General features: G+C 63.0%; 100 protein-coding genes, 3 tRNA genes, 1 other RNA gene and 9 pseudogenes (2 of these 113 running past the window's edge). 35 read left to right on the top strand and 78 right to left on the bottom strand.

Annotated features, from left to right (window positions below):
• Both KQH60_RS06830 and KQH60_RS06825 read left to right on the top strand, forming a co-directional pair.
• On the top strand, nucleotides 1-185 hold the 3' portion of the coding sequence (locus KQH60_RS06830) for a hypothetical protein (protein WP_237575753.1). Its footprint begins 88 nt before the window's first position; 185 of the gene's 273 nt are visible here — the last part of the coding sequence; the start codon falls outside the window, past its left edge; it ends in the stop codon at nucleotides 183-185.
• Between the two features lie 145 nt (nucleotides 186-330).
• Complete coding sequence (locus KQH60_RS06825) at nucleotides 331-591, top strand: DNA-binding protein (RefSeq protein ID WP_237575752.1); 261 nt, start codon at nucleotides 331-333, stop codon at nucleotides 589-591.
• Between the two features lie 495 nt (nucleotides 592-1,086).
• Here the strand turns inward: KQH60_RS06825 and bamC are convergent, their stop codons facing one another.
• Both bamC and KQH60_RS06815 read right to left on the bottom strand, forming a co-directional pair.
• The gene (bamC, locus tag KQH60_RS06820) at nucleotides 1,087-2,262 is read right to left on the bottom strand and encodes an outer membrane protein assembly factor BamC (RefSeq protein WP_237575751.1); all 1,176 of its coding nucleotides are present in this window, start codon (nucleotides 2,260-2,262) and stop codon (nucleotides 1,087-1,089) included.
• Between the two features lie 137 nt (nucleotides 2,263-2,399).
• Nucleotides 2,400-3,287, bottom strand: coding sequence for a cytochrome c oxidase assembly protein (locus tag KQH60_RS06815; protein WP_237575750.1), 888 nt, complete (start codon nucleotides 3,285-3,287; stop codon nucleotides 2,400-2,402).
• Between the two features lie 233 nt (nucleotides 3,288-3,520).
• Here KQH60_RS06815 and KQH60_RS06810 point away from each other — a divergent pair, with 233 nt between their 5' ends.
• On the top strand, nucleotides 3,521-5,830 hold the full coding sequence (locus tag KQH60_RS06810; protein WP_237575749.1) for a hybrid sensor histidine kinase/response regulator: 2,310 nt from the start codon (nucleotides 3,521-3,523) through the stop codon (nucleotides 5,828-5,830).
• A 25-nt stretch (nucleotides 5,831-5,855) separates the two neighbouring features.
• Here the strand turns inward: KQH60_RS06810 and pcaD are convergent, their stop codons facing one another.
• Together pcaD and KQH60_RS06800 are read right to left on the bottom strand one after the other, a co-directional pair.
• Complete coding sequence (gene pcaD, locus KQH60_RS06805) at nucleotides 5,856-6,647, bottom strand: 3-oxoadipate enol-lactonase (protein WP_237575748.1); 792 nt, start codon at nucleotides 6,645-6,647, stop codon at nucleotides 5,856-5,858.
• Nucleotides 6,648-6,725: 78 nt separating this feature from the next.
• Nucleotides 6,726-7,279 (bottom strand): annotated as a pseudogene (locus tag KQH60_RS06800) (CoA-transferase); the annotation flags it as partial.
• A gap of 5 nt (nucleotides 7,280-7,284) precedes the next feature.
• Between KQH60_RS06800 and KQH60_RS06795 the strand changes: the two are divergent.
• A pseudogene (locus tag KQH60_RS06795) lies at nucleotides 7,285-7,752 on the top strand (IclR family transcriptional regulator C-terminal domain-containing protein); the annotation flags it as partial.
• A gap of 85 nt (nucleotides 7,753-7,837) precedes the next feature.
• Nucleotides 7,838-9,322 carry a glucose-6-phosphate dehydrogenase gene (gene zwf / locus KQH60_RS06790; RefSeq protein WP_237575747.1) on the top strand — a complete coding sequence of 495 codons (1,485 nt, stop codon included), beginning with the start codon at nucleotides 7,838-7,840 and terminating at the stop codon, nucleotides 9,320-9,322.
• Between the two features lie 162 nt (nucleotides 9,323-9,484).
• Here zwf and KQH60_RS06785 read toward each other — a convergent pair whose 3' ends face one another.
• The 5 genes from KQH60_RS06785 to KQH60_RS06765 form a co-directional block, all read right to left on the bottom strand.
• The gene (locus tag KQH60_RS06785) at nucleotides 9,485-11,878 is read right to left on the bottom strand and encodes an ATP-dependent DNA helicase (protein WP_237575746.1); all 2,394 of its coding nucleotides are present in this window, start codon (nucleotides 11,876-11,878) and stop codon (nucleotides 9,485-9,487) included.
• Nucleotides 11,878-13,710: a VRR-NUC domain-containing protein gene (locus KQH60_RS06780; RefSeq protein ID WP_237575745.1), complete on the bottom strand. Its 1,833-nt coding sequence runs from the start codon at nucleotides 13,708-13,710 to the stop codon at nucleotides 11,878-11,880. Before KQH60_RS06780 ends, KQH60_RS06785 begins: the two co-directional genes overlap by 1 nt.
• 96 nt (nucleotides 13,711-13,806) lie before the next feature.
• Nucleotides 13,807-14,055, bottom strand: coding sequence for a hypothetical protein (locus tag KQH60_RS06775; RefSeq protein ID WP_237575744.1), 249 nt, complete (start codon nucleotides 14,053-14,055; stop codon nucleotides 13,807-13,809).
• Between the two features lie 99 nt (nucleotides 14,056-14,154).
• A complete protein-coding gene (gene clpB, locus KQH60_RS06770) occupies nucleotides 14,155-16,749 on the bottom strand; it encodes an ATP-dependent chaperone ClpB (protein WP_237575743.1) in 2,595 nt (864 codons plus the stop codon).
• Nucleotides 16,750-16,801: 52 nt separating this feature from the next.
• A complete protein-coding gene (locus KQH60_RS06765) occupies nucleotides 16,802-17,257 on the bottom strand; it encodes an Rrf2 family transcriptional regulator (protein WP_237575742.1) in 456 nt (151 codons plus the stop codon).
• Between the two features lie 184 nt (nucleotides 17,258-17,441).
• Here KQH60_RS06765 and KQH60_RS06760 point away from each other — a divergent pair, with 184 nt between their 5' ends.
• Nucleotides 17,442-17,915: a group III truncated hemoglobin gene (locus KQH60_RS06760; RefSeq protein ID WP_237575741.1), complete on the top strand. Its 474-nt coding sequence runs from the start codon at nucleotides 17,442-17,444 to the stop codon at nucleotides 17,913-17,915.
• On the opposite strand, the gene KQH60_RS06755 is transcribed toward KQH60_RS06760, so the two are convergent.
• From KQH60_RS06755 to KQH60_RS06730, 6 genes are all read right to left on the bottom strand, one after another.
• Nucleotides 17,912-18,403 (bottom strand): molybdenum cofactor biosynthesis protein MoaE, encoded by a 492-nt coding sequence (locus KQH60_RS06755; protein ID WP_237575740.1) that lies wholly within the window; start codon nucleotides 18,401-18,403, stop codon nucleotides 17,912-17,914. The genes KQH60_RS06760 and KQH60_RS06755 overlap by 4 nt on opposite strands.
• Nucleotides 18,404-18,440: 37 nt before the next feature.
• Entirely contained in the window at nucleotides 18,441-18,698 is a 258-nt protein-coding gene (gene moaD, locus KQH60_RS06750) for a molybdopterin converting factor subunit 1 (protein ID WP_237575739.1), read from the bottom strand.
• 64 nt (nucleotides 18,699-18,762) lie between these two features.
• Complete coding sequence (gene glp / locus KQH60_RS06745) at nucleotides 18,763-20,013, bottom strand: gephyrin-like molybdotransferase Glp (RefSeq protein WP_237576079.1); 1,251 nt, start codon at nucleotides 20,011-20,013, stop codon at nucleotides 18,763-18,765.
• A gap of 166 nt (nucleotides 20,014-20,179) precedes the next feature.
• Nucleotides 20,180-21,631 carry a threonine synthase gene (thrC, locus tag KQH60_RS06740; protein ID WP_237575738.1) on the bottom strand — a complete coding sequence of 484 codons (1,452 nt, stop codon included), beginning with the start codon at nucleotides 21,629-21,631 and terminating at the stop codon, nucleotides 20,180-20,182.
• 52 nt (nucleotides 21,632-21,683) lie between these two features.
• Entirely contained in the window at nucleotides 21,684-23,015 is a 1,332-nt protein-coding gene (locus KQH60_RS06735) for a homoserine dehydrogenase (protein ID WP_237575737.1), read from the bottom strand.
• Between the two features lie 53 nt (nucleotides 23,016-23,068).
• Complete coding sequence (locus tag KQH60_RS06730) at nucleotides 23,069-24,301, bottom strand: pyridoxal phosphate-dependent aminotransferase (protein ID WP_255779055.1); 1,233 nt, start codon at nucleotides 24,299-24,301, stop codon at nucleotides 23,069-23,071.
• Between the two features lie 313 nt (nucleotides 24,302-24,614).
• Here KQH60_RS06730 and KQH60_RS06725 point away from each other — a divergent pair, with 313 nt between their 5' ends.
• The 12 genes and pseudogenes from KQH60_RS06725 to KQH60_RS06670 form a co-directional block, all read left to right on the top strand.
• Nucleotides 24,615-25,004 carry an Mth938-like domain-containing protein gene (locus tag KQH60_RS06725; RefSeq protein WP_237575735.1) on the top strand — a complete coding sequence of 130 codons (390 nt, stop codon included), beginning with the start codon at nucleotides 24,615-24,617 and terminating at the stop codon, nucleotides 25,002-25,004.
• A gap of 131 nt (nucleotides 25,005-25,135) precedes the next feature.
• Nucleotides 25,136-26,872, top strand: a complete 1,737-nt coding sequence (locus KQH60_RS06720) for a glycosyltransferase family 39 protein (RefSeq protein WP_237576078.1) — start codon at nucleotides 25,136-25,138, stop codon at nucleotides 26,870-26,872.
• A gap of 18 nt (nucleotides 26,873-26,890) precedes the next feature.
• Nucleotides 26,891-27,262, top strand: a complete 372-nt coding sequence (locus KQH60_RS06715; protein ID WP_237575734.1) for an SMR family transporter — start codon at nucleotides 26,891-26,893, stop codon at nucleotides 27,260-27,262.
• 38 nt (nucleotides 27,263-27,300) lie between these two features.
• Nucleotides 27,301-28,449, top strand: coding sequence for a DegT/DnrJ/EryC1/StrS aminotransferase family protein (locus tag KQH60_RS06710; RefSeq protein ID WP_237575733.1), 1,149 nt, complete (start codon nucleotides 27,301-27,303; stop codon nucleotides 28,447-28,449).
• Nucleotides 28,446-29,513, top strand: a complete 1,068-nt coding sequence (locus tag KQH60_RS06705) for a glycosyltransferase (protein ID WP_237575732.1) — start codon at nucleotides 28,446-28,448, stop codon at nucleotides 29,511-29,513. Before KQH60_RS06710 ends, KQH60_RS06705 begins: the two co-directional genes overlap by 4 nt.
• Nucleotides 29,510-30,466 (top strand): formyltransferase, encoded by a 957-nt coding sequence (locus KQH60_RS06700; RefSeq protein ID WP_237575731.1) that lies wholly within the window; start codon nucleotides 29,510-29,512, stop codon nucleotides 30,464-30,466. Before KQH60_RS06705 ends, KQH60_RS06700 begins: the two co-directional genes overlap by 4 nt.
• On the top strand, nucleotides 30,463-31,503 hold the full coding sequence (locus KQH60_RS06695) for a bifunctional UDP-4-keto-pentose/UDP-xylose synthase (RefSeq protein ID WP_237575730.1): 1,041 nt from the start codon (nucleotides 30,463-30,465) through the stop codon (nucleotides 31,501-31,503). The genes KQH60_RS06700 and KQH60_RS06695 overlap by 4 nt, the downstream gene beginning before the upstream one ends.
• A 17-nt stretch (nucleotides 31,504-31,520) precedes the next feature.
• Nucleotides 31,521-32,417, top strand: a complete 897-nt coding sequence (locus KQH60_RS06690; RefSeq protein ID WP_237575729.1) for a polysaccharide deacetylase family protein — start codon at nucleotides 31,521-31,523, stop codon at nucleotides 32,415-32,417.
• 71 nt (nucleotides 32,418-32,488) lie between these two features.
• Nucleotides 32,489-32,953: a peroxiredoxin gene (locus KQH60_RS06685; RefSeq protein WP_237575728.1), complete on the top strand. Its 465-nt coding sequence runs from the start codon at nucleotides 32,489-32,491 to the stop codon at nucleotides 32,951-32,953.
• A 260-nt stretch (nucleotides 32,954-33,213) separates the two neighbouring features.
• Nucleotides 33,214-35,109, top strand: a complete 1,896-nt coding sequence (locus KQH60_RS06680) for a PhoH family protein (protein ID WP_237575727.1) — start codon at nucleotides 33,214-33,216, stop codon at nucleotides 35,107-35,109.
• Nucleotides 35,110-35,373: 264 nt separating this feature from the next.
• Nucleotides 35,374-36,405 carry a C40 family peptidase gene (locus KQH60_RS06675; protein WP_237575726.1) on the top strand — a complete coding sequence of 344 codons (1,032 nt, stop codon included), beginning with the start codon at nucleotides 35,374-35,376 and terminating at the stop codon, nucleotides 36,403-36,405.
• A gap of 56 nt (nucleotides 36,406-36,461) precedes the next feature.
• Nucleotides 36,462-36,578: pseudogene (locus tag KQH60_RS06670) on the top strand (3-oxoacyl-ACP reductase); the annotation flags it as partial.
• Nucleotides 36,579-36,587: 9 nt separating this feature from the next.
• Here the strand turns inward: KQH60_RS06670 and KQH60_RS06665 are convergent.
• The 10 genes and pseudogenes from KQH60_RS06665 to KQH60_RS06620 all read right to left on the bottom strand — a co-directional run.
• The gene (locus KQH60_RS06665) at nucleotides 36,588-37,598 is read right to left on the bottom strand and encodes an inorganic phosphate transporter (RefSeq protein ID WP_237575725.1); all 1,011 of its coding nucleotides are present in this window, start codon (nucleotides 37,596-37,598) and stop codon (nucleotides 36,588-36,590) included.
• Between the two features lie 12 nt (nucleotides 37,599-37,610).
• The gene (locus KQH60_RS06660) at nucleotides 37,611-38,237 is read right to left on the bottom strand and encodes a DUF47 domain-containing protein (protein WP_237575724.1); all 627 of its coding nucleotides are present in this window, start codon (nucleotides 38,235-38,237) and stop codon (nucleotides 37,611-37,613) included.
• Nucleotides 38,238-38,402: 165 nt separating this feature from the next.
• Nucleotides 38,403-39,791: a replicative DNA helicase gene (locus tag KQH60_RS06655; protein WP_237575723.1), complete on the bottom strand. Its 1,389-nt coding sequence runs from the start codon at nucleotides 39,789-39,791 to the stop codon at nucleotides 38,403-38,405.
• Between the two features lie 111 nt (nucleotides 39,792-39,902).
• Complete coding sequence (gene rplI, locus KQH60_RS06650; RefSeq protein WP_237575722.1) at nucleotides 39,903-40,355, bottom strand: 50S ribosomal protein L9; 453 nt, start codon at nucleotides 40,353-40,355, stop codon at nucleotides 39,903-39,905.
• Between the two features lie 26 nt (nucleotides 40,356-40,381).
• The gene (gene rpsR, locus KQH60_RS06645; RefSeq protein ID WP_237575721.1) at nucleotides 40,382-40,657 is read right to left on the bottom strand and encodes a 30S ribosomal protein S18; all 276 of its coding nucleotides are present in this window, start codon (nucleotides 40,655-40,657) and stop codon (nucleotides 40,382-40,384) included.
• 2 nt (nucleotides 40,658-40,659) lie between these two features.
• Nucleotides 40,660-40,962, bottom strand: coding sequence for a primosomal replication protein N (gene priB, locus KQH60_RS06640; RefSeq protein WP_237576077.1), 303 nt, complete (start codon nucleotides 40,960-40,962; stop codon nucleotides 40,660-40,662).
• 45 nt (nucleotides 40,963-41,007) lie between these two features.
• Nucleotides 41,008-41,385: a 30S ribosomal protein S6 gene (gene rpsF, locus KQH60_RS06635; protein WP_237575720.1), complete on the bottom strand. Its 378-nt coding sequence runs from the start codon at nucleotides 41,383-41,385 to the stop codon at nucleotides 41,008-41,010.
• Between the two features lie 362 nt (nucleotides 41,386-41,747).
• Nucleotides 41,748-42,776, bottom strand: a complete 1,029-nt coding sequence (locus tag KQH60_RS06630) for an asparaginase (protein WP_237575719.1) — start codon at nucleotides 42,774-42,776, stop codon at nucleotides 41,748-41,750.
• On the bottom strand, nucleotides 42,773-44,365 hold the full coding sequence (locus tag KQH60_RS06625) for an ABC-F family ATPase (protein ID WP_237575718.1): 1,593 nt from the start codon (nucleotides 44,363-44,365) through the stop codon (nucleotides 42,773-42,775). Before KQH60_RS06625 ends, KQH60_RS06630 begins: the two co-directional genes overlap by 4 nt.
• 98 nt (nucleotides 44,366-44,463) lie before the next feature.
• Nucleotides 44,464-44,613, bottom strand: a pseudogene (locus KQH60_RS06620) (carbonic anhydrase); the annotation flags it as partial.
• 128 nt (nucleotides 44,614-44,741) lie between these two features.
• On the opposite strand from KQH60_RS06620, the gene KQH60_RS06615 reads away from it, so the two are divergent.
• The gene (locus KQH60_RS06615) at nucleotides 44,742-45,101 is read left to right on the top strand and encodes an ABC transporter permease (RefSeq protein ID WP_237575717.1); all 360 of its coding nucleotides are present in this window, start codon (nucleotides 44,742-44,744) and stop codon (nucleotides 45,099-45,101) included.
• Here the strand turns inward: KQH60_RS06615 and KQH60_RS06610 are convergent.
• Entirely contained in the window at nucleotides 45,098-45,673 is a 576-nt protein-coding gene (locus tag KQH60_RS06610; protein WP_237575716.1) for a DUF6013 family protein, read from the bottom strand. The genes KQH60_RS06615 and KQH60_RS06610 overlap by 4 nt on opposite strands.
• Nucleotides 45,674-46,675: 1,002 nt before the next feature.
• Between KQH60_RS06610 and serB the strand changes: the two genes are divergently transcribed.
• Complete coding sequence (serB, locus tag KQH60_RS06605) at nucleotides 46,676-47,515, top strand: phosphoserine phosphatase SerB (protein WP_237575715.1); 840 nt, start codon at nucleotides 46,676-46,678, stop codon at nucleotides 47,513-47,515.
• Nucleotides 47,516-47,561: 46 nt separating this feature from the next.
• On the opposite strand, the gene KQH60_RS06600 is transcribed toward serB, so the two are convergent.
• Together KQH60_RS06600 and KQH60_RS06595 are read right to left on the bottom strand one after the other, a co-directional pair.
• Nucleotides 47,562-48,767: a cystathionine beta-lyase gene (locus KQH60_RS06600; RefSeq protein ID WP_237575714.1), complete on the bottom strand. Its 1,206-nt coding sequence runs from the start codon at nucleotides 48,765-48,767 to the stop codon at nucleotides 47,562-47,564.
• A 17-nt stretch (nucleotides 48,768-48,784) separates the two neighbouring features.
• Entirely contained in the window at nucleotides 48,785-49,360 is a 576-nt protein-coding gene (locus KQH60_RS06595; RefSeq protein WP_237575713.1) for a hypothetical protein, read from the bottom strand.
• Between the two features lie 110 nt (nucleotides 49,361-49,470).
• Between KQH60_RS06595 and KQH60_RS06590 the strand changes: the two genes are divergently transcribed.
• A complete protein-coding gene (locus KQH60_RS06590) occupies nucleotides 49,471-49,869 on the top strand; it encodes a hypothetical protein (RefSeq protein ID WP_237575712.1) in 399 nt (132 codons plus the stop codon).
• 3 nt (nucleotides 49,870-49,872) lie between these two features.
• On the opposite strand, the gene rimO is transcribed toward KQH60_RS06590, so the two are convergent.
• The 7 genes from rimO to KQH60_RS06555 all read right to left on the bottom strand — a co-directional run bounded on the left by rimO (nucleotide 49,873) and on the right by KQH60_RS06555 (nucleotide 58,338).
• Nucleotides 49,873-51,210 carry a 30S ribosomal protein S12 methylthiotransferase RimO gene (gene rimO / locus KQH60_RS06585; protein ID WP_237576076.1) on the bottom strand — a complete coding sequence of 446 codons (1,338 nt, stop codon included), beginning with the start codon at nucleotides 51,208-51,210 and terminating at the stop codon, nucleotides 49,873-49,875.
• Between the two features lie 381 nt (nucleotides 51,211-51,591).
• Complete coding sequence (gene phaR / locus KQH60_RS06580; RefSeq protein ID WP_237575711.1) at nucleotides 51,592-52,167, bottom strand: polyhydroxyalkanoate synthesis repressor PhaR; 576 nt, start codon at nucleotides 52,165-52,167, stop codon at nucleotides 51,592-51,594.
• Between the two features lie 108 nt (nucleotides 52,168-52,275).
• Nucleotides 52,276-53,016 (bottom strand): 3-ketoacyl-ACP reductase, encoded by a 741-nt coding sequence (locus tag KQH60_RS06575; protein WP_237575710.1) that lies wholly within the window; start codon nucleotides 53,014-53,016, stop codon nucleotides 52,276-52,278.
• A gap of 46 nt (nucleotides 53,017-53,062) precedes the next feature.
• Nucleotides 53,063-54,244: an acetyl-CoA C-acetyltransferase gene (locus KQH60_RS06570; RefSeq protein ID WP_237575709.1), complete on the bottom strand. Its 1,182-nt coding sequence runs from the start codon at nucleotides 54,242-54,244 to the stop codon at nucleotides 53,063-53,065.
• Nucleotides 54,245-54,291: 47 nt separating this feature from the next.
• Nucleotides 54,292-56,067, bottom strand: a complete 1,776-nt coding sequence (gene phaC, locus KQH60_RS06565) for a class I poly(R)-hydroxyalkanoic acid synthase (RefSeq protein WP_237575708.1) — start codon at nucleotides 56,065-56,067, stop codon at nucleotides 54,292-54,294.
• A 271-nt stretch (nucleotides 56,068-56,338) separates the two neighbouring features.
• Nucleotides 56,339-57,223 carry a peptidoglycan editing factor PgeF gene (gene pgeF, locus KQH60_RS06560; protein ID WP_237575707.1) on the bottom strand — a complete coding sequence of 295 codons (885 nt, stop codon included), beginning with the start codon at nucleotides 57,221-57,223 and terminating at the stop codon, nucleotides 56,339-56,341.
• Entirely contained in the window at nucleotides 57,220-58,338 is a 1,119-nt protein-coding gene (locus KQH60_RS06555) for an RluA family pseudouridine synthase (RefSeq protein WP_237575706.1), read from the bottom strand. The genes pgeF and KQH60_RS06555 overlap by 4 nt, the downstream gene beginning before the upstream one ends.
• A gap of 16 nt (nucleotides 58,339-58,354) precedes the next feature.
• Here KQH60_RS06555 and KQH60_RS06550 point away from each other — a divergent pair, with 16 nt between their 5' ends.
• Nucleotides 58,355-59,170 (top strand): outer membrane protein assembly factor BamD, encoded by an 816-nt coding sequence (locus KQH60_RS06550; protein WP_237575705.1) that lies wholly within the window; start codon nucleotides 58,355-58,357, stop codon nucleotides 59,168-59,170.
• A 113-nt stretch (nucleotides 59,171-59,283) separates the two neighbouring features.
• Here the strand turns inward: KQH60_RS06550 and KQH60_RS06545 are convergent, their stop codons facing one another.
• The 3 genes from KQH60_RS06545 to KQH60_RS06535 all read right to left on the bottom strand — a co-directional run bounded on the left by KQH60_RS06545 (nucleotide 59,284) and on the right by KQH60_RS06535 (nucleotide 63,201).
• Nucleotides 59,284-61,527: an ATP-dependent DNA helicase gene (locus KQH60_RS06545; protein ID WP_237576075.1), complete on the bottom strand. Its 2,244-nt coding sequence runs from the start codon at nucleotides 61,525-61,527 to the stop codon at nucleotides 59,284-59,286.
• Between the two features lie 294 nt (nucleotides 61,528-61,821).
• Nucleotides 61,822-62,037 carry a DUF465 domain-containing protein gene (locus tag KQH60_RS06540; protein ID WP_237575704.1) on the bottom strand — a complete coding sequence of 72 codons (216 nt, stop codon included), beginning with the start codon at nucleotides 62,035-62,037 and terminating at the stop codon, nucleotides 61,822-61,824.
• Between the two features lie 132 nt (nucleotides 62,038-62,169).
• The gene (locus KQH60_RS06535) at nucleotides 62,170-63,201 is read right to left on the bottom strand and encodes a colicin transporter (protein WP_237575703.1); all 1,032 of its coding nucleotides are present in this window, start codon (nucleotides 63,199-63,201) and stop codon (nucleotides 62,170-62,172) included.
• A 92-nt stretch (nucleotides 63,202-63,293) separates the two neighbouring features.
• Between KQH60_RS06535 and KQH60_RS06530 the strand changes: the two genes are divergently transcribed.
• A complete protein-coding gene (locus KQH60_RS06530) occupies nucleotides 63,294-65,633 on the top strand; it encodes a Tex family protein (protein WP_237575702.1) in 2,340 nt (779 codons plus the stop codon).
• A gap of 139 nt (nucleotides 65,634-65,772) precedes the next feature.
• Here KQH60_RS06530 and KQH60_RS06525 read toward each other — a convergent pair whose 3' ends face one another.
• The 17 genes from KQH60_RS06525 to ndk form a co-directional block, all read right to left on the bottom strand.
• Nucleotides 65,773-67,668: a potassium transporter Kup gene (locus KQH60_RS06525; protein ID WP_237575701.1), complete on the bottom strand. Its 1,896-nt coding sequence runs from the start codon at nucleotides 67,666-67,668 to the stop codon at nucleotides 65,773-65,775.
• A 226-nt stretch (nucleotides 67,669-67,894) separates the two neighbouring features.
• The gene (locus tag KQH60_RS06520) at nucleotides 67,895-68,476 is read right to left on the bottom strand and encodes a phosphoribosyltransferase (protein ID WP_237575700.1); all 582 of its coding nucleotides are present in this window, start codon (nucleotides 68,474-68,476) and stop codon (nucleotides 67,895-67,897) included.
• Between the two features lie 17 nt (nucleotides 68,477-68,493).
• Nucleotides 68,494-69,858: an adenylosuccinate synthase gene (locus KQH60_RS06515; RefSeq protein WP_237575699.1), complete on the bottom strand. Its 1,365-nt coding sequence runs from the start codon at nucleotides 69,856-69,858 to the stop codon at nucleotides 68,494-68,496.
• An 89-nt stretch (nucleotides 69,859-69,947) separates the two neighbouring features.
• Nucleotides 69,948-71,096 carry an ATP phosphoribosyltransferase regulatory subunit gene (locus tag KQH60_RS06510; RefSeq protein WP_237575698.1) on the bottom strand — a complete coding sequence of 383 codons (1,149 nt, stop codon included), beginning with the start codon at nucleotides 71,094-71,096 and terminating at the stop codon, nucleotides 69,948-69,950.
• Nucleotides 71,097-71,133: 37 nt separating this feature from the next.
• The gene (locus tag KQH60_RS06505; RefSeq protein ID WP_237575697.1) at nucleotides 71,134-71,319 is read right to left on the bottom strand and encodes a DUF2065 domain-containing protein; all 186 of its coding nucleotides are present in this window, start codon (nucleotides 71,317-71,319) and stop codon (nucleotides 71,134-71,136) included.
• A 61-nt stretch (nucleotides 71,320-71,380) separates the two neighbouring features.
• Complete coding sequence (gene hflC / locus KQH60_RS06500; RefSeq protein WP_237575696.1) at nucleotides 71,381-72,298, bottom strand: protease modulator HflC; 918 nt, start codon at nucleotides 72,296-72,298, stop codon at nucleotides 71,381-71,383.
• A gap of 12 nt (nucleotides 72,299-72,310) precedes the next feature.
• Nucleotides 72,311-73,666 carry an FtsH protease activity modulator HflK gene (gene hflK, locus KQH60_RS06495; protein WP_237575695.1) on the bottom strand — a complete coding sequence of 452 codons (1,356 nt, stop codon included), beginning with the start codon at nucleotides 73,664-73,666 and terminating at the stop codon, nucleotides 72,311-72,313.
• Between the two features lie 30 nt (nucleotides 73,667-73,696).
• Complete coding sequence (gene hflX / locus KQH60_RS06490; protein WP_237575694.1) at nucleotides 73,697-74,944, bottom strand: GTPase HflX; 1,248 nt, start codon at nucleotides 74,942-74,944, stop codon at nucleotides 73,697-73,699.
• 67 nt (nucleotides 74,945-75,011) lie between these two features.
• Nucleotides 75,012-75,248 carry an RNA chaperone Hfq gene (hfq, locus tag KQH60_RS06485; protein WP_041754221.1) on the bottom strand — a complete coding sequence of 79 codons (237 nt, stop codon included), beginning with the start codon at nucleotides 75,246-75,248 and terminating at the stop codon, nucleotides 75,012-75,014.
• Nucleotides 75,249-75,375: 127 nt separating this feature from the next.
• A complete protein-coding gene (der, locus tag KQH60_RS06480) occupies nucleotides 75,376-76,710 on the bottom strand; it encodes a ribosome biogenesis GTPase Der (RefSeq protein WP_237575693.1) in 1,335 nt (444 codons plus the stop codon).
• Nucleotides 76,711-76,783: 73 nt separating this feature from the next.
• Entirely contained in the window at nucleotides 76,784-77,926 is a 1,143-nt protein-coding gene (bamB, locus tag KQH60_RS06475; protein ID WP_237575692.1) for an outer membrane protein assembly factor BamB, read from the bottom strand.
• A gap of 50 nt (nucleotides 77,927-77,976) precedes the next feature.
• Nucleotides 77,977-78,603, bottom strand: a complete 627-nt coding sequence (locus KQH60_RS06470) for a tetratricopeptide repeat protein (protein WP_237575691.1) — start codon at nucleotides 78,601-78,603, stop codon at nucleotides 77,977-77,979.
• 23 nt (nucleotides 78,604-78,626) lie between these two features.
• Complete coding sequence (gene hisS, locus KQH60_RS06465; RefSeq protein ID WP_237575690.1) at nucleotides 78,627-79,964, bottom strand: histidine--tRNA ligase; 1,338 nt, start codon at nucleotides 79,962-79,964, stop codon at nucleotides 78,627-78,629.
• Nucleotides 79,961-81,328, bottom strand: coding sequence for a flavodoxin-dependent (E)-4-hydroxy-3-methylbut-2-enyl-diphosphate synthase (gene ispG, locus KQH60_RS06460; protein WP_237575689.1), 1,368 nt, complete (start codon nucleotides 81,326-81,328; stop codon nucleotides 79,961-79,963). Before ispG ends, hisS begins: the two co-directional genes overlap by 4 nt.
• Nucleotides 81,329-81,446: 118 nt before the next feature.
• Nucleotides 81,447-82,499, bottom strand: a complete 1,053-nt coding sequence (locus KQH60_RS06455; RefSeq protein WP_237575688.1) for a helix-turn-helix domain-containing protein — start codon at nucleotides 82,497-82,499, stop codon at nucleotides 81,447-81,449.
• Between the two features lie 268 nt (nucleotides 82,500-82,767).
• Nucleotides 82,768-83,907, bottom strand: coding sequence for a 23S rRNA (adenine(2503)-C(2))-methyltransferase RlmN (gene rlmN / locus KQH60_RS06450; protein ID WP_237575687.1), 1,140 nt, complete (start codon nucleotides 83,905-83,907; stop codon nucleotides 82,768-82,770).
• A gap of 104 nt (nucleotides 83,908-84,011) precedes the next feature.
• Complete coding sequence (gene ndk, locus KQH60_RS06445; RefSeq protein ID WP_237575686.1) at nucleotides 84,012-84,437, bottom strand: nucleoside-diphosphate kinase; 426 nt, start codon at nucleotides 84,435-84,437, stop codon at nucleotides 84,012-84,014.
• 207 nt (nucleotides 84,438-84,644) lie between these two features.
• On the opposite strand from ndk, the gene KQH60_RS06440 reads away from it, so the two are divergent.
• The gene (locus KQH60_RS06440; protein WP_237575685.1) at nucleotides 84,645-85,346 is read left to right on the top strand and encodes a Bax inhibitor-1/YccA family protein; all 702 of its coding nucleotides are present in this window, start codon (nucleotides 84,645-84,647) and stop codon (nucleotides 85,344-85,346) included.
• A 284-nt stretch (nucleotides 85,347-85,630) separates the two neighbouring features.
• Here KQH60_RS06440 and rlmD read toward each other — a convergent pair whose 3' ends face one another.
• From rlmD to surE, 6 genes and pseudogenes are all read right to left on the bottom strand, one after another.
• A complete protein-coding gene (gene rlmD, locus KQH60_RS06435; RefSeq protein ID WP_237576074.1) occupies nucleotides 85,631-86,938 on the bottom strand; it encodes a 23S rRNA (uracil(1939)-C(5))-methyltransferase RlmD in 1,308 nt (435 codons plus the stop codon).
• Nucleotides 86,939-87,283: 345 nt separating this feature from the next.
• Nucleotides 87,284-88,060, bottom strand: a complete 777-nt coding sequence (locus KQH60_RS06430) for a 3'-5' exonuclease (protein ID WP_237575684.1) — start codon at nucleotides 88,058-88,060, stop codon at nucleotides 87,284-87,286.
• A pseudogene (gene rpoS / locus KQH60_RS06425) lies at nucleotides 88,057-88,953 on the bottom strand (RNA polymerase sigma factor RpoS); the annotation flags it as partial. The gene KQH60_RS06430 and the pseudogene rpoS, both read right to left, overlap by 4 nt.
• Nucleotides 88,954-89,144: 191 nt before the next feature.
• A complete protein-coding gene (locus tag KQH60_RS06420) occupies nucleotides 89,145-90,038 on the bottom strand; it encodes a peptidoglycan DD-metalloendopeptidase family protein (RefSeq protein ID WP_237575683.1) in 894 nt (297 codons plus the stop codon).
• Between the two features lie 11 nt (nucleotides 90,039-90,049).
• Nucleotides 90,050-90,922 (bottom strand): protein-L-isoaspartate(D-aspartate) O-methyltransferase, encoded by an 873-nt coding sequence (locus KQH60_RS06415; RefSeq protein WP_237576073.1) that lies wholly within the window; start codon nucleotides 90,920-90,922, stop codon nucleotides 90,050-90,052.
• The gene (surE, locus tag KQH60_RS06410) at nucleotides 90,919-91,686 is read right to left on the bottom strand and encodes a 5'/3'-nucleotidase SurE (protein ID WP_237575682.1); all 768 of its coding nucleotides are present in this window, start codon (nucleotides 91,684-91,686) and stop codon (nucleotides 90,919-90,921) included. Before surE ends, KQH60_RS06415 begins: the two co-directional genes overlap by 4 nt.
• A 114-nt stretch (nucleotides 91,687-91,800) precedes the next feature.
• On the opposite strand from surE, the pseudogene KQH60_RS06405 reads away from it, so the two are divergent.
• Nucleotides 91,801-92,202: pseudogene (locus KQH60_RS06405) on the top strand (zinc-binding dehydrogenase); the annotation flags it as partial.
• 117 nt (nucleotides 92,203-92,319) lie between these two features.
• Here the strand turns inward: KQH60_RS06405 and recR are convergent.
• From recR to ffs, 4 genes are all read right to left on the bottom strand, one after another.
• Nucleotides 92,320-92,922: a recombination mediator RecR gene (gene recR, locus KQH60_RS06400; protein ID WP_237575681.1), complete on the bottom strand. Its 603-nt coding sequence runs from the start codon at nucleotides 92,920-92,922 to the stop codon at nucleotides 92,320-92,322.
• A gap of 70 nt (nucleotides 92,923-92,992) precedes the next feature.
• Nucleotides 92,993-93,319, bottom strand: a complete 327-nt coding sequence (locus KQH60_RS06395) for a YbaB/EbfC family nucleoid-associated protein (RefSeq protein ID WP_237575680.1) — start codon at nucleotides 93,317-93,319, stop codon at nucleotides 92,993-92,995.
• A gap of 43 nt (nucleotides 93,320-93,362) precedes the next feature.
• On the bottom strand, nucleotides 93,363-95,900 hold the full coding sequence (gene dnaX / locus KQH60_RS06390) for a DNA polymerase III subunit gamma/tau (RefSeq protein WP_237575679.1): 2,538 nt from the start codon (nucleotides 95,898-95,900) through the stop codon (nucleotides 93,363-93,365).
• 184 nt (nucleotides 95,901-96,084) lie between these two features.
• An RNA gene (ffs, locus tag KQH60_RS06385) (signal recognition particle sRNA small type) lies at nucleotides 96,085-96,183 on the bottom strand.
• A 231-nt stretch (nucleotides 96,184-96,414) separates the two neighbouring features.
• Here ffs and trxA point away from each other — a divergent pair.
• The 8 genes and pseudogenes from trxA to KQH60_RS06345 all read left to right on the top strand — a co-directional run bounded on the left by trxA (nucleotide 96,415) and on the right by KQH60_RS06345 (nucleotide 105,225).
• Nucleotides 96,415-96,741: a thioredoxin TrxA gene (gene trxA / locus KQH60_RS06380; protein ID WP_237575678.1), complete on the top strand. Its 327-nt coding sequence runs from the start codon at nucleotides 96,415-96,417 to the stop codon at nucleotides 96,739-96,741.
• Between the two features lie 214 nt (nucleotides 96,742-96,955).
• Complete coding sequence (gene rho / locus KQH60_RS06375) at nucleotides 96,956-98,218, top strand: transcription termination factor Rho (RefSeq protein ID WP_237575677.1); 1,263 nt, start codon at nucleotides 96,956-96,958, stop codon at nucleotides 98,216-98,218.
• Nucleotides 98,219-98,393: 175 nt separating this feature from the next.
• Nucleotides 98,394-98,825, top strand: a pseudogene (locus KQH60_RS06370) (MerR family transcriptional regulator); the annotation flags it as partial.
• A 266-nt stretch (nucleotides 98,826-99,091) separates the two neighbouring features.
• Nucleotides 99,092-100,576 (top strand): MFS transporter, encoded by a 1,485-nt coding sequence (locus KQH60_RS06365; RefSeq protein WP_237576072.1) that lies wholly within the window; start codon nucleotides 99,092-99,094, stop codon nucleotides 100,574-100,576.
• Between the two features lie 22 nt (nucleotides 100,577-100,598).
• A complete protein-coding gene (locus tag KQH60_RS06360) occupies nucleotides 100,599-101,438 on the top strand; it encodes a M90 family metallopeptidase (RefSeq protein WP_237575676.1) in 840 nt (279 codons plus the stop codon).
• A gap of 115 nt (nucleotides 101,439-101,553) precedes the next feature.
• Nucleotides 101,554-101,820: a type B 50S ribosomal protein L31 gene (locus tag KQH60_RS06355; RefSeq protein ID WP_237575675.1), complete on the top strand. Its 267-nt coding sequence runs from the start codon at nucleotides 101,554-101,556 to the stop codon at nucleotides 101,818-101,820.
• A gap of 191 nt (nucleotides 101,821-102,011) precedes the next feature.
• Nucleotides 102,012-103,769, top strand: a complete 1,758-nt coding sequence (locus tag KQH60_RS06350; RefSeq protein ID WP_237575674.1) for a glycosyltransferase family 39 protein — start codon at nucleotides 102,012-102,014, stop codon at nucleotides 103,767-103,769.
• 76 nt (nucleotides 103,770-103,845) lie between these two features.
• Complete coding sequence (locus tag KQH60_RS06345; protein WP_237575673.1) at nucleotides 103,846-105,225, top strand: MATE family efflux transporter; 1,380 nt, start codon at nucleotides 103,846-103,848, stop codon at nucleotides 105,223-105,225.
• Between the two features lie 97 nt (nucleotides 105,226-105,322).
• Here KQH60_RS06345 and KQH60_RS06340 read toward each other — a convergent pair.
• The 8 genes and pseudogenes from KQH60_RS06340 to KQH60_RS06305 all read right to left on the bottom strand — a co-directional run.
• Nucleotides 105,323-105,399: transfer RNA gene (locus KQH60_RS06340), tRNA-Asp, on the bottom strand.
• A 73-nt stretch (nucleotides 105,400-105,472) separates the two neighbouring features.
• Nucleotides 105,473-105,548, bottom strand: a tRNA-Glu gene (locus tag KQH60_RS06335).
• 581 nt (nucleotides 105,549-106,129) lie between these two features.
• A complete protein-coding gene (locus KQH60_RS06330) occupies nucleotides 106,130-106,477 on the bottom strand; it encodes a zeta toxin family protein (protein WP_237575672.1) in 348 nt (115 codons plus the stop codon).
• Nucleotides 106,478-106,492: 15 nt separating this feature from the next.
• Nucleotides 106,493-106,759 (bottom strand): hypothetical protein, encoded by a 267-nt coding sequence (locus KQH60_RS06325; RefSeq protein ID WP_237575671.1) that lies wholly within the window; start codon nucleotides 106,757-106,759, stop codon nucleotides 106,493-106,495.
• Between the two features lie 176 nt (nucleotides 106,760-106,935).
• Nucleotides 106,936-107,016 carry a PIN domain-containing protein gene (locus tag KQH60_RS06320; RefSeq protein ID WP_237576071.1) on the bottom strand — a complete coding sequence of 27 codons (81 nt, stop codon included), beginning with the start codon at nucleotides 107,014-107,016 and terminating at the stop codon, nucleotides 106,936-106,938.
• Between the two features lie 1,228 nt (nucleotides 107,017-108,244).
• Entirely contained in the window at nucleotides 108,245-108,649 is a 405-nt protein-coding gene (locus tag KQH60_RS06315; RefSeq protein WP_237575670.1) for a type II toxin-antitoxin system VapC family toxin, read from the bottom strand.
• The gene (locus KQH60_RS06310; RefSeq protein ID WP_237575669.1) at nucleotides 108,646-108,918 is read right to left on the bottom strand and encodes an antitoxin; all 273 of its coding nucleotides are present in this window, start codon (nucleotides 108,916-108,918) and stop codon (nucleotides 108,646-108,648) included. Before KQH60_RS06310 ends, KQH60_RS06315 begins: the two co-directional genes overlap by 4 nt.
• A 99-nt stretch (nucleotides 108,919-109,017) precedes the next feature.
• Nucleotides 109,018-109,518 (bottom strand): annotated as a pseudogene (locus tag KQH60_RS06305) (IS3 family transposase); the annotation flags it as partial.
• Between the two features lie 83 nt (nucleotides 109,519-109,601).
• On the opposite strand from KQH60_RS06305, the pseudogene KQH60_RS06300 reads away from it, so the two are divergent.
• Nucleotides 109,602-109,854: pseudogene (locus KQH60_RS06300) on the top strand (transposase); the annotation flags it as partial.
• 74 nt (nucleotides 109,855-109,928) lie between these two features.
• Here KQH60_RS06300 and KQH60_RS06295 read toward each other — a convergent pair.
• Nucleotides 109,929-110,004: transfer RNA gene (locus KQH60_RS06295), tRNA-Ala, on the bottom strand.
• Nucleotides 110,005-110,076: 72 nt separating this feature from the next.
• Complete coding sequence (gltX, locus tag KQH60_RS06290; protein ID WP_237575668.1) at nucleotides 110,077-111,477, bottom strand: glutamate--tRNA ligase; 1,401 nt, start codon at nucleotides 111,475-111,477, stop codon at nucleotides 110,077-110,079.
• A 215-nt stretch (nucleotides 111,478-111,692) separates the two neighbouring features.
• Between gltX and KQH60_RS06285 the strand changes: the two genes are divergently transcribed.
• Nucleotides 111,693-112,601: a patatin-like phospholipase family protein gene (locus tag KQH60_RS06285; RefSeq protein WP_237575667.1), complete on the top strand. Its 909-nt coding sequence runs from the start codon at nucleotides 111,693-111,695 to the stop codon at nucleotides 112,599-112,601.
• Between the two features lie 43 nt (nucleotides 112,602-112,644).
• Here the strand turns inward: KQH60_RS06285 and KQH60_RS06280 are convergent, their stop codons facing one another.
• The 3 genes from KQH60_RS06280 to KQH60_RS06270 all read right to left on the bottom strand — a co-directional run.
• Nucleotides 112,645-113,331 (bottom strand): C40 family peptidase, encoded by a 687-nt coding sequence (locus KQH60_RS06280; RefSeq protein ID WP_237575666.1) that lies wholly within the window; start codon nucleotides 113,329-113,331, stop codon nucleotides 112,645-112,647.
• Nucleotides 113,332-113,447: 116 nt separating this feature from the next.
• Nucleotides 113,448-115,130 carry an ABC transporter ATP-binding protein gene (locus KQH60_RS06275; protein ID WP_237575665.1) on the bottom strand — a complete coding sequence of 561 codons (1,683 nt, stop codon included), beginning with the start codon at nucleotides 115,128-115,130 and terminating at the stop codon, nucleotides 113,448-113,450.
• 72 nt (nucleotides 115,131-115,202) lie between these two features.
• Nucleotides 115,203-115,343 carry the 3' portion of an ABC transporter permease gene (locus KQH60_RS06270; protein WP_237576070.1) on the bottom strand. 933 nt of this gene lie beyond the right edge of the window, so 141 of the gene's 1,074 nt are visible here — the last part of the coding sequence; its start codon lies off the right edge, out of view; it ends in the stop codon at nucleotides 115,203-115,205.

Raw genomic sequence — 115,343 nt, 5'->3', positions numbered from 1 at the left:
ACCCGGCCAAGGCGGCCGACATCGAGCAGCGCGCCCAGGCGCTGGAAGCTGCCCAATCGGAAGCCCCAGCAGCACCCACGCACGCACCGGCCAAGCATCGCAAGACTGCCAAGCATCATCAGGCCGGACACGCGCGGCAGGCCCCCGAGGCCGGCGCTACCGCGCCGTCGGCAGCAAGCCAGTAACGGCTGCAACCAGCGTGCGGCGCAGCATGCCGAGCGCTGAGGTGCCATCGGGCCGAAGCGTCGCAAGCTTCGGCTTTTTTATGGGTGTCGGTTTCGTGTTACAGTCCCGCGCCCGATGCACGAGCGCAACGACATAGAGGATGGTGTGAGTAATATCGAACTCGAAATCGAATGGACCGAGGCAGCCTCGAAAAAGATCGAGAAGCTGATGCCGCGCACCGCGCGCGGCAACGAGCCGTACATCGCGCTGCCACCGATCGAATGCCTGCCCGTCGAGGGCGACGTGTTGTTTCTGGGCCCGCCGGGCAAACAGCACCCGTTCATTGTCGCGGAGCGGCAGTATCACCACGAGGGCGAAGCGAACTGGACGATCATCCTGATTCTAGACGTCGTCGACGCACACTGACGCGTGTGCCGCCGCCCCGCTCAACGCGGCAAAGCGCCCCTACCTCGCAGCATAAGGCAGGGGCAAAACTCGTCGCCCTACGAGGATAAGCAATGGCGTCATCGGACTCGCGTCGGCACGGGCAAGAGACCGGGCTTGGCGGTTGGCGCGAGCGCGTCGAGTCGCACCCAATCGCGACACGTTGAGTGCGCGCTGCCAGGACCCGGACGATGGCAATCCGCTGGCGCGTCAACTGATGCGCATTCGCTGAATCAGCGGCCAACCTCGGCGGCCACCTACTGAGTAGAAAGAGGAGCTTGCCCGGCAGGGAGCCCATTCGATGAGAATGCGGGGATCGGCATGACAGCGCCAGCCGTTACGACGTGACGTCAAGGCATCGGCGCGGGCTGCAACGCGGCGCGGCGTGCTGTGCACGCCGCCCGTAATGACGGTCCGGTCAGCGCGGGCGATCACAGCGACAAGGCCCGCGCAACCGGTCAATCAGCAGCGACAAGGTCAGCGCAACTGGTCAATCAGCAGCGACAGAATCTGGCACGCCTGCTTCGAATCGTCGACCTGTCCGCTCTCGCCCACAATCGCGACCCTCGTCTGCGTCTCGGTCAGCGCGCGCACATTCACACGGTACTGCTTCGCTGCCTTTTCCCTGCGGCCGTGGAATACTTGGCTCCAAAAGCCCTGTTTGGCCGAGCTTAAGTCGTTCGGATCCACGTAACGAATGAAATACAAGCCACGCGTGCGATCGCGGTCATCGACCGTGAAATTGTTTCGCTCCAACGCCACGCCAACCCGCAGCCACGCGTCGTCGTAAGACTCGGCAAGCGTGATGTCGGTCTGCCCGATCGGCGTCGCGGCGGCCTTGGACGCCTTGCTCGCTGCCTGCGACGCACGAGTCGCCGCGTCGGCGGCCTTGGGCGCGGACGCGGCCACCGGCTCCGCGGCCGTCGACGCACCGCCCTGCTGGTTATGCGCTAACGCTTGCATCAACCGCTTCAAGTACTCGGCTTCCAGCGCCGGATCGTTCGGCCGATCTTCCCACCGGCTTTGCTCATTGTTCGAGCCGAACAACTGCTCATGCAACCCGCGCTGGCTGATGAACACGTACGTTCCACCATTCGGCGCGCTTTCGAGCCGCGTGCGGTACTTGTCGCGCCGGCCGGTCGTATAGCCGGTGCCGAGCGCCTTGGACAACGTATTGCGGATCAGGCCATCCGGCACCTGCGGGTGGGTTTCGTACCAGTCCGTCTCCATGATCCCGCGATCGCGTGCGTCCAGCGACAGCACGAAGCCCTGCTCCTGCCAGAAACGCCGCACCTGGGGCCACACTTGCACGGGCGCCTGCTTGTCGATCACCAGCCAGCGCTGCGTGCCCTCGCGCTGGATATGCATGCCCGGCACCGGCGGCAGCACCGCGTCGCCCATCGACGCGGGCGCCGACTGCTGCACCTGCTGCAATCCGGACAGCGATGCCGAGCCACCGTGAGGCGGCAGCGAACGCTGATCAGCGATCTCGTGGGTCATGTCCGGGGGCACGGCCAGCGACGATCCCTTCGCCCGCGTGGCACGCTTATAGTCGATCGCCTGTGGATTGGGCGAAATGCAGGCCGCCACGCCGCCGGCAATGCTGAGGCCAGCAACAAGGCGCGAAATGAGACGGGTTTGAATCAGTTTCATGAAATCCTTTCTGCATGTGCCCGGGCCAATGCCCGGCAATCAACCGGCCATTGTACCGATCTCTTTTCGCACGGTGCAAAAATGACGCCGAGCCGTGCCGCCAGCTCGACGCGTCAGTGGTGCGCAGCGACCCCGCGCTACGAGCGAGCGGCCCGCGATGGAGAAGCCACGACAACGCCCACCGGCGTGGCAGCCCGCGCGCGCCGTGCGGGGGGGCGACGTGGTGGCAGCATAGACAGGCGCATCATGTGCCGCAGCGCCATCAAGCCGCCGATCGTTTCGATGATGGCCGCGGGCACCCACATGATGAGCCCGCCCAGGCTTTGATCCAGCGCCGGCGACAGGTCCATGGCGCGACCGCACAACGTGAAGATCGGGTACAGGTCGCGCGAGGAGAACGTGATGATCGCGCCGGCCAGGATCTGCGGCGTCATTGTGATCACCGGCGACAATACCCGCACGCCCGGCTTCACCCGACTGGGAGGGCTCGGGCGATGATCTAGCAGCATCCACCAATACAGCAGACCACTGATCGTCACCGACCAGTTCATGAACAAATAGATGCGCCAGTCGAGCATCGAAATGAACTGCACGGACGGAATGAGCCAGAAGAGCACCGAAATCACAAACGCCAACGAGATGAACGTTGGGTTGAGCAGCACGGCACCGGCCATACGCGACGCACGCCGCCGGGCCAGCCGGTGCAGCATGCCGCGCCAGCGCAGCGGCATGCCGGCACGCATCACGCTGCCCGGATAGGCGGACATGACCAGCAGCGGCGCCAAATGATGCAGCACCAAGTGCTGGAGCCGGTGGACGAAGAATTGATGCTCGGCGTAATAGTCCACTCGCGTGTGCAGCGCGACATACAACAGCACGAATCCCGTCCAGAACGCTGCCTGGCGCGCGATGCTCACGCGTTGGCGCAGCGTGCCGCGCGCGAACAGCATGGCGGCCGCAACAAAGATGAACACCAGCCCGAACGAGGGCTCCCACGGTTCCAGGAAACGAAGCAACGAGGACATGATAGGCGGAACGATGTGGCGCACGCCAGCGGCGCCGGCCGGTAAAAAGCGGCACCATCTTAACAGTAAAGCGAACCACGGCCGGCTCGGGTTCACACGATGGTCCTAAAATAGAGGATCTTTTGTCGACAAGGGTGTCCCTATTTGAGATGCGCACGCCTGCGAAAAGACCTGCAGGGCCGAGCGAGCCAGCAACCGCCGACAATCGTGCAACCGTCGGGGCGGACTGGCCCGTGCCGCTGTCCGGGCACAGCGAGCCCAACGCGCCGATGCGCGACTTTGCCACGTTGCGCCGTGCATTGGTCGTGCTGCTCATCGCCACCGTCGTGCTGCCGGCGGGGTTCCTACTGTACTACGGCCTAACCAGTTGGCACAAAGCGCTAGACGACGCCAGTGGATTCGCCACACGTTCGTCGCGGATCACCGAGGAGCAGGCGCTGAAGGTGTTCGAGCTCAATGAAGTGATCCGGGACAGGGTCCTGCAGGCGATCTACGATGCCGAATTCCATGGCGGCGCGTTGGGTAACTATGCAATGATCACCAAGCTGCGCTCCATTGCCGCACCTTTCGATCATTTGGCCGCGGTAAGCATATACGATGCAAGCGGCCGGCTCGTGGTCACCAACGATCCCTATCTGGGCGTGCCGCGCAGTCTTGCGCAGACCGACGCATTCCGCAGCGCCGCCCAGTGGAACCAGGGCGACTACGTGACCGAGGCGATCCCGTTGCGGGGACACCGTGACCACATCTTCGATGTCGTCACGCCGCGCCATTTCAGCGATGGCTCATTTGCCGGCGTCGTCGCCCTATCGATCCGCGCGTCGTACTTCGAGGATTTCTATCGTGAACTCGTGACCGGCAGCCACATCGGCCAGCTCGCGCTGATGCGCAATGATGGCACGTTGCTCGCCCGCTATCCGCCGCCGGCGCCCGGCGACATCAAGCCGCCGGTGCCACGCGGCGTGCTGGCCGCGCAACTGGGCGGCACCGAGCGGGTCCACCTGGCCGATACGCAAGCGATCATCGGCTACCGGCGCGTGGGCTCGCGGGACGTCTACGTCACCGACTACTTGCGGCTGGACCAGGTGTTCTCGCGTTGGCTCGCTCGCACCGCGATCGTCACCGGCTTTTCAGTCGTGCCCAGCATCGCGTTGTTCCTGGTGGCGTTCGTCGCACTGCGCCGCCTCGATAACGAGGAAAAAGCATGGCGTCAATGGCAGGCGGAAGCCTCGCTGCGGCGTGCGGCCGAGGAAGACTATCGGCACGCGCTGAAAATGGAATCGCTGGGCCGACTGACCGGCAGCGTCGCGCACGACTTCAACAACCTGCTGATGGTGCTGTCCGCGAATGCGCGGCTCATCCGCCTAAAGATGGGCGAGGGCAACATGGCAAAGCAGTGGCGGGCCATTGAACGAGCCGTGCACACTGGCGAAGCCCTGACTCGTCGTTTGCTCAGCGTCTCGCGCAAGCAGCCTACGCGGGCCGAGCGGATCGACCTGCGCAGTCGTCTGGCCGAGTGGAAGGGGTTGATCGAGGCGTCCGCCGGCCCACAGTGCGACGTGCGCATCGCCGTGCCCGACAGCGTGTGGTCCGTGCTGGCGGACCCCACCGACCTGCAGCTTGCGCTGATCAACCTAGTCGCCAACGCGCGCGACGCGCTACCGGCCGGCGGCCGGATCGCCATTTCGGCCAACAACCACCAGGCGGCACACGAGCGCGCCGGCGCGGCGCCGGCAGCCGAAGCGGAGCGGGTGCGTATCGCGGTTAGCGACAATGGTTGCGGGATGAGCGCCGACGTGGCGGCGCGCGCGTTCGAGCCATTTTTCACGACCAAGGAACTCGGCAAGGGCACCGGCCTCGGGCTGCCGCAGGTCTACGGCTTTTGCCAGCAGGCCGGTGGCGATGCGCAAATCATTAGCCATCCTGGCGTGGGCACGACGGTCGCCTTGTTCCTGCCGGCGGCCGCGCCGGCCGCCGAAGCCGAGGCACCCGCCCACGCCGGGCCGCACGCCGCTGAGCGCGACGGGGCTGTCCCGCGTCCATCGGCGTCTGGCAGCGAGATTCCCGCACCGGCGCGCGGTGAACCCTTGTCGCGGCAATCGCCCGCCACGACGCCGGCGGACGCCAACACGGTACCCGACGGCCGGCCGAGCCGCGCGGCGCGTGCGCGCCACGCCTTAACCGGCATGACCGGGCTTGAGCTCCTGCTGGTGGAGGACGATAATGAGGTCGCCGAGGCGACGGCGGCAGTGCTGAACCTAGATGGTCATCGAGTCACCACCGCGCCGGACGCCCATTCAGCCCTGCAGATCTACCATCAGCACGCACGATATGATGCGGTGATCAGCGACGTGACCATGCCCGGCCCGATGAATGGCATCGACCTGGCCATCGCGCTGCGCGACGCGGACCCCAGCTTGCCCGTGATCCTGGTCACTGGGCACACCGACAAGTTGAGTCTGGCGCAACGGGAAGGCCTGCTGGTGCTGCCCAAGCCAGTCAATTTCGACGTGCTGCGCTCCGCGCTTCCTCACGCGGCATGACGCTGGCTTATGTCAGCGGCCCCTGTTATGCGGCGCCCCGCAGAAATGCCACCAGCTCACGGTTGTACGGGTCACGTTGTTCGATGTTCGAGAGATGCGATGCATTGAGTTCGAGATACTGCGCTCCCCGGATCGCCGCGGCCATTGCCCGGCCCTGCTCCGGGCTCGTCGCAACATCGTGCGTGCCAGCGATGACCAACGTCGGCACGGTGACGCGGCCCAATTCGTCGCGCAAGTGCGCATCGCGCACCGCCTCACAGTTTGCGGCATACCCCTCGGGGTCGGTGGCCATCAGTTGCGCCCGCAACGGCTCTACCTGCGCGGCTTGCCGCTCGCGGAACCCTAGCGTAAACCAGCGCTCGATAGCCGCGTCGGCCAAGCCGGCCATGCCTTCGCCGCGCGCTTTCGCGATGCGCGGGTTCCACACCTGCGACGAGCCGATCTTGGATGCCGTGTTCGACAACACCAGCCGAATGAGCCGGTCGCTATGGCGCGCGCCCAGCGCGATGCCGATCTGCCCGCCCATCGACAAACCGCAAAAGTGCGCACGCTCGATGCCCAACGCATCCAGTAACGCGACCACATCATCGGCCAGCCGTCCGATTGTATAGGGCCCCGGTGGCGTATCCGACTGCCCGTGTCCGCGCGTATCGTAGCGCAGCACGCGAAAATGCACGCTCAGCGCCGGGACTTGGGCATCCCACATGGCAAGTCGCGTGCCCAGCGAATTGGACAGCACGACCCACGGCGCCTCGGTATGCTCGGCACCGTCAATACGGTAATGCAGGTGAATTCCGTCAATCGACGCAAATGGCATGATGGATTCCTCGTCAGTGGCTCAGATCATGCGTGGGCGGGCCGCACGGCCGCTGCGGCCCCTTAGCGCGTGCTCACTTCACACGCCAGCCGTCTTGTCAGTCAGCGACAAGCCGGTTAGCGTCACCCGCTGCGCGAAGGCGTGTCCACGCAGATTTCTCGCACCGCCACACCTTCGTCCGTGATGTCAAACACCGCCACATCGGTGTAGACGCGGTCCACGCAACACACGCCCGTGATCGGATACATGCATTGCGGCACTAGCGTGCTGTCGCCCTGCTTAGTGAGCAATTCCATCATCACGAACCCCTACTTGGCGCCGATCGCCAGGTCCATGGCGCCGACGACGGCCGCGATCGCGTCCGGCGCGCCGGTGTGCCAGTTCGCCAAGTCACCGTCCGCCGACACTTGGAAGGCGCCGAGCACGCAATAGTCCAGGTGTCTGCCACGCAGCATCGCAAACGAATCGGCATAGTGGAAGTAGCAACCGTCGGTGAGCAGCGTCACAGGCTGCTTACCCGCGTTGATCAGTTCGTCGTCCTCGTCGCCGGGCGCTGGCGCCGGGCCCATGCCAAGCAGCCCGTTCTCGCTGTGCAGGAAGATTTTACGCTGCGCGCCGAGATGGTTGGCCACTCCGGGAAACCACCGCGGCCGCGGTGCTCGACCACACCGACATCGTCTACGTGCTGCGCGTGCCGACACACTCGATCATCACAGAACTTATCCATTGGCAGTCGCCTGCCGGCGTATTGCACGTCAATGGGCCGCGTGCTGCTGTCGGAATTGCCGCACGAGCGCATCGACCCGATATTGGATGCACCGCCGCTTACGCAACGCACGCCGCGCACGCTGACTGACAAGGCCCAGATCAAGCAGGCCATCGCACAGGTGGAACAAAAGGCTGGCCCATCGTCGCCCAGGAGTTGGAAGCAGGCCTGATTTCGATGTCGGCGCCGATTCGTGACCGCCAGCGGCGCATCATCGCCGCAATGAATGTCAGCGGCAATGCACAACGACAATCAGCGACGCAGATGATTCAATCGTGTCTTGCACCACTGCGCGACGCGGCACAACGCGTCTGCGAGTTGATCACGCGGCGAAGCTGAGCGCGCGACGCGCGGGGGGCGTGCAAAAATCCGCATAACCATGCACCATACAGGTTGCTCAACCGGCCCACGACACGCACGCACCATGACGACCACGGCTTCTTCCACAGCCTCTGCCGCATCCGCCTGCGCGCTGGACATGATCATCTTCGGCGGCGGCGGCGACCTGTCGGCCCGCAAATTGCTCCCGGCGCTGTACATGGCGCATCTGCACGGCAACCTGCCAGCCGACACGCGGATCATCGCGATCGGCCGCAAGGACTTTTCGCGCGACCCGTACCTCGCGTTCATCGACGAGCAATCACGGCCGTTCGTCGACAGCCGCGCGCTGGACAAACAGGCGTGGGACCGCTTTCTAGCGTTGCTCGACTACGTGCGGATCGATGCCGGCTCGTCACCCGACTACGCCAACCTCGTCGCGGCGTCCCGCCCCGGAGCGCAACGCGTGTTCTATCTGGCCACATCACCCGAGCTCTTCACGACGATCTGCGACAACCTCGCCGCGTGCGGGCTGGTCGACAAACAATCGCGCGTCGTGCTCGAAAAACCGTTGGGACACGACCTTGCGTCGGCACGTGCGATTAACGCATCGGTCGGGCAGCACTTTGCCGAATCGCAGATCTACCGGATCGACCATTACCTGGGCAAGGAGACCGTGCAGAACCTGATGGTGCTGCGCTTTGGCAACGCGATTTTCGGGCCACTATGGCAAGCGCCGTACATCAAGAGTGTGCAAATCACAGTCGCCGAGACCGTGGGCGTTGGCAGCCGGGCCGGTTTCTATGACCAGACCGGCGCGCTGCGCGACATGGTGCAAAACCACCTGCTGCAGTTGCTGTGCATCGTAGCGATGGAGCCGCCCGTGTCGCTCGATCCCGACTCGGTACGGGACGAGAAACTCAAGGTGCTGCGCTCGTTGCGTCCGATGACGGTCTCGGACATCGCCCGCGACACGGTGCGCGGCCAGTACACTGCAGGCGCGATCGGCGGGGAGCCGGTCAAGGGCTATCTCGAGGAAGACAACGTGCCGCCAGGCAGTCGCACGGAGACGTTCGTCGCGCTGCGCGCGCACATCAACAACTGGCGTTGGGCCAATGTACCGTTCTTCCTGCGCACCGGTAAGCGGATGCCGAAGCGGTGTTCCGAGATCGTCATCGATTTCGCCGACTTGCCTTTTTCGATCATCCCAAGCGGGCCGCGCAACTACGGTAACCGGCTGGTCATTCAACTACAGCCGGAGGAATCGATCCAGTTGCAAATGCTTGCGAAGGAGCCGGGCAGCGGCATGCACATGCTGCCGGTCAATTTGAACCTGGACTTGCAGCAGGCGTTCACGGGGCGCCGCGCCGAAGCCTATGAGCGGCTGTTAATCGACGTGATCCGGGGGCGGCTGACCCATTTCATGCGCCGCGATGAATTGGAAGCCGCTTGGGCCTGGGTCGAGCCGATCCAGGCAGGCTGGCGCGAACTAGACGAGCGCCCCCGCACTTACACGGCCGGCACCTACGGACCCGCCGCTTCGTCCATGCTGATGGCACACGAAAATACGTCGTGGGCCGAAGAAATGTGATGCAACGGGCGGCGGCCGGGTGTTTCGGGCAGGTGCTCCGGACGGGTGGTCGGGCCGGTGTCCGGCCGGTACGTCGGCCCCTTTCCCCGCCAGTAGTTGACCCGCTGTGTCGCGAGTGGTCGACTGCGCTGCCCGGCGGGTAGTTGGGCCGCTGCCCGCCGCCTAACGGCGGCTCTCCGGCTCGACCTTCCACCAACGTGGCAACAACGCGCGCACGTCGCGACGCATGAAGCGGTCATCCAGCAGGTGCACGACACCACGATCCGTTTCGCTGCGGATCACGCGGCCTGCGGCCTGCACCACTTTCTGCACCCCCGGGAACAAGTACGTATAGTCGAATCCGGCACTGAACAGCCGCTGCATCCGCTCGCGCAACTGTTCGTTTACCGCATTGATCTGCGGCATTCCAAGCGTGGCGATAAACGTGCCGACCAGCCGCGTGCCGGGCAGATCAATACCCTCAGCAAATGCACCGCCGAGCACGGCGAATCCGATGCCGCGGCCGTGCGGCTCAAAGCGGGCGATGAAGGCACGCTGTGCTGGCTCGTCCATCGCCCGGGCTTGCCGCCACACCGGAATCGATGGATGCGTAGCGCTGAACAGCGCAGCCGCCTGTTCCAGATATTCAAAGCTACTGAAGAAGCACAGATAGTTTCCGGGCAGCGCCGCATACTGCGAGGCAATCCGCTCAACCAGCGCGCCAAGCGACGCCTGGCGGTCCCGATAGCGTGTCGAAATCGACGGCGTCGCGTACACGGCGAGTTGTTCCGCGCTGAACGGACTGTCGACGTCGACATTGACGGTACCGTCCGGTAGTCCGAGCAAGTCGCGGTAGAAGCGCGCGGGCCACAGTGTCGCGGAAAAAAGCGTCATCGAATGAGCTGCCGCCACGCGCGCGCGCAATGCCGCCGCCGGCACGACATTGCGGATGCACAACGTCGAGCGCGACGTGGCGCGCGCCGCGGCCCCCTCCAGCGTGGCCAGTGTGACATCGAACATCCAGTGCTCGTCGAAACGCTCGGCGATGCGCAGGAAGTGAATCGCATCGAGATAGAAGCGCTCCAGGCGCACGTTCGGCACAAGCTGCGGCTCGGCCAGATGCTCGCCGATCGCACCAACGGCGCGCTGCAGCGCGCGTAGCCATGCATCGGGCAGCACGTCAAAAGCGTGGTACGGTTCGGTTTGCGCGCGATTCAGCGTGTTCCAGCACCGTTGCAAGTGACGCAGTGCGGTGCGCAGCATGCCGCGCGCGCCACGAGCAAGATGGGCCAGTTCTCCCTGCTCAAGCGTGGCCGAGTACATCGCCCGCGCCCGTTCGGGTAGATTGTGCGCCTCGTCCACCAGTACGGCGACCCGCCACTGGTTTTGCACAGTCAACGCAAACAGGGGGGCACTGGTGTCAAAATAGTAGTTGTAATCGCCGACGATCACATCAGCCCAGCGCACCAATTCCTGGCCCAGGTAGTATGGGCACACGCGATGAGTCAAGCCCACCTCGCGCAGCGCGCCGCGATCGAGCCAGTACTTTGCTAACGCCGCCTCGCGTGCAGCCGGCAACCGATCGTAGAAACCTTGCGCGAGCGTGCATGCCTGCCCGGTGCACGCATTACCCGGATACTCGCACGCCTTGTCGCGCGCGACCAGCTCAACCACACGCAACGGCAGCGCAGGAGGAGACCCCGGCGCGCGCGCGCCGATGCCTGTGCACCCGACCATCCCGGATCCGGCCCGCGCGGATTTCGTTGCTGATTCTGCTGATTCCGTTGATTGTCGCGGGCTCACTGCGCCACGCGTCAAGGACTGCAGCGAATCCAATGCCAGTTGCCGTCCAGGACTCTTCGCGCTTAAAAAAAACACTTTGTCGATTGAGGCGCGCGGACAGGCCTTGAGCAACGGAAACAGCGTACCGAGCGTCTTGCCGATGCCTGTTGGTGCTTGCGCAAGCAACACACGAGCGCCGAGCGCCGCGCGGTAGACCGCCTCGGCAAGCTCGCGCTGGCCAACACGAAACGCTGGAAAAGGCAACTGCAGACCGTGCAGCATCGCATCGCGCGCGACGCGGTGCGCCCGTTCCTGCGCCGCCCACTCGATAAAGCGCACACATTGCTGTTCGAACGCCGCTTTCAACTCAGCGGCACTCGCCGTCTCGGTCAGCACGGTTTCGCGCCCAGTCGCGATGTCATAATACACGAGCGCGAGTTCGATCGACGGCAGTTGCGCCTGCTGACAAAACAGCCAGCCGTACACCCGCAACTGCGCCCAATGCAGCGCGCGGTGATTGCCCGGCATCGCGTCCAGTTCGCCGCGATACGTCTTGATCTCCTCGAGCCGGCCCCGTCGCGGATCATAGCCGTCCGCGCGACCGCGCACCGTCAGCTCTTGAAACTCGCCCGTGACGCTGATTTCTGTTTGGTAGTCCGCGTGGCGGCGGCTCGCAACGACGCGATGGCCGATCCTGCCCTCCTCGGCGCTGGGAGACGGCGTAAACCGCAGATCCAAGTCGCCTTGCTTCGCCGTGAACTCGCACAATGCGCGCACAGCAATCATGTAGCGCATCACACCGTCCATTGCGCCGGCGCGCTGACGCCGTCCGGGATCGCATTGCCGACAGCGGCGGGCGGCGCCAGCCTGCTGTCCCCATCGGCGAGCCATCGCACGTGCGCGACGCTGACCGGCAGCCCCTTTTCGTGTGCGTAAGCTAGCCAGCGCACCTGGTTGTCCTGCAACCGGTCACCCGGCCCTTTCACCTCAATCAATTCATACGAACGCACGGCCGGCATGAATTGGACCAGATCCGGCAATCCGGAGCGGTTTCGCGAGATGTCCCACAGCAACCGCTCGAACCACAGCTTCAGGTGAGCGGCCGGCATGCAGTCCAGCGCGAGCGTCAACAACGTAGGATCGAACACGCCCCAGGCTACGAACGGCGACTGAATCCCGGCCTTCGCGGCAAAATTATCCTCGATCGTGCGTCGATAGCGACCATCGTCGAGTTGTTGCAGGCAGGCATCAAACAGCGCCTGACGACGCGCGACGAACGTTGGCGTGGCCAGGTCCGCTGGCCCGCGCTGGAATGGATGAAAAAACGCGCCGGGTATCGGCGCGAATATCACCTGCCAACACAACAGACCAAACAAGGTGTTGATTAATGCGTTTTCGACATAGAATACCGGCGCCTCTGGACGATGCAGGTGAGCGCGCAATACGTGCTCGACCCGCATCGGCGCGGTAGGCATGGGCAAGAGCCAGTCGCTACGTGAGATCGGCATTGCTGGTGCTGGTGCCGGTGCCGATAAATCAGATTGCGGTGAAGGTGCGCAGTCCCAGCCGGATAGCCGTTCGCCCCATGCCGATTGCACCGTCCACGGCGACTGCTGCCGTGCGGCACGCGGCACGCGCTGTAGCCGCGCAAGTGTACGCGCGGCGCGCTGTGCCTCGCCCTCGCTGATCGGCGTCCGTACGACTTGCGCAGCAAGCGCCAATGCGTCACCGCGACGACCGAGTGTCTCAAGCACACGCACTCGCCGATAGCGGGCATCCGGATAGGTACTCGCCTCGTACGCATGCAGCGCGCGCGGCCAATCGCGCCGCCGTTCGCAGTGCTGGCCGATCTGGAACAACACCTTGGCGCGACGCATGCCGAGCCAAGGATTATCAGTCGGACATGCGCACGCCTGCGCCAGCAGTGCGTCCAGCGTCGCGTCGTTGGGCACCGCGTCCAGCGCCTGGCGACAAGCATGCAACGAGAAATAAGCATCGACATCTTCGCGCCGTTGGAATGCGCGGGACGATCCGTCCAAGCGCACGGTTTCGTAGCGGAAAATACCCAGGTCGGCCAGCACGAATTCCGACCAATCCTGCCGCAAGTTCCCGAAGAACATCAATCGAAACCGATCACACAGGGGTCCCAGCAGGAAGCGGACGACCCTCGCTGGCCCATTTGGGCACCAGGCCGAATACGCATGTTGTACACTGGGATACGCGGCACGCAGCGCGTCAAGCAGCGCCGCCTTCGTGCCACGCGCCACCTTTGTGTCCATGAAGCGGTGCTCGAGTTCAGCCTTGGTCGCCACCGTGAATAGTTCGTCAACCGACATCGGCGGATCGAGTTCGACCCAACCTCGCGCAATCAATGACCCGCAAGCGGCAAGCGGCTCGCCGATCTCGGCATACCGCAGTTTGTCCATGCGAAACAACGGTCCTTTGCGCATCAGCATCCGGACCAGCAGCGCGCGCGACGCATGGGGCAACGACTCGAACGCGTCGATGAAAGCCCGTTCTTGCCCGTCAAGCAGGTCATCGCATCGATCGCTCAACCACGCGATAGCGTGACGGAAGTTTGCGACATAGTAGAACGGGTCCACGCCGCCGGCGGGAATCGCGGCCATCATCCAATCCTGTATAAATATACAGTACAAGATGATACCAGCGTCGGCCGCATCGGGTCACCCGCCATCACAGCAGTGTCCGGTAGCCGTTGACGATCACGTCAAGCGCGAGGTAGCCGAATGGTCGGAATCGAGAACATGACGCGTTATGGGTAGCGTCCGCGTCACATATGAGGAAATAGCGCGCGAGCAGCGTGCCGGCGGCGGCGTGAAACTCGACAGGCCCCGCACATCGACATCGGCCGCAGCCGTGAATTCGTCCATTGGCTGAGCCAGCCACAGCAGCCCGTGAGCGTCATTTTCCAGCGCATAGCGCTCACGCGGCTGCCCGAGCCGCGCGATCAACACGGACTCGGGTTGGCCGGCCTGAAACCTGCCAGGACTGGCGCAGGCGCCGAGCAACAGCGCCAGCGCCCCGCTACGTCCCCACGCATCAGCGCCCTGTCAGTGCACGACCCGTTCGAACACGAACTTGCCGTCCTCGAAGTCGACTGGGATCAGGTCCTTCGGACCGAACCGGCCACCAAGGATCAGCTTGGCGATCGGGTTTTCGATCTCCTGCTGGATCGCGCGCTTGAGTGGCCGCGCACCGAATAGTGGGTCGTAGCCGACCTTGCCGATGTGCTCGAGTGCCGCATCCGACACGTCCAGTTGCATGTCCATCTTCGCCAGTCGCTCGGTGAGCCGTTGCAGTTGGATCTTCGCAATCGAACGAATATGGCTGCGATCCAGGCCGTGAAAGACGACGACTTCGTCGATCCGATTCAGGAACTCGGGGCGGAAATGCTGCTTGACCTCTTCCCAGACCGCATCGCGCACCGCCGCGTGAGGCTCGCCGACCATCGACTGGATCTGCTGCGAGCCGAGATTCGACGTCATCACAATCACGGTGTTCTTGAAATCCACCGTGCGGCCCTGGCCATCGGTCATGCGGCCGTCGTCGAGCACCTGTAGCAGCACGTTGAACACGTCCGAGTGCGCCTTCTCGATCTCATCGAGCAGGATCACGCTGTACGGCTTGCGCCGCACGGCTTCGGTCAAGTAGCCGCCTTCCTCATAGCCAACATAGCCGGGCGGCGCGCCGATCAGCCGCGCGACGCTGTGCTTTTCCATGAACTCGCTCATGTCGATGCGGATCAAGTGGTCCTCGGCATCGAACAAAAATGCCGCCAGCGCCTTGCACAACTCGGTCTTGCCAACCCCGGTCGGGCCAAGGAACAAGAACGAGCCATAAGGGCGGTTCGGGTCGGCCAAGCCTGCCCGCGAACGGCGAATCGCGTCGGCCACTGCACTAATCGCCTCATCCTGGCCGACCACGCGTTCATGCAACTTCGCCTCGATTTGCAGCAGCTTTTCGCGCTCGCCCTGCATCATCCGCGCGACCGGGATGCCGGTGGCGCGCGATACGACCTCAGCGATCTCCTCGGCGCCCACCTGCGTGCGCAGCAACCGCGGCTTGTCGTTTTGGGGCGTATCGGCCTCGGCCTGAGTGACGGCCTTCAGTTGCGTCTCCAACTGCGGCAACGTACCGTACTGCAACTCGGCGACCTTGTCCAGCTTGCCTTCGCGCTGCAGCCGCACGATTTCCGCACGCGTCTTGTCGATCTCTTCCTTTAAGTGCGCACCACCCTGGACGGCGGATTTCTCCGCCGTCCAAATCTCCTCGAGATCCGCGTATTCGCGCTCAAGCCGCGCGATTTCGTCCTCGATCAACGCTAGCCGCTTCTGCGATGCTTCGTCGGTTTCCTTTTTCACCGCCTCGCGCTCGATCTTCAACTGAATCAGCCGACGGTCGAGCCGGTCCATCGCCTCGGGCTTCGAGTCGATCTCCATCTTGATTTTGGACGCCGCCTCGTCAATCAAATCGATCGCCTTGTCCGGCAAGAAACGGTCGGTGATATAGCGGTGTGACAGCTCGGCAGCCGCAACGATGGCCGGATCCGTGATCTCGACCTTGTGATGCAGCTCGTACTTTTCCTGCAACCCACGCAGGATCGCAATGGTCGCCTCGACCGACGGCTCATCGACCAGCACCTTTTGGAAGCGCCGCTCAAGCGCCGCATCTTTTTCGATGTATCGGCGGTATTCATCCAGCGTCGTCGCACCGATGCAATGCAACTCACCGCGCGCGAGCGCTGGCTTGAGCATGTTGCCCGCGTCGATCGCGCCTTCCGCCTTGCCTGCGCCAACCATCGTGTGAATCTCGTCGATGAACACGATCGTGCGGCCCTCATCCTTCGCAATGTCGCTGAGCACTGCCTTAAGCCGCTCCTCGAATTCGCCGCGATACTTGGCGCCGGCCAGCAGCGCGGCCATGTCCAGCGACAGCACCCGTTTGTCTTTCAGTGTCTCGGGCACCTCGCCATTGACGATGCGCTGCGCGAGACCTTCGACGATCGCGGTTTTGCCCACGCCCGGCTCGCCAATCAACACCGGGTTGTTCTTCGTGCGGCGCTGCAGGATCTGGATCGCACGGCGGATCTCGTCGTCGCGGCCGATCACCGGGTCGAGCTTGCTAGCACGCGCGCGCTCGGTCAAATCCACCGTGTACTTCTTCAGCGCCTCACGCTGGCTCTCGGCATCTTGGCTGTTGACCTGCCCGTTGCCGCGCACCGCCGCGACGGCGGCCTCCAGCGCCTTGCGGGTCAAGCCATGCTCGCGCGCAAGCCGGCCAGCGTCGCCCTTGTCATCGGCGAGCGCGAGCAGGAACATCTCGCTGGCGATATACGCGTCGCTGTACTTCTGTGCTTCCTTGTCCGCCTGGTTCAACAAGCCGCTCAACTCGCGGCTCACTTGCACATTGCCATCGGTGCCATGCACTTGCGGCAACCGTTCCAACGCCGCGCCAACCGCGGCTTGCAACGCCTGCACATGCACACCGGCGCGCGACAACAGCGAGCGAGCCGCGCCATCGGGCTGCGCGAGCAGCGCCGCGAGCACGTGCAGCGGTTCGATATACTGGTTGTCTCGCCCAACAGCAAGGCTTTGTGCGTCCGCGAGCGCTTCTTGGAACTTCGTGGTTAGTTTGTCGATCCTCATCGAGACCTCCAATGCTTGTCTGCCCCGTATCTTGAGGTCCGAATGAGGCTTTTCAAGCGCCCGGGGTAAGCGTGATTAGGCCTAGCGCGTGCACGAGCGGCGCGCTCGGCTCACTCAACTCAGCCACCGTGTGCTTGTCAAGCTCGGCTAGGAACGCCTGGCGCGCCGCAACCATCACGACCTTGAGTTGGCAGTGCGGTTCAATGACGCACGCATGGCAGTCATCGGTCCCCAGACAGGCGACCAGCGCAAAATCATTCTCAGTGGCACGCACGATCTGGCCGACCGTTAGCGTCCGGGCGTGCGGCGCCAGCCGCAAGCCGCCGTTGCGCCCGCGCACCGTGTCGACCCAGCCCCGCTCGCCGAGCAGTTGCACGACCTTCATCAAATGGTTCTTCGACACCCGGTACGCATCGGATATCTGCTGAATCGTGGACAATCCGTCGTCGTACACCGCCAGGTACAGGATCACGCGTAACGCATAGTCGGTGAAATCGGTCAATCGCATAACGGGTATCCCAGCTTACGGCTTCAGGTGCAGAATAAGGGCTGGCGCGGCAACATGCCGCCGCGCTCGGGGCCACCTCGGGTATCTTACTGCCACAGACACGGATTTGCGCGCTAGGCCATGCCGCGCTGCGCCGTCGATCTGCCGCGATGCAATCCAATTCCTCTGCTGACGACACGACATCATGATCCATCCCGAATCCGACGCCGCGTCGAGCCGACTGGCTATCCTAGACGAAGCAGGCATCCATTCGCTAGTCCACCGCTTCTATGCACGCGTGCGGGCGGACGACACGCTGGGACCCCTCTTCGCGCAGGCGATCGGCGACGCATGGAACCCGCATCTGGCGAAAATGTGCGACTTTTGGGCCAGCATCGCGCTGGGCGTCAAACGCTACAAGGGCAACGTGCAACTGGCCCACCTTCCACTGAAGGGAATCGAGCCCGAGCACTTCAACCGCTGGCTGTACCTGTTCCTAGACACGGTCGAGCACCTGTTCGAGCCCGCTGCGGCGCTCAAGCTGATGGCGCCGGCGCTGCGCATCGCAGAAAGCCTGCAGCTGAGCCGCTTCGGCTGGCAATATCAGGTACCGCCGGAGCAGAAGGCGTTGCTCGAGCGAATCGCGCCGCGCCGCGGCGAGCGTGGCGCCGCTCACTAATCGTCGGCAAGCGGATCGTTCGCCGCGTTGTGCGACACAATGCCCCAGCGCGCGAGCGCCGCGTCGTCGGCGGCGCGCGCATCGACCCAGCGCTCGCCTTGCCCGGTGCGCTCCTTTTTCCAAAAAGGCGCGTTGGACTTCAGGTAGTCCATCACGAACTCGCAGGCGGCAAACGCGTCGCCTCGATGCGCAGCCGCGACCGCGACCAGCACGATCTGCTCGCCCGCGTCGAGCCACCCGTACCGATGCACCACGCACACGTCGATACCCGCCCAGCGGCGCTCGGCTTCGGCAACAATGGCCTCCAGCGCCCGTTCGGTCATGCCCGGATAATGCTCGAGTTCCAACGCGCTAATGGACTCGCTGTCGCTCAACTCGCGCACGGTACCCACGAAGCTGACCACCGCGCCGATACGTGGATTGCGCGCACGCAGCCGAGCGAGCTCTGTCGTCACGTCAAAATCGTGCGCCTGCACGCTGACTGTCATCCCATCCTCCGCCGTACCCCGCCCGGCCGATGCCGCGTCACCCGCCGGTGACGGGTGGAAAAAATGCTACCTCGCAACCGTCGGTCAGTCGCGTCGACGGGCCGGTCATCACGTGGTCGCAGGCCATGCGCAGCGAGCGCGTGTCCGCCAGTGCGCCTGCCCACGCGCCGCCGCGCGAGCACAGCCAAGCGCGCACGTCGCCGACCGTGTTGACGCTGTCCGGTACGTCAACCGTTTCCGCGTTCGTGCCGACCGCCTCGCGCACACTTGCAAAAAACCTCAGTTCGATCTTCATTGCCATTGACCGTTGAAAAAGCTGTTTCCCCCGCGCGGCGCCTCAGCGTCGCGCTGCCACGCCATTACGCCAGCAACGTCGAGAATGGCAGGAAACGCACCGTCTCGCCTGCCTGGATCGCATGCCCGGGCGGATTGTCGATCAATCCGTCCCCCCACACTGTCGATGTCAGCACCGCCGAGCTCTGGTTCAGAAACAGGTCCAGACCTCCAGCCTCGTTGATCCGCGCGCGCAGGAATTCATTGCGGCGATCTGCCTTCTTTTGCGTAAAATCGGCGCGCATGCGCAGCGCACGAGGCTCGACGCATCCGACGCCAGCTAGGCGCAGGATAAACGGGCGCACGAACAACAAGAACGTCACGAAGCTGGACACCGGATTGCCGGGCAAGCCGATGAAAAACACCGCGTCGCGCGTCGCGCCGGCGCACGACGGCCTAGCGGCCACCGGTCGGCGCACTGTACCGAATGCAAGCGGCTTGCCCGGCTTCATCGCAATTTGCCACAGATGCAACGAACCTTCCGCCTGCACCGCGGCCCGCACGTGATCCTCCTCGCCGACCGATACACCGCCGGAAGTAAGGATCAGGTCATGCGCGAGCGCCGCCTCGCGCAGCGCGTCGCGCGTCGCATCGAGCCGGTCCGGCACGATACCGAGGTCCGTCACGTCGCAGCCGAGTGCGGCCAGCAGCCCGCCGAGCGTGAACCGGCTCGAATTGTAGATCGCGCCTTTACGCAACGGCTCGCCCGGCATCGTCAACTCGTCGCCAGTGAAGCCTATCGCGACTCTCGGCCGTCGCGCGACCGGCAGCGTCGCACAGCCGACCGACGCGGCCAAGCCCAACGCCTGCGGCGTTAGCCGCGTGCCCGCGGGCAAAATCACTGCATCCTTGCGGATATCCGAACCACGCCGGTTGATCCAGTCGCCCATGGGCGGCGGCGCATCGAACGTGACCGTCTCGCCATGCGCATGCGCCTGCTCCTGCATCACGACCGTGTCGGCGCCCGCGGGCAGTCGTGCCCCGGTGAAAACGCGCGCCGCGGTGTCGGCCTGGAGTGCGCCACCGGGCGCATGACCAGCTGGCACGCGCTGTGACACGCGCATCGGCCGCCCGGCCACGACGTCGGCGGCCCGCACCGCGTAGCCGTCCATCGCACTGATGTCGGCCGGCGGCACATCGAGCGCCGAGCGAATGTCGGCGGCCAACACGCGGTTCAGCGCGTGCTGCGTCGGCACTGTCTCGAGCGCGTCGGGCTGCGCACATAATGGAAACGCCGCGACTAGCAACTGCGCAAGCGCGTCCTGCGTGGCCAGCAGTGTCGGGTGGGTAGCGCCCGTGGCCGTGGCAGCACAGGCCGTTTGACTAGCACACGCCACCGGTGCGGTATCGTTCGGGATCGACATCGGATTCGGACCGGATGTTGACGGATAAAGGCGTATTGTAGCCCCGGCGCTGTAGCCCGGCGCCGCGCCGGCACGCCGCCTAACCGTCGATCCGCGCGCGAATGAAGTCCTTCACGCGTGCAGCATCGGCCGGCAACACGGTGAAACGCTGCGGCAACGCCTCTAGTCCATCAAAGGCCCGCGGGCGCTCAGGAACCTGGTTCAGCGCCTCGCGAATCGTATCGCCGAACTTGATCGGCTGCGCGGTCTCGAGCACGATCATCGGCACCCCCGGCTCCAGGTATTCGCGCGCCACTTTCACGCCATCCGCCGTATGCGTGTCGATTATCGCCTGGTAGCGACGGTGGACGTCGCGGATCGTCGCAATCCGATCCGCGTGCGTGCTGCGACCGGACACGAAACCGAACTCGCGCACGCGGGCAAAATCGCCCGACGCGGCCAAGTCGAACCCGCCCTTGGCCTCGACGTCGTAAAACAACTGCAACACGCGCGCCGAATCGCGGCCCAGCAAGTCGAAAACGAAGCGCTCGAAGTTCGACGCCTTCGAGATGTCCATACTGGGACTAGTCGTCTGGTAGGTTTCAGCCGCGGCGCGCACGCGATACGTCCCGGTGCGGAAAAACTCGTCGAGCACGTCGTTCTCGTTGGTGGCGACCACCAGCTTATCGATCGGCAAACCCATCATCCGCGCGATGTGGCCGGCGCACACATTGCCGAAATTACCCGACGGGACTGTAAACGACACGCGCTGGTCGTTGCCGCGCGTCGCCTCGAAATAGCCTCGGAAATAGTAGACAACTTGTGCGACAACCCTGGCCCAGTTGATCGAGTTGACCGTGCCGATTTGATAGCGGGCCTTGAACGCGTGATCGTTCGAGACGGCCTTGACAATGTCCTGGCAATCATCGAACATCCCTTCGACCGCGATATTGAAGATGTTCGAATCCTGCAAGCTGAACATCTGCGCGGTCTGGAACGCGCTCATCTTGCGATAGGGCGACAGCATGAACACACGCACGCCCCGCTTGCCGCGCATCGCGTACTCGGCAGCACTGCCGGTGTCGCCGGACGTCGCGCCCAGGATATTCAATTGCTGGCCACGGCGCGCCAACGCGTGCTCGAACAGGTTGCCAAGCAACTGCATCGCCATGTCCTTGAACGCGAGCGTCGGACCGTTGGACAGCTCGAGCAGCGCGAGCGGCGCGCCACCCTCGACGCCCAGCGTCTTGAGCGGCGTGATGCGCTGCGCATCGCTGCCGTCGCGCACGTTTGAGTACACGTCGGCGCGATAGGTGCGCCGCGTCAGCGCCCGCAAGTCGTCAGCCGGCATGTCGTCGCAGAATTTCGCAAGGATCTCAAATGCCAGGTCCGCATAGGACAGCATACGCCAGCGGGACAACTCGGCGTCGGACACAAGCGGATACTGCGCCGGCAAATACAGGCCACCATCCTTCGCAAGACCGCCGAGTAGGATGTCGGAAAACGAATGGCGCTCGCCGAGCCCGGCGCCGCGCGTGGAAATGTAGTTCATCCGGGAATGCTCCTGGCGCTCCAGCCACGGGCCGAAGCAATTGGCGTTGGCGTCAGTTCAACGCTTCCATGCGCAGCCGGGTCACGCCCGAGCGCACCGTGGACAACGCTTCGATACGAGAAATCGCCGCATTGATGCTCTTCTCCAGCGTCTCGTGCGTGATCAGGATGATATCGGTCTCACCCGCGTGGCTTGCGTCGATGACCTCTGACTCCTTTTGCAGCAGCGCATCGATCGAGATGCCTAGGGTCGCGAGGATGCGCGTGATGTCGGCCAGCACGCCGGTCTGGTCTGCGACGCGCAGCCGCAGGTAGTAGCTGCTGGTGACCTCATCGATTGGCAAAATCGGCGTGTTCGCCAACCGGTCCGGCTGGAATGCGAGATGCGGCACGCGATTGTTCGGGTCCGCCGTGTGCAGCCGCGTAACATCGACCAGGTCAGCGACCACGGCCGACGCCGTCGGCTCGGCGCCCGCCCCCTTACCATAATACAGCGTCGCGCCCACCGCATCGCCGTAGACCAGCACCGCGTTCATCGCCCCCTGCACGTTCGCGATCAGCCGCTTGGCCGGAATCAGCGTCGGATGCACGCGCAACTCGATGCCCCGTGTGGTGCGCCGCGCAATGCCAAGCAGCTTGATCCGGTAGCCCAGTTCCTCCGCGTAGCGAATGTCCAGCGCGTCTAGCCGCGTGATTCCCTCGACATAGGCACGCTCGAACTGCACTGGCACACCGAATGCGATCGCCGCCATGATCGTGGCCTTATGCGCGGCGTCAATCCCCTCAACGTCGAACGTCGGGTCGGCCTCCGCGTAGCCGAGCCGCTGCGCGTCGGCCAGCGCGGTCGCGAAATCCAAGCCGCGCTCACGCATCTCGGAGAGGATGAAGTTTGTGGTGCCGTTGATGATGCCGGCGATATACTGAATGCGGTTCGCCGTCAGGCCCTCGCGCAACGCCTTGATGATCGGGATGCCGCCGGCCACCGCGGCTTCGAATGCGACCATCACGCCCTGGGCGCGCGCCGCCTCGAAGATTTCGGTTCCATGCACGGCGAGCAGCGCCTTGTTGGCCGTCACCACATGCTTGCCGTTGTGGATCGCGCGCAGCACGAGTTCACGGGCGATGCCGGTGCCGCCCATCATCTCCGCGATGATGTCCAGCGACGGATCGTCGACCACCGCGGCAAAGTCCGACGTCAGCGCCACCGTGCCAAGCGCATTGCCCAGCACCTGCTGCGCCTTGGCCGGATTGCGCACCGCGACGCGCGTGATTTCGATCCCGCGGCCGGCCCGGCGGCTGATTTCTTCCTGGTTGCGGCGCAACACGTTGAACGTGCCGCTGCCGACCGTGCCAAAGCCCAACAGTCCTACTTTGATCGGTTCCATCATCCCGCGTGTGTCATCGTCATTGAAAGGGGGCGCAACGCGCGCGACGCGCCTCACGCGTCCGTACGCTTGCGGTAGCCGTCGAGAAACCGTGCGACACGGCTCAGCGAATCGCTCAGGTCATCGACGTTGGGCAGAAATACGACTCGGAAGTGGTCGGGGTCGGGCCAGTTGAATCCGGTGCCCTGCACCAGCAGCACCCGCTCCTGCTGCAACAGTTCCAGGATCAGTTGCTGATCGTCGCGCACCGGATAGACAGCGGGGTCCAGCCTTGGAAACATGTACAGGGCTGCCTTCGGCCTGACGACCGACACGCCCGGAATCGCGCTAAGCATGTCGTAGGCAAGCTCGCGCTGCTTGTACAGGCGTCCGCCCGGCTGGATCAACTCGTTGATGCTCTGGTAACCGCCCAGCGCGGTCTGGATCGCATACTGGCCCGGCACGTTCGCGCACAGCCGCATCGATGCGAGGATACCGAGCCCTTCCAGATAATCGGTCGCATGCCGCTTGTCGCCCGACACCACCATCCAGCCGGCCCTGTAGCCGCAAGACCGGTAGCTCTTGGACAAGCTGTTGAACGTGACGGTGAGCACATCCTGCGATAGCGCGCCGACCGACGTGTGCACGCCGCCGTCGTAGACGATCTTGTCGTAGACCTCGTCGGAGAACACGATCAACTGGTGCTGGCGCGCGAGCTCGAGCATCGCCCGCACGAGGTCGTCCGGGTACAGCGCGCCGGTTGGGTTATTCGGGTTGATGATCACCAGGGCACGCGTATTCGGCGAGATCTTCGCGCGCATATCGTCCACATCTGGCAACCAGCCATTGTACTCGTCGCACCGGTAGTGAACCGGCGTACCGCCTGACAGGCTAACCGCCGCGGTCCACAACGGGTAGTCCGGCGCCGGCAACAGCACCTCGTCACCGTCGTTCAACAAGCCTTGCATCGCCATCACGATCAACTCGGACGCGCCGTTGCCAATGAAAATGTCATCCAGCTTGACACCGGCGATGCCCTTTTGCTGCGTGTAGTGCATGACGGATTTGCGCGCCGCAAACACGCCCTTTGAATCCGAGTAGCCGGACGACTCCGGCAGGTTGCGGATCATGTCGGTGATGATCTCTTCGGGCGCGTCAAAGCCGAACGCAGCGAGATTGCCGATGTTCAGCTTAATGATCCGGTGCCCGTCTTCCTCGAGGCGCTTGGCCTCCTGGAGCACGGGCCCGCGTATGTCGTAGCAGACGTTTGACAGCTTATGTGATTTCAGGATGGGCTTCACGGCCAACGCTTCGGTAAGGGGAATCGGCGCTCACGCTGAAACGCGGCCATCGCCGCAGGGCGGCCGGGGCACCGAGCCGCGCACCGCCCGCTGACGCGACGCCGCTCGCGCGATCTAGCGGGCTGAACGGACGACAAAGGGTATAATTTAGCGGATTCTGGCGTAGTTCCGCAATGCATCAAGCGATCGCGGGTGGCTCGCCCGTGGCGGCCGCACAGGTCGCGCGCGGAACTCGCCGGGCCCTCGCGGGTCGTTTCCATTGTCCCATAACTCGCGCCCACCGTCTGCCGCATGCGGCGGGCGCACATGGACTGCTGCATTGAAATTACACCAGGATTCCGCCGGCGCCCTCAACACCGTGACCGGTTACGGCGCTGACTATGTCGACGTCAATTTGCAACGCTACGAGCACAGCATTCTGGTCTTCCCGCACGCGCCGGTCGTGTCGTGGCCGGTGTCCTCGTTCGATGCGATCACGCCCGAGCATTTCGACGCGCTGGTCGAGTCCGCCGGCGCATCTGGCGTCGAGGTCGTGGTCTTTGGGACCGGCGCACGACTACGCTTCGCGCACCCGCGGCTGACCGTGGCGCTGTCGCGCCGGCGCATCGGCATCGAGGCGATGGATTTCCAGGCCGCGTGCCGCACCTATAACATCCTGATGGCCGAGGGCCGCAAGGTCGCACTCGCGTTACTGATCGAAAAACCATGAGCGTGCGCCGCCATGCGGCGGCCCGCTAGCTACGCCACGGCCCGTGGCGGGCGGGCGTGCCCATGCGCGCGTCCACTACGATTCCACACTCTCTGAAAAACGGATAGCTGATGCAAGACTTGCTCGACCCGATGCGGCCGACGGCGCCATCGACCGTCCCGCCCAGCGCCGCCGGCAACACGCCGTCGCGCGCGTTGCCGCTGTCGCCAGCGGCCCTACTGCTGCTCGTGCTACTGCTCGCGCTCGCATGGTTCCTGCAGTTGAACTGGCGCCACCTGATTCCGAGCGACGAGGGACGCTACGCGGAAATGGCGCGCGAGATGCTCGTCACCGGCGACTGGATCACCCCGCGCTACAACGGGTACAAGTATTTCGAGAAGCCGCCGTTGCAGACCTGGTTCAACGCCATCACGTTCGCCTGGTTCGGCCTGGGCGATTGGCAGGCTCGGCTCTACACGGCGTTGTGCGGTTTTGCTGGCATCCTGCTGGTGGGCTACACCGGCGCGCGCGTGTTCAATTCGGCGGCCGGGCTGATGGCAGCACTGGTGCTGGCTACGTCGCCGTACTGGAATCTGATGGGCCACTTCAACGTGTTGGACACGGGCCTGGCGTTTTGGATGGCACTCACGCTGTGCTCGCTGCTGCTGGCCCAACGCGCGCACCTGCCGGCTGGCGCGCGGCGTGGCTGGATGTGGCTGTGCTGGGCGTCGATGGCGCTGGCGGTCCTGTCCAAGGGCCTGGTCGGGCTCATCCTGCCAGGCGCAGCACTGGTGATCTACACCGTGGTGGCGCGTGACTGGGCGGTGTGGAAACGGCTCTACCTGATCAGCGGCGCGCTGGTCTTTGCCGGGATCGTGCTGCCATGGTTCGTACTCGTGCAACGCAACAATCCAGAGTTCTTCCATTATTTTTTCATCGTCCAGCAGTTTGAGCGCTACCTGACACCCGCGCAAAACCGGCCCGGGCCATTCTATTATTTCGCGGGCGTGCTGCTCGTGGGCTTCCTGCCTTGGGTCTCGATCGCCGCACAGAGCGTGCGCCAGGGCTGGCGGATGCCGCGCCAGCAGAACGGCTTCGCGCCAGTCACGCTGCTGCTGGTGTGGTCCGCGTTCATCTTCCTGTTCTTCAGCGCGTCGCATTCGAAGCTGATCTCGTACACACTGCCCGTGGCGCCGGCGCTAGCCCTGGTGATTGGCCTATACCTGCCGGGGGTCACGCGCACGCAATGGCGGCGGCATTTGCTCGGCTATGCGGCGTTTTTGGCCATAGCGGCCGTAGTCGCGTACATCGCGCTGATCGGGCACGGCGACGAGAAGACGCCGAACGCGCTGTATCGTGAATTCGCCGTCTGGGTCGAGATCGCCATCGGCGTCGGCCTCGTGCTGACGCTGCTCGCCGGCTGGCTCGTGCGGCGGCGCGCGCTGCCGTCCGGCGCCGCGCCGACGGCAACGAGCATCGTTGTGTTCGGCATCGGCTGGTTCCTGCTCGGTGCCCTCGGCGGCAATGGCCACGAAGTGTTTGGACGACACAGCAGCGGCGCCTTGCTCGCACCGGCGGTCCGAGCAGAGCTGGCGAAGCTGCCAGCCGACACGCCGTTCTACTCGGTGGACATGCTCGACCATACACTGCCGTTCTATGTCCGCCACACGACCATCATGGTCCAGCACGCGGATGAGCTATGGTTCGGCGCAACCATCGAGCCAAACAAGTGGATTCCGACGGTTGACCAGTGGCGCGCCCGGTGGCATGAGCCCGGGCCGGCACTGGCGTTGTTGCCGCCGTCGCTGTACGGGCAGCTGGCCGCCGACGGGGTGCCGATGAGGGTGATTGCGCGCGACACGCGGCGCGTCGTCGTCGCCAAACCTTAACCGTAGCTGAGCCTAAAGATGAATCCGATTGCTCTTGCATGCATTCTTTCTGGCGTGATGCTCAATACGTGCGCGCAGTTGCTGCTCAAGGCCGGCGTGAATGCTGTTGGCCATTTTGAATTCTCGGCGGCGAACATCGTGCCGATCAGTGTGCGACTGGCCACGCAGTGGCCGATCATCGGCGGGTTGGCATGCTATGTCGTCAGCGTCGTCGTCTGGATACTCGGGCTGTCGCGCGTGGACGTGTCGGTCGCCTACCCGATGTTGTCGCTCGGCTACGCGGTCAATGCGATAGCGGCCTGGTACCTGTTCGGCGAGGTCATTTCGGCACAGCGCCTCGTCGGCATCGGTATCATTCTGCTCGGCGTGGTCGTGCTGGCGCGCAGTTGAGCCCGCTAGCCTCCTGAAAGAACTGAATCAGATAAACCATGAGCGAAACCTCCCTGCCCTTTTTACCGTTCGTGCGGCCGCACGTCGATGAGCAAACCATTGCCGGCGTCGTCGAGGTGCTGCGCAGCGGCTGGATCACGACCGGACCGCAAAACGCCCGTTTTGAGGCAGCGCTGTCCGAGTACTGCGGCCGGCCGGTGCGAACGTTCAATTCGGGCACCTGCACGATGGAAATCGCGCTGCGCATCGCCGGCATCGGGCCCGGCGACGAAGTGATCACTACGCCGCTGTCCTGGGTATCCACCAGCAACGTGATCTGCGAGGTGGGGGCGACCCCGGTGTTCGCCGACATCGACCCGGTCACCCGCAACCTGGACCTGGACAAGCTCGAGGCCGCCATCACGCCGCGCACGCGCGCGATCATCCCAGTGTATTTGGCCGGGGTGCCGATGGACCTGGAGCGGCTCCATGCGATCGCGCGGGCACACCGGTTGCGCGTAGTCGAGGACGCCGCACAGGCGCTCGGCTCGAGTTGGAACGGCCGGCGCGTTGGCACGTGCGGCGACTTTGTGTCATTCAGCTTCCATGCGAACAAGAACATCACATCGATCGAGGGTGGTGCGCTGGTGCTGAACCACGACGACGAAGCGCGGCTTGCCGAAAAGTATCGGCTGCAGGGCATTACGCGCACCGGCTTAGATGGAATGGAATGCGACGTGCTCGGCGGTAAGTACAATTTGACTGACGTCGCCGCGCGCGTCGGTTTGGGCTCGCTGGCCCGCCTGGACGAAATCACCGCGCAGCGCCGCGCGTTGGCGCGCGGCTATTTCGAGCATTTTGCCGGCGGCGCGGCCGTGGCCACCGGCGTCGAGTTGCCGCCCGCGGACTTCACGAACTCAAACTGGCACATGTTTCAGATCGTGCTGCCGCTGGAGCGGCTCACGATCAAGCGCGCCGACTTCATGGCGCAAATGAAAGAGCGCGGTATCGGCACCGGCGTGCACTATCCGCCGATCCACCTGTTCAAGCTGTACCGGGAACGCGGCTTCGGCCCGGGCATGTTCCCCCACGCAGAGCGCGTTGGGCGGGCGATCGTCACGCTGCCGTTGTTTCCGCAAATGACGATGGCTGATGTGTCGCGCGTCGTGCAAGCCGTCAATGAGATTATTCACAGTCACCAACAATGAATACGCCTGAACTGTCCGTCGTGATCCCCGTCTACAACGAGGAGGCGGGCCTGGCCGCACTGTTTGCGCGGCTCTATTCGGCGCTGGACGCGCTGGACTTGACCTACGAAGTGATTTTCATCAACGACGGCAGTCGTGATCGCTCGGCCGCGATGCTGGCCGAGCAGTACCACGCGCGCCCAGACACCACCCGTGTCGTGTTGCTCAACGGCAACTACGGGCAGCACATGGCCATCCTCGCTGGGTTCGAGCAGACGCGCGGCGACATCGTGGTCACACTCGATGCGGACTTGCAAAATCCGCCGGAGGAAATCGGCAAGCTGGTGGCCAAGATGCGCGAGGGTCACGACTACGTTGGCACGATCCGGCTACAGCGGCGTGACAGTTGGTTCCGCCGCCAGGCGTCGGCCGCGATGAACCGGTTGCGCGAGCGCATCACGCGGATCCGGATGGCCGACCAGGGGTGCATGCTGCGCGCATACAGCCGCCGCATCATCGACACGATCAACCTGTGCGGCGAGATCAACACGTTCATCCCGGCGCTCGCCTACACGTTCGCGCAAAACCCGGTCGAGATCGAGGTCTCGCACGAGGAGCGTTTCGCCGGCGAATCGAAGTACTCGCTGTACAGCCTGATCCGGTTGAACTTCGACCTGGTCACCGGCTTCTCGGTAGTGCCGCTGCAATGGCTGTCGTTCGTCGGCGTCATCCTGTCCAGCGGCTCTGCAGCACTGTTCATACTACTGCTGGTGCGGCGCTTCATCATTGGCGCGGAAGTTCAGGGCGTATTCACGCTATTCGCGATCACATTCTTCCTGCTTGGCGTGATCATTTTCGCGCTCGGCCTGCTCGGTGAATACATCGGCCGGATCTACGAGCAAGTGCGCGCACGGCCACGCTATCTGGTGCAGGCGGTGCTGCAGCAGCGCGACAGCAACGCACCAAGGCATGCGTCCAGCACCGGCCGCGCGCCGGCTCCCCCAGCGCAGCGCGTTAAGCGCGGCACGTACGCAGAGGGCACGGTGGAGCGCAAGGCGGACGGCGCGGTGGAGCGCAGCCGATGAACGCGCGCGCCGTCGTCTTCGCGTATCACAATGTCGGCGCGCGCTGCCTGCGCGTGCTGCTCGCGCGCGGCGTGGACGTCGCGCTCGTCGTCACGCATCAAGACAATCCGCAAGAGCGCATCTGGTTCGAAAGCGTGGCGGCGGTCGCAGACGATTACGGACTGCCGGCGATGACGCCCGCCGATCCGCGCGCGCCAGAGTTGGCCGAGGCCGTGCGCGCAGTGCAGCCGGATTTCCTGTTCTCGTTCTACTACCGACACATGCTGCCGGCTGGCCTGCTCGCGCTGGCGCCGCGCGGCGCATTTAATTTGCACGGCTCGCTGCTACCGAAGTACCGTGGCCGCGTGCCAACCAACTGGGCCGTGCTCAACGGCGAGACCGAGACCGGCGCCACGCTGCACGAAATGACGGCCAAGCCGGACGCCGGCGCGATCGTCGCGCAGACGCCGGTGCCAATCCTACCGGACGATACCGCGAGCCAGGTGTTCGATAAGGTGACAGTGGCCGCCGAGCAGACGCTGTGGCGGGTGCTGCCGGCGCTGCTGGCCGGCGACGCACCGCGGCTGCCCAATGATCTGGCCGCGGGCAGCTATTTTGGTGGACGCCGCCCCGAGGACGGCCGCATCGACTGGAGCCTGCCCGCACAGCAGGTCTACAACCTGGTGCGCGCGGTCGCACCGCCGTATCCGGGCGCGTTCACCGACGTCGGCGGCGAGCGCTTCATCGTCGCCGCGGCCCGGCTCGGGCGTCACGACACGGCCAGCACCACAAAATTGCCGCCAGGCTTGCAGGTTTGCGATAATGCGCTATTTGGCGTGTGCGGCGACGGCCGCGCACTGGCGATCCGCGAACTGCGCCATGTCGGCCGCGACGCTTCCGATCCCACGCACGACGCGCGCGTAATCGACGCGGCAACGTTCCTGCGCCTTACTCAATCCTCATCGCATTCATGAAAAAAGTCCTGATCCTCGGCGTCAACGGCTTCATCGGCCATCATCTGTCCAAGCGCATCCTTGAGACCACCGATTGGGAAGTCTATGGGATGGACATGCACAAGGATCGTCTGGGTGGTCTGTCGCAGCATCCGCGCATGCACTTCTTCGAAGGCGACATCACGATCAACAAGGAATGGGTTGAGTATCACGTCCGCAAGTGTGACGCGATTCTGCCGTTGGTCGCGATCGCCACGCCTGCCACCTATGTGAAGCAGCCGCTGCGCGTGTTCGAGCTTGATTTTGAGGCCAATATGCCAATAGTGCGCTCGGCGGTCCAATACGGCAAGCACCTGGTCTTTCCGTCCACTTCCGAGGTATACGGCATGTGCACCGATGGCGAGTTTGACCCGGAAGCCTCGCCGCTGATCTACGGCCCGATCAACAAGCCGCGCTGGATCTACGCATGCTCGAAGCAGTTGATGGACCGCGTGATCTGGGGCTACGGCATGGAGGGCCTGAATTTCACGCTGTTTCGCCCGTTCAACTGGATCGGCCCGGGACTGGACACGATCCATACGCCGAAGGAAGGATCATCACGCGTGGTCACGCAGTTCCTCGGCCATATCGTGCGGGGCGAGAACATCAGCCTGGTGGACGGCGGCGCGCAAAAACGCGCGTTCACCGACATCGACGACGGCATCTCGGCGCTGATGCGGATCATCGAGAATCCGGCCGGCATCGCAACCGGCAAGATCTACAACATCGGCAATCCGCACAACAATTTCTCGGTGCGCGAACTGGCCAACAAGATGCTGGCGTTGGCAGCCGATTACCCCGAGTATGCGCAGTCTGCACAACAGGTGAAGCTGGTGGAAACCTCGTCGAGCGCCTATTACGGCACCGGCTACCAGGACGTGCAGAATCGAGTGCCGAAGATCGACAATACGAAGCAGGATCTGGCCTGGGCACCGACGCTGTCGATGGACGACGCGCTGCGCAAGATCTTTGAGGCATACCGCTCGCAGGTCGCCGAAGCCCGCGCGCTGGTCGACTGACGGCGCGGGTGACGGCAGTGGCCCGTATCGTACTGAAGATCGACGTCGACACGCTGCGCGGCACCCGTGAAGGCGTGCCGAACCTCGTGCGGATGCTCCGGCACGCCGGCGCCGGCGCGACGTTCCTATTTAGCTTAGGCCCCGACCACACCGGTTGGGCATTGCGCCGGGTATTCCGCCCTGGGTTCCTGCGCAAGGTGTCACGCACGTCGGTGCTTGAGCACTACGGCATCAAGACGCTTGCCTACGGCGTGTTACTGCCCGGCCCGGACATCGGCGCGCGTGCGGCGGCGCAGATGCGCGCCACGCGCGATGCCGGCTTCGAGGTGGGCATTCATACATGGGACCACGTGTATTGGCAGGATAACGTGCGCACGCGTGAGCGCGCATGGACGATCGCGCAAATGGCGAAAAGCCACGCGCGCTTCGTTGAGGTATTCGGCGAGGCGCCGCGTACCCATGGCGCGGCAGGCTGGCAGATGAACGACCATGCATTTCATCAGCTCGACGCATGGGGCATCCGGTATGCGTCCGACGGGCGCGGCCACGGCCCGTACCGGCCGACGGTCAGCGGCATACCGCTTGCTCACGTGCAGCTGCCGACCACCCTGCCGACATTGGACGAAGTACTAGGGCTGGACGGATTGAGCGTGGACAATGTCGCCGATTACCTACTATCGCTGACACGGCACGACGGCGTCGACCACGTCTTCACACTGCACGCGGAACTGGAAGGGCAGAAGCTCGCCCCCGTGCTCGAACGCCTGCTGGCGGGCTGGCACGCGCAGGGGCATGCACTCGTGTCGATGGCTGACTATTACGCAACGTTGGACCTGGGCTCGCTGCCAACCTACCCTGTCGCGTGGGGCGAGGTGCCGGGCCGCGCCGGCGAGCTCATCATTCAGCCCGACTGAAACAATGGCGCGAGCGTCGGTCCACCTCGGTCCGGCTTCGCTGCCGCTGGTCATAACAATAGGAGAAATCCGTGCCGAGCATTGCAATCGACCACGCCGTTCCCGATTTCACCGCTTCAGCGACGGGTGGCGAATTCACGCTGTCCGCGCTCAGGGGCAACAAAGTCGTTTTATATTTCTACCCGAAGGACAACACACCGGGCTGCACCACCGAGAGCCTGGCGTTCCGTGACGCGTACCCGGCCTTCAAGCAGGCGGGTGCCGAGATCGTCGGCATCTCGCGCGACAGCGTACGCTCGCATGAGAACTTCCAGCGCAAGCTCGAATTGCCGTTCGTGCTGGTGTCCGACGCCGACGAGACTGTGTGTCAGCTGTTTGATGTCGTCAAAATGAAAAAGATGTACGGTAAGCAGGTACGTGGCATCGAGCGCTCGACTTTCCTGCTCGATGCGCAGAGTGTACTGCGCCGCGAGTGGCGCGGCGTGAAGGTACCCAATCATGTCGAAGAGGTGCTGGCCGCCGTGCAGGCCCTGTGACAGGGTGGATGCAGCGCGACATGTGCCCTTTGACGTGAGCGTTTGACACAGGTTATAGTGGGCCGCAATGAAGGCTGACTACCTACCTTACCGCCGTGCTTCCCGTCCAAGGGGGTACGGCTTTTTTCTTTGGAGCCGCACCGACCCAGGCGAACCGGCACCTATTACACATGTGACTGACACTCGCGTACGTCGCAGAGGGCGCCGCTGTGTCGGCGCCAGGCGGCGTGCATCGTTGAACCGTTCCGTCAGAGGAAACCATGCCTTTGCCTACCGCGCCGAGCAAACTCGGAAACCTGCTTTCACCCGACGAATACAAGGCCAAGGTGAAGACGGCCAAAGGCGCACGCAAGCGCTCGCCCGCCACCGGACACGACTATGACGACGCTGACGCACACCGGAACGACGGTGCCGCGTTCGGCGCCGCCGTGAGCGAGCCGCTGCCGGCGTTGACATCGCTTGAAGCGGACAATGCGGCATTACGCGCAGCGTTGCCGGACGAGGAAGTGGTACGCGAGACGCCCACCGCGCGCAAGCGCAAGTCGAAGCAGACTGCGGCGCTGCTTCAGCCGTCGCGCCCCGCCCCCGAGATCGCCACCTCCGACATGGTCCCGGCCGAGGTGGTCCGCGACGCGGCTGCGCCGGCGCCTGTCGCGTTGCGCGAGACGCCCGCGCCGGCACGCGTCACACCGCCCGCGCTTTCCGCCGCGCCGAACACGCGCGACACGCGGCGACGGGTCCGTACGCGCGCCGCTGACACTACGCGCAAGCTTTTCGTACTCGACACGAACGTGCTGATGCACGATCCGAGTTGCGTGTTCCGCTTCGAGGAACACGACGTCTACCTGCCGATGATCACGCTCGAGGAACTCGACAACCATAAGAAAGGGATGTCGGAGGTCGCGCGCAATGCCCGGCAGGTCAGCCGCACGCTGGACGCGCTGGTGGCCGACGCCGGTAGCGCGATGATCACCGGCATCGCGCTGTCGCGGCTGGGCAATCGGGAAGCAGCCGGGCGCCTGTTCTTCCAGACCGAACTCACCGATATTGAACCGGTGGTCGGGCTCCCGCAAGGCAAAGCGGATAACCAGATTCTGGGCGTCGTGCGCGCGCTCCAGGTTCAGATGCCGGAGCGGCAAGTCGTGCTGGTGTCCAAGGACATCAACATGCGCATTAAGGCGCATGCGCTCGGCTTGCCGGCCGAGGACTATTTCAATGACCAAGTCCTGGAAGACAAGGACCTGCTTTACTCGGGCGTGCGCGCGCTGCCGCAAGATTTCTGGACGCGGCACGGCAAGGGCATGGAAAGCTGGCAGGACACCAAGTCCGGCACCACGTACTATCGGGTCACCGGGCCGCTGTGTGTGTCGCTGCTGATCAACGAGTTCGTCTATCTCGAGCCCAAAAACGGCGAGCCGGCCTTCCACGCGGTGGTGCGCGAAATCAACGGCAAGACCGCGTTGCTGCAGACGCTGCGCGACTACGGACACCACAAGAACAACGTATGGGGTATTACGGCGCGCAACCGCGAGCAGAACTTCGCGCTGAACCTACTGATGAACCCGGAGGTTGATTTCGTCACGCTGCTCGGCCAGGCCGGGACTGGCAAAACGTTAATGGCATTGGCCGCGGGCCTGGCGCAGGTACTCGATGAGAAGCGCTACAACGAGATCATCGTCACGCGCGCGACCGTGCCAGTAGGCGAAGACATCGGGTTTCTGCCCGGCACCGAGGAGGAAAAGATGCAGCCATGGATGGGCGCGTTCGACGACAATCTCGAAGTGTTGCAAAAAACCGACGACACGACCGGTGAATGGGGGCGCGCCGCCACGCAGGAACTGATCCGCTCGCGGCTCAAGGTCAAAAGCATGAACTTCATGCGCGGACGCACCTTCGTCGATAAGTACGTGATCATCGATGAAGCGCAGAACCTGACGCCGAAACAAATGAAAACGTTGGTCACACGGGCCGGCCCCGGCACGAAGATGATTTGCCTGGGCAACATTGCGCAAATCGACACGCCGTACTTGACAGAAGGCAGTTCGGGACTGACCTACGTGGTCGACCGCTTCAAGGGGTGGACCCACGGCGGCCACGTCACGTTAGCGCGTGGCGAACGGTCGCGCTTGGCAGACTACGCGTCGGACGTGCTGTAGTGCTGTAGTGCTGTGGCGAACAGCGCGGCGATTCCCACCGCCAGCCAGCCAACGTCAGCTTCTGGCGCCGGATCTATTGATCCGGCGCTTTTTTTGGGATGCCACGCCGGCCGCCAATACGAAACGTGTGCCATCCAGGCGACGTCATCCGTCGGGAAACTTAAAGTTCTTTCTTAAGCATATTGGCCAGAGCCCGGTGCGGCGGCTATGATTCGGACATTGCCCCGCCGGAAGGCGTGCGCCTGGTCACCCGCCCGCTTTTTCATGCGCCTCCCCTGGATTGCACTCGCGCCCTGCTCCATCGCCGTACTGCTTGCCGCTTGCTCCAGCGTGCAGCCGCCAGTCACGCGCGGGGATGAAGTGCCGGCGGGCGGCTACCGCACGCGCCCCTCATCTGGGCTCGGCTTCGTGGACCACAGCGTCGGTCAGGAGGAAGTGTCGATCCAAGCGATGAGCCTAGTCGGCGTGCGCTATCGTTGGGGAGGCAACACGCCGAGCAGCGGCTTCGACTGCAGTGGACTGGTACGCTACGTGCTGGCACGCTCGGCGGCGGTCGAGTTGCCGCGAACCACGGCCGAAATGAGCCGACGCGGGCGACCGATCCAGCCGAACGAAATCGCGCCCGGCGACCTGGTCTTCTTCAACACGTCCGGCCGGCCGCATTCGCACGTCGGCATCTACGTGGGGAACATGCGCTTTGTCAACGCGCCGTCGACCGGTGGCACGGTACGCATTGACTACGTGACGAACCCGTACTGGGCGAAGCGATTCGACGGTATCCGCCGTGTCGCCCCGGTACGCAACGCGCCGAAGCGGCCGTTTGACGCACCGACGCTGCTGGCGGCGTCAGCACCACCGACACCGCCGACTGGCATGAGCAGCGCGATATCCAACCGGGTGGCGCCTGCCGCTGCGGGTACACGGCACGAGATGGCTTATGCCGCAGGCGAAGCCGCGAGCGGCCAGGATGCGTTCGAGCCACCGTCGATATCCGTCGCACACACACAGGCGCGCGGCGTAGGTGCCGTCGAGCCGGACCCGATCGGAGCGATGGTGGCCACCGGCGATACATCATTCGATGCGTTCGAGCCATCCCCGCCGACCGCGCGCAGCCAAGCGGCTTCCTGGATCGCCGCGCCGGTCATGTCGGCCGCCCCCGATCCTGCCGCCATGACGGCGAGCGCCGCGCCGGCTGCAAGCAGCCAGGACTACGGGGCCGATACGCCGATGGCCACGCCAGCGCAGGCAGCCGCGGCCAATGATCCGATCGCCCGTTTCGCCCACGGCAATTTCTGAGCGCCAGGCCACCCGATCAGCACGGCTCGCGCGCAGCCAGCCGCGGCTTGTACTGAGGCCACTACACGAGGCCGGACGAAATCGACGACGATGCGCTGTGGCTGGCCAGTGCGCGCGCCAGTTACATGACCGGTGCGATCGTCCCGATGGACGGCCACAGCGCGGCAGTGATTCGAGCGCGCCTACAGCAGCCGCTGGCCAAGCCACCAAGCGGCAGCAGACAGCGCGGCGGACGCCGGAATGGTCAAAATCCAGGCCCATACGATATTGCCGGCGACACCCCAGCGCACGGCCGACAGTTTCTGCGTCGCCCCGACGCCGACGATCGCGCCGGTGATCGTGTGCGTGGTCGAGACCGGAATGCCGAGCCACGATGCCATGAACAGCGTAATCGCGCCACCCGTCTCCGCGCAGAAGCCACCGACCGGCTTGAGCCGCGTGATGCGCTGCCCCATCGTGCGCACGATCCGCCAGCCGCCGAACAACGTGCCCAGACCCATTGACACGTAGCAGCCGGCGATTACCCAGGTCGGCGGCGCGTCGGCGCTGACCGACGCATAGCCGGTCGCGATCAGCAGCATCCAAATAATGCCGATCGTCTTCTGCGCGTCGTTGCCTCCGTGCCCCAGGCTGTACAGCGACGCGGACACAAGTTGAAGTCTACGGAAACGCCGGTCAACGCGGCTTGGCGGCGTGCGGAAGAAGAACCAGGACACGAGCAGCATGAACAGCGACCCGAGCACGAAGCCGAGCAACGGCGACACGAAAATGAAGGCAATCGTCTTCACCACTCCGTCCACGTTCAGCGCGCCCCACCCCGACTTAGCCAGCGCCGAGCCGACCAAGCCGCCGATCAGCGCATGCGACGAACTCGACGGAATCCCGTAGTACCAAGTCACGATGTTCCAGCCAATCGCCCCTACGAGCGCGCCGAACACCACATAGTGATCGATGATGCCGGGGTCGATTGTGCCCTTGCCGACCGTGGCCGCCACCTTCAAATGAAAGATGAAATACGCGACGACGTTGAAGCCGGCGGCGAACGCCACAGCCTGGTGCGGCTTGAGCACACCGGTCGACACCACGGTCGCGATCGAATTTGCCGCGTCGTGGAAGCCGTTCATGAAATCGAATATCAGCGCAACGGCAACCAGCAGCGCGACTGCCCATAGAGCAAGTTGGATCGAATGCATCAGCTGCCCTGTCTATGCGTTCTCGAGCACGATGCCTTCGATGATGTTCGCGACATCCTCGCACTTGTCCGTCACGGCTTCGAGCAACTCGAAAATTGCCTTCAGCTTGATCAGCGTCTTGACGTCGTCCTCCTCGCGAAACAGCTTGGACATCGCCGAGCGCAGCAGGCGATCCGCATCGGATTCGTAACGATCGATCTCCTCGCAGGCCCTCAGGATCGCACTGGCGCGTTTCATATCGTGCAGCAAGCCCACCGCCGTCTGCACACGCTCGCACGTTAGCCGGCAAACATGCGCAAGTTCGTTCGCCTCGGAGGTCACCGCACGCACGTCGTACAGCGACACCGCAGTGGCGACATCCTCCATCAAGTCGAGGATGTCGTCCATCGTCGTGATCAGCTTATGGACCTCGTCGCGGTCCAACGGCGTGATAAAGGTCTTGTGCAGCAAATCGATACATTCGTGCGTCAGCTTGTCAGCACGTTTCTCATTCGCTTGCACGTTCTGCTTGTGAACCTCCGCATTGGGCAGGTCTTCGATCAACCGCTCGAGTTCGAGACTGGCGTCAACCATGCATTTCGCGTGGGCGTTAAAGATTTCGAAAAACTTGCCTTCGGTAGGCATGAAGCGTCCGAACATGAATCCCTCGGAAGTAATGGGCGCTGACACAAAAGTGCAGTATTGTACCTGGGCGGCGCCTGCCTGCGCGATGTGTAATATGCGTGTCGCTGCGGCACGGTGCAGCACTAGCGTGGCGCACGCAATCGAGCGGACATAAATGGCGACGTTAAAGACATATGTCGGTTATTCGCTGTCGTAGAACGTCGACACGCCAGCAAAATTATCGAATTTCGTATAGGGCCCCAGGAACGTCAGGCGAACGGGCCCAATCGGTCCGTTCCGCTGTTTGCCGATAATGATTTCGGCCGTCCCCTTGTCGGGGCTGTCCGGATTGTAAACCTCGTCGCGATAAATAAACAGGATCACGTCCGCATCCTGTTCGATCGCACCAGATTCGCGCAGATCGGACATGACTGGACGCTTGTTCGGCCGCTGCTCCAGCCCCCGGTTCAGCTGAGACAGCGCGATGACCGGCACGTCAAGCTCCTTGGCCAAGCTCTTGAGCGAGCGCGAAATCTCGGAGATCTCTGTCGCGCGGTTTTCGCCCGGCGATGAGCCCGTCATCAATTGCAGGTAATCGACAATAATCAAGCCTAGCTTGCCGCATTGACGCGCTAGTCGCCGTGCCCGCGAGCGCAATTCCATCGGATTGAGCCCGCCCGTCTCGTCGATAAAAATCTGCGCTTCACTCATTTTCTGCACCGCGTGCGTGAGCTTGGGCCAATCCTCGTCGGTCAGCCGCCCGGTACGCATCCGGTGTTGGTCGAGCCGGCCAATCGAGCCGAGCATCCGCATCACGAGTTGCGTGCCCGGCATTTCCATCGAGAACACCGCGACCGGCAAACCGTACTCGACTGCGACGTATTCCCCGATGTTCATCGAAAAGGCGGTTTTGCCCATCGACGGCCGTCCGGCAACGATGATCAATTCGCCGCCGTGCATTCCGGAGGTCATCCGATCCAGGTCAAGGAAGCCAGTCGGCGTGCCGGTCACATCGCTCGGATTTGCCGTGTGGTACAGCGTGTCGATCCGTTCGACCACTTGTGTCAACAACGGTCCGATTTCGAGAAACCCTTGCGTGCCGCGCTGACCTTCCTCCGCGATTGAGAAGACCTTTGCCTCGGCCTCGTCGAGCAGCTGCCGGACCTCCTTGCCCTGCGGATTGAACGCATCACCGGCAATCTCGTCGGCAACGGTCACCAGCTTGCGCAACACCGCACGGTCACGAACGATCTCGGCATACCGGCGGATGTTCGCCGCGCTCGGCGTGTTCTGCGCGAGCGCATTCAAATAGGCAAGACCGCCGACATCGTCCGCCTTGCCCGCGGTGGACAGCGACTCGAACACCGTGATCACATCGGCAGGCCGCGACGTGGCAATCAGCTTGCCGATGTGCTCGTAGATCAGCCGGTGATCAAAGCGGTAGAAATCCTGGTGACCCAGGAAGTCCGCAATCCGGTCCCACGCGCCGTTGTCGAGCAGCAAACCGCCCAGCACCGACTGCTCGGCCTCAATCGAATGCGGCGGGACCTTCAGTGACTCAAGTTGCGGATCGTGGTTTGAAGCGTTCATGGACACCGATTATCGGTCATTCAGCCATTGGCGCAATGGCATGAAACAAAAAAGCAGGAACCGGTTGCCCGGATCCTGCTTGCACGCGACACTCGAAGGTGCGCAGCAGTCTTACGCGTGCTCGCCGAGCACCGACACCGTGATGTCCGTCACCACATCGGTGTGCAGCGCCACTTGCACCGGATGGTCACCCACGATCTTCAGCGGACCTTGCGACAGGCGCACCTGTGCTTTCTCGACGTCGAAGCCTTGCTGCTTGAGCGCGATGGCGATGTCCTGATTCGTGACCGAGCCAAACAGACGGCCATCGACACCCGACTTCTGCGTAATCTGCAGCGTCAGGCCGGCCAACTTCTCGCCCTGGGCCTGCGCGGCGGCCAGCTTGTCAGCCGCAACCTTCTCGAGTTCCGCACGGCGCACTTCGAATTCGGCGATCGCGTCCTTCGTCGCACGGCGAGCCTTACGCTGCGGAATTAGGAAGTTACGTGCATAGCCGTCCTTGACCTTGACGATGTCGCCCAGATTACCGAGGTTGGCGACCTTTTCCAACAAAATAACTTGCATTCGAATTCTCCTTGATCGACGCCGGCTTAGGCCTTGTGCAGGTCCGTGTACGGCAGCAGCGCGAGGAAGCGCGCGCGCTTGATCGCCGTGTCGAGTTGGCGTTGATAGTGAGCCTTCGTGCCAGTCAGACGCGCCGGCGTGATCTTGCCGTTTTCGCCAACGAAGTCCTTCAGCGTCTCAATATCCTTGTAGTCGATGTACTCGACGCCGGCTGCCGTGAAGCGGCAGAACTTCTTACGCTTGAACAGCGGGTTCTGTTGCTGGCGACGCTTGTCGAATTTCTTACCAGTGGGACGAGCCATGATCAGTCCTTTTCTATATCCTGCAATGCTGTGATGTGAAATACCAGGGTTTTCGCGTTACGGTGTCGTCGGGCCAGAAAACCGTCGAAATGCGCGTGAACGCCCAACCCGCATGCCGCCACTTTGCCGCTGATGTCGCCGGCGGCCAGCGCTGGGATGGTCAGCTCGACGCGGCGACTCACACCGGCCTCAACAACTTCCGACTCGTGCCGCAACACGCAATTGACGATTGGCACGCCGGCTGGCGTATAACGCACCGGATCGCGCTCGATGACGCTCGCCACGAGCTGCAACCGGTTCGACATGCGCATGCGACGGCTTGCGCCTGTTCCCTGATATTGCCCGCTACGTTACGCCTGCGCTTCGGAAGCCTGCGACTGTGCAGCCGCCTTCTTCGCTTCCTCACGCTGCACTTCCTTCATCATCGGCGACGGGCCGGTCTCGGCCTTCTTCATCTTGACGATCAGGTGGCGCAGCACCGCGTCGTTGAACTTGAACGCATGTTCCAGTTCGTCGAGTGTGGCTTGGTCACATTCGATATTCATGCAGACGTAGTGCGCCTTCGCGAGCTTTTCGATCATGTAGGCCAACTGGCGGCGGCCCCAATCTTCGATACGGTGAATCTGGCCACCGTGGCTGGCGATCGTCGACTTGTACTTCTCGATCATCGCGGGCACCTGCTCGCTCTGGTCGGGGTGCACGATGAACGTGATTTCATAGTGACGCATAGACACTCCTTATGGATAAAAGCCACCCGAGCGTCGAACCGGTGTGGCAAGCGAGAAACGAATGATTTTAGCCTAACTGCCCCGTCTACGCAATCGGCGCTTGGGTTTCTGACGTAATGTCAATAAGTTATCGGCAGGCACGCTCATGCCTGGCGGCGGCGCTTCTGAAGCTCGGGTGTCGCCGTCGAGGCTCTTATCCGATCACACGCCAACCGCGTGTGGTGCTTGCCATATAACTCGGTTTGGCAGCGCTCATGGACCTGCGTGCGCCGACAGACGCCCCGTCGCGCTGCACATGGAACCGTGCGCAACAGAACTGCCAATCGGCGCGGCGTCACGGCAGCCATCCGCCGTGGCAGCAATCAATACTGGTCAAACAAGCTCTGCAGCATCGCAAGCTCGCTCCAGCCATGCGCGAGCGCGAGCGCGAGCAGCACGCGCGCCTTGTATGGGTTCAGTGTGCCGGCACTCACCAAGCCCAGCGCGTCGTCCGGCGCAGCGCCATTGCGCATTACGTGCCCGGAACCGACGCGCGACGAACGCACTACCGCGACCCCACTCGCACGCGCATCGGCCAACGCCTGCTGCAACGTCGCATGAATCGAACCATTGCCCGTGCCGGCGACGACGATGCCGCGCACGCCGGCGTCGACCAGCGCGTCAACGATCGCCCGTGACGCGCCGGCATGACTGACAACGACCTGGACCGCGGGCAGCGCGCCCTGCGTCTCGATGACATCGAGCTTGAACACCGATTCCACTGTATGCGCACGCGTCACACGCCGTTGGAACTCGACGCGGCCGTCCTGCACCCAACCGAGCACACCACTTTCTGGCGACGCAAATGCGTCGATCGCATACGTGCTGACCTTCGTGACGTCGCGCGCGCCGTGGATCTGGTTCGCGAACGCGACGAGCACGCCGCGCGCCGCGGCATGCGGATTGGCGGCAAGCGTCACCGCGTTGAGCAGGTTCAGCGGACCATCGGCGGACAATGCACTCAACGGCCGCATCGCCGCGGTTACCACGACCGGCTTCGTGCTCGCCACAGTCAGCTGCAGCCAATACGCCGTCTCCTCCAGCGTATCGGTGCCATGCGCGATCACTAGCCCATCGATGTCGTCCTGCGCGAGCAAAGCATTGATGCGGCGGGCCAGCGTGATCCATAGCGCATCGCCCATGTCCTTGCTGTCGATGTTCGCGACCTGCTCCGCATGGATCCTCGCGATACTGCCCAGCGCCGGCACGGTGGCAAGCAACCTGTCCACGCTGACCACGCCGGCCTTGTAGTCGGCGGTGCTGGCCGCGTCGGCCGCCTCACCGGCAATCGTGCCACCGGTTGCCAGCACCGCGACCGTGGGCAGTGGCCGGTGCGCCGCCTCCACGCTCATTCGAGTCCCTGACTGGCAAGGAACTCGTCGTAGCGGCCACTGAAGTCGACAATCGTGCCGTCCGGGCGGACCTCAATGATCCGGTCCGCCAGGCCGTTGACGAATTCACGGTCGTGCGACACGAAGATCAGCGTGCCTTCGTATTTCTCGAGCGCAATCTGCAGCGACTCGATCGACTCCATGTCCATGTGGTTCGTCGGCTCGTCCATCAACAGCACGTTATGCCGGCCGAGCATCAGCTTGCCCCACAGCATCCGACCTTTCTCGCCGCCCGAGAGCACTTTGACGGATTTCTTCACGTCGTCGCCAGAAAACAGCAGGCGCCCGAGCGTGCCGCGCACCATCGTCTCGTCGTCGCCCTCCTGGCGGAACAGGTCGATCCAATCGGTCAACGTCACGTCGTCCGGAAAGGCCTCGGACGTGTCCTGCGGCATATAGCCGACATTCGCGTTCTCGGCCCACTTCACGTGTCCATGATCCAGCGGCAGGTTGCCGAACAATGAACGCAGCAACGTGGTCTTGCCGGCACCATTCTCGCCAACAATGGCGATCTTCTCGCCCGGCTGCACGGACAAGTCCAGGTTTTGGAAGATCGTCCGATCATATTTCTTCGTGATTTGCTCGGCGCGTACCGCAATGTTGTGCAGCTTCTTGTCGAACTCGAAGCGGATAAATGGATTCTGACGCGACGACGGCTTGAATTCCTCGATCTTGATCTTGTCGATCTGTTTGAGCCGGCTCGTCGCCTGGCGCGCCTTGGACTTGTTCGCGGAGAAGCGACGCACGAAGTCCTGCAGGTCCGCAATGCGCTCCTTGGCCTTCGCATTCGCGGCAGCCTGCCGCTCGCGCGCCTGCGCCGACGCGAGCATGTAATCGTCGTAGTTACCCGGGTAGATCTTCAGCGTGCCATAGTCCATATCCGCCATGTGCGTGCAGACCTGGTTCAAGAAGTGCCGATCGTGCGAGATGATGATCATCGTCGAATCCCGCTCGTTCAGGATGTTCTCGAGCCAGCGGATCGAATTGATGTCCAGGTTATTCGTCGGCTCGTCCAGCAGCAGCACGTCTGGGTCAGAGAACAGCGCCTGCGCCAGCAACACGCGCAGCTTCCATCCGGGCGCGATGTTGCTCATTGGCCCATTATGGTCTTCGATCGCGATGCCGATGCCGAGCAACAACTCGCCGGCGCGCGCCTCGGCCGTGTAGCCGCCATACTCGGCGAACTTGGCTTCCAACTCCGCCGCGCGCATGTAGTCGTCGTCGCTGGCCTGCGGGTTCGCGTAGATCGCGTCGCGCTCGCTCATCGCCTGCCACATCTCGGTGTGGCCCATCATCACGACATCGAGCACCCGCATATCCTCATACGCGAACTGGTCCTGGCGCAACTTGCCCAGACGCACATGCGGCTCGAGCATGACCGTACCGGCACTGGGCTCCAGGTCGCCGCCGAGGATCTTCATGAATGTCGACTTGCCGCAGCCGTTCGCGCCAATCAGCCCGTAGCGGTTGCCCTCGCCGAACTTGACGGAGATATTTTCGAACAAGGGCTTGGGCCCGAATTGCATCGTAATGTTCGCGGTAGACAGCACGGGGACGTCCTCAAAGCAGGATTCGGGAGAAAACCCAATATTTTACCACCCTAGCGCCCGTGGCAAAGACCAGCCAAGGCACGGCCGGGCCGGCGCGCAGCGCCACGCACGATCGGCGACTCACGCAACCGTCGCACCTGCTCAATCACGTTTAGCTCGGCCAGCCGGTCCGCGCGCGCATCGAAGTCACTGATGCGATCGAGCTCGTCACAATGCCGCGCCGCGAGACCGCGAATCACGGCGATGCGCAAGCGCAACACGTTTTCGGAAAGCAAGGGGTTTAGATACGCCGGGGCGGCCCCTGGGTTGCGCGTCGCGCTGGGGGCTGACGCAATGAGCCGTCGCGCCACGCCCTACGGTTTGCACTGGCACGGCAATGGCTTATTGTTACTCGGCTAAGGCAGCGAAATCAGCGCCGCGAACGGATCGAGCAGCCTCACCGCGTGTAATCAATGCGCTGGCCTGCCCCCCCCCCGACGGGCGGCTACTTGAACGTGCCCGCACGTACTTAGAGCGGCGGCCGGACGATATCGGCTCGATTTGGGCCGGCTCATGGGGGGCGCTGTCGGCCTGTTTGCAGTCGATCGCATTTCTCCCTGGCATAAGCCTTTCTCAGAGGCCCTGGTACGAGCCTCTCTATGCAAGACCAATCGTCGGCATGATCCTGGGCAACACATTGACCGGCGTGTCGCTCGGGCTGAAGCGCATGACCGGGGAGTTGGCCACGCACCACTAGTACTGGGCGGACACCGACAACCGCGTGCCGTCCGACAACGTCACCGTCTTGGGCTTGCCATTGATCGATAACGATAGCCGGGTGACTTGAGAGAACGACACTGTTTTGGGACAGGCCAACGGCTTGCCATCGACGATCACGGTCGATGTGCGCTGCACCGCGTGGCCGCTGAAGTACAGTTGCAGATTCGCCACATGGTTCTCAACGATCGGGGCGAGCCTGAGTTGGATTTGCCGGATCGGCGCGCCAGCAGCATCGACTGGCACGCTGGAGGCGCCGGGACAACGCGGCGGCACCGAGGCTGGCGCTCCGGGGGCAGGCATACGCCATGTGTAGTCATCGGTCTGTCCGGAGCGGACAATGCGCGTTTGCTGCGCATTGCCGTACGTTTTCGACGTCACCTTGACGGTGTACTTCACCCGCGGCGCAGACGCCTCGGGCAACGGTTGCAACTGCGCCGTGGCGCTCACCGGCACGGCGGCGAGTACCATGGGCAGCATCAACGGTCTCAGCCACACCACGACGCGGCGGATTGCTGCTCGATATCGGGTGCGCGAACGGCTTAACATCATGTTATTGCCTCCTTGCTGTACACGGAATGGCTCCTGTATTTGTCAGTGTAGCGCGCATCGCCCATGCCGCGACGGGTGGCCATCCCGCGTTGCCGCTATGGGCTACACGCGCCCGCATGAAAAACCCGCCACTGTCTTGTTTGAAAACATTAGAGGCGATACATCCCGTTGGCATATGGCCATTCTCCCGCGAGCGCATGAATCTCCACCCCCTGTTGTCCAAGCAAAGTACGGTATTGCTTCGCGGGCTTTCTTGAGGCTTGTTGGCTCGGTGGGAGCAAGTACTTCGAGATCAGGGATGTCAGTCGAGTGAGGCAATCGCGGGGTACCAAGCGGCCTACTGGCGTACTATTGGCTTAGCATCGTCGGCCAAAGATGCGCTCGCCTCCAACGCACAGCTTTATTTAGTTCAGGGGGGACGAGATCAAAACGCGCCCGCAGTCGACTATGAAGCAGGTATTGCCTATCTAATCGCACACGATCGTCCCTTTGTGTCCGAGTATATTCCGTGTGGCGACCATTTCCTGACGTGTCCAGACGACGGTGAAGAACCTAAACATCTTCAAGGGGTCATTGTGCGTGGTATGGAATGGTTTCTGACCGCCCAGATACAACGTGCTTCAGCGGTCTCGTTCGATTCTTTAGCAACGTCAAAGTAATCTTTGTCACCGGCGTGGCGAGCCATATCAAACCATTACCGTTCCGGCAAGCCGCTCAGGCTGTACAACGCATCTGGTCCGACCCGTATCGTCCACGGTCCTAACAGCCATCATGGCATTCGGCGTGACGCTGCTCTTCGCGTTGGGCCGCTATACATGCCGGACGATGGCGGGGACAAGGTTGGGCGCCCACCGTCGAGCCGCCCAGTCGACATGACTGCATCGAGCTGGCGCGCAACCCCGCGGTGCCCGCGCCGCGAGCCGCTACAATAGCCGCTTTTGCCGCGACGCACGCGGCCCGGATCGCCGCCGATCCGCATCGACCACCGACACCTGTAGAACGATGAATCTAGTGATCCAAAGCGCCGCGCCGCTGTCTGACGACCATCTGCGACTGCTAACCGCGTTGGCGGGCGGCACGCATGCCGAGCGCCTCGACGCGCACGCGCTGCGCGTGCGCGACGCGAGTCCGTCGCAACGCGCCGATATCGCTGCATATTGTGGCGCGCACCAGCTCGACCATGCGTATGTTCCACCGCGTCGGCTCACGGATTTTGGCCTTGTCGCAATGGATATGGACTCGACGCTGATCACGATCGAGTGCATTGACGAGATCGCCGACTTCTGCGGTTTGAAGACGCAGGTGGCGGCCATCACCGAGGCGGCAATGCGCGGCGAGATCAAGGATTTTAACGAAAGTCTGGTGCGGCGCGTCGGCCTGCTCGCCGGCCTGGACGCCAATGTGCTCGCGAACGTGTACGAGCAGCGCTTGCGCCTGTCGCCCGGCGCGCAGGCCATGCTCGACGGCGCGCGTGCCACCGGTCTGCGAACCCTGCTGGTGTCAGGCGGCTTCACGTTCTTCACCGAGCGCCTAAAGTCTCGGCTCGGGCTCGATTTCACACGGGCGAACACACTGGAGATCGTCGACGGCAAGCTGACCGGACGCGTGGTCGGCGAAATTGTCAATGGCGACGTGAAAGCGCGCACGTTGCTCGACACGTGTGCCCAACTCGGCATTGAACCATCACGCGCGATCGCACTCGGCGACGGCTCGAATGACTTGCCGATGATGGCATCGGCCGGCTGGTCAGTCGCGTTCCGCGCCAAGCCACTGGTGCGTGAGCACGCCAGCTGCGCGTTCGATCACGTCGGGCTTGACGGCCTGCTGCGCCTGTTCGACTGACGCAGCGGCATGACCAGCGATCGCAAGGTCGCCGGCGCGCGATACGTCATCGCAAATGCCGCGTCAGGCTGCGCTCGATGTCGGCGCGCAAGTCGGCCTCGTGCTCCAGGCCGATATAGAAACGCACCAACACGCCACGATGCGGCCACGTACTGACGGTACGCATCGCCGCAATGTCATACGGCATCGCGATACTATGCGCGCCCCCCCAACTCCAGCCGAGCGCGAATAGCTCGAGTCCTTGGACAAATGCATCGACCTGCGCACTCGTATAGCGCGGATCGAACACCACCGAGAACAATCCTCCCGCACCGGTGAAATCCCGCTTCCAGTATGCGTGGCCTGGGCAGTCTTCAAATGCCGGATGCAGCACCGCGGCGACCTCCGGGCGGCCCTTCAGCCACCCGGCGATCGCCAGCGCGCTGCGTTCGTGCGCGCGGTAGCGCACTTGCATCGACGGCAACCCGCGCAGCACCAGCGAGCAATCGTCAGCCGACACGCCGAGGCCGACGCGCATCCGGGCCCGCTTCATCGCCAGGTACAAGTCGTAGTCCGCCGTGATCGTCGCGCCCATCAGCACGTCGCTGCCGCCGGACTGGTATTTGGTCAGCGCTTGCACCGAGATGTCGACCCCATGCTCAAACGGCTTGAACACGAGGCCAGCCGAATAGGTGTTGTCGAGCGCCGTCACGATGCCGCGCTCGCGCGCGAGCGCCGTGATGGCGGGCACGTCCGGCACCTCCATTGTTACGGACCCGGGCGCCTCCAGCCAGATCAGCCTCGTGTTCGGCCGCAGCAGCTTAGCCATTGCCGAGCCCACCATCGGATCATAATAGCGGACCGTGATCCTGAAATCCTGCGCGAGCCAGTCACCATGCTCACGATTGGGGGAATAAACGTTGTCCGGAACCAGCACGTCGTCGCCCGCCTTCACGAATGCAAAATAGACATTCGAGATCGCAGATAGGCCGGAGGGCTGCAGCAATGCATAACGCCCGCCTTCGATCGCCGCGATACGCTGCTGCAAGGCCGCCGACGTCGGCGTCGCGTGCAGGCCATAGCGCCACTGCGCATCACTGCGCCAGTCCAGCGCGCGCATCGACGCTAAGTCCGGGAAAATCACGGTCGATGCCCGTGCGGTCGGCACCGAGAACGATTCAAAGCCGGGCTGCACAGACGCGGCGGGATGAAGCAACTCGGTCTGCGGGTCGCGCGCGGCGCCGGCGGGCGCGGCGGAAAAATCTTCTGTCATCGTTTCACCCTCCTCGTTCATTGGCCTGTCGTCAGATTCGACATGCTGCCAACGTGGCGCGACGGCGCGCCGATGACGGCCCCGTGGATCGGAGAGCGCGCGCCGCGAGCGGCCGCGTTGGAGGGTTGCAACTCGAACGGTTGCGGCTCGGAATCGTCCGGATTCATCCGCTCGCCCTGGATGCTGCCGTCCACGGCCACCTTGCCGACCCAGTTGCCCGTAATGTGCGTGCCGTCGTCCGATTCCTCGATCTGCAACGTGCCGTTGTCCAACTCGCCGGCCACGAGGATGACCCCAGCGGCACCGTCGAGGAAGCGGTATTCGCCCTGCACGCCGGTCGGGTCATCGGACTTCGCGCCTAAGCGCATTTCGATGGGCCGCGCGCCGAGCGCGCCGGTGTACAGCGGAAAGTCCGCGTATTGTGGATTGGGCTTGAGTGGCAACTCAGGCGGCGCCAGCGCGCGCACGGCCGCCCGCGATGCACCAGCATCCGCGTCGGCGGCATTGCTGCGCGGCTGCGGCGCGCCGCAGGCTGACAACACGAACGGAATCACGCAGGTCATTGAAATACAAGCAATGGGCTTCATCGGCATGTGTCAAAAAAAGTGGCGTTATCAGTATATCGGCGCAAGCGGTTATGATCCGGGTTTTGCCGCCGCGCACGGCGGCAAGGACCGTACAGGCGTTGTTTTAAGGAATCGCAATGGCCGTTTTCAACCGCGCGGCGGGCATCGCCGCCATCGTTTCGGCGAGCACGGTGCTCGCCGCCTGCAGTTCATGGTCAATCCCGTTCACGCACCGCGAGCCCACTGCGCCGGACCTCGCGCCGGCGAGCCGCTCGGCGGACAACATGGTGCGGCTAGATGCGTCGATGCGCTCCGGCTGTGACAGCGTGCAGAACATCGAGAAGCCGTCCGACGCGGCGCCGACGCCCGGTCAGCCGCAGCGCTGGATCGCGCACACCTGCACCGGGGACATTTCATACGATATCGTCGCGACACAGACCGACGATGGACCTGTCGTCCAGGTACTGCCGGTCAAGGGGCCGCTGGACAAGCCGATCAACCCCAGCTTCAAGCCGGCGCTGCCCGAGCACGAGTAGTGCTTAAACGTCGCCCCACAGGTCGTGCCCGTCCGCGCCGGTGATCTTGACGTTTACAAAATCGCCGACCTTATAGCGCCGCGATGCCTTGCTGGCCGGTGACACGTAGACTACGCCGTCGATTTCTGGCGCGTCCGCCGCCGAGCGCCCGATGCCCCCATCGGCGTTGACCTCGTCGATCAGCACCTTCAGCGTCTTGCCGACCTTGCGCTTTAAGCGTTCGGCGGAGACCGACTCGGCAACCGCCATGAATCTCGCGCGACGCGCGTCGCGCACGTCGTCCGGCAGCGCGCCATCGAGTTCGTTCGCGCTTGCCCCTTCGACAGGGGAATAGGCGAAACAGCCGACCCGGTCCAGTTGCGCTTCGCGGATAAAATCCAGCAACACCTCGAACTGCGCTTCAGTTTCTCCCGGAAAGCCGACGATGAACGTGCTGCGTATCGTCAGGTCCGGGCACGCTTCGCGCCATGCCCGCACGCGCTCCAGCGTTTTTTCGGCGTTCGCGGGCCGCTTCATCCGCCGCAGCACCTGCGGATCGGCATGTTGCAGCGGCACGTCCAGGTACGGCAGCAGGTGGCCACGATACGGGCCGTCGTCCATCAGCGGCACGATTTCGTCGACGCTCGGATACGGATACACATAGTGCAGCCGCACCCATGCGCCATACTGGACGGCCAGCTCGCCAAGCGCCGTGGCAAGCTCGTTCATTCGCGTCCTCAGCGGGCGGCCGTTCCAGAAGCCGGTGCGGAACTTCACATCGACGCCATACGCGCTCGTGTCCTGCGAAATCACCAGCAATTCCTTAACGCCAGACTTGAACAGGTTCTCGGCTTCGAGCATGACTTCCGCGACCGGGCGCGAGACGAGATCCCCGCGCATCGACGGGATGATGCAAAACGTGCAGCGGTGATTGCATCCCTCGGAGATCTTCAGGTACGCATAGTGTTTCGGCGTGAGCTTGATGCCGGCCGCCGGCACCAAATCGACAAACGGATCGTGCGGCTTGGGCAAATGCGCATGAACGGCCTGCATCACTTCACCGAGCGCATGCGGGCCGGTCACGGCGAGCACCTTCGGGTGAACCTGCTCGATCAGACCCGTGCCGCTCGCGTTCTTTTTCGCACCCAGGCAGCCGGTGACGATGACCTTGCCATTCTCGGCCAGTGCTTCACCAATCGCGTCAAGGCTTTCCTGCACGGCCTCATCGATAAAGCCGCACGTATTCACGACGACTAGGTCGGCGCCGTCATAGGTACCGCAGATCTGATAGCCTTCCGCGCGTAGTTGCGTGATGATCTGCTCAGAATCGACAAGCGCCTTTGGGCAGCCGAGGCTGACCATGCCCACTTTGGGCGCGCAATCCGGCTTGACCTTTGCTTTGTGATGGCTTTTCACTAATGTACCGTACTTGTGAGGGTTTCTAGCGCCTTGCGCCGACAAAGCCACATTTTACCGTGCCAAACACAGTCCCCCACTCAGACGGCCTCGAGTTCCACTGCGACCACGGCGAGCCGCTGCGCGTGACGTGTGCGCTTCACCGCTGCGACGGCCATACGCAATCGGGCCGTCGCCTTCGTGCATGGCAACGAGCAGCCTCCTCATAGTGCGCTGAAATACCGCTCGCCCCGCACGTTCCGGCACCCGCCCGGCACGCGATCCAGCACCCGCCCGGCGGGCAATCGAGTCCCGGTGCGGGAGCGCCATCCGGCGCACTGGCGCCAACTATTTCTTATCGCCGCCGGTCGGTGACGTGCCGCCACCCGGCGCGAACGGAAAGCTGCTGAACAGGGTCTTGGCCTGGTTCTGCATTTGCTCTTGCATCTGCACGAACATGTTCTTCGACTGTTCGATGTAGCTGGTCATCATGCCTTGCATCATCGGCGCTTGCATGTTCATGAACTGCGACCAGATTTCTGGGTTCAGCGCATTGTTGTCGTACAGTCCCTTCGATTGCTCAGAAAACTTGTTTTGGATGTCGATAAATGCCTGGATATTTTTCTCCAGGTATGCTCCCATCAAGCCTTGCATCGCGTGACCATAGAAACGAATGATCTGCGACAGCATCGACGACGAGAACATCGGCACCCCGCCGCTTTCCTCTTCAAGGATGATCTGCAGCAAGATGCTGCGCGTCAGGTCCTCGTTGGACTTGGCGTCAACCACCTTGAACGCTTCCTGATCGAGCACGAGCTGCTTCACGTCGCTCAACGTGATGTACGTGCTCGTCTCGGTATCGTAGAGCCGACGGTTCGGATATTTCTTAATCAGACGTTCGGCAAATTTCTTTGTAGTCGTCATGTCACGCCTTCAAGGACGAATGCGGACGTGCCATCCTCAACAGACGGCATGCCCCTTGTTCTGCGATGCATGCACGGCGCGCGTGGGCTCGCGCGCGCCACACGCGCATCACCCCATGTGCAAACCACCGTTCAGGGAGAAGTCCGCACCTGTCGCGAAGCCCGATTCGTCCGATGCGAGCCACGAGACAATCGATGCAATTTCCTCCGGCGCGCCGAGGCGCTTGACAGGAATAGTCGCGATGATTTTCTCGAGCACGTCTTGACGAATCGCTTTGACCATGTCGGTGCCGATGTAACCCGGCGACACAGTATTGACGGTCACGCCCTTGGTCGCCACCTCTTGCGCGAGCGCCATCGTGAAACCATGGATGCCGGCCTTGGCCGTCGAGTAGTTTGTCTGCCCGAATTGCCCTTTTTGGCCGTTCACTGACGAGATATTGATCACCCGCCCCCAGCCGCGCTCGACCATGCCGTCGATGACCTGCTTCGTGACGTTGAACAGGCTCGTCAGGTTCGTGTCGATCACCGCGGTCCAGTCTTCGACGGTCATCTTGCGAAACACCACGTCACGCGTGACGCCCGCGTTGTTGACCAGCACGTCGATATCACCGACTTCGGCCTTGACTTTGTCGAACGCCGCTTTGGTTGAGCTCCAATCGCCGACATTGCCCTCGGACGCGATGAACTCGAAACCCAATGCCTTCTGGTCGTCGAGCCATTTTGTGCGACGGGGCGAGTTTGGGCCGCATCCGGCCACCACACGAAATCCATCGCGGTGCAGCCGTTGGCAGATCGCGGTACCGATGCCGCCCATCCCTCCCGTTACGTATGCAATGCGCTGTGTCATCTGTTACGTCCTCCGATATCGATTCTGTTGCTTGCGCCGATGTCACTCAGTCACGTTCGAGCGCGAGTGCGACGCCCATGCCACCACCGATGCACAACGACGCCAGACCGCGCTTCACATCGCGCCGGCGCATTTCATGTAACAGGGTAACCAAGATACGCGCACCGGAAGCGCCAATCGGATGACCGATGGCGATCGAGCCGCCATTCACGTTGACCTTCGACACGTCCCAGCCCATTTCCTGATGGACCGCCAGCGCCTGCGCGGCAAACGCCTCGTTGATCTCCAGCAGGTCCAAGTCGGCCACCGACCAGCCCGCGCGCTCCAGGCAGCGACGCGAGGCGGGCACCGGTCCCATGCCCATCACCTTCGGGTCGACCCCCGCGCTCGCGTACGCCTTGATCCGAGCCAGCGGCTTCAAGCCGAGTGCTTCGGCCTTCTTCGCCGACATCACGACAAGCGCCGCCGCGCCGTCGTTGATGCCCGATGCGTTCGCCGCGGTGACCGTGCCCCCCTTTAAAAACGCCGGCTTAAGCCCGGCCAGCGATTGCGCGGTCATGCCGTGGCGCACAAACTCGTCGGTCGCAAAGCGCACCAGCTCGCCCTTCTTCTGGGGGATATCGATCGGCACGATCTCGTCGTCGAAGCGGCCGGCCTTCTGCGCGGCCTCGGCCTTGTTCTGCGACAGCGCGGCGAACTGGTCTTGTGCGTCACGCGTAATGCCATACTGCTGAGCGACGTTCTCGGCGGTGATGCCCATATGGTACTGGTTATAGACGTCCCATAAGCCGTCGACGATCATGCTGTCGATCAGCTTCGCCTCCCCCATCCGGAAGCCGTCGCGCGATCCGGGCAGCACGTGCGGCGCGGCGCTCATGTTCTCCTGGCCACCCGCGACCACAATCTGCGCGTCGCCGGCGATCACCGCGTTGGCGGCCAGCATCACCGCTTGCAGGCCGGAGCCGCAGACCTTGTTGATCGTCATCGCCGGCACGGCAGTGGGCAGCCCGGCCTTGATCAGCGCTTGGCGCGCCGGATTTTGGCCGGAGCCGGCGGTCAACACCTGCCCCAGGACCACGTCGCTGACCTGTTCCGGCTTCACGCCGGCCCGCTCCAGGGCGGCCCGGATCACTATTGCGCCAAGCTCGGGCGCGGGAATGCGCGCCAGCGAGCCACCGAATTTGCCGACCGCGGTACGGACGGCGGACACGATCACAACGTCAGTCATTCGCCTGCCTTTTTAAAAACCCTCATCCGATTGCGCGCGCGCCGGGTTTATACGTCGCGCACGAGGACATAACGGCCCGGCGCGGGTTCGATCGGCGGGTATGTCGCATTGCCGGCCTTCGCTCGCGCCTTGATCCGTTTGCCACCGTACTGCATGAGCCACCTCGACCATTCCGGCCACCAGCTTCCGGGCCGCTGCGTGGATTGCTGGAGCCATTGTTCGGGATCGTTTGGCAACGCGCGTGTTTCCTCTTCGATCGCCCAATAACTGCGCTTGTTCTTAGCCGGCGGATTGATCACTCCCGCAATGTGCCCGGATGCGCCAAGCACGAACTTGAGCGGACCGCTGAGCAGCGACGTCGATGCGTACGCGGTGCGCCACGGCACGATATGGTCGTCCCTTGATCCATAGATGAATGTGGGCACGTCGATCTGGGTCAGATCCACCGGCTCCCCGCACACCGTTACGCCGCCCGGCACGCGCAAGCGGTTCTCTAGGTACGTCTGGCGCAAATAGCGCGCATACATGGGCCCCGGCAGATTCGTCGAATCGCTGTTCCAGTACAGCAGGTCCAATGGCACCGGCGTGCGTCCCTTCAGGTAATGGTCGACCACGTAGTTCCATACTAGGTCGTTTGGCCGCAGCAACGAGAACGTGTTTGCAAACTCGACGCCGCGCATCAAGCCTGGCGCGCCGCCCCCTTTTGCGCCAATCGTCTGCTCGCGCATCGCGACGTGCGCGTCATCGACGAACACATCGAGCACACCCGTGTCGCCGAAATCCAGCATCGCGGTGAACAGCGTCATCGACGCAGCCGGGTATTCGCCGCGCGCGGCACGCACGGCCAGCGCCGTCGCGAGCAGCGTGCCACCAACGCAGAAGCCGAGGGTGTTGATCTGCTCACGGCCGGTAATGTCGCGCGTGACATCGATCGCCGCGAGCACGCCGTCAGCGATATAGTCATCCCACGTCTTGTGCGCAATCGACGCATCCGCATTGCGCCACGATATTAGGAACACGGCGTGGCCCTCATCGAGCGCGTAGCGCACCAACGAATTGTCCGGCTGCAGATCCAGAATGTAGAATTTGTTGATGCACGGCGGCACGACCAGCAGCGGCCGCTCGTGGACCGTCGGCGTACGTGGCGTGTATTGAATCAACTGGATCAACTCGTTCTCGAACACGACCCAGCCTTCAGTGCTCGCCAGGTTTTTGCCGACCACGAAACGCGATTCGTCGGTCTGCGAGATCTTGCCGCGCTGCAGATCCGCCAACAGGTTCGCGATGCCCCGCCGCAGGCTTTCCCCCTGGGTGTCGAGCAGCATCTTTTGCGCTTCCGGATTCAGCGCGAAAAAATTGCTCGGCGATGCCGCAGCGACCCACTGCTCGACGACGAAACGGATCCGCTCGCGCGTCTTCGCCTCCGCCTCTAGCGCATCCACAAGCTTGTTTAGATAGCGCGAATTGAGCAGGTACCATGCCGCCGTCAACGCGTAGGTCGGCGTCGCCTTCCATTCGTCGGCGCTAAAGCGGCGGTTGCCCGGCTCAAGCAGCCCATCGATGTCCGCCGAGCCCAGCGTGAATTTCAGCGCGCGCTCGATCAATGTCTGGCACTCGTGCAGATAGTCATGCTGCAACGCTTGCAATCGCCGCGGATCGAATCTCACGCTGGGCAGCGCACCGAGCGACGCAAACGAGTTCGTCAACGCCGCCGACGCATTCGGCAGCCCGCCGTCGACCAGAGGTCGGATATCGCCGGCCGGATCACTGCCTAACGAAGCGCCCGTGCTGGATTGCTGCGAGGTTCTGGATGAGTCTGCCATACCCGTATGGAGTGCCCGGTGCGCTTATGGAGTGACAAAGACAGGCTGTGTATCGGTCACGCGAACGCGCTGCAAGACCGTCGCCGATCGCCCGCCTCCGGGCATTCTTGCTCCCCCGCATGACGCGTGTCAATCACGACCCACGATTTTGCCGCACCGCGCCATTTTTTTTAATCGGCATTTTCCCGATGTCGCGGCACACGACGACGGCCGTGCGGCATGGGGCGGTGCGACACGTGGCGGCGGAACCACCGCCGCGCCGCACACAGGGTCAGGCCAGCCAGATCAATGCTGCCATGCGACCCGTCGTACGGTCCCGGCGATAGGAATAGAAACGCGCAGGATCGCTGAAGGTGCACGCGTGGGGCCCGCTCACATGGTGCACGCCGACCCGGGCCAGCCTCAGCCGGGCTAGTGCGCCGAGATTCCCAAGGTACTTGCATCGGCCATCGCCGTGCACATCGGCGACGTCATCGACCCGTGAGGGCAGCGCAACGAACGCCGCATCGGTCGCATCGCGCTCATCCGGCAGCGACGCGTCGAGGAACGCGGTGCGTACCTCTTCCCCGACTTCAAACGCACAGGGGCCGATCGATGGTCCGAGATAGGCGTGCAGCACTCCGGGCGCGTGCTCATCGCGCGCGAGCAATGCGCACACCGCATCGACCGTATGCTCGATCACGCCGCCGACGAGCCCGCGCCATCCGGCATGCGCGGCGCCAACGGCCCGGCCGGCTTCGTCGCAAATCAACACCGGCATGCAGTCAGCTACCAGTATCGCGCAAACCGCCCCGGCGCGGTCGGTCACGCTGGCATCGGCCGTTAGCAGATCGGTCTCGACCACTTCGTCGGCGCTGACCACGCGCGTGCCATGCACCTGCTCGAGCCATGCGGCGTGCGCACCCGCCAGCGCGAGCACGCGGCGACGGTTCTCGTGCACCGCATCCATGTCATCGCCGGTATGCAGCCCCAGGTTCAGGCCGCCGGGCGCGCATTGCTGATTGCGCAGCACACCATATGCGCCACGGCTCACGCCGCCGGCGCGCGTCGTAATCAGCGCACACACGCGGGGACTCACGCGCCAGTCCGGCACGATGCAGTCGGACAGCGTCAACTCGGCAAAGCATTGGGACGTCGGGTCCCCGATCGGATTCATTCGAACTCGTCCTCCTCATCGTCGGCAACACTGTCGCCGCCGTCATCGTAGGCGTGTTGCTGTGCGAAGTCGATTGTCGCAGCCTCGTCATCGGGTGTGTCCGCCAGGCCGAGCACGGCGGCCAATTGCGCCAGGTCCTGCGGCATCGCCGAGCGCCACGCCACCGGCGCGTGGGTGGCCGGGTGCACCAGTGCAAGCCGCCACGCATGCAGCGCCTGGCGCGCGAAGCCGGCGGGCAGCGCGGGCCGTTGCCGCGCGTTGCGCACGCGGCCATACAGCGGGTCACCCAGCAGCGGATGGCCGGTATGGGCAAGATGTACGCGGATCTGATGCGTGCGTCCGGTTTCCAGATCACAAAGCAGCCTCGAGACCGGTTGCCCGGACCACACGCCGGTGGCCACGGTCTCGAAGTGCGTGCGCGCGGCCTTGCCGGCGGCCCCGGCGAGCACCGCCATGCGCGTGCGCTCGCGCGGATCACGTCCGATCGGCGCATCGATGCATCCGCTCGGCGGCGTCACGCCCCAGGCAAGCGCGATATAGCGACGCTTGACCGTGCGCGCCTGCAACTGCCTAACCAAATCCGTCTGCGCGGCCAACGTGCGCGCGACCACCATCAGGCCCGACGTGTCCTTGTCCAGCCGGTGCACGATGCCCGCACGCGGCAGTCCGGCGGCGTCCGGATAGCGATGCAGCAGGCCGTTGAGCAGCGTGCCGCTCCAATTGCCCGCGGCCGGGTGCACGACCAGCCCGGCCGGCTTGTCGATTACAACCAGGGTGTCGTCCTCATAGACGATCGGCAATGGCACCGGCTCTGGCACGAACGCCAGCGCTTGCGGCAACAGATCCGGCACGAGCCGCACGGTCGCACCCAGCGGCACGGGCTGGCGTGAGCGCGCCGGTGTACCGTCCAACGTCACGCGCCCCGCGTCGATCCATGTCTGCAGGCGGCTGCGCGAGAAGGCGGGGAACAGGCGCGCAAGAACCTTGTCCAGCCGCTCGCCCGCCAGCGCCGGTGGTACCCGCGCAACATGCTCGTCGAGGCGGGCTGGGCTTTCGCTTGGGCTATAATCGTGCGGATCGACGCCGGCGCTGGACCGGTCATTTGAACGAGTCATCTGGACTTCACTGGAAATGCGAGTGCTGAACACATTGAGGATTGCCGCCGCGGCCATCGCAGCGGCGATCGTCGCCGGCTGCCATGGTCTGCCCGAGAAAACGGACGAAACGGCGGCGTGGACCAATCAGAAATTATACTCGGAGGCCCAGGATGCCTTTACCGCCGGTGACTGGAGCAAGTGCTCGAAGTACTTCGAATTGCTGCAGGGGCGCGATCCGTTCGGTCATTTCGCGCAACAGGCACAAATCAACGTCGCGTACTGCCAATGGAAGGACAATGAAACAGCGGCGGCCGAACAAGCGGTGGACCGCTTCATCCAGTTACACCCCGACCATCCGGATATTGCGTACGCGTACTACCTGAAGGGCCTGATCAGCTTCAACGACGACCTGGGCCTGTTCGGCCGCTTCGCCGGCCAGGACATGAGCGAGCGCGACCCGAAGGCGTTGCGTGACTCGTACGATGCGTTCCGCGTCGTCGTCGACAAGTATCCAAGCAGCAAGTACGCGCCGGATGCCGCACAGCGCATGCGTTACATCGTCAACGCATTGGCATCGCATGAAGTGCACACCGCCGACTATTACTATCGGCGCGGCGCGTACGTCGCCGCGATCAACCGCGCGCAACGGGTGCTCAAGGAATACAAGAACGCGCCGGCCACCGAGGATGCGCTGCATGTAATGATATTGTCGTATCGCGCGCTGAACCAGCCACAGCTCGCCGACGATACCCAGCGCGTGCTCACATCGACGTTTCCGGACAGCCCCTACGTAACCGGTCACGCCCGCGCACTGCGCAAGGGTGAAAAGCCCTGGTATCAATTCTGGTAAACCGGGCCGGCCGCACGCGCCGGTTTGGATAGCGCGTGGCGCCGCGCCACGCCTGTCGTCGAATCGCCCGGCTTACGCCGGGCTTTTTCATGTCCGCGTGATGCCCGTAACCATCACGCCAACTGGGACACTGGGTGGTGTAAATCGACGGGCAGATCCGCTGACACCGAGTCGGTAAAAAAGGTTTGCACCGCATCGATCTCACGGGTGCGTCGGAACGGGGGCAGGCTTTGCCAAATGCGCTTGCCGTACGGCTTGTCGACCAGGCGCGGATCGCAGATCATCAGCACACCGCGATCGGTTTCGGCACGGATCAGCCTGCCGGCCCCCTGCTTCAGCGTGATCACGGCCTGCGGCAGCTGGTGCACCGCGAACGGGCTCAGCCCCTTGCGCGTCAATGCATCCATCCGCGCGGCCAGCACCGGATCGTCGGGCGGCGCAAACGGCAGCTTGTCGATGACCACCAGCGACAACGCGTCGCCACGCACGTCCACGCCCTCCCAGAAGCTTTGGCTGCCCACCAGGATCGCGTTGCCGTATTGACGGAAACGGTCCAGCAACTCGGTACGGCTGGCCTCGCCTTGCACCAGCAACGGATACGGCCATCCCCGCGCGAGGATCGCGTCGCGCAAACGCGCGGCCATCCGATCGACCGCCCGCAGTGTCGTGCATAGCACGAACACACCGCCGCCGGACGCCTCGATCGCCGGCAGCGCGGCGTCAAACACCGCATCCGTGAAATACGGCGATGACGGTTGCGGCAAATTGCGCGGCACGTACAGCAATGCCTGATTCGGATAGTCGAACGGGCTGGGCAGCGTCATCGAGCGACGCGCGTTCAGGCCCATTTGCGTAGCGTAGTGGTTAAAATCGCCCCGCACGGACAACGTCGCGGACGTGAAGATCCATGCGCGAGGCGCGCCCGCGCGTTGCTTCGCGAATATCGGAGCGACGGACAATGGTGTCTGATGCAATTGTACCGTGTGGGAAAATACCTCCACCCAGCACACCCTCTCGTCGCCGAATTGGCCTGCGTCGTCTGGCTGCACCGATCCCGAAGCGGATCTTGATGTAGATGCCGATGTCGATGTCGATGCCAGCGCAGATCCTGATGTAGATGCCGATGCCGATTTTGATGTCGATGCGGCATCGCCGCGTTGCCGCGCTGCGCCCAATGGCGCGCCCCGCCGCGAGCCCGCGGATGGCGCGGTGTGCGCCGGCGCGTTGTCCGGCCCACACCAGCCGTCGAGCATTTGCCGCAGTTCTCGGGCACGCCGCAAGCAGTTGGCCAGCGGCTCCGCGCGTTCGGCCTGCTGCGCGAGCGACGCGATCAATTCGTCGAGCGCCGCTTCGACGCCGACGAGCGCGTCAAACAGCGGATGCTCGTTGCCGAGTTGCGACTGCGAAATGCGTAGCGAATCCTGCTTAAACGCGAGCCTGACGTCGCGCGCGGCGCGCTCCAGCGTCGCGCCAAGCCGCGTCCATTCGACTGCATCGCGCGCGTTGAGCAGGCCTTCGGCGACGCTGTCGCGGGCCAGTTCGAGCAGTTGCGCGGTAGACAACGTCTCGCCAAAAAACAGTGTCGCGGTCTCGGGCAGTTGGTGCGCCTCGTCGAAGATGATCGTGTTCGCGCTGGGCAGCAACTCGGCCATGCCGGTGTCGCGCAGCATGATGTCGGCAAAGAACAGATGGTGATTGACAACCACGAGATCAGCCTGCTGCGCATCGCGACGCGCCTGCATCACAAAGCAGTCTTTGTAATGCGGGCACTCCTGCGACAGGCAATTGTCGCGTGTGGATGTCACCAGTGACCACACTGGCGCGTTTTCCGGCACGCTAGCCAACTCGGCCTTGTCACCACTGCGCGTGACCTTCGCAAAACGCATGATTTCCTGTAAATGCGCGGCGTCCTGCCGCGACGGCAACCGGCCGTTGTCGGCGGTGCGCGCCAGGTAATAGTGACACAGATAGTTCGCGCGTCCCTTGAGCATCGCGATCGATATGGGGACCGCGAGCGCGTCGCGCACCGTCGGAATGTCGCGCTGGAACAGCTGGTCCTGCAAATGCTTAGTGCCGGTGGACACGATCACCTTGCCCCCCCACAGCATCGCGGGCACTAGATACGCGAAGGTCTTACCGGTGCCGGTACCGGCTTCGACAATCAGTGTATTGTCGCCCGCCGTCGCATCCGCGTCGCACGACGCAGCGCCGGCAGGCGCGGCGCCCGGCTCACCGTGCAGCGCGGCGCGCGGCGCGCTGAGCCGCCGCGATGGACGTTCGGTATGGGCCAGCGCAAGCGCGCCAGCATCCGGCAGGCGACCCGTCGCATCGATCGCCGCCGCGACCGCTTGCGCCATGCGCAGTTGCGCGTCGCGCGGCCGATAGCCATCGATATGATGGGCCAACACACCGTCCGCGGCGAAGATCGCGTCGAGTTCGGCGAGCCGGCGCAAAGCAACGGTGAGTCCGTCCGAGGTCAGCGTCGGCGCGGCCGGCGCGCCATCGACCGAGAGCGAACTATCCGGTTCGCGCGGACGCAATTCAGGCGTAGATGTCAATGCGGCAATTCCTGCAAAGTCGGTGTGGCGCCGTGCCAGCGCGCGCCGCCTACCGGCGTGTCGCGCGAACGCGGCGGGAACCGCCGCGCTGCATCAATGATGGGTATCTGGCCCCAACTGTAACTGCAACAGCGTAATCGTGTCCTTGACCTTCAGCTTGCGCTTTTTTAGCCGCTGCAGCTCGAGGTCGCTCATGCCGGGCACGCCAGCCACCCGATTGACCAGGCAGTCCAAGTCATGATGCTCATCCTGAAGTCGAGCGATCTGGCTTTGGATTGCCACCGTGTCAGCGTCGTATGCATGCTGCATGCCCTTTCCCTCCGGATTGATCTGGAGCCGTCGCACCTGTGACGCCGGCACCCGATATGAGGTCGCTTTACCATGATTCTACTGCGGTTGACTCAGGGCTTGGGCATTTGTCCGGAAACCGGGTCTGCGGCCCTACTGTCCGCCCGTACCGGAGGCTGCCGACGCGGCGTCCGGCGTGGAAGCGCGCTGCTTGCGCGCGGCGCGGGCCTGGCGCTCGCGTACGTCCTGCGCATGCTGCGCCGCGCGCTGCTGCTTCTGCTCGAACTTGCGCGCATTGTCTGCCCGCTGCTGCGCATCCTGAGCAGCCTGCTGCCGCGCCTGCTCAAGCTTGCGTTGGTAGTCGAGCTGCTTCTGATCGTACGCGCGCTGGTTCGCGTCGCGTTGTGGCACTTGCGCGTTACGTCGCGCCTCATCGATCGCATGCTGGCGCTGCTTCTCTTCGTACGACTGCTCGTTCTCGCGCTCACGCGCCGCGCGTTGAGGCGCCTCGCGCGCGTGCGCGTCGCGCTTGAGCGCAGCCTGCTCGTCACGTTGTCGCGCATGCGCGGCCCGGCGCTCGTTGTCGAGCGCATTTTGGTCGTCGCGAATCCGCATCTTGTTCGCAATCATTCGGTCGCGCGCCTTCTCCAGACAATGGTTAACCAGAATGGCGCTGTAACAGTTGTGTCTCGCGACACCATACTCGTACCGGTTTAGCTCACTGCGGCGATCGAGCTGCGCCTGTCGGGCGCCGAACGATGCCTGTCGCGCTCGCCCATCGGCGCCCTCCGAATCCGCGGCCTGCGCGTCGGGGCTGCCGGCAACCGCTGCGCGTGCGCCCGCGCGGTCGTCATCCATCACACGCACGGGTGCCGAAGGCTCCTGTGGCGCGATAACCGGCATCGCCGACGCCTCCGCATCGACGCCTGTCGTCGCAACCACGCCATCGCCGGCGTCGGACATCGGCAGCATCATGGCCTGCGCATACAACGGCGCAGCCGGCACAATGCTGGCCACGCACGCAAGCAGCCATCCAGCCAGCAGCCACGCCCGCTCGCGTCGTGCAGTCAGGGTGACCGCCGCCGCGTGACGGTGCGGTCGCGAAGATAGGGACCCGCTGGGCAGCATCGATTCGCGAGCGCGCTGGCGCGGTGCAGGAGAGGACGTCGGTAGGCGGTCATGCATGTCGGAATTCTATCATCGCGATCTTGTGTCACGACCGGCCCACATCGCGCTTATGGCAAAATGCCCCGCTCGAACCCGCACAAGCCTCACCCATGACGGACAACGTAGCACTGAAGATCGTACAGCGCATCGCCACCGAGTTGAATGTTCAGCCACGGCAGGTCGCCGCCGCCGTACAACTGCTTGACGAAGGATCAACGGTTCCGTTCATCGCGCGCTACCGTAAGGAAGTCACCGGCAACTTAGACGACACGCAACTGCGCTTGCTCGAGGAGCGGCTACTGTACCTGCGCGAGCTCGAGGATCGGCGCGCGGCGATCCTGCAAAGCATTGATGAGCAGGGCAAGTTGACTGATGAATTGCGCACCGCGATCCTAGCTGCCGACGCGAAACAAACGCTTGAGGATCTGTATCTGCCGTACAAGCCTAAGCGTCGCACCCGTGCGCAAATCGCGCGTGAAGCGGGGTTGCAGCCTTTGGCGGATGCGTTGCTCGCGGATCCGACGCACGATCCGCAAGCGCAAGCCGCCCGCTTTGTCGATGCCGACAAAGGCATTGCCAACATTAAGGCGGCGCTGGACGGCGCGCGCGACATCCTGTCCGAGCAGTTCGGCGAAACCGCCGAGTTGCTGGGCCGGCTGCGCGACTATCTGTGGAACCAAGGCGTAGTGATCTCCACGGTCGTCGAGGGCAAAGAAAAAGAGGAAGGCGAGAAATTCCGCGATTACTACAATTACACGGAGACGATCAAGACGGTGCCATCGCACCGCGCGCTCGCGCTGTTCCGGGGCCGCAATGCCGGCGTACTGTTCGTCAAGCTCGGCCTGGGCGAGGAACTCGATGCACAAGTGCCGCATCCTGGCGAAGCGATGATCGCGCGCCACTTCGGCATTGCCAATCAAGGGCGGCCAGCCGACAAGTGGCTCGGCGACGTGTGCCGCTGGTGCTGGCGCGTGAAGGTGCAACCGCATCTGGAAAACGACCTGCTGACCCAGTTGCGCGAGCGCGCCGAGCACGAGGCGATCAATGTGTTTGCACGAAACTTAAAGGATCTATTGCTGGCCGCGCCGGCTGGCCCCAGGGCGGTGATCGGGTTGGACCCGGGGCTGCGCACCGGCGTCAAGGTCGCAGTAGTCGACCGCACCGGCAAACTGCTAGCCACCGATACGATTTATCCGCATGAACCACGCCGCGATTGGGACGGGTCGCTGGCGCGGCTCGCACGGCTCGCCCAAGCGACGCAGGCCGAGTTGATCAGCATCGGCAACGGTACCGCATCGCGCGAAACTGACAAGCTGGCCAGCGAGTTGATCGCACGACATCCGGAACTGAAACTGCAAAAAATCGTCGTCTCCGAGGCGGGCGCATCGGTGTACTCGGCGTCGGAACTGGCGGCGAAGGAATTTCCCGAACTGGACGTATCGTTGCGCGGCGCGGTTTCGATCGCGCGCCGCCTACAGGATCCGCTCGCCGAGCTGGTGAAAATCGAGCCGAAGGCGATTGGTGTGGGCCAATACCAACATGACGTGAATCAGCGAGAATTGGCACGCACGCTGGATGCAGTCGTCGAGGATTGCGTCAACGCGGTGGGCGTCGACGCGAACACCGCATCCATTGCGCTGCTTGCCCGGGTATCGGGCCTGAATGCGACACTCGCACGCAACATCGTCGAGTATCGTGACACCCATGGGCCATTCCCGTCCCGAGCGCACTTGAAAAAGGTGCCGCGCCTGGGCGACAAGACCTTTGAGCAGGCGGCCGGCTTCCTGCGCATCAACCATGGTGAGAACCCGCTGGACCGCTCGGCAGTCCATCCAGAGGCCTATCCAGTGGTCGAGCGCATCCTCGCGAAGATCAACAAGTCGGTGTCCGATGTGATGGGTAATCGTGACGTGCTGTCGAAGCTGACCGCAACCGAGTTCGTCGACGAACGCTTTGGCTTGCCCACCGTACGCGATATCTTGGGCGAGCTTGAAAAGCCGGGGCGCGACCCACGGCCCGAGTTCAAGACTGCAATGTTCCGCGAAGGCGTCGAGACGCTTGCCGACCTGTCGCCCGGGATGATTCTCGAAGGGGTGGTGACCAACGTCACAGCCTTCGGCGCGTTCATCGATATCGGCGTGCACCAGGACGGCCTCGTGCACGTGTCCGCGATGTCAACGAAGTTCGTGAAGGACCCGCACGAGGTCGTCAAGGCGGGCCAGGTCGTCACCGTCAAGGTGCTCGAGGTAGACCTGAAGCGGCAGCGCATCTCGCTGACGATGCGCCTGTCAGACGACGCCGCGGCAGGCGGTGGAACGGGCGCGGGCAGCGCGGCATCGCGTGACCGGGATGCCGGTGGACACGGCGGTCAGGGTCACGGCAGACGCAACCGGGAGACGGAGCCGCAAGGCGCGATGGCAGCCGCGTTCGCCAAGCTCAAGCTGCGCTGATGGATGCGGCGGTCGGGCTACCTGCCCGGTCGCCGCCTTCACCCTTCACCTTCGCACCGCCGGCGGCTGCGGCGACGTGCGCTGCACCGAGCGACCGCTGAAAAACAGCGACAGGTGATGCCGCGCGGCGGCGGGCCAATCAAATCTCGATCTTTGTGCCGAGCTCGACGACCCGATTAGCCGGGATGCTGAAGAAATCGGTAGGCTTCGCGGCGTTCTGGTGCATCCACGCGAAAATCCGCTCGCGCCACACCGACATGCCCGGCAATTGCGTCGGCACGACAGTTTCCCGCGCCAGAAAAAACGACGTGTCCATCAAATCGAACGACATGTTTTCCTGTTGCTCGAGCAGCTTGAGCACGCCGTTCAAGTCCGGTGTCTCGTTAAAGCCGTACGTTGCGCGCACCCGGTATAGCCCGCCGCCGAGCTCCTTGGTGTCGATGCGCCGATGGTCATCGACATACGGTATGTCCAGCGTGATGAACGTCATGAAGATTGTGCGCTCGTGCAACACCTTGTTGTGCTTTAGGTTATGCAGCAAGCTGACCGGCACCAGCGCATCGTTGCCGGTCAGGTAAATGGCCGAACCCGACACGCGATGCGGCGGATGGGCAAGCAGCCCCTGAACGAATGGCATCAGTGGAATACCGTCGGCCGCAGTACGTTCCTTGACGAGCTGCCGGCCCTTGTACCAGGTGGTCAACAAGAAAAACAGGAATGCGCCAATCAACAACGGCAGCCAGCCGCCCTCGCGCAGCTTCAGCAGGTTCGCACCGAAGAATGACAGGTCAACCGTGATGAAGCTCAGGATGATCGTCGCCACCCACAGCTTGTTCCAGTTCCAAACGCGCACCATCACGACACACGCGAGTATCGTCGTGATCACCATGGTCGTGGTGACCGCGATCCCGTAGGCCGCCGCAAGATTGTCCGAACTCTTGAAACCCAGCACGATCATGACGATCACAAACAACAACAGCCAGTTCACGATCGGGATGTAGATCTGCCCAATCGCGCTCGCGGACGTGTGCTGGATCTTCATCCGCGGCACATAGCCAAGTTGGATCGCTTGGCTGGTTAGCGAGAATGCGCCGGAGATTACCGCCTGCGACGCGATCACGGTGGCCGCCGTGGCAAGCACCACCAGCGGCAGCAGCGCCCAGTCCGGCGCGAGCAGATAAAACGGATTTTGGATCGCGCTCGGATCGCTGAGCAACAACGCGCCCTGCCCGAAGTAATTCAGTACCAGCGCGGGCATCACCATCCCATACCACGCGACGCGAATCGGTCTCGCGCCGAAGTGCCCCATGTCCGCGTACAGCGCCTCGGCGCCGGTGAGCACGAGGAACACCGAGCCGAGCACGTGATACGCCTGCACCGCATGGTCATGCATGAAACGTATTGCATACCATGGATTGAGCGCCGTGATTACACGAGGCGCGGTGGCGATATGGTACAGACCTAGCAGCGCAAGCGTGACGAACCAGACGATCATCACTGGCCCGAACAGCCGCCCCACGACCTCGGTGCCATGCTTCTGCAACATGAACAGTGCGATCAAAATGAGCAGCGTAATCGGCAACACATATCGCGCGAGCGATGGTGCGGCGATTTCCAACCCCTCGACCGCGGACATCACCGAAATCGCCGGCGTAATCACCGCGTCGCCGTAGAACATACAAGCCCCAAAGATGCCAAGGGCCATCAACACGCCGATCCACTTGCCGTCGCGCGGAAACCCGCGCAGCGCGAGCGCCATCAGCGCGAGCACACCGCCCTCGCCATCGTTGTCGGCCCGCATCACGAAAAGTACGTATTTCAGCGACACCACGACGACAATCGCCCAGAACAGCAGCGAGATCACGCCGAGGATGCTCTCCGACGTCAACGCGATACCGTGCTGCGCACTGAAGGCCTCCTTCAGCGCATACAGCGGACTGGTGCCGATATCGCCGAACACGACGCCGATTGCGGCCACGGCCAAGGCGGACAACGGTTGGGGGCGAATCGGATGATCGTGCAGAGCATTCGTCATGTCGGGCGTCGTGTCGCGAAAACGAGGCGATATTCTATCCATGCAGGCCCACGCAGTAAGCCGGGGTCCGCGATGTTGTTGCCGCACCGCGGAAGCTTGCGGTACCGTTTCGATTGCGATTGACTACGGGACAGACCGCGCGCCGCGCCGGTCGTCGATAAAAAAGCGGCTGCCAGGAGCAGCCGCCTTATGTTCGTCCATTGCCGATACCGTCACCTGTCGCGAATCACGTGCTTACCGGCGCGGTACCGCCGGTGCCGCGCTTGATCCACGCAGCCAGGTTGTGTGGACGCACCGTGTCCCATTCCTCGAACGGCTGATGAATCCATGGATTGGTCGGCAGGTGCTGGACGAAGTAATCCGGCTTCACCTTCGAGCATGCCTTGTACCACAGCACCGCCGAGCGCACCGCCGTAATGGCCGGATACCGCTCCTTCAAATGTTCGTGCACGCGCGCCAGCGTGACGCCCGAATCGACGAGATCGTCCACCAGCAACACATTGCCGGACAACTCACCGCGCGTCATCGTGATGTACCGCGCGATATCAAGATCGCCCTGCTGCGTGCCCGCAGCTTCACGATACGAACTCGTGGCGAGAATGGCCAGCGGCAGGTCATAGATCCGCGACAACTGGTCGCCGACGCGCAACCCACCGCGCGCCAGGCACAGAATCTTGTCGAACTTCCAACCCGACTCGTGCACCATCAACGCAAGCCGCTCGATCAGCCGATGATAATCATCCCAGCCGACCCACAGGTGCTGTTCGTCGTTGCGCGGTTCCGAGCTCAGTTCTTTTATCATAAGCATATCGGGATCGCGCGGTATCATTCAGCTTTGAACGGATGGCGCAGCAGGATCGTCTCGTCGCGATCCGGACCGGTCGACACCATATCGATTGGCACGCCGGCCACTTGCTGCAGTCGCGTCAGATACGCGCGCGCATTTGCGGGCAGCCCATCCCAGGCGTTGATGCCGATCGTGCTCTCCTTCCAGCCGGGGAACGTCTCGTACACCGGTTCGCAGCGGCTCACTTGCGTCGCGCCGCACGGCAGGATGTCCATGTCCCGGCCATCAATCCGGTAGCCGGTACACAGTCGCACCTCGTCGAGCCCGTCGAGCACGTCCAGCTTCGTAATGCACAAGCCCGTCACGCCGTTGATCTGAATCGAGCGCTTGAGCGCGGCTGCATCGAGCCAGCCGGTGCGGCGCGGGCGGCCCGTCACCGAACCGAATTCCTTGCCAACGTTGGCCAGCGTCAAACCGACCGGGTCTTGGCGTTGCGGATTGTCCGTGTCGTACAGCTCGCTCGGGAACGGCCCAGCGCCCACGCGCGTGCAATAAGCCTTCGTGATCCCGAGGACGTAGTTGAGCTTGTGCGGACCTATGCCAGCGCCGGCCGCTGCGGCACCCGCGACGCAATTGCTTGACGTGACGAACGGATACGTACCGTGGTCAATGTCCAGCAGCGTGCCTTGCGCGCCTTCGAACAGCAGGTTACGCCCGGCGTTGTTCTCGTCATACAACCGCCGTGACACGTCGGTGATCATCGGCGCGAGCCGGTCCGCGTAGCTGAGCATCGTATCCAGCGTTTGCTGAAAATCGACCGCCTGCGCGCCCAGGTATTGCGTGAGCACGAAATTATGGAAATCGAGGTTCTCGCGCAGCCGGTCCGCGAACGTCGCCGCGTCGAACAAGTCCTGCGCGCGTAGCGCGCGCCGGCCAAACTTGTCCTCGTACGCCGGCCCGATGCCGCGCCCGGTGGTGCCAATCTTGCCAGCGCCGCGCCGCGCCTCGCGCGCCTGATCGATCGCAATATGATACGGCAGGATCAGCGTGGCCGCTTCGGAGATGAACAACCGGTTGCGCACATCAACGCCGGCATCCTCGAGTTCGCCAATCTCCTTGAACAGCGCTTGCGGCGACAGCACAACGCCGTTGCCGATGTAGCATGCGACGCCATCGCGCATGATGCCCGATGGGATCAACCGCAGGATGGTTTTCTTGCCGCCGATGATGAGCGTATGGCCCGCGTTGTGCCCGCCTTGAAAGCGCACGACGCCTTGGGAATGATCGGTGAGCCAGTCGACGATCTTGCCCTTTCCTTCGTCACCCCACTGAGTGCCGACCACGACGACGTTGCGTCCGGACTGGGCTGCCGCTTGACCTGATTGAGCTACGCTGGCAGACATGGTGTTACTTGAGCTGGTTAAAAACGTATTCTACCTAGGTTCGTGCGCACGACTGCCGTTTTTTTAGGCAGCCGGCGTGTGCGCCGTCCTCACCGCGGCTCGACAGTCCATCCGCTGTCACGCTGCACGAGCACGCGGTCGCAAGCGAATTCATCCAGCGTATGCTCGTGGCCGGGCAACGCCTGAATCACCGTCTCGCCGCTGTCGCGCAAGGCCGCCACGGTGGCCCGCAACGCCGCGTCGTGATTCCACGGAGCTAAAATGGCGCTGGAGCGTGCGTGCGGCGGCGAAATCCGCGCCACCTCGCGCAAGTCCAGCGAAAAGCCGGTCGCCGCCCGCGCGCGCCCGTACGCGTGGCCGACATGATCATAGCGTCCGCCGCGCGCCACGGCGTTCGGCACGCCATCGACATACGCGCAGAACATCACGCCGCTGTGATACGCGTAGCCGCGCAGGTCAGCCAGGTCGATCGTCACGTGCGCATCCCCAATCTGCGCGGCGAGAAACGCAAGCTCATCGAGCGCGCGCGTGAGCGCCGGCCACGTGGGAAGCCGCGCGCGCGCTTCATGGATCACCGACGCGTCGCCGTACAGCATTGGCAACGCGAGCAGCGCATCGCGCACCGGCTCCGCCAGCTCACGCGTGAGCTCATCTAGCCGGGGCACGTCCTTGCCGGCCAACGCCGCGTACAGCGCAGAGCCCAGTCCAGCCGCGCGCTCGTCGGCGCCCAGCAGCGCGGCCAGCACGCCCGCATGGCACAGGTCCAGTCGCACCGACCCGAGCCCAGCGAGCCGCAAGCTGTCGAGCATCAGTTGCTGAATCTCGACATCCGCCTCCAATCCTGCATGCCCATAGATTTCAGCCCCGATCTGGATTTGCTCGCGCGTCGCATGCAGGCCGCGGGGACGCGTGTGCAACACGTGCCCCGCATAGCACAGCCGTGTGACGCCCTGGCGGTTTAGCAAGTGCGCGTCGATACGCGACACCTGCGGCGTGATGTCCGCGCGCAGCCCCAGCGTGTGGCCGGACAACTGGTCAACCAGCTTAAACGTACGCAACGCCAGGTCGCTGCCGCTGCCCGTCAGCAACGACTCGAGGTATTCGAGCAGCGGCGGCATGACCATCTCGTAGCCATACGAACGGAAGCGGTCGAGCAGCACGCGACGCAACTCCTCGAGCTTGCGTGCCTCGGAGGGCAACACGTCGGCGATATTCTCAGGCAATAACCAGGTCGGCATCAGCTTAAGTCCAGTGGCGCGACGCGGCGCGGCACGATCAGCCCGCCAGCATCAGCAGAAGCAACCCAAGGCCGATCGCGATCAGCCCGCCGAGCCGCACCTGTGCCGGCGGCAGTTGCGTTATTTTACGAAACGTATCCAGCCACAGCGTCGGCGACACGAACGGGAAAATCCCTTCGATGATCAGCATCAGCGCAATGGCGAGCATGAGTGTGGCGGCCATGGGCCTGCTTCTTTTTTTCGCGCGGACACACGCGCCGCATGCCCGCGCGGCGCTCGTGCGCCTAGTGCCTACGACCCGGCGCGGCAGGCGTGGCCGCGGCGCCACCCACCGCCACGCCGGCGGGATTTTTCATGAAGCGGAAGAACTCGCTGTTCGGATCCGCGACCACGACGTCCCCATTGCCGATGCTGCGCCGATAGGCCTCCAGGCTCTGGTAGAACGCATAGAATTGCGGGTCGCGGCCGAATGCGTTCGCATAGATCGCCGCAGCCTTGGCATCGCCGTCCCCCTTGATCTCCTGCGCCTGCTTGTACGCATCGGCGATCACCACTTCACGCTGCTTGTCCGCATCGGCACGAATGCGTTCGGCCTCGGCGGCACCCGTCGAGCGCTGCTCGTTGGCGACTTGCTGGCGCTCTGCCTTCATCCGCTGGTAGACCGATTCGCTGATGTTCTCAAGCAAGTCGACGCGGCGCAGCCGCACGTCAACGATGTCGATGCCTAGGTTCGAGGCATCGCGCTCGACCTTCTTGCGCACCGCCTGCATCACGACCTCGCGCTCGTTGGAGACCACCTCCGAGACCGTGCGTTTCGTGAACTCCTCGTTCAGTGCCGCACGGATGACTTGAGTCATTCGGTCTTGCGCGAGTGACGCGTCGCCGCGAAAACTAATGTAGAACTTGCGCGGATCGACAATCCGCCATTTGACGAACAGGTCAACCAGCAGATTCTTCTTTTCCGCGGTGATGTAACGATCCGCTTCCGGATTGTCGATCGTTTGGATGCGCTTATCCATGTAGATCACGTTCTGGAACGGCGGCGGTGCCTTCAAATGCAGTCCGGGCGCCGAGATGATCTGCTTAACCTCGCCGAACGCGAACACGATCGCGTACTTGCGCTGGTCGACGACAAAGATCATCGAGGAACCGACGAACAACACGACGAGCACGGCAACGACAACGGCGATGATTCGATTCATGATTCGCCCCTCTTATTGACCGTCGTCGCGGCCGCGACTGCGAAACAAGTCCCGGGAGCGGCTCGCATCGTCGCCGACGGACGCACGCGGCATCGCTTGCGCTGGCCCACCGGCCGAGCTGCCAGCCGGCGACGCGCCGCCCTGCACGCCATTGTCCGACGCATTGGGGCTCGCGCCACCTTGCGGGCGCGCGTGATGCTGCGCCAATATCTTGTCCAGCGGCAGGTACAGCAAATTACTATTGCCTTTGCTGTCCACGATCACCTTCGTTGCGTTTGAATAAACTTGTTGCATCGTGTCCAGGTACATTCGTTCGCGTGTGACAGCCGGCGCCTTCGCGTACTCGGCTTGCACTTGCTTGAAACGTGCGGCGTCACCCTCAGCTTGGGCGACCACGCGTGCGCGATAGCCTTGCGCGTCCGCCACCATCCGCGCAGCGGTGCCCTGCGCGAGCGGCACCACGTTGTTCGCATAGGCCAGCGCCTCGTTCTTCGCGCGCTCACGATCCTGTCCGGCCTTCACTGCGTCGTCGAACGCGGATTGCACCTGCTGCGGCGGCTGCACGCTCTGCATCGTCACGCTACTCACGATAATGCCCGTCTTGTACTGGTCCAGAATCCGCTGGATCTGCTGCGACAATTGCAGCGCGACCTGCTCGCGTCCCTCATACAGCACGTAGTCCATCGTGTTCTTGCCGACGATCTCGCGCACTGCGGTCTCGGCAGCCTGCGTCACCGTGCCTTCCGCGTCGACGTTGTTGAACAGGAACGCGGCCGGGTCCTTCACGCGATACTGGACCGCGAAACGCACGTCGATGATGTTCTCGTCCTTGGTCAGCATCGACATATCTTTCAAGTTCGTCGAACGGATCATGTTGTCGCGGCCGATCTCGACCGAGCGCACCTGCGACATGTTGACGATCTCATTGCTTTGGAACGGATACGGCAACCGCCACTGGATTCCTGAGCCGGTCGTGTACTTGTACTTGCCGAACTGCAGCACGACACCGGCCTGCCCTTCCTGCACGATGTAGACACCACTGGCCAGGTAGATCGCGACCAGCACGCCGACGACGATCCCCAGGCCCAGATGCCCGCCGCGGCCATTACTCAAGTTCGCCGGGCCCGGACTGCCGCCGTCGCCACCGCCCTTGCGACCGAGCAGCCGGTTGATCCGGCGATTGAAGTCGCGCCACAACTCATCCAGGTCGGGCGGACCTTCCTGACCGTCCTTGCCGCTATTGCGCTGATCCTGCGGACGCCGGGACGCATCGTCGCCCCCCTGGCCCCTGCCCCAGCGCGGATCATTGATTGAAAAGACGGCACGCGCGCGCTGCCACGTACTTCGGATATTCTTGTCGTTCACCATGTCACAGCCGGTTATTGCGAAATGCAGTTGTCAGATACGCTGTTGGTGGACGCTGCGGCTCGCTTGGCGAACGCGCTCGTCGTCGGATGCATTGGCGCCGGCCGTCGACCCGGCCTCGTCCGAGTGTGAACCATCGGCGTCGCGACGCGGGTCGTGATCGTCGGCGCCCATACCGTCCGGGTCCCGCTTGAACGTCTGTGCGCCGAGCGCCACCTCGGCCACCGCGTCACGCAACGCGTCGAGTCCCTGACCGGTTCGCGCACTCAAAAAGACGCGCGTGATATTACCATACTCGTTCCTTTCAACCAGATTGGCCCGGCTTGCCAACTCAGGCACCTGGTCGATCTTGTTGAACACGAGAATCTGTGGGATCGAGGCCGCGCCGATCTCGCGCAACACGTCGTTGACCTGCTCGATCTGATCCGCGCGCACCGCGCTGGACGCATCGACGACATGCAGCAGTAGGTCCGCATGCACAGTTTCCTCCAGCGTTGCGCGAAACGCCGCGACCAATTGGTGCGGCAAGTCCCGGATGAAGCCGACCGTGTCGGACACCACGACATTGCCCGCATCGCCGACATAGACGCGGCGCGACGTCGTATCCAGTGTCGCAAACAACTGGTCAGCCGCATAGGCTTGCGCCTTGGTCAGCGCATTGAACAGCGTTGACTTGCCGGCGTTCGTGTAGCCGACCAACGACACCGACAATGTGCGATTGCGCTCGCGCTGGCGACGCTGCGTGCCATGCTGGCGCTGCAACTTACGCAGCTTGCCACGCAACATCTTGATACGTTCGCCGATCAACCGCCGGTCGGTCTCCAGCTGCGTCTCGCCTGGGCCGCGCAAGCCGATCCCGCCTTTCTGCCGCTCCAGGTGGGTCCACGCTCGCACCAAACGCGTGGACAGGTATTGCAGTTGCGCCAACTCCACTTGCAGCTTGCCTTCATGGCTGCGCGCGCGTTGCGCGAAGATATCGAGAATCAGGCTGGTGCGATCGACGACACGCCGCTCGAGCTCACGCTCCAAGTTGCGCTGCTGCGCGGGCGATAATGCGTGGTTGAAGATGACAATATCGACGTCGTTGGCCTGCGCGCCGAGTCGAAGCTCCTCGACCTTGCCGCTGCCGATGAAGTGCGCGGCATCCGGGCTCAAGCGCCGGCCCGTCAGCGTCAGCACCGGGTGAGCCCCGGCACTGGTGGCGAGCAGGCTCAGTTCTTCAAGACTGGCCTGAAAATCGATCTTTCCGAAATCTATGCTGACAAGCGCTGCGTTGATCAAATTGATAAAAAAGTCAGAGTGGAGGACAGGCGCCAGGCCGGCTGGCCGCGCCCGCCAGACAATTGGATTAAGACCCTTCCGAATCGGGATGGAAGTTCACCGGGCGGGCGGGCACGACAGTCGAGATCGCGTGCTTGTACACCATTTGCGTAACAGTATTGCGGAGCAACACCACATATTGGTCGAACGACTCGATATTGCCTTGCAGCTTGATACCGTTGACGAGATAAATCGACACCGGCACATGCTCCTTGCGCAATGCGTTCAAAAACGGGTCTTGTAACAGTTGCCCTTTGTTGCTCATAGCAAACTCCGAGTTGTTTTTTGCAGGTTGATAATATTGGCGGCGAGAAAAAGAAACGCCGTCAATCGCTACACTATAGCCGAATTTTCAAGGCCGTAAAGTTGCCGGCCAGACCGTCGCCTCACATTCAGTCTTTGTCCGCATAAGGGTTCCGGCTCGAACGAAACTCTATGCGCAATGGAGTGCCGGCGAGACCAAAAGTTTCGCGAAACCGACCTTCGAGGTAACGTTTATACGTATCGGTGATCGCATCCAACGCATTGCCGTGGATCACGATGATCGGCGGATTCTGCCCTCCTTGGTGCGCATAACGCAGCTTGGGACGGACCGGACCGCGGCGCCGCGGCTGCTGGAACTGCACGGCGTCGATCAGCGCCCGCGTGAGCTTCGGCGTCGGCAGTTTGGCCATCGCGGCCGCGTAGGCGGCATCCACCGAGCGCATCAGCGCACCGATCCCCGTCTTCTGCGCCGCCGAGATGTAATGTGACTTCGCGAAGTCGAGGAATTTGAGCTTGCGAGCCAAGTCGGCCTTGGTGCGCTCGCGCACGTGTTCATCCAGGCCGTCCCATTTGTTGACGCCGATCACGAGCGCGCGGCCCTGCTCGACGACAAAGCCGGCAATATGCGCGTCTTGCTCCGAGATGTCCTGCCGTGCGTCGAGCAGCAGAATCACCACGTTGGCGTCGGCGATCGATTGCAGCGTCTTGACCACCGAGAACTTCTCGACCGCCTCGAACACCTTGCCGCGCTTGCGCAGCCCGGCCGTGTCGATCAGCGTGTACTGGCGGCCCTGGCGCTCAAAGTCGATGTAGATCGAATCGCGCGTCGTGCCAGGCAGGTCGAACGCAATCACGCGCTCCTCGCCAAGCAACGCATTGACCAATGTCGACTTACCGACATTGGGCCGGCCGACGATGGCGATTTTTACGCCATGGCCCGCATGCGTTTCGTCGAGCGGCACACGATCCGCATAGGCGACGGCGAGTGCCTGCCCAATCATCTCGCTGACGCCGTCGCCGTGCGCGGCGGAGATCGCGCGTGGGTCGCCCAGGCCGAGCTCATAGAAGTCCGCGGCCACCGCGCTGTACTTCATGCCCTCTGCTTTGTTGACGACCAGGAAGATCGGGCGGCCCGTCTTGCGCAGATAGTCGGCGATCGCCTTGTCCTGCGGCGCGAGGCCGTTGCGGCCATCGACCACGAACACGATCACATCCGCCTCCTCGACTGCCTGGCGCGTCTGCCGGGCCATCTCATGCAGGATGCCATCCTTGGCGACCGGCTCGAAGCCACCCGTATCGACGACCAGGTACGGCTGCTCGCCGACACGACCCTCGCCATAATGGCGGTCGCGCGTGAGCCCGGGCAGATCCGCGACAAGCGCATCGCGCGAGCGCGTCAACCGATTGAACAGCGTGGATTTTCCCACATTGGGGCGCCCAACAAGGGCGATTACGGGCTTCATGTTGCTTTTTCCAAAAACGCACGCGCGCCGTCCGGCAGCGGCCGGCGGCGCGCATACGCGAATGCCGGCCGGCCTATTGCGGCCGGAAACCGTACAGGTTGCCGTCGCGGGTCTGCACGACCAACGTGTTGCCGGCAACGATGGGTTGCGCGGTGATCGCGCCCCCTGTCCTCATTCGTGCGACGAATTCACCGGTGTCACGCGACAGGAAGTGCACAAACCCCTTGTAGTCGCCGACCACCACCGCGCGGCCGACGAGCGCCGGCGCGCTGACGTCGCGGCTCTTGAGCTGCGTGTTCTGCCACAGGGGCTGGCCAGTCGTTGAATCGTATAGCGACACGACCGACCAGTCGTCCGTCGAGGCCACAGTATGATCGTCCTGCGCCAAGCCGCCATAACTGGAGAACGGCTGCTCCCACAGCGCGCGTCCACTCAACACATCAAAGCAACCGATCCGACCCTGGAACGTCACCGCACAGGTCTGCGAGCCGACCAGCGTCGGCGCGCCGGCCACATCGTTGATCCGCTCGACTTCGGTGACACCGCGCGGATACGAGACCGGCGTTTGCCAGTACGCATCGCCGCCTTGCAAATTGATCGCGGCAAGCGAGCCACCCGGGAACCCCGCCAGCACCGCGCTGTTGCCGGCGAACGTCATGCCGGTCGCGGTCCGCAGGTTCAGCGGTACCGCGCGGTTCACGTAAACCCATTTCTGCTCGCCGGTCTGTGCATTGAACGCCGTGATGCGCCCGTCGATCGTGCGCACCAGCACGAAGCCCTGGCCCACTGCCGGCGGCGTGGCGATCTCACCGGATGCATTCGCCTTCCACAGCACCTTGCCATCGTCGCCGAGCACGAATACGTCCCCCTTGAGCGTGCCGACCGCGGTCAGCGTGCCGTCGCTGCCGACACCCGCCGACAGGTCTGCGCCTACCTTCGTGCGCCAGACCTCCTTGCCATTGGTCGCGTCGATCTTGACCACCGAACCGTTCGCGCCGGCCGCATACACATAGTCGCCGACCGCGGCGGGCGCGAACAGGTAGCGTTTGGACTTGCCCACGCTGGCCTTCCACGCCTCATGCACGTCGAGCACGGTCTTGATTGGGGTCAGTTCGGTCGGCACGCGACGCACATCCTTTGTGGACGAACACGCAGCCAACATGGTCAGCGAAAGCAGGCACGCGAGCGGCCGGACGTAGCGGAAGACAAAATTCATGGAGCAGTGGCGCATTGACGGGTCAATCGGAAATCGAGCCGCACGGGGCTTCAGCCACCGAGCGCATCGAGCTTGAATTGGATCAGCTGGCGCACGGACGAATCACCGTGCTCGAGCGCCGCCAGCGCGGTCTGATACGCGGCGCGCGCCTCGTCACGCTTACCCTGCGCAGCCAGCAGATCGCCGCGGCGATCCGCATACAGACCGCTGAACGCCGGCGGCGGCTCGGACAACAACTTTAAGCCCGCGTCATAAGCCTGCTCGTCGATCAACAGTGCGGCGAGCCGCAACCTCGCGACCGCCTTGAACGCGTCGCCGCGTGCCTGATCGACGACCCATTGCAACTGCCCTTTCGCGCCGGCCACGTCTGCTGCCGCATACAACGCCTTGGCTGCCGCCAGCGCGCTAAGCGGTGCATACGCGGTGCCACCGAAGCGCGCTTCCATGTCCGCCGCGACGCGCGCGATTTGCGCCTTGTCACCCGAGGCCACCGCTTGCTGGACCGTGTCATAGAACACCGCAGCCTGCGCCGCTTGGCGCCGCTGCCACCAGTTCCAACCGTTGTAGGCGGCCCCCGCCAGCAGCGCAGCGAGCACGAGCCAGGTCAGTGCATTGCCCCACTTCGCCCACCAAGCCTGCAGGTTGTCGAGGGTTTCTTGTTCGTGGTGGTAGCTCATCTAGTGAATACTCGCCTAGTCATTCATTTGTCGCCTTCGTCGGCGGGTGCAACCATCGCATCGATCAGGAATTCGGTCAAGCGTTCGGCCGGCACCCGTTGCTGCGCGCCATCCGCGCCCGCCGGATCGCCACGTAACGCCTTGATCGACACCTCGTCGCGCTGCACCTCGTCGTCGCCAAGGATCACCGCATACGCGGCACCGCTCGCATCGGCACGCTTCATCTGCGACTTGAAACTCGCCGGCGCGCCGTCGGCGCTGCAATGCAGGATCACATCCAACCCCGTGTCGCGCAGCCGCTCGGCGATCACGAACGCACGTTCGCGCGCCGCGTCACCCTGGTGTACGACGTACACATCGCAGCCTTCGTCGAGCGGCACCAATTGATTCTCGCGCAGCAGTTCCAGAATGCGCTCGACGCCCAGGGCCCAGCCGCAAGCCGGCGCCGGCTTGCCACCGAGTTGCTCGATCAGCGGATCATAGCGGCCGCCGCCGGCGACAGTACCTTGCGCGCCGAGCTTGTCGGTCACCCACTCGAACACCGTCAGGTTGTAGTAGTCCAGCCCCCGCACGAGCCGAGGATTGATCGTAAATGGGATGTTGTTTGCGTTCAGCAACCGTTGCACGCCTTCGAAATGTGCGAGCGACGCGTCCCCAAGAAAGTCGATCAGCTTCGGCGCATGCGTCGCAATGTCCTGCATCGCGGGGTTCTTCGTGTCGAGTACGCGCAACGGGTTCGTGTACAGCCGGCGCTTTGCATCATCGTCGAGCCACTCGACGTGCCGCTCCAGATACGCGATCAACTCGTTGCGGTGAGCGGCACGCTCGTGCGCCTGCCCGAGTGAATTGAGCTCGAGCCGGATGCCCGTAAGACCCAGATCGTCCCAAAGCCGCTGACACATCAGGATGATCTCCGCATCGGCGTCCGGACCCGCGAAACCGAGCGCCTCGACACCGACTTGGTGAAACTGCCGGTAACGACCGCGCTGTGGCCGTTCGTGGCGGAACATGGGTCCAATATACCAGAGCCGCTTCGGGCCATCGTACAACAGATTGTGCTCGATCGCCGCGCGCACCACGGCAGCGGTGTTCTCTGGACGCATCGTCAATTGCTCGCCGTTCAGCGAATCGACGAAGCTGTACATTTCCTTTTCGACAATATCGGTCACTTCGCCAATACCACGGGTGAACAATGGCGTATGCTCGACGATCGGCGTACGGATATTCTGGTATCCGTAGGCGCGCAGCATCGATTTGACCGTGCTCTCAAAAAACTCCCACAGGCCGGCGTCGCGCGGCAGGATGTCGTTCATTCCCTTGACGCCGGTCAGCTTCTCTAGCTTACGTTTCTGTTCTGTCATGTCGATTCAATGATGATCTGCGCTGGGGACTGTGCTTCGCACGCCACTTCACTCGCCACCGTCACGCCATAGGTGCGCTGGACATAGTCGTTGACGATATCCTGAAACTCCTGCGCGATACGCGCGCCGCGCAGCGTGGTCGTCTTCACGCCGTCGATGAACACGGGCGCGGCTGGATTCTCACCGGTTCCCGGCAAGCTGATGCCGATATTCGCGTGCTTGGACTCGCCGGGACCATTGACGATACAGCCCATCACCGCGACATTCATCGTCTCCACGCCCGGATACTGCTTGCGCCACACCGGCATCTGCGTGCGCAGATAGTTTTGAATTTGCGACGCCAATTCCTGGAACACCGTGCTCGTCGTGCGGCCGCAGCCTGGACACGCAATCACCATCGGCGTGAACGAGCGCAGCCCCATTGTCTGCAAAATCTCCTGGGCGACAATGACCTCATCGGTGCGCGAGGCGCCCGGCTCCGGCGTCAGCGAGACCCGAATCGTGTCTCCGATGCCCTGCTGCAGCAGCACTGACAGCGCGGCGGTCGACGCGACAATGCCCTTTGAACCCATGCCCGCCTCAGTCAGCCCGAGGTGCAACGCAAAGTCACAACGCAGCGACAGCGCTTGATAGACCGCGATTAAGTCCTGCACGCCGCTGACCTTGCATGAAAGCACGATGCGCTCGCGCCCCAAGCCAAGCTCGACAGCCCGTTCGGCCGAGCCGATCGCGGACTGGATCAGCGCCTCGTACATCACGCTTTGCGCGTCCCATGGCGTCGCACGCCGCGCATTCTCGTCCATCATCCGCGCAAGCAGGTCCTGATCCAGGCTTCCCCAATTCACGCCGATGCGCACCGGCTTATCATGGCGGATCGCCGCCTCGATCATCTGCGCGAATTGCGCGCCGCGCTTGGCACCCTGACCGACGTTGCCCGGGTTGATTCGGTACTTCGACAGCGCCTGCGCGCAATCCGGATACTCACGCAGCAGCAGATGGCCGTTGTAGTGGAAGTCGCCCACCAGCGGCACTTTCACGCCCATGCGGTCGAGCTGCTCACGGATCGCCGGCACCGCGGCCGCAGCTTCGGGCGTATTGACCGTGATGCGCACCAACTCGGAGCCAGCCTGCGCAAGCTCCTTGATTTGGATCGCGGTACCGATCGGATCAGCAGTATCGGTGTTCGTCATCGACTGTATGCGCACCGGCGCGCCACCGCCAATCGTCACCGTATGGTCCTGCCAACGCACCGTAACCGCATGCGTGCGGCGCCTTGGCGCAGAGCCGCAGAACACCGGTTCACCTGACGCGACCTGGCTTGCTACCGGCGCACCACCGGATTCAAACAGAATATTGGACTGCATCGAATTATCCGATTGCATGACACACTCATCCTATTGAGCACCGTGCGCGCGCTGCGACAGACGCACGACTGCACGGGGCTGGCCGTCACTGGTCTTGCCACGCGCCCCCTATCCTTCGTTACGGCAGACTGAAGCGCGCGACGTTACCCTGCGCGCCATCGTATTTCGCAGACGGAACCGGCTTGCCGTCGAGCACCATCGCCTCAATGCCTGCCTTGTTGCCCACGGTCACGCGAAACGGCGCAATGCCTTGTACACGTTTCTCGTCCCCCGCGCGCAGCAAGCCGGAAAATAACGGCTTGCCATCGCGCTGCCGTACGCTGAACCAACTGTCCTGCGACACCTTGATTGTTACCGCCGCCTCGCCGTCGGCCAGCACCAGTGGGGCCCCCAGCGCCGGCGACGCGTCGCCCGGCCGGGCATTGGCCGCAATCGCAGGCGACGCCGGCGCTGACGCGAGCGCCGTGGCCGTCGATGCCACGGGCAACGTGTCCGCGCCCGACGACGCATCAAGCGACGCGGGACGCGGTAATTCAGTCAGCGTGCTCGTCACCGACGCCGGCTGCACACTCGCCGGCGCGGCGTCACCGAAGTTGCCGGTCTGCGCCGCGGCGCCCGGCGATGCGCCGCCGTCGTGCTCAACCGCATCCGCGCCACCCGTCTTCAGGCGAGTGATCCAGCCTCCGCCCGCCTCGCCGCCGGTGCGCCATACCGCGATGACCGCCGCCAGCGCAATCGCGAACGCGACGATCCATACCCATGGCCGGCGCCTAGGGGCGCCCCCCAGATTCATCACGACACGGCCCCTGGGGAATCCCGCGCCACTGTACTTGGGCAGCGACAGTTCGGGCTCGATCGGCCTGCTGGTGCGTCGCAGCGTATCGGTCAGCGGCGTCGGATCGGCGCCGAGCATCTTCGCATAGCTACGCACCACGCCGATCGCAAACGTCGTATCCGGCAGATGGCTGTAATCGCCTGACTCCAACTCACGCAACTTGTGCGGCGCGACTTTCAGCCGCGCGGACACATCTTCGATCGACCATCGCTTGGCCTCGCGCAGCTTTTCGAGCTGCGCACCGACCTGCCGCGCGGACTCCGCCGCGGCGCCCGGATCTGGCCGTCTGGCCGTGACGCTCGAATCGTGCGGTGTCGGATGCTGCTGGTCACTCATCCCTAATTCCTCACTGGAATTCTTTTCGTTGCTCGCGGCGCCGCCGCGAGCTGATCTCGCCTCAACGATGAACCCTCCATGGAGCAACGCCGGCAAACCGCCGTTCGCCGGCACCGGCATGATTCAAATCATGCGTACGATCGCGACGCACGGCACAAAATCCCGCGACGCACGCAGCGAGCCACGAACGTCGCCATCCCAGCCCTGTCGGCACAAGCCCTCATTGTTGCCCCGTCCCACCTCCGCCCATACGTTATACCGCGCGCAGTTATACCGTGCGCACCCCGATCGACGCGAGACCGGTACGCGCGTCGCGCCGCATGCGCTCCGCCACGCGGGTACGATCACGGACCTCGCCGGCCAACTGCCCGCAGGCCGCGTCGATATCGTCGCCGCGCGTCCTGCGCACGGTCGTCACGACGCCAGCATCGATCAAGATCTGCGCGAACTGCTTGATCTGCTCCGGAGGGGAGCGCAACAGCCCGGACTCAGGAAACGGATTAAACGGTATCAGATTGAATTTGCACGGCACGTCGCGCGTCAGCGCGAGCAGTTGCCGCGCGTGCTCATCACTGTCGTTGACACCGTCCAGCATGCAATATTCGAACGTGAGGAAATCGCGTGGTGCAACACGCAAATACCGGTTACACGCTGCCATCAATTCCGCAAGCGGGTACTTTCGGTTCAGCGGCACCAACTCGTCGCGCAACGCGTCGTTGGGCGCGTGCAACGATACGGCCAGCGCCACCGGCAATTCAGCCGCTAGCCGGTCGATCATCGGCACAACGCCCGATGTGGACAGCGTCACGCGGCGACGCGACAACCCGTACGCGTGGTCGTCCAGCATCAGCCGCATGGCCGGCACCACCGCATCGAAATTCAGCAGCGGCTCGCCCATGCCCATCATCACGACATTCGTGATGACCCGTTCACCGGGAGCCAAGCCGCCGCGCGCCGTGCGCAACGCGAACTCGGCCATCCACAATTGGCCAACGATCTCGCCGACGCCGAGGTTACGCGAAAAGCCTTGCTTGCCGGTCGAGCAAAAGCGACAGTTCACCGCGCAACCAGCCTGCGACGACACACATAGCGTGCCGCGCCCCTGCTCCGGGATATACACGGTCTCGACCGCGTTGCCTTCGCCCACGTCAAGCAGCCACTTGCGCGTGCCGTCCGCAGACGTGTGGTCCTGCAGCACCACGGGATGACGAATCGATGCGCGGGTCTTCAGCTTGTCGCGCAGTGACTTCGCGAGATCGGTCATCGCGTCAAAATCGCTGACGCCACCGTGATGGATCCATCGCTGCAACTGGCGCGCGCGAAACGGCTTCTCGCCGAGGCTCGCGCAATACGCAACCAGGCCCGCAGCATCGAAATCCAGAAGATTGACCGTGTCAGTCATTGTCATGCCTGCCGTCTCAGATAGCGCTCCTCGCGGCGGCACACCGCGCCGCTGATCCAGCCTATGCCCGCAGGCGCGGGCATAGGCCAGCGCAGCCGGCTTACCGCCGCTCAGCGCGAGTAGACGTTCACTTCCGGAAAGAAGAAGGCGACCTCGACAGCCGCCGTTTCCGGCGCGTCGGAGCCATGCACCGCGTTGGCGTCGATGCTGTCCGCGAAATCCGCACGAATCGTGCCCTTTTCCGCCTTCTTCGGATCGGTCGCGCCCATCAGCTCACGATTCTTCACGATCGCGCTTTCGCCCTCGAGCACCTGAATCATGACCGGGCCCGACACCATGAATTCGACCAGATCCTTGAAGAAAGGCCGCTCCTTGTGCACCGCGTAGAACTTTTCCGCGTCCGCGCGCGACAGATGGACCATGCGAGCCGCGATGATCTTCAGCCCGGCATTCTCGAACCGGCTGTAGATTTGACCGATCACGTTCTTTGCGACAGCATCGGGTTTGATAATCGACAGGGTGCGCTCGATCGCCATTAAAAAAACTCCGGGAAAATAAGGAAGTTACGAAGTCCACCGAATCCGCCATTGTAGCATGAGCCGGTGTATCATTGGCGGGGGAACCCTTACACCACTGTAAGGCTCTAACATCACGTTATAGCTTGGCTGTCGGGCCGCCGCGATGAGGTGGCGAGCGACAGCGGCACAGTTTGTTTGCAAGTCAAGATAACGCAAGGAGAAACTATGGCTGACTCTCGTACCTACGGGTTTGGGCGTACCGGCACCGTCGTGTCGGCCGAAACGCGAAATAGGGTGCTGCGCAACACGTACTGGCTGTTGGCACTGTCGATGGCACCGACCGTGCTCGGCGCGTGGATCGGAGTGACCACCGGCTTTTCGCTATTCGCCGCCACCTCGCCGATGATGAGCGTGCTGGCTTTCCTCGCGATCGCGTTCGGCTTCATGTTCGCGATCGAGCGGACCAAGCACAGCGCAGTCGGCGTGTTCGTACTGCTCGGCTTCACGTTCTTCATGGGCCTGATGCTGTCGCGCCTGCTGAGCTTCATTCTCGGCTTCACGAACGGCCCGTCGCTGATCATGCTTGCGTTTGGCGGCACCGGTCTAATCTTCGCGGCGATGGCGACGGTCGCCACGGTCAGCAAGCGCGACTTTTCCGGCTTGGGCAAGTGGTTGTTCGTCGGCGTGCTCGTGCTGCTGCTGGCCTCGGTCGCGAATGTGTTCCTGCACCTACCGGCATTGATGCTGACGGTGTCGGTTCTGGCGATCGTCATCTTCTCAGCCTACATGCTGTTCGACGTGCAGCGCGTGGTCAACGGCGGCGAAACGAACTATATTAGTGCGACGCTGATGATCTATCTGGATCTGTACAACGTATTCACGCATCTGTTGGCGCTGCTCGGTATTTTCGGCGGCAACCGCAACTAAGCCGTCACGGCCCCGGCGCTGCGACGGCGCGCAGCGCACACCCAGTTAGGGAGCGCGGGGACCCGTCTCCGCGCTTTTTTTCGGCCGGCGCGTCCCAGCCGCCACCCTGTCGTCCGCACGCTGCCCTCACAGCGTACCACGTGCGCCGCCGGCGCGCGCCCCTGCTACCTTTTCGCCTGCCAGCGCGCGCCAGCCGCCTTCTGCGCTCGCCAACCGCGCTCCTGCCAGCTTTTCGCCCGCGAACCGCGCTCCTACCACTTTTTCCGCCCGCCAGCTGCGCCAGCTCACGCACGCTCGAAACAGGCAATCGACTCGACGTGCGACGTGTGCGGAAACATGTTCACGACGCCCGCACCAACCAGCCGATAGCCGGCCTCGTGCACGAGCAACCCGGCATCGCGCGCCAGCGTGGCCGGATTGCACGACACATAGACGATCCGCCCGGGCAAACACGCCGCGTCGCCGGTCTGCGCCAACTCGCCAAGCGCCTTAACCACGGCCAGCGCGCCTTCGCGCGGCGGATCGATGAGGAACTTGTCAAACCGGCCAAGCGCGTGCAAATCAGCGGCGCCCACCTCGAACAGGTTGCGCGTGGCAAACGCGGTGCGGGCCTCAAGACCATTGACACGCGCATTGGCCTGCGCGCGCTGCGTCAGTGCCTCACTGCCTTCGATGCCGACCACCTCACGCGCGCGCCGTGCCAACGGCAACGTGAAATTGCCCAGCCCGCAGAACAAATCCAGCACGCGATCGGTTTGCGCTGGCGCCAGCAGCCGCACCGCCTTGCCGACCAGCACCCGGTTGATCTGGGGGTTGACCTGCGTGAAGTCGGTCGGCTTGAACGGCATCCGAATATCGAACTCCGGCAGCGTGTAGGCCAGTTCAACATCGACCGGGTAGAACGGTGTGACGCTGTCCGGTCCCTTGGGCTGTAGCCAGAATTGCACGCCGTGCTGGTCAGCAAACGCGCGCAGCCGTGCCTCATCCTGCTCGGTCAGCGGCTCGAGCACCCGCAGTACCAGCGCGGTGAGCGCGTCACCGATTGCCAACTCAATCTGTGGCAACCGGTCCCGGATCGATAGTGACTCGACCAGCCGCCGCAACGGCACGAGCAGCGCCGACACGTGCGGCGGCAGCACGTCGCACCGCGTCATGTCAGCCACATAGCTGCTTTTCTTTTCATGGAACCCAACCAGCACGCCGCCCTTTTTCACGACGTGGCGCACGGTGAGTCGGGCACGATAGCGGTATCCCCATGAGGGACCGCCTATCGGCCGGTAGATCTGTTCCGCGCGCAGCTTGGCCAAGTGCGATAGATTGTCTTCCAGCACCCGCTGCTTGATCGCGATCTGCGCGCGCGCGTCCAAATGCTGCATCGAGCATCCGCCGCAGGTGCCGAAGAACGGGCATCGCGGCGTGGTGCGCATACCGCTGGCGCGCAATATCTTGACGATTTGCGCCTGCTCGTAGCTCGGCTTCTTGCGAAAGCTCGAGTACGACACAGTTTCGCCCGGCAACGCCCCCTCGACGAAGATGACCTTGCCGGGCACGCCCTGCTCGTCGACCTGCCGCCCCACACCGCGCGCCTCCATATCGAGCGACTCAATGTCAACCACGGGCGCGACGCGCGGCGCAGTCGCCGCGCTCGACAGCGTCGCGCGGGCATGGCTCGTGCCAATCGACACAACATTGGTCGACGCGGCGTCGGCCAATGTAGCGGCCTTCGGCTGTACGGTGTGAACCAACTTGAAACTTCCTAGTTTGTGACGAAACGCAAATTGTAGACTAGCGATGCTGGGCCCGGCATCTTTATCCATCATAGCAAAGCCCCTAATGCTAATCATGGACTGGACTATCCAATGGGTGCAGTATTGACGCTCATGCTCGAGCGCGATTGAAACGTGGTCACGGCGCGCTCGCGCGGCACGGCCGTGCCGTCAGCCGGCAAAGCCCGCCAGATAATCCCGCCAATGTGGCGCGCTTTCGCGGGTCAATGCGTCGCGCACCAACGCGACTTCGTCCTCGTAGTCTGCCGCGCTCAACACGCCGCGCATCCACTGAAAGCGGCAATACAGCAGATAGGTATTGACGACGTCCGTCTCGCAGTAGTGGCGGATCTCGGCAATGCGGCCCTGCCGGAACGCGTCCCATACTTGTGAGCCATCCATGCCCATCTTGCCCGGAAACCCGCACAGCTTGGCCAACGCGTCCAGCGGCGCGTTCGCGCGGGCGTTGTACATCGCCAGCACGTCCATCAAATCCGTATGACGGGCATGATACCGGCTGATGTAGTTATTCCATTTGAAGTCCCGGTCGCCGTCACCGAGGTCCCAGTATTTGGGTGCGACAACACCATTGACCAGCGCACGATAGTGTAGGACCGGCAAATCAAAGCCGCCCCCGTTCCACGACACCAATTGCGGCGTGTATTTCTCGATCACCCGATAAAACGACTGGATCAGCGCGGCTTCCGGATCCTGCGGCGTGCCCAGCGAGCGCACACGGAATCCGTCCCGATCACGGAACACGCACGAGATCGCGGCGACCCGCTGCAAATGCAGCGGCAGTAAATCTGAGCCTGTTTTCTCACGGCGCGCGGCAAACGCGCACTCGGCGACGTCGGCATCGGACATCGTCGCAGGCCATGACTCTAGCTTACGAATGCCAGCTACGTCCGGAATAGTCTCGATATCGAAGACGAGTACCGGGATCACAGCACGGCGTCCTTGGGCACGCCGTGGGAAGCAAAATAGCGCTTCAGGCGCATCAGTGCCTCTTGCTGAATCTGCCGCACACGTTCACGCGTGAGCCCCATCTCATCGGCCAGTTCCTCGAGCGTGACCGGCTCGATATTGTTCAACCCAAAGCGCCGCTCGATCACGTGGCGATGCTTATCAGGTAGGCGCGAGAGCCATATTCGTGTGAGCGTCTCCAGTTCGCGGTGCTGCACCTCAGCGTCCGGCGACTGGCTTTGCTCGTCCGACAGCAGATCCAGCAAGCTGCTGGCCGGATCTAACTCCAGCGGCGCGTCCAGCGACGCAGTGTGCTCATTGAGCGCAAGAATATCCGTCACCTCCTCGGGTGTCTTGCCAATCAGGTACGCGATATCGTCGATGCTCGCGTCATGGCGCTCGCCGGCGCCGCTCGCTGACGCACTGGCGGTCCGCTCCAGATGGCGCTTGGCGCGCAGCACCTGGTTCAACTCGCGGATCACGTGGACCGGCAGGCGCACGGTGCGTGCCTGGTTCATGATCGCGCGCTCGATGCTCTGGCGAATCCACCACGTTGCATAGGTCGAGAAGCGAAAACCACGCGTCGGATCGAATTTTTCAATCGCGTGCATCAGCCCCAGATTGCCTTCCTCGATCAGGTCCAGCAACGGCACGCCGCGATTCAGGTAGCCTTTCGCAATGCTGACGACCAGCCGCAGATTGCGCTCGATCATCATCTGCCGGGCGTCGAACTCCCCCGCCTTGGCCAGCCGCGAATAGCGCTGCTCCTCCTCGAGCGTCAACAACGGTTTCACACTGATGTGGTTTAGGTAGTGCTGGATCGTGTCAGCGGTCAGTTCAGCCTGCAGCAGCGTGCGAAAATCATCCGGATCAGGCTCCGCGACCACCGCCTCTTCCGCGGTGCCTTGCTCCGACACCGGCTCATCGTCCAGTCCGTGCTCGGCAGGCGGCTCGTCGGCGTGTCGCGCGACGCGCTCGCCGTCGTCCAACTCACCGGAGGTATCGCCAACGGGTTCCGACAGGTCGGTCGAAGGACGGCGCTTCGCTTTGGCCATAGTGGTTCGCTCTATTGCGGCGGAAGATATTTCATGGGATCGACAGGCTTGCCCTGCTTGCGGACCTCGAAGTGCAGCATCACCTTATCCGAATCGGTACTGCCCATCTGGGCAATCGTCTGGCCCTTGGTCACCGGGTCGCCTTCCTTAACCAGCAAGGTACGGTTGTGCGCGTACGCGGTCAGGTACGTCGCATTATGCTTGATGATAATGAGATTGCCATATCCGCGCAGTCCATTTCCCGCATAAACAACGCGTCCATCGGCCGCCGACTTCACCGGCGCACCGAGCGCGCCGCCGATGTTCACCCCTTTGTTCTTCGCTTCGTCGAACGGATTGAGCAGCGGGCCGCGCACCGGCCACGCGAAGTTGACGTTGCCGGCCGCCGCCTCCGGCTGTGGCGGAATCGAGGCGATCACCGGCGCCGAGCCGTAAGGCGGCGCGGCCATCGACAGCGTCGACGCGGCATCGGGTGCGGTTGAGCCGCCGAGCGGGCGCGACTGCACCGCCGCACCACCGAGCGGCGCGGCCGCGACGCCAGGCGACGAAGCCCCGACGTTGGCTCCCGGCGGCACGACCCGCAGCAACTGGTCGACTTCGATTTGGTTCGGGTTCGTCAGGTTGTTCCACGCCGCGATGTCGCGGTAGTTCTGCCCATTCTCGAGCGCGACCCGATACAGCGTGTCACCTGGCTTCACACGGTAGTATCCGGGCGGCGGTGGGCCCAATGGCACGGCCTGCGCCGATCCCACACCGGTGGTAGAAAGCGGCGCGCCGCTGCGGTCGATGACGGGAGCGGGCTCCAGCCGAGTCGAACACGCCGTCAGCATTGCTAGCGCGGCAGCCACACAAACCGTTCGCTGGATCGTCACCAGACTCGCATTCACGCTTTCACTCCGCAACATGCTGTTCAACGTCAAATCACTCCCGATTTTAAGGGGACAAAGAAAACTCGATCAAGCTGTGACTCACGCCACTGCGCGCTGGACACGCGCTCGACCAGCGTGAGCACCTGTTCGTTGCCGCTGCGTGAGCCCACCGGCGCTACCAGGCGGCCGCCGATGGCCAATTGCTCGAGTAGCACGGCCGGCACATCGAAGCCCGCGGCGGCGATCACGATGGCGTCGAACGGCGCGGCGCTTGGCAAGCCGAGCCGCCCGTCGCCGTAATGCAGCCGGATGTTCGGCACGCGCAACGGACGCAGGTTCGTTTTCGCCCGCTCGTACAATGGCTTGACGCGTTCGACCGAATACACATCGCGCGCCAGGTGGCTCAACACGGCCGCCTGATATCCGCAGCCCGTGCCGATCTCCAACACGTTCTCCAGCGCGCGCCCGGCTGCCGCCAACTCCAGCATGCGCGCAACCACCGATGGCTTGGAGATCGTTTGCTGATACCCGATGGGCAGTGCAGCATCCTCATAGGCCTGCGCAGCAAGCGCGGGATCGACGAACTGGTGCCGGGGTATCGCCGCGAGCGCGGCAAGCACGCGTGCGTCGGCGACGCCACTCGCGCGCACGCGTTCGACCATCCGTTGCCGAACACGTTCCGAAGTCAGCGCCAGTTGCGTGGGCAAGGGTACGTGTGCGGGCGCGGCCGGTATCATCTTGTCGGAAAACGACCGCATCCGTTCGACGCCTTCGCGCGTGCGCGCGCCGCCCGGCATCGGCTTAGTCGAGGCGCTGGCGGATGCGGCCCCCGCCGCGCCGGGCAGGGCTCGCGCACCGCGCGACTCGCGCATCACGTCGGACAGTCCGAGCGGGAACTGCTTGGCGCGCCCGGCGCTCATGCAGGCTGCCCCGGCTGCCGCCAACCGCGCGTCCATTCGCGTAGCGCCGGAAGCAATCGCGTATCGGTTAGATCCAATTGCAGCGGCGTAAGCGAGATATCGCCGGCCGCCACCGCGTGAAAGTCCGTGCCTTCGCTCGCATCGAGCGCGGCGCCGGCCGCTCCGATCCAGTAGAGCGGCTCACCGTGCGGATTGCTCGCGCGAATCACCGGCTGCGACGGATGCCGCTTACCGAGCCGCGTGACGCGCCAGGTTCCCATTTCAGCGTACGGCCGGTTCGGAATATTCACATTCAGCAGCGTATGCGCGGGCAATGGCACGCGCAACCCATACTGCACGATATCCGCAGCCACGCGCGCAGCCGCATCCAGATGCGCCCAATCCTTGTCGACCAGCGAGAACGCTATGGACGGCACGCCGAACAGGAACCCCTCGGTGGCTGCCGCGACGGTACCCGAATAGAGCGTGTCTTCGCCCATGTTCTGCCCATTGTTGATGCCGGACACCACCAAGTCTGGCTTGCCATCGAGCAGGCCAGTCAGCGCCACGTGCACACAATCAGTCGGTGTGCCGTTCACGTAGCGAAAGCCGTTTGCGGCAGTGAAGACGGACAGTGGCCGCCACAGCGTCAGTGAGTTGGATGCGCCACTGCAGTTGTGCTCTGGCGCCACTACAACCACGTCGCCCAATGGCGCGAGTGCTTGGTGGAGCGCTGCGAGCCCGGGCGCCAAATAACCATCGTCGTTGCTGAGCAGAATCTTCATCAGGCGATTGTAACCGAGGATGTTTCGCCAACGGATGGCAATCGAGCACACCACTCGATCATGCGACGCACAGCAGCGGTGGTTCCGGCCGCTGGGCCGCACCGAATAAAAGGCACGAGCGTTCGCTTGCGCAAACGGCTCAGGGCGCTGACCAGCGGCCGCGGGCCGGACGTGATCTATGACCCGGTCGGCGGCGGCTATGCCGAACCGGCGCTTCGCGGCATTGCATGGCGCAGTCGCTATCTGGTCGTGGGTTTCGCCAACGGCGAGATCCCGAGGCTGCCGCTCAACCTCGCGCTGCTTAAGGAGGCCAGCATGCTTGGCGTGTTCTGGGGCGAATTTGTGCGGCGCGAGCCGCAGCGCAACGCCGTGGCGGTCGCACACATGCTCGATTGGCGGCGCGACGGTAAGTTGCGTCCGCATATCTCGGCACGCCATGCACTCGAGGACACACCACGCGCGTTGCAGGAGATGGCCGCACGGCGTGTGACCGGCAAGGTGCTGATCACGCCGTGAGCCGTGAAAGGCCGGCGATCAACGTACCCAGTTCAAGGACCTGGATGCCGGTCAGTGGCCCCGAGGATATCCCCATGCGTCTCCTTCAACTCGTTCGACTTGATCGACGACACGCATTCAGACCGAACGCCGGTCCAGTACCGCGCGGGCGATCGTGCCGGCGTCGACATATTCGAGCTCACCGCCGACGGGCACGCCGCGAGCCAGCCGCGTGACCGTCAGGCCGCGCGCCTTAAGCATCTGGCCTAGGTAATGGGCAGTCGCCTCGCCTTCATTCGTGAAGTTGGTGGCCAGCACGACCTCTTTGACCACGCCGTCGGTTGCCCGGCGCATCAGCCGATCGAAATGGATCTCGCGCGGCCCGACGCCGTCAAGCGGGCTCAAGCGTCCCATCAGCACAAAATAGAGCCCACAATAAGCGAGCGTCTGCTCGAGCATAACCTGGTCGGCGGGTGTCTCGACCACACACAGCAGCGTCGGATCGCGCTGCTCGTCGCTGCACAGCTCGCAAAGGTCGCGCTCGGTGAACGTGTTACATCGCTCGCAATGCTTGAGCACCTGCGTCGCGTGCAGCAGCGATCGCCCGAGCCGCCGCGCCCCGTCCCGGTCATGCTGCATCAGGTGATAGGCGATACGCTGCGCGGACTTCGGTCCGACACCAGGCAACGTGCGCAGCGCTTCGATCAGCGCGGCCAGTGCGGACGGCGGCTTTACGTTCATGGGCGTCGCGCGCCAACGCGCGCCGGGAGTCGACGTTCGACACACGCCTTCATCAACGACGCACGCAAAATCAGAATGGCAGCTTGAAGCCCGGCGGCAGCGGCAGCCCCGCGGTCATACCGGACATTTTCTCCTGCGCTGTCGCCTCCGCCTTGCGCACCGCATCATTGAACGCGGCAGCGACCAAGTCCTCGAGCATGTCCTTGTCGTCGGCCAACAGGCTCGGATCGATCGTGACACGACGCACTTCGTTTTTGCAGGTCATCGTCACCTTCACGAGACCGGCGCCGGACTGGCCTTCGATCTCAATCTGCGCGAGCTGATCCTGCATCTTCTTCATGTTTTCCTGCATTTGCTGCGCCTGCTTCATCAAGCCGGCGAGTTGGCCCTTCATCATCATGGAACTCCTTCGAATAGCGGGGGAATGCTGCGTTGGTCGGTCATGCGGCGGATGCGCGGTGGTCGGCGCCCAGCGGGCGAATCGAGCCCGGCACGATCGTCGCGCCGAACTCGCGGATTAGCGTCTGCACGAACGGGTCCGCGTTGATCTCGCGCTCGGCTTGCTGCTGTTGCCGCGCGCGCCGCGCGGCCTCCACGGCCGCGGCCGTGCGGCGTGCGGGGCCAACCGACACAGCCACGCGCACTGACCTGCCCAGCGCCGCTTCGAGCGCGGCCTTCAGCTTGCCGGCGTGCGCTGCGTCCGCATATTGCGGCACCGGCACGCACAATGTCAGCTCGTCACCGTCGCACGCCATGAGCTCACTGTGAAACGCAAGCTGGTAGGCGATGCCGCTGAGCGACAGCGATGCGGCCAATGTCGGCCAATCGCTGTCGTAGCCGAGCGGCGCAAGGGACACAGCCGGCGGCAACGGCGTGTCATCGACTGGCGCCGGCGGCTGCACGGCAGCCGGCACGTCGGGCGCCGTGTCATCCGCCAGCGCGGCGAAATTGGGCTCGCCAACCTCGAACGCGCTGTCATACGCGGACAGCGGCACGAACTCGTCGTCGGGCGGCGTATCGTCCCAGGGCGCCACCGCCGGCGTCGATGCGCGAACAGCGCCTTGTGCGTCGCCCGCGCCAGGGGTCGCGCCAGACACGCGCGCCGCGCCACCTGGCGCGGCAGCGCCCCGCTGCTGGCCGTCGCGGCGCGGCGCCGAGCGCCGAGTGCCGGCGCTGGCCGCTAGCCGTTCGGCAAGTTGGGCTGCTGCGGATGCCGCTTTCGCGCGAGGCGGCGCGGCGCCGCCGTCGCCGCTCGCGCCCGGCGCTGTCGTCGCCTCAGATCGGATAGCGCTCGACGCGGCCGCCGGCGCACGGCCGCGCTCGCTTGTAGCGCGGATTCCCTTACCCCGCAGCATGCCAAGCGCCGCGCTGGCCGGACTGCCGGCGCGCGATGAGTCTGGGAGCGATGGAACCGATTGTGGCAACGAGAAAGCGGCAACGTCCTCCTTCAACGCGGGCTGGCTTGGAGCGGCCTCAACCGCATCCGTCGAACCATCGTCCGGATAGGGCGCGCCCGTCCCGTTCGGCTGCGTTTGGGCCGCGCCCATGCCGGTCGCATCAGTCCTGATCGTGCGCGCCTGCGTCGCGTTCGCGCGCGCCACCTTCGTGTGGCCCTCTTCCGCCTGCATCGCCTCACCCGCGTCAGCCTCGCCGTGTACATCCGCAGGCACGCCAGGCGAACGTGCGGCCGTTTGCACCGCCTCGGCGGCATGGATCGGCATGGCGAGCGCCTGCGTCGCTGCGCGGGCGTGCAAGCGCTGTGCAGGTTCGCGTTGCGCGGTGCCGGCAGCGCGCGCGGCACCGGCTGCCGGGCCACCGCCGATCCCCGGCGTGTTCACCGCCGGTGTACCGGCTGCCGGCGGCATATCCGCCGGCGCAGCCCCGCGTGTCGCGTCGATAGTACCGAACGCCAGCATGCGCAACAACGCCATCGTGAACCCAGCGTACTCGTCTGGAGCCAGCCCCAGTTCAGCGCGACCAATCGTCGCGATTTGGTAATAAAGCTGCACGGCTTCGGGCGTCAACTGCCCCGCAAAACGTCGGATGTCCGCTGCCTCCGGCCATTCATCCAGCACCGAATCGGGCACCACCTGCGCCCATGCAATCCGATGCAGCAGGCTGGACAAATCCTGCAGCGCGGTCGAGAACGACAGGCTGCGCGCGGCCATCTCGTCAGCCACCGAGCGCACCGCGACGCCGTCGCGCACGGCGACCGCATCCAGCAAGCGCACCAAATAGCTTTGGTCCAGTGCGCCGAGCATGCCCCGCACGGCCTGCTCGGTCACCGCGCCTGCCGCGTACGCAATCGCCTGATCGGTCAGCGACAGCGCATCGCGCATGCTGCCGTCCGCGGCGCGCGACAACAGGCGCAGCGCCTGCGTCTCGAAACCGATCCCCTCATCGGCCAGGATATGCTCCAGATGCGACACGATATGGCCTGCCGGCATCTGTTTAAGGTTGAACTGCAAACAGCGCGATAACACGGTGACGGGAATTTTCTGCGGGTCCGTCGTCGCGAGAATGAACTTCACATGCGCCGGCGGCTCCTCGAGCGTCTTGAGCATCGAGTTAAACGCGTGATGGGTCAGCATGTGCACTTCGTCGATCATGTAGACCTTGAAGCGCGCATCGACCGGCGCGTAGACGGCGCGCTCAAGCAGTGCGGCCATCTCGTCGACGCCCCGGTTGCTGGCTGCGTCCATTTCAACGTAGTCGACGAAGCGCCCTTCGTCGATTTCGCGACACGCCTTGCATACGCCGCACGGCGTGGCGGTAATGCCGGCCTCGCAATTGAGCGCCTTGGCCAAGATCCGCGACAGCGTGGTCTTGCCGACGCCGCGCGTGCCGGTGAACAAATAAGCGTGATGCAGCCGCTGCGCTTGCAGCGCATGGGTGAGCGCGCGCACCACGTGCTCCTGGCCAACGAGCGACGCGAAATCCCTGGGCCGCCACTTGCGTGCGAGAACTTGATAGGTCATCACGAAATTGTATCAGTAACGCTCGCGCGCACCGCGCGTGAAATTGCGCCGCACGCTGCCGGATGCAGGCGTGGTGGGCGAAGAGGATCGCGCGTAGGCATTGGCGCATCACGCGTATGCATGCTGCGCTGACAGCGGGAACGACGGAAGCGGAACAGCCTGATCGGGTGATCAGAAAAAGGAAGGTGACGAGCCCAACCCTCGGCACTGGCGGAAAACGGCTGTGGCTGCTTCGTTCCCGACCTGACCAAGTTGACCGCGCCGCCATGCGAGGAGGCCCGTCACGGCGTATTCTAGCACTGGATTGCACCGCAACGCCACCGCGCACGACGAAGGACGAATTACGTTAAGATGACGGCTGAACGACCTGTGAACGGGCGGGCTGATTCCCCGTTACGGCTTCGCGAGGGCCGCCGCGCGGCAGCAGCATGCCGCCGGGCGGGTTTTTGGATATCGGGCAGATCGGGGGGCCATCATGAAGCCAAGCCCCGGAGCCTTTAGAGGTAACGCGATAATGAGCGAACAAATCAAGCACATCACCGATGCTTCTTTCGAACAGGACGTCCTCAAGGCGGACAAGCCCGTCCTTCTCGACTTCTGGGCGGAATGGTGCGGGCCGTGCAAGATGATCGCGCCGCTACTGGACGAGGTGGCGCGCGACTACGGCGACCGTCTGCAGGTCGCGAAGATCGATGTCGACCAGAATCCGACGACGCCGGCCAAGTTCAGCGTGCGGGGTATTCCGACTTTGATCCTATTCAAGAACGGCGTGGTGGCCCAGACGAAGGTCGGCGCATTGTCGAAGGCCCAAATCACGGCGCTGATCGACAGCCATATCTGAGCCCCGCGGCAGCGTCCGCGCCGATGCGGCACTCGTTGCATCCTTGCAACAAGCGCCGCATCGGGGCCATACTTGAATTTACATAGCCATGCTATGCTAATATTAGAAAAACTGAATACGTTTTAAAATCGTATAACGTCCTAACCGGGCCCGTCGCCCGACGACCTCCCTCCCCTTTCTGTCGCTTCTCCTCTTTCCCTGGCGGGATTCCTGTATGCATTTATCTGAGCTCAAGTCGCAACACGTATCCGCTTTGATCGAAATGGCCAATGGCCTGGAGATTGAAAACGCGAACCGCCTGCGCAAACAGGAGTTGATGTTTGCCATTCTGAAAAAGCGCGCCAAGACGGGTGAAACCATCTTCGGCGACGGCACCCTCGAAGTGCTGCCGGACGGTTTTGGCTTTTTACGCTCGCCCGAGACGTCTTATCTGGCGAGCACCGACGACATCTACATCAGTCCGTCGCAAATCCGCCGCTTCAACCTGCACACCGGCGACACGATTGAAGGCGAGGTACGCACGCCGAAGGACGGCGAGCGGTATTTCGCGCTGGTCAAGGTCGACAAAGTCAACGGACAGCCGCCCGAGGCCTCGAAACACAAGATCATGTTCGAGAACCTCACGCCGCTGCATCCGAACAAGCCGCTGTCGCTTGAGCGCGACATGCGCGGCGAGGAAAGCATCACCGGCCGCATCATCGACATGATTGCACCGATCGGCAAGGGCCAGCGTGGACTGCTGGTCGCGTCGCCGAAGTCAGGCAAGACCGTGATGCTGCAGCACATCGCGCATGCGATCAAGTCAAACCATCCGGACGTCACATTGTTCGTGCTGCTGATCGACGAGCGCCCGGAAGAAGTGACTGAAATGCAGCGCTCGGTGGCCGGCGAGGTGATTGCGTCCACGTTCGACGAACCCGCGTCGCGTCACGTGCAGGTCGCCGAAATGGTGATTGAGAAGGCCAAGCGGCTGGTCGAGATGAAGCACGACGTGGTAATTCTGCTGGACTCGATCACGCGGCTCGCACGCGCCTACAACACCGTCGTGCCAGCCTCAGGCAAGGTTCTAACCGGCGGCGTCGACGCCAACGCGCTGCAACGCCCGAAGCGCTTCTTCGGTGCGGCGCGCAACGTGGAGGAAGGCGGTTCGCTGACGATCATCGGCACTGCGCTGATCGAAACCGGCAGCCGCATGGACGACGTGATCTATGAGGAGTTCAAGGGCACCGGCAACATGGAGGTGCATCTGGAACGGCGCCTCGCGGAAAAGCGGGTCTATCCGTCGATCAACTTGAACAAATCGGGCACCCGTCGCGAGGAATTACTGATCAAGCCCGAAATCCTGCAGAAGATTTGGGTGCTGCGTAAGTTCATCCATGACATGGATGAAATCGAAGCCATGGAATTCCTGCTTGACAAGCTGAAGCAGACCAAGAGCAATTCAGAGTTCTTCGACATGATGCGCCGCGGCGGTTAAGCACAACACGCGCGTCACTGACCCACAAAAAACCGCCGGCCTTGCCGGCGGTTTTTATTGGGCCGACAGCTTACAAAACACATCGCCAGCAGGTGGGCCGGCCTCGAGCAACCTGAACGTGAACGTACAGGTTTATGTATAATGGGCCTTTCCCGTCTTCGAGCCAAACTGCGCGATGCGTGCCGCCGATCCCCGTTGCGCGCTGGTGACTGTCAGCGAAGCCGCTACCCGGCTCGGCGTGACACCACGCACGCTCAAGTACTACGAGGAACTGGGACTGGCAACGCCCACCCGCAGCAAAGGACGTTACCGGCTATACGAGCAGGCCGATCTTGATCGCTTCGCGCGCATCTTGCGGATGCGCTCATTGGGCTTTTCGCTCACGGCGATCACCGAGTTGCTGAAGCTGCCGTTCGAAGCGCCAGCCGACGCAGGCCGCCCGCGTCTCTCGCCTGCCGCGCTCGCTGCATGGCGCGCCTCGCTGGCCATGCAGTTGGACATCCTGGATCGACGTGTCGCTCACGCGCGCAATGAACTGAAGGCCGCACAAGCGCTACGGACGCAGTTACAGCACGACCTGGCGTATGTCGACCAGCGACTGGCTGGCGCCCCGGTGGACGTTGCGCTACAGCGGCGCAACGCGCGTGGCGGCGTCCATGAGCGGGACGGCACGAAGACGGCACCGGCCAGCGAAACCGCCAGCTCAATCAACACGGGCCACCAGAGCCGGGCCATACGCGATGCCGATGCGGCGCTGGCTCGTCAGCGTCCAGTACCCCGCCCCGCGCCACGCGGTCCGGGCCACGGCGGCAACCGATGAACGCCGCTTTGGCAACCGGCACCGCACACGCTCCCTACCGCGGCAACGCGGTGATGTCATGGGTGCTCGCGGCGGTCATCGGGCTAGACTATTTCGACAACGCCATTTTTTCGTTCTTCGCCACCTACATCGCCGGCGGCCTCAACGCTTCCCCCGACGAACTGGTGTGGGCCTCAAGCGCCTACGCGCTGGGCGCCGTGCTGGGCATCCTGCAACAGCATTGGTGGGTCGAGCGCATCGGCTATCGCCGCTACATCGCTGGATGCATGGGCTTCTACAGCGCCGGCGCCCTGCTGGCGGCGCTCTGCGACAATTCCACACAACTGCTGTTCGCGCGAGGCCTGCAGGGCTACTTCGTGGGTCCGATGCTCGGCGCGTGCCGGATCCTGATCCAGCTCAGCTTCACCGAGCAGCGCCGAGCCGGCGCACTGCGGATGTTTCTTACGCTAATCGTCTTCGGCAGTGCGCTCGCGCCAATCGCCGGTGCATGGCTGGTGTCGCATTTCGACTGGCGGGCACTGTTCGCCTGCACCGCGCCCGCGGGCTTCGTGCTCGGCGCGCTTGCGTTGTTATCGCTGCCCGATACCGGAGACGTCGACCCGGCACACCGCACCGAGCCGCACTACTGGGCCTATCTGGTTTTCGCATTCGCGCAAGCCGCATTGCAGATCGTCATGACGCAGTTGCGCTTCCAGTTGTTCACCGGCTCGCCCGGCTTGATTGTATTGACTGTTTGCGGCCTTGCCGGGCTCGCCTGGTTTATCTATCACCAATGGCATCACCCGGCGCCGCTGGTGCGCCTGCACGTGCTGCGCGAGCCTACATTTCAGGTCGGACTGGTGCTCTATGTGTTCTACTACTACTTATCGACGGGGTTCAGCTATCTGCTGCCCCGGCTGATGGAACGCGGACTGGGTTTCACGATCGAGAGCACGGGATATTTTAACGGCGTCACCTCGTTGATATCTGGCATGCTGCTCTTCGTCTACCTGCATTATTCAAAGCGCATGCCGCGCAAGAAATGGCTCATCGTGCCCGGATTCGCGCTCGCGGCACTGGCCGCGCTGTGGACGGCGCAGATGTCGCCACAGGTCGGCCGCGACGCACTCGCCGCTCCGCTGCTACTGCGCGGCCTGTTGCTGTTGTTCATCGTGCTGCCGGTCGCGAACCTGACCTTCCGCGTCTTCGAGATCGAGGCGTTCACCCACGGCTACCGGTTGAAAAACCTGGTGCGGCAACTGGCCATCTCGTTCGCCACCGCGTCGATCATCATTCTCGAACAGCATCGACTCGCGCTGCACGAAACCCGCCTCGTCGAAGCCGTCAATCCGTACAATCCGGCTTTTTCCGCGGCATTGAACACGCTGAGCCGGAGCGTGCTCGCCAGCGGCGATTCGCACAGCGTCGCCGTCGCGCTGCTCGCGCGCAGTGTCGCACAGCAGGCGAATTTCCTGGCTTCGCTGGACGGCTTTTACTTTCTTGCCGCGGTAGCGGTGGTTGGCGGGTTGTTTGCCGCATGGCAGCGTGCATTGAATTGAATCGCGGACGGAACAGGACACCATGTTCGGCAAACTCTCCGACTGGCTCGGGCGACGCCGCCGCGAGCGCGCGTTGCGCGAGTTCGCGATTTCGGACGCGCTATGGGCACACACCTGCGCACGACTGCCCTTCCTAAGCTACTTAACCGACAGCGATCAGGCACGGCTACGCGAACTGGTCAGCCTGTTCCTTGCACAAAAGACGTTTACAAGCGCACACGAGCTCGAGTTGACCAACGAGATCTGCGTGGGCATTGCCGCGCAGGCCTGCCTGCCGGTGCTGAACCTGGGCTTGGAGTTGTATCGTGGATGGGTCGGCATCATCGTGTACCCGGGCGAGTTCGTGGTCCGCAAGAGCGTCGAGGACGAAGCCGGCGTGGTCCACGAGATCATGCAGAATGCCAGTGGCGAGGCATGGGAAGGTGGCCCGGTGATCCTGTCTTGGGAAGACGTGCAGATGACCGGCGGCAGCGATGCGTACAACGTGGTGATCCACGAGTTCGCGCACAAGATCGACATGTTAAATGGCGATGCCGACGGTCATCCGCCACTGGTTCGCCGCTGGCATGCGCAGTTGGGGCGCACCGAATGGGACGACATTTTTGACAATGCGTACGATCAATTCTGCGCGCGCTTGGACGCGTTTCCACCGCACCGCTGGGCGCGCCTGGAGCGCGATTCGCTGATCGACCCGTATGCAGCCGAACACCCGTCGGAATTCTTCGCGGTCTGCAGCGAGGCGCTGTTCGTGCGGCCACACGCCTTCGCCGAGCAGTATCCGCAGCTATACCAGCTGCTCGCACGCTATTACCGGCAGGATCTGGCCGGCACCGGGGTCCTGAAAAATTCGTCAACCGACTGATTTTCGGGCATAATTCTGCCTTTTCCACCTTCGGAAAGTGGCTCGCGCACCGGCAGCGGACTGTCGGCAGGGTGACGCGGCGGGCTGGCTACCGCTTGAAACCAAGGAACGTATCATGAAGAAAGGCATTCACCCCGATATCCGCGAGGTCGTGTTCCAGGACATGTCCAGCGGCAAGACGTTCATCATCAGTTCAACGATCCAGACGCGTGAGACGATCGAGCTCGACGGCAAGACCTATCCGCTCGCGAAGGTTGAAGTGTCTTCCGAATCGCACCCTTTCTACACGGGCGAGCAGAACAAGCTCCTGGATACGACCGGCCGCGTCGAGAAGTTCCGCCAAAAGTTCGGCAACCGTGCCGGCGCAAAGGTCGCGAAGTAAGCCCGGCCGCGGAGCGGCCGCCCTTGCGGGCGGCCACCCCGGTACCTGGCAACGCCGCTTGCGGCACGCCGCGCAGGCCGGGACAGTTTCCACCAAGGGCAGCCGAGGCTGCCCTTTTCTATCTGACGACGCCGCGCGACGCGACTACAATGCTGAGTCGCCGATCACAAGAATAGGTCCAATCGCCACGCATGAGACCCGTTGTCCGACTCACGGCCTCGGCCACCCGTGCCCTGCCACGCTGGGCCTTGCTGACGATTTGCGTCGTCTATGCAGCATTCGGCCTGTTTGGCCGTGATCCTTGGAAAAACGAGGATGCCGCCGGCTTCGGCGTCATGTGGACGATGGCAAGCGGCAGCTGGCGCGATTGGCTGCTACCGAACCTGGTCGGCAAGCCCGTGACGACGGATGGACCGCTTGCCTATTGGATCGGCGCCTTCTTCATCCGATGGCTGGATCCGCTGGTCGATCCGAGCAACGCATCGCGCCTCTACACCGGTATGTTTTTCTGCATGACCTGCGCGTTCGTCTGGTATGGTGCATACCTGCTTGGCCGACGCCCAGAAGTGCAGCCGTTCAAATATGCGTTTGGCGGCGAACCGTTGCCGCAGGACTACGGGCGCACGTTGGCCGATGGCGCGCTGCTGATCGTGCTGGGTTGCTTCGGACTGGCCGAACGCGGTCACGAGACGACGCCGCAAATCGCTGAAATGACGGCGGTCGCCCTGCTGCTGTACGGGCTAGTGCGCAGCCTGGACAAGCCGTTGCAAGGCGCGGCGTGGGCCGGGGTTGCGCTGGGTGGCATCGCATTCGCGGGCAATCCGGTGCTGGCAACCGCATTGCTCGTGTCAATCGTTGCAACGGTCTGGCTGGTTCACGGTGTCCAGATTAAACCGTTTGTCGTGACCGCAATGCCGTTGGCCCTCGCGCTGGGGCTGGCATGGCCGCTGGCCACGCTATGGGCATTCCCAGCGCAGGCACCGGATTTCTTACGCGTGTGGTTCCACGGCAACTTCGATGCGTATTCCGGGCCACCGTCCAAGGTGCTGTTCTACGCGATCAAGAACTTGCCCCTGTTTACATGGCCCGCATGGCCCCTTGCGATCTGGTCTTGGTACAGCTGGGGTGGACTGCGTCGCGCACCGCATGTGGCGATTCCGATGTCCGTGTTCTGGCCACTGCTGGTACTGGTCGTTTTGCAGAGCCATCAAACCAACCGTTTTTTCATGCTGCTAATCCCGCCGCTCGCGATGCTCGCCGCATTCGGCCTGCCCACTTTGAAGCGCGGCGCGATCAACGCGATCGACTGGTTCGCGGTGCTCAGCTTCACGATCCTCGGCTCTTTCGTATGGCTGGTCTGGCTCGCGAGCTTGACCGGCTTCCCGCATCCGCTGGCCCGCAACCTCACACGACTGGTGCCTGGATTCCAGCCCGAATTCGCACCTCTGTCGTTCCTGTGCGCGCTTGTCGTCACGCTCGGCTGGATCGCATTGGTACGCTGGCGCATCTCGCGGCATCCGAAGGTGATCTGGCGCAGCGTCGTGCTGACCAGCGGCGGCACGACGCTGATGTGGGTGCTGCTGATGACGCTATGGTTGCCCGTGGTGAACTACAGCCGGACCTACCGCGACGTCGCCACGCAAATCGCCACGCATTTGCCGCCTGACTATGCGTGTATCCGGCCGGTGCGCCTGGGCAACGCCCAATTGGCAACCTTTGCGTACTTCGGCAATATGCGCTTTGCATTTGGCGATGAGGATTGCGACGTACTGCTGCGACAGGACACGCACGATTTCAGCGCGCCGGCCACCCTGTCGCCATACGCATGGCACCTCGCGTGGGAAGGACGCCGAGCCGCGGATCGCGACGAGTTATTCCGGTTATATGTCAAGGTTGAACGCCCGAAGGCGCCACCGCAACGGGGTGTAAGGCGTCGCACGGACCCATAGTCAGCCCTCAAGGCCATATAGGCTGCCGGGCGCCACCGGCCGACAGCCGCGCTTGCCGCTCAACCCACCGCCCGACATGCTAACCGACGCCCGCCAAATTATTTCCCTCGCCTGGCCCGTACTAATTGGCCAGTTGGCGATCATCGCGTTCGGCGTCACCGATACTGTAATGGTCGGGCGGTATTGCGCAACGGAACTGGCGGCTCTCGGACTCGGCTTCTCAATCTACATTTCAGTCTATGTCGGTCTGACCGGTATCCTGGTCGCGCTGCAGCCCATCACGGCGCAATTGTTCGGCGCGCACCGCCACGCGCAAATCGGCGAAGCAGTGCGGCAATCGGCCTGGCTCGCCATTGCGCTGGCGCTACTCGGCTGGCTGCTGCTGTACTTCCCGGCGCCGCTGCTGCGCATCGCCGACGTGCCGCCAGCGCTCAATGAGCGCACGCTCGCCTACCTGCGTATCCTGTCGTTCGGACTGCCTGCCAGCCTGCTGTTCCGTATCTTCAGTTCACTGTCGAATGCGGTCGCGCAACCGCGGCCGGTGATGACGATTCAGCTCGGCGGATTGGCGTTGAAAGTACCGCTCAATGCCCTGCTGATCCACGGCGCGTTCGGCCTGCCGGCGTTGGGCGGTGCAGGCGCCGCCCTCGCCAGCTCGATCATCAATTGGCTATCGGCCCTCGCCGGCATCGTGCTACTGCTACGCGTCGACTTCTATCGCCAGTTTGCAGTATTCGCACAATACTCGTGGCCTCACTGGCGACAACAATTGGCGTTGCTCAAGCTTGGCGTCCCGATGGGCCTGTCCTACCTAATTGAAGTCACATCCTACACATTCATGGCGCTGTTCATCGCGCGTTTCGGCACCACGACGCTCGCTGGACACCAGATCACCGGCAATGTCAGTGCAGTGCTGTACATGACACCGTTGTCGATCGGCATCGCGACGTCCACGCTAGTTGCACAACGGCTCGGTGCACGCGAACTCACCGCCGCACGCACCCTGTCCGCAAATGGGATCAAGTTGGCTGCGGGCATCGCGCTACTGTACGCCACAGTCATCATCGCGATGAGACCGTGGCTGATCGCCGCCTATACGCCCGACCCAGACGTGATCGCCGCCGCCATGCCGCTGGTGACGATCGTCGCAGGCTACCACCTGTTCGACGCGCTGCAGATCACCACTGCGTTCGTGCTGCGTGCGTACCGGGTCGCCGTGGTCCCGACGATGATCTACGCCGTCGCGCTATGGGGCGTCGGACTGGGCGGTGGATACATCGTGGGCTTCGACCCACTACATTGGATGCCCGCGGCGCTGACCGGCGCGCGCGGCTTCTGGTACGCTAATACGCTGAGCCTCGCGCTGGCAGCGGCCGGGCTGCTGGTCTATTGGTCAAGCCTAAGCAAAAGGACACACGCACAGGCGTCGCTCAATCCAGAAGCGGGCCACAGTTAAATGCGGCAGGCCCGAATGCGCATGATTCGCCACATCATGCCAGCGACGCCTGGCAATACGGAATAAAAAAGCCCGCTTATGCGGGCTTTTTTAACTTTGGCGGAGTGGACGGGACTCGAACCCGCGACCCCCGGCGTGACAGGCCGGTATTCTAACCAACTGAACTACCACTCCAATTCGACATCTCAGTATGCAAGCGTCGGTTACCCTTGCATACTGCGCACACCTTTCGTGCGCACTTGATATCTGGCGTCCCCTAGGGGATTCGAACCCCTGTACTCACCGTGAAAGGGTGATGTCCTAGGCCTCTAGACGAAGGGGACATAATCTTTTCAGATTCTGTCTCGCTGCTTTGTTTAACAGCTCAAGAAAGAACGATATTATAACGACGTTTCTTCCGTTTGTGAAGTTTTTTTGATCCGTTTTTTTCGTTTCAACGAAGACTTCACTCATTTCCGCCAAAACGTCACAACGTGTTCGATTTGGAACAACGCTGCTTTCGTCATCAGCAGAGACCGAGATTATACGCAGACCGGTCCCGGGTCGGCAAGCACTTTTCCGTTTTTGTCAGCGAATGCGAGAGGTCCGTGCCTGCGATGCGAGCGCGAATACTCAGATTTGCACGCCGACAACTGCCGGCCGCCCGGTCAGTACACTGCACTGCGCATCGCGCCACAAGCTCGTGGCCGGAAGTGGCGTCGCCATCCTATTGTGCCGCGCTCCGTCGGTCCGATGGCATTTAACCAAGGCAACGAAACGTCTCGATCGTATAGCTCCACGTTAAAGTAGCTGCCCCGAGCATAGGCGGCTATGCAATCAAGGCGAGCGGCCCGCTCGTCGCCGAGGTCCACGAGGCGCATGGTCAGCGCCGCAGCGGCGCACGCCCAGCGGTAATCCCCCGTTTTTACGGAACTAGGTTGCGCCGATTCTCAGCGGCCACAACGATCAGCCGGGTTGCCCATTCACCTGCTTCTTTGTGCGTGCGATCAGCTGCGTGCTGCGGATCTTCATGCGATAGCTGCTTGTAGCGGGGATTTCGCTCCCGCATCCGGTCTGCATCGATGAGCACAGCGCCGCCGCTGCTACGTAGCTCGCGGATCGCTTCAGCGGCCAGCACAGACTTGCCAGATCCCGGCTGGCCGCCCAGCATGATCGCCTTAGGTTGTTCCTGGGCCCGGGTTCTTGCCAAGGCATTGCGCTCTACGTCCTTGTAGGCGCTTTCCACCGTGTACTTAAACGTTTCGCCGGGCATCGTTTTCTTCCGTTCTCAGTAACCGTACAGTTCGCGGGCCTGCGGGGCGTACTGCTGGATAACGCGCTCGATAGCCTCGGGCTCCCTTGGGTCAAGTTCGTCGCGCAATGATGTGTCTAACGCATCCATTTCCTGCAAGGCGCACTCAATAACCGCCTCGTCGGGCACCGGCTTGTCGCGCTCGGCCGCAACGGCCTCAGAATGATGTGCAATAATAGCGCCCAACACGTCCAGCGCCACCTCGTAGCGAACGCCGGTACGGCTGAATAGTTGCTCGGTCATACTTGAAGCTCTAACAATAGTACCTGAAGCTGATTCAGGCTGTGGTGGACATGGGTCTGAAACCGGGTCGTGCGGCCGAACGGCTGGGCCTGAGCGTGCGTCAGATTGAGCAGCTCATAGTCCGATATCGTAAGTCGAGCGCACCTCCCGTTGGCTATTCTCACGCTCCATAGGATCTAATTCAAATAGAATTGGATTCGATTTGTCGTCCAAGTCGCCACCCCCGTCCCGAAGAAATCCGCATCCTCCGTCCACACTTTATGTGAACCTGCAGGTGACAATGACGATCAAGCCGGTATCGCATTACTCGGATAATCGGCATGGATTTTTCCTTCTTCCAACGCCTGTTGCCCGCTCCCGGTATGCGTATTGTCGGGTGGGAGATGATCGGCCATCGGCTCATCTCAGCTGAGTAGAGCTTGCGCGAGTCGAGATTGAGACCAGCGTTGAAGATACTAAGGGCACCACCGCCCTTGCTTACACGGTAATTGCCCAACGCCTCATTAATTTGCTGTTGCGTTGCCCCGCCTTGCTTCATCGAGTCAGCAATTCGCTTCTCTTCGCGCGGGTCTATACTGTCACCGGTGGCAGCGGCGCGGACACCACTGCTGCTCCGGCTGCCACCGCCGGCACTCAGATTCATGCCCAGCGCGTCTTGAGCGCCGGCCTGCATGTTAAAGTTCGACCCCTCTCGGAAATCCTTGCCCAGAGTTTGGCCGGTCGTGTGCTGGCCACCGTAGTCGCCCTGCTCCGTCGTGCTAGTCTGAACACCGTGTTGCTAGTAAATGCCGCGCGTGCTGTCGTGGCCCTTGGCGTCGGTCAGGTTAGATACGTCGCTGTAACGGTAGGCCAGCTGGTCGCCAGAAGAAGTGATGTCGGTTCGGTGAGCCTCTTGATTGCGCGAATACTCAAATTAAGTCACGGTGGACCTCGCGTTCATGGTTGGTGGCTCTACGACTTACACAAGTGCGATAAACGGGGTTCAGCCAGCCCCGTGTGCGTTGATCGCGGCCAGTGGTGCCATGGTGACGGAATAGCGGCGCTTCTATTCGCGGTGCTCGCCTCGGCCTTATCGACGCCGTGGCTATGGCTTTTCATGTACGTTTGACTCGTCAGCTCGGCGCTGTCGATTTCTCCGCTGCACTCGGACGGCCGCAAGGTCGTTAGCACTCTTTTCTTGGCGTTCAATCGCCGCTTTATTCAGTAAAGGAGCCCGTCTAATGCTACTGCTTTTGAGAGTGGGTATCGTTGCCGTTGCGGCTGGATGGATGCTCGCGCTTGCGCGACCGGAAGTCCCGTGAAGCCATCATGTGATGTTCGGCGTTGTCGCTGCGGTGCTCATATTGTTTGTTCGCAAGATCAAGCGTGCTGGCGGTAAAAGCCGTCGCGACACAAAACCGCTGGACGACGACTGAAAGCGGTCAAACTACAGCCCAAAGTCGTTTCGGCACAATCGGTAAACGACGGCGACTCTGGCGCCCTAGCCTATCGTTCTAACCAGTTTTCCACCGCCAGTCCGCGAATGCGGGCGAACTCTTTTATATTGTCGGTCACGAGTATCAGCCCCAATGCATAAGCGTGAGCGCCGATCAAGAGATCGTTAGCGCCTATAAGTTGACCGGCCGACTCTAACTCAGCACGGATGGCACCATATTCTGTGTCGACAGGGGCGTCCAGCGGCAATACAGGGATTGTTGCGAGGACGCTCTCTACCTTGCCAAGCAACTTTGGGGAACCTTTCTTAGCGCATCCGTAGCGCAGTTCCGCGGCAACAATGATACTCGTGCATATCGTCTTTGGATCGATTTGTTCGATACGACTCGCAACTTGTCCAAACGGATTTCGGATTATGTCGCTGATGATGTTTGTGTCCAACAGATAGCCGCTCAAAATATATCCTCCGGACGAGCGGGCATATCTTCAATTTCCGGAAATTGATCAGCGGGTCCAAGCGGCGGCTCCTGTCTCCACACGGCCAATAATTCAATAATGTTCATGGGAGTCTTCACCGGCTCGATGATAAGTTTGTCGCCCTCGCGATGAATCAGAACCCGATCACCCGGCAGTTCAAACTCAACCGGGATTCGCACCGCTTGGCTGCGGTTGTTGCGAAACAACTTGGCTTCCTTCGACCGTGTTGATGACATCGGAATTGGCATGATAAACCTCCTGTATATACAAATAGTATATGCCAAAACCGTGTCCGTCAAGGTCGCAGTCGCGCAAAAGGGGAGGTGCGGCTAAAACCTTGGAATGGTTTATGCCACAAGTCCGAGGCTCTTCCGGTATTCGAGTGGACTGAGTGTGCCAAGCGAGACCTTGATTCGCTTGGCGTTATACCAGCGGATGTAAGAGTTGACTACCTTAATGAACTGCTCAATACTTGTAGCCCGCCAGTGCCGAGAATAAAACAGTTCCGTTTTCAGCCGCCCGAAGAAGCCTTCGCAAGCCGCATTGCCGGGAGAGCAACCTTTGCGCGACATTGAACGAATCAGCCTGGCGTCACGCATCCGCGAGAGCCAGCCGGGCCAGCGATAGTGGGCGCCGCGATTGGAGTGGACGATAGGCTGGGCGTTACTATTTGCCACCGTCTCGATGGCCGCATCCAGCATGGTATTCACAAGCTCGGCTTCCGGACGCGCGCTGATTGACCCATTGACAACGAGCCCATCGAAGCAGTCGATCACAAGCGATCGGTACACTTTGCCGGCTGGAACTTGGAACTCTGTAATGTCGGTAAGCCATTTCTCATTCGGCGCTGCTACCTGGAAGAACAGTGAGCAAGAAGAGCAAGAACCCCAAGGCACCGAAGCTGTTCCCCGATGAGCTGATCGACCAACTGCTGAGGCAGGTACAGAACAAGGATGCCGAGGCAATTCTGGGCGAATCGGGTTTAGCGGGGCAACTGAAGAAGCAACTGGCCCAGCGCATGCTTGCATGCCGAACTGACGCGCCACCTGGAGAAGGAAGCAGAGCAAGGCAAGAGCGGCAATCACCGCAACGGCACAAGCGGCAAGACGGTGATCACGCCCAATGGCGAGTTAAAGCTTGATATTCCACGTGACCGGCAGGCCACGTTCGAGCCGCAAATGATAAGGACCGTAAAATTAAAAAAGCTTTGATTTCTCAAAGCTTTTCGGGCTACTTCGGTCTTCTGTAGACTATGTTTTGGTGGAGGTAAGCGGGATCGAACCGCTGACCTCTTGCATGCCATGCAAGCGCTCTCCCAGCTGAGCTATACCCCCGACAGAGAAAGAGATTCTAGGGACAAACCGACCGTTTGTAAAGTCCTCTGAAACAAAATTTCGTCGCCCGGTTCAAGACAGCGCCGCCCGCAGCCGCTCGAGCACCGTCTCGCGGCCGAACAGGTGCAACACCGCATCGATCGATGGCGTATGCGTCGTCCCGGCCACCAGCAGACGTACTGGCATCGCCAACTGAGGCATCTTCAGCTTGTGGGCTGCCAGCACCGCCTTCAACGCCGCCCCGATCGCCTCCTTCGTCCAGTCGATCCCCGCAAGGGCTTCGATGAACTCGACAAGCGCGGGACGCACAGCATCCGTCAGATGTCGCTCAAGCTCCTGCGCTGCCGGCGTCGGCATTCGGTAAAACATCACCGCGCTCTCGGCGATCTCCTTCACGGTGTTCGCACGGTCCTTAAACAGCGCGACGACGCCGTCCAGTGGCACCCCCTGCGCCGCATCGACCCCAAGCGCGGCAAGCATCGGCAACGCGAGTGACGCCAACCGCGCGTTGTCAGCTTCCTTCAGATAATGGTTGTTTAGCCACTTCAGCTTATTGGCGTCGTACTGTGCCGGCGACTTGCCCAGGTGCTCAAGATCAAACCATTCGACGAACTGCTCGCGCGAGAAGATTTCCGCATCGCCGTGCGCCCAACCAAGCCGAGCAAGATAATTCAACACCGCCTCGGGCAGATAGCCCTCATCGCGATACCCCGTCACGCTCATCGCACCATTGCGCTTGCTCATCTTCTCGCCTTGCTCGTTGAGCACCGTGGGTAAATGCGCATACACAGGGGGCGTGCCACCCAGCGCACGTAGGATGTTGATCTGGCGCGGCGTGTTGTTCACATGGTCATCGCCACGGATCACGTGCGTGATCGCCATGTCTAGGTCGTCAACGACCACGCAGAAGTTATACGTGGGCGTGCCGTCGGGCCGCGCGATGACCAGGTCGTCAAGCTCGTCGTTCGAAATCTCGATGCGCCCCTTGACCGCGTCGTCCCATACCACCGTGCCGCTCAACGGATTCTTAAAGCGCACGACGGGCTGCACGCCGGCGGGCGGCGTCGGCAGCACCTTGTCTGGTTCGGGCCGCCAGGTGCCGTCATAGCGCGGCTTCAAGCCTGCCTCACGCTGCCGTTCACGCAGTGCATCCAGTTCCTCGGTCGACATGTAGCACGGATACGCGAGGCCCTGATCGAGCAGTTGCTTGATCACGTCGCGATAGCGGTCCATCCGCTGCATCTGGTAGTACGGCCCTTCGTCGAAATCAAGCCCGAGCCAGTGCATTCCATCGAGGATCGCCTGCGTGGCTGCCTCGCTCGAGCGCTCGACGTCAGTATCCTCGATGCGCAGAATGAACGTGCCGTGATGTTTGCGGGCGAACGCCCACGGATAGAGCGCGGAGCGAATGTTGCCAAGATGAATGAAGCCGGTCGGGCTCGGCGCGAAGCGGGTACGTACGGAGGTGGTCATTGCAAATCGGATGGTTCGAGGCTAGGGCCCGCGGACCGGGCAAGCCGTCATTATACCGATGCGATCGCGACGCCCCGGGCGATATCGGGACACGCCCCGGGCGATGTTGGGGCAATGTGCCTAGTCAGGGCAATACGCCTATAATGCGCGCGGGGCGCCGTCGTTGCCGTGTCGCGGCAACACCGAACTGCGCGCCCATCGTGCTGGAGATTTCGTTGAAGCTGTCCGCTGTTTCGCTCGCCCGCCGCCGCTTGCTCGGCATCGCGACGGCCGTGCTCCTTGCCGCATGCACCGGCCTGAAAACCCGTCCCGATATAGCCGCCCCCACGCCGGCCCGCCCGCTGAAGATCGGGCTGGCGCTCGGCGGAGGCGCGGCGCGTGGTTTCGCCCACATCGGTGTCATCAAAGCGCTCGAGGCGCGCGGCATCGATGCCGATATTGTTGTCGGCACCAGCGCCGGCTCAGTCATCGCGGCCTTGTATGCGTCCGGCATGACCGGCCTGCAAATGAACAAGCTTGCGTTGACGATGGACGAGGCGGCGATCAGCGACTGGGCGCTGCCCTTGCGCTCACGCGGGTTCCTCAAGGGCATCGCACTGCAGAACTATGTCAACACTACACTGAACAACCGGCCGATCGAAAAAATGTCCCGCCCGCTGGGCATCGTGGCAACCGACCTGAAAAGCGGTCAGCCGATCCTATTCCAGCGGGGCAATACCGGCATCGCGGTACGTGCTTCGTGCAGCGTGCCGTCGATATTCGAGCCAGTCCGGATTGGCGATCGCGAATATGTCGACGGTGGCCTGGTCAGCCCGGTGCCGGCCGCGTTCGCCCGCAAGATGGGGGCCGATTTGGTGATCGCCGTCGATATCTCGCAGCGCCCGGAAAACGGTCTGACACGCAGCTCGTTCGACGTGCTAATGCAGACCTTTACGATTATGGGACAGTCGATTAAAGCCTACGAACTCGATAAATATGCCGATATCGTGGTCCATCCCAACCTCGCCGCGATGAGCGGCAGCGATTTCGGCCAGCGCAACGCGGCGATTCTCGCCGGAGAAGAAGCCGTTCATCGGATCTTTCCGCAATTGCAGCAAAAGCTGGCGCGGACCCGCTCGCAGTAATGCATAGACATGCGCCATTCGGCCGGCGCGCGGCCGGAAGCGTTCAGTCCGATGCCGATGCGCTGACGCGTTGCCGCAACGCGTCGCCCTTCGCCGGATACGCGGAGTCAAGCCGGCGCGCGCCGGTAAACCGCTTCTCCCAATACCCGCCATCCAGTTCATCGACGCGGATCGTACTGCCGGTCGACGGCGAATGCACAAACTTGTTGTCGCCGATATAGATGCCCACGTGCGAGAACGTGCGACGCATTGTGTTGAAGAACACCAAGTCGCCCGGCTTCAATTCGCTCATCTTGACCTTCTCGCCGACGCGGCTCATTTCCTCCGCGCGACGCGGCAGCGTCAGCCCGAGCGTGTCCTGAAACACGTAACGGACGAAGCCGCTGCAATCGAGACCCGAATTGGGCGAATCGCCCCCCCACCGATAACGCACCCCGATCATGTTGAGTGCGCCGACGACCACGTCGCCGGCCTTGGTGGCCATGCCGGAAAGAAACGCATGGGTGTTCGACGAAAAAGTCTGGCTTGCGTCTTGCTGGGAAGCCTGGGCACCGCGCTGCGCCGTGCCGTTTTGTGCCGCCAGCGGCTGGAAATCCGGCCCCCTGTTGGCGTTAGGCTTCCGACTGCCTGTTTCGTCGGCGTACGCCCCACTTACTCCAGCCATCAGCGCGCCGAGGAGCACGCTAGCAACAATTCGAGCGCAAGTTTGCTTCAGATTGATATGCTGCATCGGGTCGGTAGTATTTTCTGGGATGCCCCGAAAAATCAGGGGGATGCGGAAAAGTTTGGACGATACTAACCAGTGTTTATTACGCTGTCAAAGAAAATAGACAATTTCAATTATTCTCATATGTTCATTAGTTCCCGCTCGTCCGACTCTAAATCAAACTTGGCAGCTTTCAATAACTTGCGGGTGTAAGGATGAGTCGGCGCATGCAGCAGCGCCTCGGGGGGCGCGGTTTCGACGATCACACCGCTCTGGATGACGACGACTCGGTGCGCAATCGCCGCGATAACCTCCAGATCGTGTGAGATAAATACATAGCCGAGGTTGTACTTTTGTTGCAACCGTGACAGCAAATGCAGCACTTGCTGCTGAATCGACACGTCAAGCGCACTGGTTGGCTCATCCAGCACCAGGACCTGCGGCTCGACGATTAGCGCGCGTGCAATGGCGATCCGCTGACGCTGCCCACCGGAAAATTCGTGCGGAAAGCGTAACAATGCGGTGCGATCGATACCGACCTCACGCAGTGTGGCGATCACCTTCGCGCGCCGTGCGGCCTCGTCCAGGTCCGGCGCATGCAGCGCAAGTCCTTCGCCGACGATTTGCTCAACCGTCTGGTGCGGCGAAAGCGAACTGAATGGATCCTGAAAGACGACCTGGATCTGCGCACACAACGCGCGGCGCTGGCGTCCACGGAACGAGTCCAGCGGCCGGCCGCGGAACTCGATCGTGCCAGCATCGGTGTGCTGCAGGCCGAGCAACGCCATCGCCAACGTCGATTTTCCGGAGCCGGATTCGCCCACCACGCCCAGCGTCTCGCCTTGACGCACGGCGACACTGGCGCCCTCTAGCGCCACGAAGCGGCGCGGTGCGAACCACTCGGCGAGAGTGCGACGCCGCTTTGGAAACGACACGCGAATGTCGCGCGCCTCTAGCAGCACCGGGGAGATCGGCAGCACCGGCAGGATGTTGCGCACTGGCCGACTCGCCAGCAACCGTTGCGTGTACGGATGCTGCGGCGCGGAGAAAATTGGCTCGACAGCGCCCGCCTCCACGAGTCTGCCCTGCTCCATGACCGCGACGCGCTGCGCGAAGCGTCGCACCAGGTTCAGGTCATGGGTGATCAGTAGCACCGCCATGCCGTGGGGATGGATATCGCTTGCCTGCTGCAACTCGAGCAGCAACTCCACGATCTGGCCACGGATTGTCACATCCAGTGCCGTGGTCGGCTCATCCGCGAGTAGCAACTGAGGCCGGCATGCGAGCGCCATCGCAATCATTGCCCGTTGCCGCTGGCCACCGGAGAGCTGGTGCGGGTAATCGTCCACCCGCCGAGGCGCGTCGTCGATGCCGGTTCGGGCGAGCAACGCAATCGCTCGGCGCCGCGCCTGGCGCGCGTCCACGCCGTCATGCCATTGGATCGATTCGATGATTTGCTTGCCGATCGTATACAACGGATTGAGCGCGCTCATCGGCTCTTGAAAAATCATCGCGATCTGGGCACCGCGCACACCGCGCATGCGTCTTTCGCTCAACGTGAGCAGATCTTCGCCAGCGAAACGGATGGCGCCGTCCAGTTGCGCGTCGCGCAGCAGACGCAGGATAGACAGCGCGGTCACGGTCTTGCCCGATCCGGATTCGCCGACCAACGCGACCCGTTCCCCCCGGCCAATGGCCAGGCTCAGGTCATGAACGGCGATCGACTCGCCGAAACGCACCTGCAAGTGCTCGATCGACAGCAGCGGCTGCGACTGAACCGACGGAACGGCCCCATCGCCTGTCGGCGGGAATGCTTGCGTCATTGTGATCGTAGGTTTCGTTTTATTAGGCGGCTACCCGGGCGGCACGACGGCGTGGCGTCGGCGGGCACCACGTCACTGTCCGCCCGCCACGCCCAGCGCATCGGCCAGCCGGGTATCGAGCGCATTACGCAACGCATCACCCATGAACGTGAGCAGCATCAGCGTCAGCACCAGAACACCGAACGTCGACATGGATATCCACCATGCGTCCAG

The sequence above is a fragment of the Mycetohabitans sp. B8 genome (genome assembly GCF_021991875.1).
In the GTDB taxonomy this organism is placed as follows: Bacteria; Pseudomonadota; Gammaproteobacteria; order Burkholderiales; family Burkholderiaceae; genus Mycetohabitans.
Note: the sequence above shows the minus strand (reverse complement) of the source record. Positions and strands in the feature narration are given on the sequence as shown.

Bases quoted from the DNA above. Each gene is read 5' to 3' on its own strand.
- bamC (WP_237575751.1), bottom strand. From the start codon at position 2,262: ATGAAACTGATTCAAACCCGTCTCATTTCGCGCCTTGTTGCTGGCCTC.
- KQH60_RS06815 (WP_237575750.1), bottom strand. From the start codon at position 3,287: ATGTCCTCGTTGCTTCGTTTCCTGGAACCGTGGGAGCCCTCGTTCGGG.
- pcaD (WP_237575748.1), bottom strand. From the start codon at position 6,647: ATGCCATTTGCGTCGATTGACGGAATTCACCTGCATTACCGTATTGAC.
- zwf (WP_237575747.1), top strand. From the start codon at position 7,838: ATGACGACCACGGCTTCTTCCACAGCCTCTGCCGCATCCGCCTGCGCG.
- KQH60_RS06785 (WP_237575746.1), bottom strand. From the start codon at position 11,878: ATGCGCTACATGATTGCTGTGCGCGCATTGTGCGAGTTCACGGCGAAG.
- KQH60_RS06780 (WP_237575745.1), bottom strand. From the start codon at position 13,710: ATGGCCGCGATTCCCGCCGGCGGCGTGGACCCGTTCTACTATGTCGCA.
- clpB (WP_237575743.1), bottom strand. From the start codon at position 16,749: ATGAGGATCGACAAACTAACCACGAAGTTCCAAGAAGCGCTCGCGGAC.
- KQH60_RS06765 (WP_237575742.1), bottom strand. From the start codon at position 17,257: ATGCGATTGACCGATTTCACCGACTATGCGTTACGCGTGATCCTGTAC.
- KQH60_RS06760 (WP_237575741.1), top strand. From the start codon at position 17,442: ATGATCCATCCCGAATCCGACGCCGCGTCGAGCCGACTGGCTATCCTA.
- KQH60_RS06755 (WP_237575740.1), bottom strand. From the start codon at position 18,403: ATGACAGTCAGCGTGCAGGCGCACGATTTTGACGTGACGACAGAGCTC.
- moaD (WP_237575739.1), bottom strand. From the start codon at position 18,698: ATGAAGATCGAACTGAGGTTTTTTGCAAGTGTGCGCGAGGCGGTCGGC.
- thrC (WP_237575738.1), bottom strand. From the start codon at position 21,631: ATGAACTACATTTCCACGCGCGGCGCCGGGCTCGGCGAGCGCCATTCG.
- KQH60_RS06735 (WP_237575737.1), bottom strand. From the start codon at position 23,015: ATGGAACCGATCAAAGTAGGACTGTTGGGCTTTGGCACGGTCGGCAGC.
- KQH60_RS06720 (WP_237576078.1), top strand. From the start codon at position 25,136: ATGCGGCCGACGGCGCCATCGACCGTCCCGCCCAGCGCCGCCGGCAAC.
- KQH60_RS06715 (WP_237575734.1), top strand. From the start codon at position 26,891: ATGAATCCGATTGCTCTTGCATGCATTCTTTCTGGCGTGATGCTCAAT.
- KQH60_RS06710 (WP_237575733.1), top strand. From the start codon at position 27,301: ATGAGCGAAACCTCCCTGCCCTTTTTACCGTTCGTGCGGCCGCACGTC.
- KQH60_RS06705 (WP_237575732.1), top strand. From the start codon at position 28,446: ATGAATACGCCTGAACTGTCCGTCGTGATCCCCGTCTACAACGAGGAG.
- KQH60_RS06700 (WP_237575731.1), top strand. From the start codon at position 29,510: ATGAACGCGCGCGCCGTCGTCTTCGCGTATCACAATGTCGGCGCGCGC.
- KQH60_RS06695 (WP_237575730.1), top strand. From the start codon at position 30,463: ATGAAAAAAGTCCTGATCCTCGGCGTCAACGGCTTCATCGGCCATCAT.
- KQH60_RS06680 (WP_237575727.1), top strand. From the start codon at position 33,214: ATGCCTTTGCCTACCGCGCCGAGCAAACTCGGAAACCTGCTTTCACCC.
- KQH60_RS06675 (WP_237575726.1), top strand. From the start codon at position 35,374: ATGCGCCTCCCCTGGATTGCACTCGCGCCCTGCTCCATCGCCGTACTG.
- KQH60_RS06665 (WP_237575725.1), bottom strand. From the start codon at position 37,598: ATGCATTCGATCCAACTTGCTCTATGGGCAGTCGCGCTGCTGGTTGCC.
- KQH60_RS06660 (WP_237575724.1), bottom strand. From the start codon at position 38,237: ATGTTCGGACGCTTCATGCCTACCGAAGGCAAGTTTTTCGAAATCTTT.
- KQH60_RS06655 (WP_237575723.1), bottom strand. From the start codon at position 39,791: ATGAACGCTTCAAACCACGATCCGCAACTTGAGTCACTGAAGGTCCCG.
- rplI (WP_237575722.1), bottom strand. From the start codon at position 40,355: ATGCAAGTTATTTTGTTGGAAAAGGTCGCCAACCTCGGTAATCTGGGC.
- rpsR (WP_237575721.1), bottom strand. From the start codon at position 40,657: ATGGCTCGTCCCACTGGTAAGAAATTCGACAAGCGTCGCCAGCAACAG.
- priB (WP_237576077.1), bottom strand. From the start codon at position 40,962: ATGTCGAACCGGTTGCAGCTCGTGGCGAGCGTCATCGAGCGCGATCCG.
- rpsF (WP_237575720.1), bottom strand. From the start codon at position 41,385: ATGCGTCACTATGAAATCACGTTCATCGTGCACCCCGACCAGAGCGAG.
- KQH60_RS06630 (WP_237575719.1), bottom strand. From the start codon at position 42,776: ATGAGCGTGGAGGCGGCGCACCGGCCACTGCCCACGGTCGCGGTGCTG.
- KQH60_RS06615 (WP_237575717.1), top strand. From the start codon at position 44,742: ATGGCTTATTGTTACTCGGCTAAGGCAGCGAAATCAGCGCCGCGAACG.
- KQH60_RS06610 (WP_237575716.1), bottom strand. From the start codon at position 45,673: ATGATGTTAAGCCGTTCGCGCACCCGATATCGAGCAGCAATCCGCCGC.
- serB (WP_237575715.1), top strand. From the start codon at position 46,676: ATGAATCTAGTGATCCAAAGCGCCGCGCCGCTGTCTGACGACCATCTG.
- KQH60_RS06600 (WP_237575714.1), bottom strand. From the start codon at position 48,767: ATGACAGAAGATTTTTCCGCCGCGCCCGCCGGCGCCGCGCGCGACCCG.
- KQH60_RS06595 (WP_237575713.1), bottom strand. From the start codon at position 49,360: ATGCCGATGAAGCCCATTGCTTGTATTTCAATGACCTGCGTGATTCCG.
- KQH60_RS06590 (WP_237575712.1), top strand. From the start codon at position 49,471: ATGGCCGTTTTCAACCGCGCGGCGGGCATCGCCGCCATCGTTTCGGCG.
- rimO (WP_237576076.1), bottom strand. From the start codon at position 51,210: ATGGTCAGCCTCGGCTGCCCAAAGGCGCTTGTCGATTCTGAGCAGATC.
- phaR (WP_237575711.1), bottom strand. From the start codon at position 52,167: ATGACGACTACAAAGAAATTTGCCGAACGTCTGATTAAGAAATATCCG.
- KQH60_RS06575 (WP_237575710.1), bottom strand. From the start codon at position 53,016: ATGACACAGCGCATTGCATACGTAACGGGAGGGATGGGCGGCATCGGT.
- KQH60_RS06570 (WP_237575709.1), bottom strand. From the start codon at position 54,244: ATGACTGACGTTGTGATCGTGTCCGCCGTCCGTACCGCGGTCGGCAAA.
- phaC (WP_237575708.1), bottom strand. From the start codon at position 56,067: ATGGCAGACTCATCCAGAACCTCGCAGCAATCCAGCACGGGCGCTTCG.
- pgeF (WP_237575707.1), bottom strand. From the start codon at position 57,223: ATGAATCCGATCGGGGACCCGACGTCCCAATGCTTTGCCGAGTTGACG.
- KQH60_RS06555 (WP_237575706.1), bottom strand. From the start codon at position 58,338: ATGACTCGTTCAAATGACCGGTCCAGCGCCGGCGTCGATCCGCACGAT.
- KQH60_RS06550 (WP_237575705.1), top strand. From the start codon at position 58,355: ATGCGAGTGCTGAACACATTGAGGATTGCCGCCGCGGCCATCGCAGCG.
- KQH60_RS06545 (WP_237576075.1), bottom strand. From the start codon at position 61,527: ATGGCGCAAGCGGTCGCGGCGGCGATCGATGCGACGGGTCGCCTGCCG.
- KQH60_RS06540 (WP_237575704.1), bottom strand. From the start codon at position 62,037: ATGCAGCATGCATACGACGCTGACACGGTGGCAATCCAAAGCCAGATC.
- KQH60_RS06535 (WP_237575703.1), bottom strand. From the start codon at position 63,201: ATGCATGACCGCCTACCGACGTCCTCTCCTGCACCGCGCCAGCGCGCT.
- KQH60_RS06530 (WP_237575702.1), top strand. From the start codon at position 63,294: ATGACGGACAACGTAGCACTGAAGATCGTACAGCGCATCGCCACCGAG.
- KQH60_RS06525 (WP_237575701.1), bottom strand. From the start codon at position 67,668: ATGACGAATGCTCTGCACGATCATCCGATTCGCCCCCAACCGTTGTCC.
- KQH60_RS06520 (WP_237575700.1), bottom strand. From the start codon at position 68,476: ATGCTTATGATAAAAGAACTGAGCTCGGAACCGCGCAACGACGAACAG.
- KQH60_RS06515 (WP_237575699.1), bottom strand. From the start codon at position 69,858: ATGTCTGCCAGCGTAGCTCAATCAGGTCAAGCGGCAGCCCAGTCCGGA.
- KQH60_RS06510 (WP_237575698.1), bottom strand. From the start codon at position 71,096: ATGCCGACCTGGTTATTGCCTGAGAATATCGCCGACGTGTTGCCCTCC.
- KQH60_RS06505 (WP_237575697.1), bottom strand. From the start codon at position 71,319: ATGGCCGCCACACTCATGCTCGCCATTGCGCTGATGCTGATCATCGAA.
- hflC (WP_237575696.1), bottom strand. From the start codon at position 72,298: ATGAATCGAATCATCGCCGTTGTCGTTGCCGTGCTCGTCGTGTTGTTC.
- hflK (WP_237575695.1), bottom strand. From the start codon at position 73,666: ATGGTGAACGACAAGAATATCCGAAGTACGTGGCAGCGCGCGCGTGCC.
- hfq (WP_041754221.1), bottom strand. From the start codon at position 75,248: ATGAGCAACAAAGGGCAACTGTTACAAGACCCGTTTTTGAACGCATTG.
- der (WP_237575693.1), bottom strand. From the start codon at position 76,710: ATGAAGCCCGTAATCGCCCTTGTTGGGCGCCCCAATGTGGGAAAATCC.
- bamB (WP_237575692.1), bottom strand. From the start codon at position 77,926: ATGAATTTTGTCTTCCGCTACGTCCGGCCGCTCGCGTGCCTGCTTTCG.
- KQH60_RS06470 (WP_237575691.1), bottom strand. From the start codon at position 78,603: ATGAGCTACCACCACGAACAAGAAACCCTCGACAACCTGCAGGCTTGG.
- hisS (WP_237575690.1), bottom strand. From the start codon at position 79,964: ATGACAGAACAGAAACGTAAGCTAGAGAAGCTGACCGGCGTCAAGGGA.
- ispG (WP_237575689.1), bottom strand. From the start codon at position 81,328: ATGCAGTCCAATATTCTGTTTGAATCCGGTGGTGCGCCGGTAGCAAGC.
- KQH60_RS06455 (WP_237575688.1), bottom strand. From the start codon at position 82,499: ATGAGTGACCAGCAGCATCCGACACCGCACGATTCGAGCGTCACGGCC.
- rlmN (WP_237575687.1), bottom strand. From the start codon at position 83,907: ATGACAATGACTGACACGGTCAATCTTCTGGATTTCGATGCTGCGGGC.
- ndk (WP_237575686.1), bottom strand. From the start codon at position 84,437: ATGGCGATCGAGCGCACCCTGTCGATTATCAAACCCGATGCTGTCGCA.
- KQH60_RS06440 (WP_237575685.1), top strand. From the start codon at position 84,645: ATGGCTGACTCTCGTACCTACGGGTTTGGGCGTACCGGCACCGTCGTG.
- rlmD (WP_237576074.1), bottom strand. From the start codon at position 86,938: ATGGAGGCGCGCGGTGTGGGGCGGCAGGTCGACGAGCAGGGCGTGCCC.
- KQH60_RS06420 (WP_237575683.1), bottom strand. From the start codon at position 90,038: ATGTTGCGGAGTGAAAGCGTGAATGCGAGTCTGGTGACGATCCAGCGA.
- KQH60_RS06415 (WP_237576073.1), bottom strand. From the start codon at position 90,922: ATGAGCGCCGGGCGCGCCAAGCAGTTCCCGCTCGGACTGTCCGACGTG.
- surE (WP_237575682.1), bottom strand. From the start codon at position 91,686: ATGAAGATTCTGCTCAGCAACGACGATGGTTATTTGGCGCCCGGGCTC.
- recR (WP_237575681.1), bottom strand. From the start codon at position 92,922: ATGAACGTAAAGCCGCCGTCCGCACTGGCCGCGCTGATCGAAGCGCTG.
- KQH60_RS06395 (WP_237575680.1), bottom strand. From the start codon at position 93,319: ATGATGAAGGGCCAACTCGCCGGCTTGATGAAGCAGGCGCAGCAAATG.
- dnaX (WP_237575679.1), bottom strand. From the start codon at position 95,900: ATGACCTATCAAGTTCTCGCACGCAAGTGGCGGCCCAGGGATTTCGCG.
- trxA (WP_237575678.1), top strand. From the start codon at position 96,415: ATGAGCGAACAAATCAAGCACATCACCGATGCTTCTTTCGAACAGGAC.
- rho (WP_237575677.1), top strand. From the start codon at position 96,956: ATGCATTTATCTGAGCTCAAGTCGCAACACGTATCCGCTTTGATCGAA.
- KQH60_RS06365 (WP_237576072.1), top strand. From the start codon at position 99,092: ATGTCATGGGTGCTCGCGGCGGTCATCGGGCTAGACTATTTCGACAAC.
- KQH60_RS06360 (WP_237575676.1), top strand. From the start codon at position 100,599: ATGTTCGGCAAACTCTCCGACTGGCTCGGGCGACGCCGCCGCGAGCGC.
- KQH60_RS06355 (WP_237575675.1), top strand. From the start codon at position 101,554: ATGAAGAAAGGCATTCACCCCGATATCCGCGAGGTCGTGTTCCAGGAC.
- KQH60_RS06350 (WP_237575674.1), top strand. From the start codon at position 102,012: ATGAGACCCGTTGTCCGACTCACGGCCTCGGCCACCCGTGCCCTGCCA.
- KQH60_RS06345 (WP_237575673.1), top strand. From the start codon at position 103,846: ATGCTAACCGACGCCCGCCAAATTATTTCCCTCGCCTGGCCCGTACTA.
- KQH60_RS06330 (WP_237575672.1), bottom strand. From the start codon at position 106,477: ATGCCCGGCGAAACGTTTAAGTACACGGTGGAAAGCGCCTACAAGGAC.
- KQH60_RS06325 (WP_237575671.1), bottom strand. From the start codon at position 106,759: ATGACCGAGCAACTATTCAGCCGTACCGGCGTTCGCTACGAGGTGGCG.
- KQH60_RS06310 (WP_237575669.1), bottom strand. From the start codon at position 108,918: ATGCCAATTCCGATGTCATCAACACGGTCGAAGGAAGCCAAGTTGTTT.
- gltX (WP_237575668.1), bottom strand. From the start codon at position 111,477: ATGACCACCTCCGTACGTACCCGCTTCGCGCCGAGCCCGACCGGCTTC.
- KQH60_RS06280 (WP_237575666.1), bottom strand. From the start codon at position 113,331: ATGCAGCATATCAATCTGAAGCAAACTTGCGCTCGAATTGTTGCTAGC.
- KQH60_RS06275 (WP_237575665.1), bottom strand. From the start codon at position 115,130: ATGACGCAAGCATTCCCGCCGACAGGCGATGGGGCCGTTCCGTCGGTT.